The sequence below is a fragment of the Variovorax sp. LjRoot84 genome, from assembly GCF_964254305.1.
Classification (GTDB): domain Bacteria; phylum Pseudomonadota; class Gammaproteobacteria; order Burkholderiales; family Burkholderiaceae_C; genus Variovorax.
Map to the genome: position 1 here is coordinate 5,064,737 of NZ_CAXUTE020000001.1, position 113,180 is coordinate 5,177,916.

The following is a 113,180-nucleotide window of genomic DNA, read 5'->3' on the forward strand; positions in this document are numbered from 1 at the left end:
ATCGAGTCCGCGCCGGCCGCTCGAGCGCGAGCCGCACGAATTCGCCTCGGCCCTGAATCGTGGGTCAGCAGTGAAGTTGGTAGGTGCTCATGCGGCCATGGTGTCAGGGTCCGCGCGGCCCTGCAACCGGCTGGTTCAGAGCCCCTCGGCGAGCTCGGTGGCTCTGCGTTTGGCCTCCGCTCTTGCGCCGGCATCGACTTCCGGCCCCATCAGCGTCTTTTCGACGACGACGGAGCGCACTTCGCGCACGCCGATGAAGCGCAGCCAAGTCTCGATGTAGGGCAGCTGAAAGTCGAGCGCGTGCGCGGAGCCGTCTTTCCCCAGCGGGTAGTCCAGCCCCCTTGCGCACACCACTGTCGCCATGCGGGTCTGGAGCATGCCCGAGAGGCCAGACGCGTCGAAGCGGAACAGCACGTCCTTGTGCGACACCACGTCGATCAGGTGCTTCAGCTTGTAGGGAACACCGAAGTTCCAGAGCGGCATCGCCAGCACGATGTGGTCCGCGGCGTGGAAGGGCGAGGCGATGCGCCGCACTTCGTCCCACGCCGTTTGCTGGGCGGCGGTGAGCGGTACGCCGTTGATGCCGGCGTACTTGGCGTCGAGCATGTCTTGCGACAGCTCAGGCAGCTCCATCGTCCATGGGTTCAGGGTGGTTACGCGGCACTCCGGATGGAGGCGCGTCAGCTCGTCGATGAACGCCCCGGCAACTTCGATGCTGGCGGAGCGCGTCGTTCTCGGCGAGGTCTCGATGTACAGCAGTTCTTTCATGGCGTGCGGTGAGTGGTTTAGGTCAGCCGAGGCTAGGCACCCGGGACAAAGCACACAAGCAACATAATTTGCATCTATTCAGAATCAACCGCACTGAACAGCCATGCTCGACTCCCAGCTGCTGCGCGCCTTCGTCTCGGTCGCCGACCACGCCAGCGTGACGCGCGCGGCCGATGCCATGCACCTGACGCAATCGGCCGTCAGTGCGCAGATCAAACGGCTGGAGGAGCAGCTAGGCTGCCGCGTCTTCGAGCGCACCACCCGATCGCTGCAACTCACGGCACAAGGCAGCGTCCTGCTGAGCTATGCGAGGAGCATCCTCAGTCTGCAGCAGCAGGCGGTCTCCAGGCTCGCCGCGCCCCGCCATGCTCCGGCGACGCTGCGCCTCGGATGCTCCGAAGGGTTTCCCAGCGAATGGCTGTTCGCCGCGCTCGCGAGCTTTCGCCAGCGCCGGCCGGACGTGCACGTGGAGGTCATGTGCGGCATCAGCACGCTGCTTACCAGGCAGGTGCGGCAGCGGTCGCTGGACCTGATGGTTGGAACGGTCTGCGACGCGGGGGACGACACGGAAACACTCTGGATGGAGCCGCTGGTCTGGGCTTTTTCCGAGCGAGCATTGCTCGATCCCGACGCGCCGGCTCCGCTCGCATTTCTTTCGGAACCCTGTCCATTTCGCGAGGCCGCACTCGCATCGTTGGCCGGTCACGACTCGAACTGGCGGATCGTGCTGACGGCGCAGAGTTCTGGCGCACTGGCCGCAGCGGCCGCCGCGGGACTGGCCATCACCGTGCTGACGCCTTCGGGCATGCCGCCGGGCCTGCGATCCATTCCGCCCGGGACCTTCTTGCCGGCTCTGCCGCCAGCCCGCTTCGTGGTCCAGCGCGGCAACAGCAATGCGGCGCCGGAGCCTCTGCCGGAATTGGTCAACGAGGTTCGAGAGGCGTGCTTTCGATGGCGCGGCATGCACGCCGGCGCGGTCGAACGTCGGCAGGAGCCGTAAGCCGTTCGGCCCGCATTCGATCCTCGGGCATTGCTCACACTTGTAAAGAAACGGACAGGCACCTCGGCCGGCCGCTTCTGGCCGACTAAAGACGTACCGGGCCGTCCCCTGAACTGCAACGTTCAAGTGCTCGGAGAACCGCATCGGCCATGAGCCGGCTATCTGTCCGTCCGACGTGCAGTGCGTCCTGGTCCAGCGGGTGAAAGCCTCTTTCATCGCCAGTCGCCCCGCCGTTTCGATCTGGTGTGAGACGGAGAACCTCTCCATCAAAGTCCACAGTAACCAACGCGGCCGTCTTCTGAAACGCAGTTTCGGTTTTGACTCCGGCGACGGCCAGTCTTGGCGCTGCGTGCTCCTTCCAATCGCTTGGGTTCGCAATGGGTTTGGTCGACTCGCTCAGCGCATGCCACACAGCTTGTGCAAGCTCAGGTGAAGGAGCCACGGAGGGCAATGCCCGATAGGGCTCCGACGCCACCTCCAGTCCGCTGCTGGTTTTGCGCAGTGGACAGACGACGAACCGAGTCGGGAACCTGTAGACCGATGCGCGTTGTGGTTCCATACGGTTCAAAGTTTAGAAGCTAGGTTCGAGGGCTGGTGGGAGATTGTTGATGGCTTGTCGGTTGGTGTGCACGCGCTTCAGGATGGGCGTCCTCGACCTAAAACCAATTCGTCGCGCGCGCCGCGAGCGTCCGCTATCGAGCGAATTCTGCGGCAAGGCCGACCGGCTGCTGTTGGCCGGATTCTGCCGGAGAGTTTCGGGTCGCGCGCGGCTCCATAGCCGCCGAGTTACATGCGCACATGCCGGTTCAGAATCACAACCAGTTCACCGGGCTGCACGCCTTGACTCGGTCGGCCGCAAGGTTCTCCGCTGAGCAAGCGCTGAGGCACGCTGTGTTTTCTGCGGTGGCGCCAGCCCCGGACGCTGGCTTCGTGTCGCAGCGGGCCTTGCAAGCACGCTGTGTCCGCAGGAATGAGCTCACGTCGGACTGCCCTCGATCGGCAGCCGCAAGCAGCGCTTCTCCGTCCAGGTATTTCATCCGGGGCACGAGGTAACTCCGGAGTCGGCGCACGTCTTGCTCGTACCCTGCCTGCGCTTCCCGGAAGCCGTCCTGTTGTGACCCGGGCGCCGGCAGAGAGGCGAGCGCTTGAGCATCCCTGGCTCGGCCATTCAGCACGCTGATGCAGTACGCCGATTGAATTTCGATGCTGGAAGGGGTCTGGCGCTGTGCTTGCGCACTGCAGGCGAGCAGCAAAAGGATGAGGGCGAGCAGAGCTCTGAACATTCCCAAGTCTAGCGACGATGTGGCATGGTTGGTGCTGGCTCAGGGTGTGCATGAAGGGCGCTTGAGAGAGCTGGAGCATCACTGCGCCGTCAATGACCTGAATATTCATCATTGAACGCTCGTGCTGGAGGTCGGCCACGGAGGTCTGCTTGTGGCCGCGATGGGACCTTCATGGAACCAGCTCACTGACTACGCCGATTCCGACAATCCTTGCACCTTCTAGGATCTGAAATTGTGATCCAACGACCAGATCCCCGTAGTCGACATTGGGTGCATAGATGAACGCGACCTCAGCATTTATACAAATTCCGGGCTGAATCGGCGCGCTGGATTCATCGCCCGAAAAAACCACCCCCAAGTACTCTCCACTCCCGACGCGAAAGTGAGGTCTGTACTTCTGGGTCAAGTAGGCGGGCATCGTTCGACCGCCAACTTCCGCGGCAACGAACTGAACTATTACCTTCGCACCGGGCATATGTGAGCTTGATCATAGGACTGCTGATGAGCGAACTGGGGCCGGGTTGTGAGCGTCGGGTTCTGGCCGACTGTAGCCGGTCGCGGGCTCGGAGCTTTGGGCCCGTTGCTGCCCTTAGCGTTCCGTTGGCTTCACCCTAGAACCGCGCATCAACGTCGATGCGCACTCAGACCGGTGCAGCTCCCGCAAGGTGTGGAGACCGGTCGCAATACTCGATTAGGAGCTCGGTGAGGACCCGAATCTTCCGCGCGGGATGCTGACCTGGCGGGCGGATGACATAGGCACCTGCCGGGGGCGGTGGATGACGTGTCATGACCGGCACCAGTGCCCCGGAGGCCAAATGCTCATGGGTGAGCCAATCGGGCAGGTAGGCGATGCCGAGTCCTGCTGTGGCGGCCGCGACCAACGCTGTGCCGTTGTCGCTCTTGAAACGCCCCTGCGGACGAACCGTGATGATCCTGTCGCCGTCCATGAGTTGCCAGGCTTCGGTTCCTTGCATGAGGGCCTGGTGCGCGGCGAGCTCCTCCGGGGTCTCCGGCGACCCATGCGCCTTGACATAGTCCGGGCTTGCGACCAGCTTCCCGTGGATACGACCGATGCGTCTTGCGATCAAGCCGGAGTCCTGAAGATAGCCGACCCGTATCGCACAGTCGTAGCCCTCCGCAATGAGGTCGACGAAGCGATCGCTGTAGCAGGCCTGGATGTGGAGCTGAGGGTGGCGCCGTGCCATCTCCGCGAGGATCGGCGCAAAGTGGGTCGGCCCGAAAGAAAGCGGCACCGCAACGCGCAAACGGCCGCGAAGGTCGCCGGCGGGCAGGATCGCTTCCCTCGCCGCGTCGATCTCGGCGCAGACCCTGGCCGCATGGTCTCGGAACGTGGCCCCGGCTTCTGTGAGCGCGGCCCCGCGGGTGGATCGCGAAAGCAGCTGGACACCCAGTTCCGCTTCAAGCCGCAAGAGGCGACGACTGACGATCGACTTGGCCACGCCGAGCCGGAGCGCAGCCGACGAAATCCCGCCTGCATCCGCAACCTCTACGAATGTCTGTAGCTCCTCGATGTCCAACTGAGCGTTCCACTTTTCGCGACACAGCTCGCCGTGAAATGGTACTACCGTACCGAGTTTGGGAACAACACAATGCGTCCAGGCAACGTCGCCGCCGGCGAACGTTTCCGCAAATCAACCCCGCTCAAAGCGGCAACAAAGGATGCATCAATGACTTTGCGCAACGGCCTTGCTTCGCTTCTTCGCCCCGAAGACTCCGTACTCGTTCTGATCGACCACCAGCCTTACCAACTCGCGAACGTGAACAGCCACGAACCGCAGATGGTGATCAACAACACGGCGGGGCTGGCGAAGGCCGCCAAAGCCTTCGGCGTCCCTACCATCCTGACGACGGTGATCGCGGCCCGAGGCGGGCTCCTCTTTCCCCAGATTACGGATGTATTCCCCGGCCAAGAAGTGATCGACCGGACGTTCATCAACACCTGGGAGGATCGGAAGGTGGTGGACGCGGTGAAGGCGACGGGTCGCAAGCAGCTGGTCATCGCGGGCCTGTGGACCGAGGTGTGCGTCGCGATGCCGGCAATCCAGGCCCTCGGCGAAGGTTGGGACGTTACTGTGATCACCGATGCGTCGGGCGGCGTTTCAGTCGAGGCCCATGAGGTCGCCATCCAGCGCATGATCGCGGCCGGCGCGAACATGATGACCTGGCTAGCGCTCGCGGCCGAATGGCAGCGCGATTGGGCTCGGACCGAGCAAGCCGCTGCACTGACGGAAGTGATCACCCAGCATGCCGGCGGCAGCGGCATCGCCTTCCTGTGGGAGCAGCAGCTGCTCAACACGCCTGTGCCTGGCAACGCAGGATGATCTGAGCGGGGATGAAGAGGTTCTTGCGCAGCGTCGCGCGAAGGCTGACAGCTTTTCGAGCCTCCTCATCCCTCTCTGTCGCAAGGCCGTCATGCCGGGAGCGCTCTTGCGCGCAGGTGAATGTCTGTTCCGGGGCGAATCCTGCCTCGTCAGCCAATGCCCGTACCAGGCCGTTGGACTAAACCGCTGACGCGGTGGATGTGTGCGACGAGGGCAGATCGCGTTGCGCGGAGTTGAGTTGTACCTTGGTTGCGGGGAATGTTCCCCGGAACTCGGAGACGACGATGACACCACTACGTCAACGCATGATCGATGCGATGGTGCTGCGCGGCTTCAGGCCACGCACGCAAGAGTCCTACCTGAGGGTTGTCGCGCAGATGGCCCGTCACTACCGCCGAACCCCGGAGCTGATCACCGACCAGGAGGTCCAGGCCTATCTGCTGCACCTGGTGCGCGAGCGGCATCTGGCGCGAAGCAGTGTCAATCAGGCTTCCAGCGCCGTGCGGTTTCTGGTGTGCGAGGTGCTCGGCCAGAACGAGCGACGCCAGCGCATCCCCATGGGGCACACCTCGCAGCGGCTGCCCGACGTGTTGTCTCGCGCCGAAGTGGCAGCGGTGCTGGCTGCGCCGATGTCCATGAAGGCGCGCACGCTTCTGATGACGGCCTACGCCAGCGGGCTGCGCGTGAGCGAGCTGTGTCAACTGCGCGGCTGCGACATCGACTCCTCGCCCGACCGCATGTGCATTCACGTCATCGCGGGCAAGGGAGGGCACGACCGCTACAGCCTGCTCAGCCCGGAGTTGCTCGAGCAGTTGCGGCTGTACTGGCGGCAATGCAGACGCACTGCACAGGCCGAGGACTGGTTGTTCCCTGCGCGGCTGAACCCCTCCCAGCACCTGGACACCCGTAGCGCCGGGCGCTACTTCTACGCCGCGCGCAACGCTGCGGGCATCGCCAAGGTCGGCGGCATCCACACGCTGCGCCACTGCTTTGCCACACATCTGCTGGAAGCCGGCGTGGACCTCAACAGCATCAGCCAGTTGCTCGGCCACGCCAAGCTCAGCACCACCAGCCGCTACCTTCGCATGGCTCGCCCCGGCCACAGCGTCGGTGACAGCGCGCTGGCGTTGCTGGCCCATCTGCCCAAGGTCGAGCCAAAGGCGCCGTCGTCACCGCCGACGCCACCGCGACCGCCGCTGCACTGAAGCCGCTGCGCGATGAGTGCCACCCTGGCCGAGGTGCTGCACACCTTCGAGCCGGCCTATCTGCGCCAGCACACGCTGAGCACGCCGCAGGCGCGTGCCTGGCGAGCCATCGTCGCTTGCCGCACACCGGCGCTGGGTGGTCAGTTGCAGCGCTGTGACCAGTGCGCACGGGAGCAGCGGCTGTTCCACTCCTGCCGCAACCGGCACTGTCCGCAGTGCCAGAACGACGCCCGCGACGCCTGGCGCCAGGCCCAGCTTGCCGAGTTGCTGCCGGTACCGTACTGCCACCTGGTCTTCACGCTGCCGCACGCCCTCAACGCCCTGGCGCAGTTCCACGCGCGCTGGGCGTACGGCACGCTGATGCAATGCGCGGCGGCCACGCTCAGCGAGTTCGCCGCGAACCCGCGCTGGCTCGGTGCAACAGCTGCCTTCACTCTGGTGCTGCATACCTGGACGCAGGACCTGCGCCGCCACATCCATGTGCACGCGCTGATGGCCTGCGGTGGGTTGGACGGCGATGGCCTGTGGTGTGCACCCAAGCGGAGCCCGACGTTCCTGTTCCCGGTGCATGCGCTGTCACGCGTGTTCAGAGGCAAGTTCGTCGACGCGCTGCGCCGCGCGAGTCAGGCCGGCGAGTTGCCCCGCGATCCCGCCAACACGCCGGCGATGCGCCAGGTACGGCTGGCCGAGCTCAAGCGTCACGACTGGGTGGTGTATGCCAAGACGCCGCTCACTGGCCCCGAGACGGTGTTGGACTACCTGTCGCGCTACACGCACCGCGTGGCAGTCTCCAACGAGCGCATCGTCGGCATCGATGCCAACGGGGTGCGACTGCGCGTGCGCGCCGACGATCATGGCGGCAAGCGAACGGTCCTCATCGACGGACCGACCTTCATCGCTCGCTTCCTGCAGCATGTGCTGCCGCCGGGGTTCAAGCGCATCCGCCACTACGGGTTGCTGAGCCCGGCCGTCAAGGCCGAGCGCCTGGCGCAGGCCCGCTTGGCGCTGTCGATGCCGGCGGCCAATGCCCAGGCTCGAGAGGACGCCGCCACGTTCCTCCAGCGCGTCACGGGCATCGAAGTCTCGTGCTGCCCGCACTGCCGCTTGGGGCACTGGCGTACCGTGCAGGTGTTGCCACCCCAGCGCGGCTGCGCTGCACCGCAAGCCGTTGCATGCCGGGGTCCGCCGTGATACCCGGCCGGCGCATCACCGTCCAAGAACTTGTCCGTCACCGACATCGCGACGGCGGTGCGGATCGTCCCGACGTGTGTGGCCGAACCATCGGTATGCCGCGAACGACCCATCGCTTGCGCCTCGACCGCCCAACGGCCGTCACCAATCGCCGCCTGAGCACCCACGTTCACGCCTGCACACCCCGCACCTACTACCGTCACCGCGTCTGAACCTTACATTCCCCAACAGCCCCGCACGCCACCCCGGAGCGGCGGTTCAGTCCATCGACGTTTATCTGCCGCCGCAACACCAGCGCGCTCGATCAGCGTCGGCACGGCGTCAGATAAATGCTCTCCGTTTATCAGCTACCTACGGGAACTGGCAAGCACCAATCCCCACAAAGCAACCTGCAGTTCAACGACAAGCAGAATCAGTTCGATGCCTGCTTCATAAGTCCTCCCCGAAGCAGACGTGACCAAGGCAATGGCGAGGAAGACAAGCAAAAAACAAGATTCCCCGTGGTCCATCGCGCAGCCCTCGCGGCTCGGAGCCTCCCTATTTCCCACAGCCGCAGGGCCTTCTCGCCACCAGACATGAGTACCTCGGCCTCGTACAGGAATTGGCAGACCGAGGAAGAGCACGAAACATGAGATCAGGACCCAACCACCTTGCCATGAACATCGAGAGCCTTAACAAGCGCCTGACGCCGGTGGAACACGCGGCATTGTTCGACGCCGCCAAGGTGCGAGCGCTGGACCTGCAACGGCGCGGTTGGCAACTGCTCCCTGGTCAAACCTGAGGCCCTCACCGCCCACACCGCTCGGTAAAGGGTTCCCTCATTCGCTGGCTTCAGCGCACCGTGCGCGCGCGGGCAGCAGCGACACTGCCCTCCGACACTCGGAGCGGCATCAGCGCGTGTCCGTGTTCAACGTGTCCTCACAGCACTGGCGGAAGGCATCGCAGGCGGGCTTCGTACGCTTCCCATGCACGGATGCGGTTCTCGAGGTCTTCATGATTGACCGATCGCGACAGATAGCGTTCTCGCGGGTCGGCTGTGCCGGTCGCGCAGCGCCGCGCAAGAGCTGCGACAGCACGCTTGAACGCGCCGAGCACGGACGGGCTTGGCGCCTCAACTGCGTCGGTCGACAGCGGAGGTGGGAGGATTCGGCTCATGTTCATAGTGAATTCCTGGGGTTGGAGTCGCGCGTTGGCGAGGGGAAAGCCTTCTTCGCCTTGACCCCCCTTTTCTGCAAGCGTGGGCAGAGGGTTTCGTGACGAATGGAGGGCAGATGCACGCCGGAGTCCGTCCGTCCCGGCTCGACATCAGTCGTCTGACGTACGGACGCAATCGAGCTGCATGTCGTTCAGCCGGAGTGCGCTCTTCTTCTCCCCAACCCGCACGACATGTCCTTTCCCGGCGATCTGAACGAACGGGCTCGCGTCCCGTTTCCCTGTCGTGCCTAGCGCTACGGCATAGGCGGGGAGTTGCGCTGCATCCTGCGCAGCGCCGAACGCGACGACGTGGTTGGCCTTGTCAGTCCAGACCACTACCGAGTCTGCGCTGCTCTTGGCCGCCTTCGGCCAGCAATGGAAGAGGCTGGTCGCGCTTCCGACGTTCAGGGGCCACCACCAGACAAGGTCTTCGGGAAAGACGTTGCCGGCAGAGGCGGTGCCGGACTGGCCGGCCAATCGCTGCACGGACCTCGGGCTTGCGGCGGCGGCCTGCAACGTGGCATAGAGCGCCAGACTCACGGCAGTGACTAGGCTTGCCACGACAAGGCCGCGCGGGGACCATCGCGACCGCCGGATCGGAGGCATCATCGGAATCGGGAGCATGCGCATATCGTCTTCTTAAGCGGAACGGTGAGGTCCCGAGCCTAGAGAGATCGCACGCTCAAGGCGTCATCGGAAGCAATGACGCGTGGGGTCGCCGCACCATCAATCGAGGTTCGGTCGGCCGGCTTCGGGCAGGCGCCCGAGCCAGAGGGAGGTCAGCCCCGCCCGGTTATGGACACCGAACTTGGCATAAATCGACTTCACGTGGATGTGCGTCGTGTTCGGGCTTTGGCCAAGGATGGCCGCGATGGCCTTCTCCGTCTTTCCGTCGAGCAGTTCCAGCAAGACCCTGCGTTCCATCGCGGTGAGCGGCGCGTTCGCGATGAGGAGCCCGTGGCTGAGCAATTGCTGGCGGTAGAACCAGCGCAGCCCGCGAAGCGCCAGGCCGAAAGGGTGCTTGTCCGCTGATGAGAACCGGGGAGCTTCCGTGCTGCGGAAGATGAACAGGTGCACCCGCACATCGTCGTTGACCGCACAACGCATCGACATGCTGTCCGCGTGGCCGACAGCCAGATAGTGGCGCTGGTAATGTGGACCGTCGAACCACTCCGGAGGCAGCGCTTCAAACAGGAGCCGGGTGCGGAACGGTTCCTCGCCGGACACGGCAAGGCTCTGTGAGAGGTCGACAGACGGCGACCACAGGACGTCGAACTGCTCCTGGACCGAAGCGGCAATCGGCGGCAAAGGCCGCAGGAGCCGGACGAATCGCGGACGCCAGCCGTTCAACGCGTCGCCCAACGCAGGGCTTGGCAGCCGCACGACCACCGACCAAAGTGCGTTGTGCGCGCCGAAGATCGAGCAGAGGCTGCAGAGCAGGTGCTCGAGCGCTTCATCGCCATGGCCGATGGGGTAATTCGCGAGTTTGTCCCACAGCGCGTAGATCGCCTCGGTGCAATCGTTCATTGGAGGCTGGGCGGGGCGCGCAACTCCTGCATTCAATTGGTCACCTGTTTAGGTTATTACGCGACGCAGCCTACCTGCCTACGATCACTCGATGAACCAGCCCAGCATCGTACGGCATCGTTTGACGGACCTTGCGCCTCGGATTCGGGCGTCGTTTCGGAACCGTTTGCGATGACGGGCCTGGAAGGGATCTCCGCCGCCGAGCTGTCGGAGCTGATCGGCGCGATCTACGACTGCTCCCTCGACCCGCAGCGGTGGGCCGCAACATGCGGAATGATTGCGGAGCGTTGTGACAGCGTCGGGGGCGGCATCTGCGTGCACGACCTGAAGCAGATCCAGAACGACCAGCTGTACGTCTTCGGCTATGAGCCGGAGTTTCTGCAGAAACTCGGCGCCCAGTACGCCGAGAGTCCGATGGCCGCGGCGGATGTCGTCTCCAACGTCGGGGACGTGAGCGCGCTGTCGATGGAGCGCTTCCATCTGCATGACAGCCGCTTCTACCGCGAAGTGCTGCAGCCCTACGGGGTGCTCGACATCATCTGGTTTCCGGCGCTGCGCACCGGCGGGCGCATGGCGTCCCTGCACGCGTCGCGCAGCGACAAGTCGCCGCACTACCAGCAGGGCGACCTTGGCCTGTTCAAGCTCCTTGCGCCGCACGTCTGCCGTGCTCTGGCGATTTCCGATGCGCTCGACATCCAGGTGCTGAAGTCCGAGGTGCTGGAGAGGACCCTCGATGGGCTGGCGGCCGGCGTGTTCCTGGCGGCGCGTGACGGTCACGTCGTGTATATGAACACCGCGGCCGAGCGACAGGTCAAGTCGGGCACGGCGATGCGCCTGGTCAACAACCGGTTGTCCCCGGTCTATCCGGCCGCTCGTGCCGCGTTGACGCAGGCGATCCAGGACTCAGGCCGTGATGGTGCCGGCATGCGCACCAAGGATCATGCGATCGGAATCCCTGATGGAACCGGCGGGGGCTACGTCGCCACCTTGCTGCCGGTTGCCGATGGCCGGCGCGCCGGGATCCTCGCACCGTTCGCGGCGAGTGTTGCCGTGTTCATCCAGGATCCTGTCCAGGCGCCGCTGATGCCGGGGGAGGCATTTGGACGGCTGCATGGGCTCACCGGCGGCGAACTGCGCGTGCTAATGGCGCTGTCGCAAGGCGTCGGCGGCACCGAGGCCGCCGGCATGCTAGGAGTGGGCGAGCCGACCATCCGTACCCACCTGCAGAGGATCTACTCCAAGACCGGCACGTCCAAGCAGGGGGATCTGATGCGTCTGCTGCACCACTCGACACCTCCGACGCGGCACCAGACGCGCCTAGCGGATTGAGCGGCCATGGGAAGGAGGCTCGGGCTTGTTCGCGCGTGGCATGGCGGATCCTTGCTGGCCACATCATCTTTGGCTGCCAGATGGCCGCGCTGCCAATCGAGGACCAGGACTGGTCAACAGAGTGCCGCGCCAGACCTGCACGTGCTCCGACGGGCCGTCGTTCGCCGCATGGTCGCGCTCGACACCGATGAGCGCGAGCGTGATGCGCTACTAAGAAGCACTACTCGCACCCCATGCTTCATGCGCCGGGGTCGGGCCTGCCCGATGAACAACTACTGAGCCTGGGGGGAGCGAGGCGGCGGCCAGCCAGCCTCCCGCCTGAGGAACTTATCCGCTTCTGGAAATATGCAGCCAAGCTCGGTCCAATGACGGCTTTCAGGCAGCCCAATAGTGACTTCATGGGACCGCTCAGGGCCGAGAGCGGCGTCGAGCGGCTGCTTTCTGGCATTCACATTGAATGGCCGGTGATGGCTGGTGATAGCCGACTGTAGCCGGTCGGGTGCTTTATGGTGCTCCGACCTCGCTACCCTACTTCGTGGCCAACCTGGCGATGCTGCCGCGCTTGGCGCCGAAGATGCCGGATGAACTTCAGCGGCGCACTAGGCCGGCTCCGAGGTCCTCTAATCTTGCTCATCTCTCATATAGTGAGAGTTTCAAACTACTTTAGAAGTTTTGGCGTAGAATGCATACCTCATATACTGAGAGATGACCACTATCTACAGCCCATCCGACAAAGGCTTTTCAGAGAGCCTCACTACCATCGACCGGGCGCAGATCGCCCTGCTGCGGGAAGTAATGTCTCAGTTCGGCGGCGGGCGAATGATTTTGAAGGGCGGCATGGCCATGCGCGCCGTCATTGGCAGCATGAGGCTAACCAAGGACATCGATTTTGATCGCGCCCCGTCGTTATCCCTGATTGCGACGAAGGGGCGCCTGCGTCAGTCCTTGAAGACGGCGGGCGCCAGCGCCGGAATTCGAGAGTTAGCAGCGGAGATCACAAAAGAAACGCCGACGACAGTTCGAGCGCGTCTTGTGGGGCGAACGCCGTCTGGGGTGCAGCTTCGATTTGAGGTCGAGGTGTCAGGTCGTCAACAGGAGATCGACCGCGACTATGTTGATACGGTTACCGTCGTTCCGCCGGCGAGCTATGGAATGGCGCCTTTTCTCGTGGAGAGCTACAACGCTGACATGCTGGCGGCGATGAAAATTGCGGCGGCAATGTCGGACCATCGGCATGCCCCGAGGGACATCTATGATTTGTACGACCTGTCCAGGTTGGGTGCCAATCCTGTTCCCTTGTTGGAAAAGCAGGACGCGAATCTGCTCGAGCAGATCCAGCGAAATGCCATTGCCAAGCTGGAGTTCATCAGCTTCGATCAAGCCACCACGGAGCTTTTTCCGTATCTGCCGCCTGCGGAGCGAAACCAACTCACTGAGGAGCGATGGGTCGAGATCGTTCTAGAAGTCGGATCGGCCATTGAGGGTTGGTGCGGCGCGGCGCTTAAAGGTCCACCCAAAGGATGCAGACCATGACAGCGCTCTGGAAGATTCAGGCTGAAGCGCGCCTTCTTCGCCCAGATACTCCTGCAGTTTTGACGACGGGCGCGCTGCAAGCGCTAGTCGCGTCCGGAGACGCAACTCCACCGTCGCCGGCGACATTTCATCGCTGGATGTCCGACATGACGGCATCCACGAAGCTCGTCGAGGTGATCAAAGGGGTGTACCTGAATCGCGTTGGCCGCGGCGACGTGAGTCCTGCTGCCGCAGCCCATCACGTGCGCGCACGCAGCGTAGTGAGTCTCGCCTGGGTTCTCGAGCAAGCCGGCATCACGAACAACTTCGGCGACACCATCACTTGCGTCATTCCGACGGATCCATCCTGGACGAACCCACAGACCGGAGCGCGCCACACTGCCGTTGGAACGTTTCGCTTTTTTGCAATGCCGGCGCGCCTAGTGATGAATCACACCGACTTCAGATTGCTAGAGGATGTTCGGGACCTTCGGTTCGAGTATCCGCGCGCGACTCCAGAAAAAGCCTTCCTCGACTGGCTCTATCTCGGTGCTTCTCCGCGGAGCACTCTGACTGCCCCGCCAATGGATCTCGATGTGAAGATGTTCGACGCCAAGCGACTTGCACGCGTGGCCAAGCAGATGGAGCTTGAAAATCCATTGCGAGCATGGATGGCCCGGCATGCTGCCTATGAGGCCGACCCTGACGTGCAGGCGAACAGCTCGACGCAGTTCAAACTCTAGCAAGCCGCCTTGGCGCAATGGACGAGCCTGGCGGAGCTGGGGCGATGCCGATGGTCACCTATGCATTCGCGTGGCCTCGAAAATCGCCGGCCCATCGCGAATTCCGATCACGCGTTTGCATGCGCATCGAAGTCGCAAAACCTCGTTCGCGGAGCCGCGAAGCACCGCTGACGCTACGGAACTTGGGGAAAGCGAGAGACGGCGCCGAAGGTCCGCAATTGGCCGGGTTCTGCCTGTCGGGCCTCCGCCCAGAACGTCGTCAGTCGTTGACGTTTTGGTACTGCTCGATTTGACACGCATAGGTGCCTGGCTGAGTCGAGCATACCGAATAGCCCTGGGGCGAGTTGCTGGCGCAGCCGGCCAGAACGCACAGAAGTATTGCGCTCGCCACCTTGAATATGAAGTCTCCCGGACGACAGGCCTGACAGCCGGTCTTGGCCGCATCCTGCCACACCCGCACCGACACCGGCGGGCCCGGTACGGACCTTCAGCATCAAGAGAAGCTGACCGTCGTCAAAGTTACTGAACGGCCATCTGCTGACTTTCGAGGCGCGTGGTCGGAGGGCCGGAACAACTGTAGTGCCGACATTGATAGGCCCGTCGGCCCGTCAGCGAGGAACGCGAATTGAATCGCAGGATGCATTCATGCCAGCATCAAGCCGCATTGGATTGGGCTGCAGCCCCAGAGAGGGCCGGCCGCGCAAATCTGAACACGCTGTAAGTGGATGGGCTGCTCAGCCCGGCATGACAAGTGCAGTGCGAATGAGCAGAAGAGCGCGCCGGAACCACGTCGTTGCGCCGTCAAAACCCGAAGATCTCCCTAGGCACACCCTTCGCCCATTCACACTCTTGCCGAAAATCGTAGGGCACCTCGTCCGCGCAATCGGGCCACTGACCGCTGGCGAGCCAAAACTCCACCAGCCCCAGTCGCGCGCACAGCCGCGGGAAGCGTGGGTCGTTGCGCAGCTCGGGCATGCTGGCCTGGAACAGCAGCGCGGTGCGGTAGCCGTCGGGGCCCATGATGTCGGTGCTGGCCCCCACAGGGCCCAGGCGGGCGCCCTCGGCAGCACGGAAGGCCTCGTCGACCAGGCCCAGGTGCGCGGCATAGACCAGGCGCGCCACATCCACACCGCCGGTGATCATCACGTGCGCCTCGAACTCGCTGCGCCAGGCACCGATGTGCTCAGGCGTCGGGTCGCGCTTGGCGCGGACGAAAGGGATGGTGTCCTGGAACTCGCGCAGCGGGCGCGTGGCTGCGAGCGCGAGCAGGCGATCGACCGCCGCCCAATCCTGCAGGAAGGCATGGGCCCGCAGCAAGCTCGAGATCGGAAAGCTCATGTCGGGGATGCGCGCCACGAGGTCTTCATACACGGGCACCGCCTCGGCGACCTGCCCCATGGCCATGCGGGCCAGCGCCACCAGGTTGGCCGACATCGGATCGAGCATGTCCAGGCGGTAGATGCGTTCGGCCTCGTCGAGGCTCGCACGCAGGCGGCCGGTCAGGCGCAGCAGCCAGCTGATGTAGCGCCGGCCGTCGCCCGAGCCGGGCGCCTGGCGCAGACGCTCGAGGAAGTCCTCCGCCTCGACGAACCGGCCGAAGGACGGCATCACGAAGCATCGCGCGACGAGGGCATCGTTGTTCTGCGCGTCGAGCGCCAGCGCGTGCGAGGCCTCGCGAACCACGTGCCCGGCGCTGGCTGCACGCTCGGCAAATGGCAGGTACATGTGCAGGAAGCTGCGCACGTAGGCGAGCCTCCCCCAGGCCTCGGCGAAATGCGGTGCGCGCTGCGTCACCACTTCGAGCACGCCGACGCTGGTGCGCAGCTCGTCCGGGGCATAGGACTTGGGGCTGGATCGCAGGTAGAGGTCATAGACCGCAGGATCGACTGCGCGCGTCGCGACACCGAAGAAACCGTGGTCGAGCGCGCGCGCGATGCTTTCGGCGATGTCGTCCTGGACCTCGAATATGCCTTCCAGCGCACGGTCATAGTGGTCGGACCACAGCGTCGTGCCGGACGCGGCCTCCATCAGGTGGGCGCCAATGCGTACCTGGCCGGCCGCGCGGCGGATCGAGCCGTCGAGCACGTAGGCGCAGTTCAGGCGTTGCGCCGCCTCGGCCTTTCGTTCGCCACGGAACTGGAAGCTCGTGGTGCGGCTGATCACCCGCAGCTGGGTGCCACGCGCGAGGCGCTGGATGATCTCCTCGCTGACGCCGTCGGAGAAGAACTGCATCTCGGGCTCGTTCGACAAGTTGTCGAAGGCGAGCACGGCGATCACGGGGCGCTCGCGCGGGGATGACGGCTCGGCCGGTGAGGCGGGAGCGTCATCGTCCAGCAAGGGCAGCGTGAACCGGTAGCCGCGCCCCGCCACGGTGGCGATGGCGTCCGGCCCGAGAATCTTGCGCAGCGACGAGATCTGCACGGTGAGGTTGTTCTCCTCGACCACCGTGCCAGGCCAGACCCGCGCCAGCAGCTCGTCCTTGGCGACCACGCGGTCGCGCAGCTCGATCAGCGCCAGCAGCAGGTCGAACGCGCGTCCACCGAGCGAGACCGGCTGGCCATGGGCCAGCAGGCGGCGCTCGGCCGGCCGCACTTCGAACCCCTTCGCCTTGAAGACCAAGACCTGAGCGCCTCTCTTGCTTGTCGGCCCCGATTGTCGGGCCACGCGGGGGGCCTTAGCAACGTTTCACATCGCTTAAGGACGCGGCGCCCCCCGGCGCGCACAGTGCCTACACCCCGCGACGGGGCCGTGCCCATCCACCATCCGCAAGGAGATCCCATCGTGAGCCAAGCATCCATCAAGATCGGCCTCGTCACTGACCAGACCGGCCCACTGTCCTTCCTCGGCATTGCCAACGCCAACCTCGCCCGCCTGGTGGTCGACGAGATCAACGCCGGCGGCGGCCTGCTCGGGCGGCGCATCGAGCTGATCACCGAAGACAGCGCCACCGACGACAAGGTGGCCGCCGCCAAGGCCGCCAAGCTGGTTCAGGGCGATCGCGTGGACGTGATCTTCGGCGGCATCTACAGCTCCACCCGGCAGGCGATCAAGGGCCCGGCCGTCGTGCAGGGCAAGAAGCTCTACATCTACCCGGAGCAGTACGAGGGCGAGGAGAGCGACCCGCTCATCTTCTGCACCGGCCCGGTGCCGGCACAACAGGTCGATTCGCTGATCCCCTGGTTGATGAAGCACACCGACGCTCGCAGGTTCTACCTCCCGTCGGCTGACTACATCTGGCCGCACGTGATGAACAAGCGGGTGCGTGCCGCGGTCACCGCGCACGGCGGCTCGATCGTCGGCGAGGAGTATTTCCCCGTCGATCACGCGGACTACCGCAGCACGGTCGACAAGATCATGTCCAGCGACGCGCAGGTGGTCTTCAACACCACGGTGCCGCCCGGCGTGGCGCCGTTCCTGCAGCAGCTGTACGAGGCCGGCTTCACGAAGCGCGGCGGCCGGATCGTCTGCCCCTACTTCGAGGAGAACCTTGCGAGCCTGCTGCCAGCCGAGCATGTCGAGGGGCTCTACAGCTGCCTCGACTACTACCAGGCCGTCAGCGACCCGTTCAGCACGGCGCTGCTGCGCCGCTACGACGAGCGATTTCCGGGCAGCGCCAAGTTCACCGCCGGCAGCGCCAGCACGGGGCTGTATCGCGGGCTGAAGCTCTGGGAGGCGGCCGTGCGGGAGGCCGGCACGCTTGATCAGGCGGCGGTGATCCGCGCACTCGACCACGCGCGCATCGCCGAAGGACCGGGCGGGGCCGCCGAAATGGTGCCCGGCCAGCATCACCTGCGGCTTACCATGTACGTCGGCCAGGTGCAGGCCGGGCAGATGAAGGTCATCGAGAACCTCGGCGTGATCGATCCCAACGAGCGCGTGCAGAGCGCGCAATGAGCTAGGAGACCTGAGATGAAGCTCTACTACCACCCCGCTTCCACCGCGAGCAGGCCCGTACTGCTCTTCGCTGCGGAGAGCGGTATCGATCTCGACCTGAAGGTGGTCGACATCTTCAAGGGCGAGCACCTGCAGCCGGCCTATCGTGCGCTCAACCCGAATGCGCTGGTGCCGATGCTGGAGGACGGTGATTTCCGCCTCACCGAGAGCTCGGCGATCCTGAAATACCTGGCCGACAAGATCGACTCGCCGCTGTACCCCAAGGGCCTGCAGCAGCGGGCCCGCGTCAACGAGCGCATGGACTGGTTCAACACCCAACTGAGCCGCGACTACTGCTTCGGCCTGGTGTTCGCCCAGCTGTTGCCGCACCACAAGCGGCGCAGCGACGAAGCGCAGGCCGGCACGGTGCAATGGGGCCAGGAGCGCTCGAAGGTGTGGCTGCAAGTCCTCAACGACCACATCCTCGGCCCCGGGCACAACTACGTGTGCGGGGATGCGATCAGCATCGCGGACCATTTCGGCGCCGGACTGCTCACCTTGGGCGAAGTGATCGGTTGCGATTTCACGGCCTATCCCTACGTGCAGGGCTGGCTGGCGCGCATCAAGGCGCTGAAGAGCTGGAAGTCGGTGAACGCCACGCTCGACGGGGTCACCGCCGCGCACAAGGGCGAGTCGTTCGTGACCGTGTGAAGCGCCGGGCGCGGGCGCTCAGAAGCCGAAGTCTTCTTTCGGCACGGCCCGTGCCTGCTCGCATGCGCGCTGGAAGTCGTAGGGCACTTCGCTCGCGCAGTCGGGCCACTTGCCGCTGGCCAGCCAGAACTCGACGAGTCCGAGCCGCGCGCACAACGGCGCGAAACGCCGATCGTTGCGCAGCTCGGGCATGCTGGCCTGGAACAACAGCGCGGTGCGGTAGCCGTCGGGCCCCATGATGTCGTCGGCATGACCGGCCGGCCCCAGGCGTGCGGCGTCGGCGGCGGCGTAAGCCTCGTCCACCAGGCCCAGGTGGGCCGCGTACACGAGGCGTGACACGTCGACCCGGCCCGTCTTGCGAACATGCGCCGCGAGCTCCTCGCGCCACGCACCGATGTGCTCGGGCGAGGGGTCGCGCTTGGCGCGGATGAAGGGCAGCCCGTCCTGGAACTCGCGCAGCTGGCGCTGCTCGGCCAGCGCGAGCAGCCGGTCCACTGCGGCCCAGTCCTGCTGGAATGCGTGGGCACGCAGCAGGCTCGACACCGGAAAGCTCATCGTAGGCATGCGCTCCACCAGTTCCTCAAACACGGGAATGGCGTCGGCGATATGGCCTGCCGCCATGCGTGCGAGGGCGAGGAGGTTGGCCGACATCGGATCCAGCACATCGAGCTGGTAGGCCTGCTCGGTGGCCGTCAGCGCCTCGCGCATCCAGCCGAAGTGGCGCAGGGCCCAGCCGGTGTAGCGCTGCCCGTCGCCCGTGCCGGGTGCGCGGCGCAGACGAACGAGCGCGGCATCGGCCTCGACGAAACGCCCGAACGGCGCGATCACGAAGTACTGCCCTGCCATCGCGTCGAGGTTCTGCGCATCGAGCGACAGCGCGCGCTCGGCTTCGCGGTTCACCTGCGCCGCGCTGGCCGCGCGCTCGGCGAACGGCTGGTAGAAGCGCAAGAAGGCACGCAGATAGGCCAGCCGCCCCCATGCCGCGGCGAACTGCGGTGCGCGCGTGGTCACCAGCTCCAGCACGCCGACGTGGGTGCGCAGTTCGTCGGGCGCGTAGCCCTTGGGCCTCGATCGGAGGTAGAGGTCGTACACCGCCGGCTCCACCGTCGGGGCCGGCGCGCTGGCGAAGGCCTGATCGAGCGCGCGGGCGATGTTCTCGGAGATCTCGTCCTGCACGGCGAAGATGTCTTCCAGCCCGCGCTCGAAGCGTTCCGACCACAGTGTGGTCTGCGAGGCGGCCTCCATCAGGTGCGCGCTGACCCGCACGCGGGCTGCTGCGCGGCGGATCGAGCCGTCGAGCACGTGGGTGCAATGCAAGGCGTTCGCCGCCTCGGCCTTGCGATCGCCGCGGAACTGGAAGCTCGACGTGCGGCCGATCACCCTGAGCTGGCTGCCACGCGATACGCGCTGAATGATTTCCTCGCTGACGCCGTCGGAGAAGAACTGCATCTCGGGGTCATTGGACAGGTTGTCGAACGCAAGCACGGCGAGCAGCGGTCCGGCGGCCGGCGCTGCGGACGTCGGCGATGTGGTGGCCTGGGCCACGCGCTGCGCCTTTTCCGCGCTTGGAGGCGGCGTCAGCGCGTCAGCGCCGGCGGCCGCCACTTCGCAGACCTCCACCGGATCGTCGACGCCGGCCATCCGGTACGGCCCGTGCACGGCCCAGCGCAGCGCGGCCTCGTCGGCATGGCCCACCGCACCCCGGCGCGCGAAGTCGTAGGCCGTGCGCGTCATCAGAATGCGCCCCTGGCCGGCGAGCGACATGACGCGCGCGGCGATGGCCTTGGCCAGGCCCTCGACCTCCAACGGCTTGGCGCCTCGCGCGATGTCGGCGGCCGCGTTCTCGCGCAGCACCACCTCGCCGAGATGAATGCCCACGCGCGAGGCGAAGGCAGTCTTCGACTGGGCGCCGAGTTCGCGCAGCTGCGCCTGATAGGCAAGCGCGAAGCGCACCGCCTCGACCGGCCGCTCGAACAGCAGCAGGAATCCGTCGCTCTTGTCGATCTCGCGGCCGCCGTGGGCAGCGAGCAGGTCACGCGCGATGCGGTCGTGGCGTGCCATCAACTCGGCCGCAGCGGCGTCGCCCAGGCACTCGACGAGGTGGGTGCTGGCGACCAGGTCGCACAACAGCAACGCGCGGATCGCGGGGGAGGATGGGCCGGGTGCGGGAGTGGGCATGCAGGGGTCCCTCCATCGAGACCACCGCGCGGTAGCCGCGTCAGGGCGCATCTTCGCACAGAAGCCTGCCAGGTCAGCAGCGCATGGCCGTTGCGAGTGATTCGACGCCCGAATCAGGTGGACACCAAGCGTCGAGCGCATCCTCGAAGCGGAAACCGCGCTCGACGAAGTCGCGAATGCTCTGTTTCGGAAGCGCCGTGTTTCGGCTCTGGGGTCGAGAGTGCGAGTTCGCAACTTCGAGTGTGGCCGTTCGGTTGCCGTGTTCTCCCAGTCGTCGATTGACCCCTACCAATGACCGCTTCCGCTGGGCTCTGAGTCGCCCCGGAAGTTCCGCGGCATAGAAGCGGACCTTCGGCGCTCACGTCTTCTCGTCGTCCGTGAGCGTCCGGCGAACCCACCTTGAACGGCTCGCCTGCGGCGGCCAGGGCGACGGCTGTGCATCGCTTCGTCCGCGCCGGCAGCGGCGCCCCGTCAGCCCGCCGGTAAGGGGGCGGCGTTGATCGCCAGCTGCGCGGCGAACGCCCGCTGGTAGGCCGGCCGCGCTTCGCCGCGAGCGACATAGGCGGCCAGGCTGGGAAACTCGTTCAGCAGGCCGGACGGTCTTAGCCGGAGCAGCACCGACACCATCAGCAGGTCGCCCGCGCTGAAGCCGCCGTCCAGCCAGTCGCCGTCACCCAGGCGGGCGGCCAGCTGGTTCAGTCGGGCGCGCACCCGGTCCTCGACGAGGGGCAGGCGCTCGGCCTTCCAGGGCCTGTCGCCTTCCACCAGCTTGACGGTGACGAGTTCGAGGATGGGAGGCTCGACCGTATTGAGCGCCGCGAACATCCACGTGATGGCGCGCGCCCTTGCGTTGGCATCGGCGGGGAACAGGCCCGAGTGGCGCTCGGCGATGTGCAGCACGATGGAGCCGGTCTCGAACAGCGCGAGGTCGCCTTCTTCGTAGGTGGGGATCTGGCCGAAGGGATGCAGCGCCAGATGCGCGGCCTCCTTCATCGCGCGGAAGGACACCAGGCGCACCTCGTAGGGCAGGCCGGCTTCCTCCAGCGCCCAGCGGACGCGCGTGTCGCGCGCCAGACCCTTGCCGCCGTCGGGCGACCGTTCAAAGGCGGTGATGGTGATGGTCATCGTGAGTGTCCTTTCGACCTGCGGTAAGCGCACGGCCAAGTTGTTTGTGAACTGGCAAGTGAGAGTCAGTCACGCGCGGTTCCTTGAGGTTCCGGGGGCATCGTGACGCCGCTGCGCGCGGCGCAGGTTGCCAGCGGCAGGTACTGGCCGGTTGTCGAACTACGCACCCTCACGAACCAGCGCCTAGCCAACGCGGCGCTGCGGTGACGAGTCCGTTGCGTGTAGCGATGCGTTTCGGCAACCCTGTTCAGCATCTCAACGATTTCTTCGTCAAGCGGGGCACCCTGCTTCAACGAACCACCCGCACCCGCGGACACGCCAGTTTCCCCAGCGCCGCGGCTTCGATGCGGCGCAGCAGGGATTGATTGGGCTCCCAGGAGCCACCTCGGGCGATAAAGCGGCTCGCTGAATCGACGACGTGGCCTTTGGTTGCTGGCGCTGGCCGCGCAGGCGCCAACGGGTCGTCCACGCGGGCGAATTGCTGGGCGTTCCACCGCTCGACATCCAACGCTCCGTCGGCATTACTCAGTAGTTGTTCATCGGGCAGGCCCGACCCCGGCGCATGAAGCATGGGGTGCGAGTAGTGCTTCTTAGTAGTCGATAATTTAGGCTACAAAAGTCACCGCGGCGATCGGTTTGATGATCCAATAGTGCATGAAGCGAGATGGCCGCACGCTGGATCACAAAACGCTTGAAGAGATTCGCCTGATGGCGGTGGAGCGAGTTCGCGACGGGGAGAAGCCATCTGCAGTGATTGCCGCCTACGGTTTCAGCCGCACAACCATCTACAAATGGCTGAAGGCCTCGTCGGGTCGAGGCAAGGGACTCAAGGCATTGCGCGGCACGCGCGGCACCGGGCGACCACGGACGCTGAGTGCCGCGCAAGAGCGCCAAATATTTCGTTGGATCAATGGGCGCGACCCGCGACAGTACGGACTGGACTTTGGGCTGTGGACACGCGCCATTGTCGTGGCGCTGATCGAGCAGAAGTTCGGCGTGAATATGGGGGTGACCGCAGTCGGTGCGTTGCTGGCCAAGCTCGGACTGACCCCGCAAAAGCCGCTGCAACGCGCCTACCAACGCGATCCTCAAGCCATCGAGCGCTGGCAGCGTGAAACCTACCCCGGCATCGCCACGGCTGCGAGGCAAAGTGGTGCCGACGTCTACTTCTGGGACGAATCGGGCTTTCGGGCTGACACCGTGCACGGCAAGACCTGGGCGCCCATGGGCAAGACCCCGGTTATCGAGCGGCCCGGCCAACGCCAGTCGATCTCCGCGGCATCGGCCGTCAACGCCAGGGGTGGATTCTGGTTTGCGACTTACCAGGGTGCGCTCAATGCCGAACTGTTCATCGAATTGCTCAAGAAGATGATGAAGGGTCGCAGCAAGCCGGTGCACTTGGTGGTCGACGGATTGCCGGCCCACAAGAAAGCCAACGTGCGCGAGTACATCGAATCCACTCAGGGCAAGCTGAGCATGCACATTCTGCCGGGCTACGCACCGGACCTGAACCCGGACGAACTGGTCTGGAGTCACGTCAAACGTACCGGCGTGGCTCGCAACCCATTGCGAGCTGGCGAGAAACTCGAAATCCGCGTCGACCAGCAACTGCGCAACATGCAGAAGAATCGCCGGCTTGTTCGATCATTCTTCGAAGCGCCCTCTGTCGCCTATATTTCCGACTGCTGAGTAATGTCGAGCATGGCGAATGTGCAATGCACCGTGCGCGATGGCGTTCCCTGCACCACTTCGACGACGACGTTGGCCTGACGAACGCGCTGCCCTGCAAAGTCGGGAATGCGAGCGACGGCTTCCTGCCGCAGCATTCGCATGAAGGCCGCGCTGGCCAGCGCGTGCAATGTGTTGTCGGCAGAGAGCAGGAACAACCTCGACGACAAGCCCATGGGATCACTCTCCCAGTCAGCCGCGGGCCCGCGGGCGATCGCTCAGGTCCCAGAGGCTGCCCTGCCAGTTCGAAATGCGTCCGTCTGTGCGGCAAGCGGGGCAAGCCCACACGATGGCGTCATCATGGGCCCGGACGGCCTCGACTGCGCTCTTCTTGCACTTGAAGCACCTCGGTGCGGCCAAGGCGTGTCCCGTGGTGTCAGAAGCATGGGCGACCACGTCGACATGGAACTGTGCCATGGCGCGCGCCGGACCCTTGACGGGGCCGATCGCGCCAGACTTGTCCAGGAAGTGGGTGAGATCGGTGATGTACATCGGGCGTGGGTCCAAGTGTCTGCCAGGATTCGTTGCCGTCGCGTCGATCATTATTGCGTTGTCACACAGCCGGTCGCAGCATATCCGAGACACATTCGAGACCTGCAATCGCCGGCAGGCACCCCGGCTGCGAGCGATCTGGTGCCGATGGTGGCGGGTCTGCATCGAGAATCCACGCTCATGCCGAGCAAGATGCCCAGTCGTCTCGAGCAAAGTCGAGCACGTCCTGCACGAGTTCTCCCATTTCCGATGCGGTCAACTCAGTTTGTGGTCGCATTCTGTGTGCTGTGGTTCTGCTGGAGGGACGATTCGGACCGATGGTCGAAGTTCGGCTTCTGGCCGACCGCGGTCATTCACGTGTTTGGAAGAACTTAGCCTCAACCACGTGCTGCACCTGGCGGAAAGAGTGAACCGCCCTCGCACGCAGTGCTTAGCGCAGCACCAGGCGGGCTTCCTCAAGCGCCTGATGCTCGAACGCCGGCGCGAAGTCCTCGAGTTCCGCTGCGGTCAGCCCAACGTCTGCACTCACCGCAACCTCTCGCCAGCGAATCACTGCGCTGTAGACGTCCGCCAGCGCCGCATGGGCCTGCTTCAAGTTCAGGTTGAAGTAGTCGCTCCTGTCCACGAGCTGTTCAATGGACACGATGGGCCCATCAGCCTCGGAGAGCCAGGTCTTCGATTCGCGCTCCTTGTCCGGGAACGGATTGACGTCAAACGCCGGCGCAAGTCGCCAGAAGCCGCTGCCGACGTGCAGAAAACCATGATTCTGGAGGTGGTCGTCGACGTTGGTGATGAGATGGTTGAAGGCTATGCGGCGCCACAGCTGCTGTGCGTCCACGACCGGGTGCCCGGAATACGCGCGAATGGCATCAACAATCTCGGTGTACGAGTGCTCGTCCTGGCGCGAGGCCTGTAGCATCGACGCGGCCGACATGTACGGGATGCGCCCGCTGTCGGCAGTACGGTCGAATCGCTGAATAAGCGCAACCGGGACACCTTCGATGGGCTCGATGCGTGCGTGCGCCACGTCGATGCCGGCAAGGGCCGCCAGGCGCAGCGCCAGCACCTCCCCACGGGTGATGCTTCGGTCGTCGTTGATGCTCGGAAACTTGCCGATGGCCAGGAGGCCGCTCTGGTCGATGACGGTTGCCTTGGGCCGCATGCCGCCCAGGGAAGTTCCGTTGCCGCGCAGATAGCGCAGGTCCTGCGCTGTTTCCTTGCCAGTCTCCACGGCGCGACTGGCCGAGTAGAGCTTGCCCAGGTCCACGAAGGGGGGCGTGGCGCGCTTACCGGCCTCGACCGTGCGGTGGTACGTGCCTGCACCATCGCGCAGGCGCAACGCGCCAATGCGGCTGAAGTCGTCCACGGCTAGCAGGAAGTCCCGTTCGTTCAGGTCGCGCAGCTTTTCGCCCCTTTGGCGGCGCTTGGCATGGTCGCGCAGGATGACCCGACGGCCCCAGGTGTCCGGCACGGTATCGGCAAGGGCGAAGAAGAACGGCGAATCGTCCTTAGTTGGTGCCTTGCGAAACTGGTGGCCGGCAATCAGCTCAAGGTCAGAGGACACCTTGAAGCGGTCGGAACTAGCAAGCCACCCCTGACTATAAGCAAAGGCTGAGTTCTCCCGCCGACCCTGGCGGGTATAGGTCAGCGAGCCGATGGGGATGCCCGCCTGGCCAAGGCAGACTTCGACCGTCTCGCGAATGTCCGGGGTGGCCATCACAGCGCCCCGCTTGGTGGCTTCTTGGGCGTGCGGATGCGCTGCGGCAACTCCTCGTCCATGAGTGTGAGACCGATGTCGTCCTTGGCCGTGTCCAAGAGGTCCTCAAGCCGCGGGAGTTCGCTGAACACGTGCAGCGTCCTGGCCAGAAAGACCAAGGGGGTGTTGACACTGCCCTTCTCCATGCGGCGCACCGTCGAAAGCGATGCGCCGATGCGCACAGCCAGCGATTCTTGGGACATGCGCCGGCGCCGACGAGCTAGGCAGATGTCGTTTCCCAGCTTCATGAGGGCGCGCTCCACCGGAAGCGGAATCGGAGAAGCGGAGGCAGAACCTCTTGGCTTATCGGTCTTATCAGAACTGTTATTCGACCTAAGTGTTCCCATGGGAGCGATTATTGCCAACCCGAGCCTGTCACGCAAGGGCGTTGCCGTTTATCGTTCTCTACAGAGCGATTATATGGCTCTACCGCTCTCCCAGGAGATCTTAACCGTCCAGGGTTGGGCGACTGAGGGTCTAGCCAATTGCGCAAATGGCACTGAAAAAGTCGATGTCCCTCGCAAGCCTCACGCCGCAAGGCGAGGTGCGCAACCCTTTGCCACGGTGACAGGCCAAGCCTGCACGACCAGGAGAACAGGAGAACTGCCAAAGTGTGCGCTGCGAAAGTCGGATGCGAGGGTCCGGTTTTGGACGAACTCTGATGCACCAGCGACCGACAGCTTCTGGCCGTGAGCCGGCTTATTTATGAAGGAGGCCGAAGGCTGGGAACATTCGACGGAGCAACATACGCCGGCGGCATGGTCCCGTCCGGTGGCAACATCCGCAGCTACCCCGCGAGTCCCACGAACACGTTCTGCACGTCGTCGTTAGCATCGATGGCGGCCAGGAAGGTCTCGACCTCCTCCAACGCCTCGGCGCTCAGGTTAGCCGGATCGATCGGGTTCTTGGCCCTGTAGCCGAGCTTCGCCGACAGCACGGAAAAGCCCTGCGCCGGCAGCGCGCGACTGACCAAGTCGAGGTCGACGGGGTCGGTCAGGAAGACCGTGACCCCCTCCTCGCCGCGCTCGAAGTCCTGAGCGCCGACCTCGATGGCGGCCAGTTCGGGGTCGGCCCCCGCTTGCTGCGGTTCGGCCTCGATCATGCCGAGGTGGTCAAAATCCCAGGCGACAGACCCTGAGGCGCCCAGCTGGCCCTTGCGGAACAGCACCCGCATCTCCGGCGCGGTGCGGTTCACGTTGTCGGTCAGGCATTCGACCATCACCGGCACCCGGTGCGGCGCGAAGCCCTCGTAGATTACGTGGTCGAAATGCACCGACTCGCCGGTCAGGCCGGCGCCCTTCTTGATGGCCCGCTCCAGCGTGTCCTTGGGCATCGAGACCTTGCGCGCCTGCTCGACCACCAGCCGCAGCCGGGCATTCGATGCCGGATCGGCCCCGCTGCGGGCGGCGATCATGATTTCCTTCGCGAGCTTGCCGAACAAGCGTCCCTTGGCGTTGGCCGCCAGGTCCTTGTGCTTGGCTTTCCATTGCGCGCCCATGTGTGATGTTCCTGAGTCTCGGCTTTGCCGCGGGTAAAGGATTCTGCCGCAGGCCTGAAGGACCGCGGTACAACGGCAGCTACAGGTCCGAGTCGGGCCAGACCGCCGGATCGCTTCCCGGCGGCACTGAAGGCCGCCTCCACGCCGCCGGCGTGCGCCCCACTGTCCATGCTTGCAAGGATCACGTGCGAGCGAGGGGACCATGCTCGCTTGAATGCCCCGGATTCGCTCCTTCGATGTGCATTCCGCTGTCCCGACGCGTGATCGGTTTTCATTCAGGCGGAAAACTTTAGTCAAAATTATCCACAACCGAAAATCTTAGTAAATCTGGCCTTTTCCCTAGGGAGAAATATCCACAACCTTAGTAAATCCAAGAGTGAATGATGACCGGGCGCCACGTCCGCCCCTACTCCACCGTCACACTCTTCGCCAGATTCCGCGGCTTGTCGACATCGGTCCCGCGCGCGCAGGCCGTGTGATAGGCCAGCAGCTGCAGCGGCAGCACGTGCAGCATCGGTGACAGCGCACCGTAGTGCTCGGGCATGCGGATCACGTGCAAATCTTCGCCGCTCTCGATGTGCGTGTCGCCGTCGGCCAGCACGTAGAGCACGCCGCCGCGCGCGCGCACTTCCTGCAGGTTGCTCTTGAGTTTTTCCAGCAGCGCATCGTTGGGCGCCACGGCCACCACCGGCATCTCGCTGGTGACCAGCGCGAGCGGGCCGTGCTTGAGCTCGCCGGCGGCATAGGCCTCGGCGTGGATGTAGGTCACTTCCTTGAGCTTGAGCGCGCCTTCGAGCGCGATCGGATAGTGCAGCCCGCGGCCGAGGAAGAGCGCGTTCTCCTTGCGCGCAAAGTCTTCGGCCCAGCTGATGATCTGCGGCTCCAGCGCCAGCACCGACTGCAGCGCCACCGGCATGTGCCGCATCTCCTTCAGGTAGCGCGCTTCCTCCGCTTCGCTCAAACGACCCTTGGCTTGCGCCAGTGCGAGCGTAAGCAGGAAGAGCCCCGCCAGTTGCGCCGTGAAGGCCTTGGTCGAAGCCACGCCGATCTCGACGCCGGCGCGCGTGATGTAGGCCAGCTTGCATTCGCGCACCATCGCGCTGGTCGCGACGTTGCAGATGGTCAGGGTCTGCTCCATGCCCAGTGAGCGCGCGTGCTTCAGTGCCGCCAGCGTGTCGGCGGTTTCGCCCGACTGGCTGATGGTGACGACCAGCGTCTTCGGGTCCGGCACGGAATCGCGGTAGCGATACTCGCTCGCGATCTCGACCTGGGTCGGGATCTTCGCGATGCTTTCGAGCCAGTACTTGGCGGTGCAGCCGCTGTAGTAGCTGGTGCCGCAGGCGAGGATCAGCAGCTTGTCGATGTCCTGGAACACGCGCCATGCGGCGGCGCCCGGCGCGCCGTCGCTGCCGGCGCCGTCGAAGAGTTCGGGCACGATGCCCTCGATGCCTTCGAGCGTGTCCGAGATCGCGCGCGGCTGCTCGAAGATTTCTTTCTGCATGTAGTGGCGGTACGGGCCCAGCTCCGCGGCGCCGCTGTGTGCGAGCACGGTGCGCACCGGCCGCGTGACCGGCTTGTGGGCGCGGTCGACGATCCAGTACTTGCCCGGCTGGATGTCGACCACATCGCCCTCCTCGAGATAGACGATCTGGTCGGTCACGCCGGCCAGAGCCATCGCGTCGCTGGCGAGAAAGTTTTCGCCGTCCTCCTTGCCGGCGCCGAGAATCAGCGGCGAACCGGCGCGCGCGCCGACCACGCGATGCGGCTCGTCGCGGCAGATCGCCGCGATCGCATAGGCGCCCTGCAACTGCCGCACGCTGGTCTTGACGGCCTCGAACAGATCGCCGTCGTAGTGGCTGTCGATCAGGTGGGCAATGACTTCGGTGTCGGTCTGGCTTGCGAACACATAGCCCTTGGCCTGCAGGGCCGCGCGCAGCGCCTCGTGGTTCTCGATGATGCCGTTGTGCACCAGCGCCACGCGGCCGGGCCGCGCGGATTCCGCGTCGGCGCCGGTCCCATGGCTGAAATGCGGATGCGCGTTATGCACCGCCGGCGCACCGTGCGTGGCCCAGCGCGTGTGGGCGATGCCGGTCGTGCCCTCGATATGGTCGTCGCGCACCTGGGCCAGCAGGTCGGCCACGCGCGCCGTGGTGCGGGCGCGCTGCAGGCCCTTCGCATGCACGGCCACGCCGCAGGAGTCGTAGCCGCGGTATTCAAGGCGCTGCAAGCCTTGCACGAGGACGGGAACGATGTTGCGAGCGGAAACGGCGCCGACGATGCCACACATGAAGGAACTCCTGAGGATTGAAAGCCGAGGCTGATCCTAAGCAGCTCGGCTTGCAATTGGCGATCAAATTCATTCAGTTTTTGCTTGATTATTTCTTCACTGATAGTGATTGACTGATTATTTCAATATCATCGCTTCGGTGAAATCAATCGATCTCGATTCATTCGACCTGCAGCTTCTGGACGCCCTGCAGCAGGATGCCTCCCAAAGCAACCAGTCGCTGGCCGAGCGCTTCAACATCTCCGCCCCCACCTGCCTCCGGCGAGTGCGGCGGCTGCGCGAGGCTGGCTGGATCGAGCGCGAGGTCGCGATCCTCAGCACAGAGCGCGTCGGCGCACTGCTCACCGCCGTGATCGAGGTCTCGCTGGATCGCCAGGACGCCGCTGCCCTCGACGCGTTCGAAGCGCGCGTGACGCCGGACGATGCCGTGCAGCAGTGCTACCGGGTTTCGCCGGGGCCGGATTTCGTCTTGATTGCCACCGTGCGCGACATGCCCGGCTACCAGGCGCTCGCGCAGCGCCTCTTCACCATCGATGCCAATGTGCGCAACGTGAAGGCCTTCTTCAGCTTGAAGCGGGCGAAATTCACTTCGCGCGTGCCTCTGCCGATCAGTCCTTTGGCGCCTTCGTCGGGCGCTGCCAGTTCGCGAAGCTGACCTGCCGCGCGCGCGCCACCGTCAAGGCGCCCGGCTCGGTGCTCTTGGTCACGGTCGAGCCGCCGCCCACCGTGCCGCCGGCGCCGATCGTGACCGGCGCCACCAGCACGCAGTTGCTCCCCACGTGCACGTCGTCGCCGATCACCGTGCGGTGCTTGTTGGCGCCGTCGTAGTTGGCCGTGATGCTGCCGGCACCGTAGTTGACGCGCGCGCCGACCGTGGCGTCGCCCAGGTAGGCCAGGTGGTTGGCCTTGGCACCGGCAGCCAGGGTCGAGTTCTTCACTTCGACGAAGTTGCCGATGTGCACTTCGGCGCCCAGGCGGGCACCGGGCCGCAGCCGCGCGAAGGGGCCGATGCGCGAACCCTCGCCGACCGTCACGCCGGCCTTCTCGCCGTCGATGTGGGTGAAGGGATGGATCACCGCGCCGGTCTCGATGCGCGCGTTGGCGATCACGCAATTGGCACCCACGCGCACGCCCGCCCCCAGCGACACCGCGCCTTCGAAGACGCAGTTGACGTCGATCTCCACATCCGACTCGCAAGCCAGGGTGCCGCGCAGGTCGAAGCGCGCCGGGTCCGCGAGCCGCACGCCCTGCGCCATCAGCGCATCGGCCTGGCGAAGCTGATAGGCCCGCTCGAGCGCGGCAAGCTGCGCCGGGCTGTTGACACCGGCCACCTGCAACGCGTCGTCGGTACGGTGCGCGACCACGGGCACGCCATCGATGGTGGCGAAGCCGACCACGTCGGTCAGGTAGTACTCCCCCTGCGCGTTCTTGTTGTCCAGGCGTGCGAGCCAGGTCTTCAGCAGCTGGGCCGGCACCGCCATCACGCCGCTGTAGATCTCGCGGATCGCGCGCTGCGCCTCGTTCGCGTCCTTCTCTTCGACGATCGCCAGGACTTCGCCGTCGCCGTCCTGGGCCGCAGGGGCCCGCACGATGCGGCCGTAGCCGGTCGGATCGTCGACCCGGATCGTGAGCAGCGCGAGCCGGCGCCCGCCGCTTTGCGCCACCAGCGCGCGCAGGGTGGCCTCGCCGATCAGCGGCACGTCGCCCGACAGCACCACCACCGTGCCGTCGTCGGGCAGGAGCGGTGCGGCCTGCTGCATCGCGTGGCCGGTGCCGAGCTGCGGCACCTGGCGCGCGAACAGGGGCACCCTGCCGCTCGCGCCGCTTTCTAGCGCGGCTTCGACATCGGTCGCGCCATGCCCCGTCACGACCACCACGTGGCGCGCGCCGATGCGCTGGGCGGTGTCGACCACGTGCGAGACGAGTGCGCGCCCGCCCAATCGATGCAACACTTTGGGCAAGCTGCTCTTCATGCGCGTGCCCTTTCCGGCCGCCATGATGACGACGTCGACCGGTTCCTGGTTGTCCTGCGGAGTCTTGTTCATGCCTCTTTCCCGAATGCGGATGCGTTGCGCAAAGCTGGCGCGAATTATCGGCGTGCTGCTCGTCGCCTCCGCGCTGGCCGCCTGCAGCGCGATCAAGCTGGCCTACAACAACCTGCCCGCATTCAGCTACTGGTGGCTCGACGGCTACCTCGACTTCGACGGCGCGCAGTCGCCGCGCGTGCGCGACGAGCTCGTGCAGCTCCTGGCCTGGCATCGCCAGAACGAGTTGCCGAAGATCGTCGCGCTGCTGCAGAAAGCCCAGGCCCTCGCGCCCGGCGATTTCACGCCGGCGCAGGCCTGCGAGATGGGCGAGGAGGTCCGAGCGCGCATGGTGGCAGTGGCGGAGCATGCCGAGCCCGCCGGCGCCGATCTCGCCCTGCGCCTGGGCGACGCGCAGTTGCAGCAGCTCGAGCGCAAGTACGCCAAGATCAATGCCGACTACGGCAAGGACTGGCTCGAACGCAGCCCCGCCCGCTGGCAGGAGAAGCGCTACGAGCTGCTTCTGGATCGCAACGAGGACTTCTATGGCCGGCTCGATCCGTCCCAGCGCGAGCTGCTGAGGCAGCAGGTGGCGCAGTCGGCGTTCGATCCGCGCTTGATCGACAGCCAGCGCAGGAAGCGCCAGCAGGAGACGCTTGCCCTGTTGCGCCGCTTCCAGGCCGAGAAGACGCCGCCGGCCGAAGCGCGCGCAGCCATCCATGCCTACGTGCAGCGCATCGCCGACCCACCGCCCGGGCCGGCTCGCGACCGGCAACGGGCGCTGCTGCAGGAGGGCTGCCGCAACATGGCGGCGCTGCACGAGCGCACCAGCGCGTCCCAGCGCGAGCAGGCGGCACGGCGGCTCAAGGCCTACGAACGCGACCTGGTCGAGCTGATGGCCGCGCCATGATGTCTTGCCGCATCGACCTATAGAACATTTGTTTACACTCGAGCGCGATCAACTGCGACCCTCCATGAACATCACGCTCTGCACGCTTTTCGAACGGAACTACCACTTCGGCGTCGCGGCGCTGGCGAACTCGCTGATCGCCGCGGGCTACACCGGCGAGCTGTGGGTCGGCTACCGCGGTGCCCTGCCGGGCTGGATCGTCGATTCGCCGGCCTTCGACCGCGCCACCGGCCGCCTGCAGGCAGCGCCCGGGCTGGTGCTGTGCATGCTGGAGCTCGACACCCCGCTGCACTTCACCTACTACAAGCCGACCTTCATCCGCGAGATGCTGGAGAAGCATGCGCCGCAATCGGATGTCGTGGCCTACATCGATCCGGACATCGTCGTGAAGTGCGACTGGCCCGCGCTGACCGGCTGGTTCACCGAAGACGGGATCTCGCTGGCCGAAGACGTCAACTGGTGCTTCCCTGCGCGGCATCCCAAGCGGCTGCTGTGGGCGCGCTTCTTCGAACCGCACGGCGCCACGCCGCGGCGCGGGCTCGACCGCTACTACAACGCGGGCTTCATCGCGGTCTCGCGCGCGCATCTCGAGTTCCTGGACCTGTGGCGCCGCCTGTGCGACCTGGTGGTGGCCTACAACGAGCATGCCAAGGAGCTCAAGGCCGGCGGTTCCGCCGCCTTGTTCCATTCGACCGACCAGGACGCGCTGAACTTCGCCCTCACCGTCTGCGAGGCGCCGCTGAACACGGCCGGGCCGGAAGCCATGGATTTCGCGCCCGGCGGCTACTACCTTTCGCACGCGGTCGGCTCGGTCAAGCCCTGGCATGGCGGCCACATCCGCCAGGCCCTGCGCGGAATGCCGCCCTCGGCCGCGAGCAAGTGGTACTACCGCTTCGCCAACGCGCCGATCAAGGCGTATTCGGACGGCGAGCTCGCCAAGCGCCAGCTCTCGCTGAAGATCGCCGCCGCCATCGGCCGGGTCTACAAGCGCGCCTGAGCCTCGTCGACGGCGTCCTTGCGCCACTCCAGCCAGCGCACGGCCAGGAGGAAGTACTGGTAGCCGAAATTGGCCAGGCTGGTGGCAATGCCGAAGCCGAGCACCGAGCGCAGATCGCTCACGCCCACCAGCCGCAGATAGAGGATCTGGGTGATCAGCGTCACCGCGATGCTGTAGGTCTGGCCCGCGGTCGCGCCGCGGACCGACAGGGTGCGGAAGGCAAAACCCGAGGCGTTCATCAGGATCGAGGCCAGGAACACCATCCACACCAGCGGCGTCATGCTGGTGTACTGCTTGCCCAGGAGCAGGATCCAGTACTGCGGGAAGAAGAAGGAAGTCAGCAGGACCAGGGCGCCCATGGCGAAATAGGCCACATGGGCCTGTGCCACGATCGCGCCGAGGCGCGCGCCCACCGGCGCTCGCGCGATGGCCGGGAACAGCAGGGTGTTGGTCACCCGGTCGACCACGATCAGCACCATGGCCAAGCGGCCGAAGGCGCCGACCTCGGCCATCATGCTGGCGGTGCCGAACAAGGACACCAGGAACACGGTGATCACGCCCTGCACCTGGTAGAAGATGGCCGGCAGCACCAGCGGCTTCGCGATCCGCAGCACCTGGGCGTCCACCTTCTTCGTGTCGGCCGCATCGAGATGGGCATCCGGCAACTGCTGTGTCCTGAAGGCCTTGCGGTACAGCATCACGCTGACGAAGCTCGCCGCGGCGGTCGCCGCCACGATGCCGGTCACCGACCAGGACGTCGCGGGCAGCAGGAGCACCACGCCGACGAAAGCGATGCGCACGCAATGGGACGAGAAGGCGATCCGGTTCAGGGTCGGGATCTGGCCGAGGATCAGCAGCACCGTGTTGGCGTAGTGCTCCCTGAGCGCCAGCAGGACGACGGCGACCATGAGCAGCGACGCTGTGAGATAGGCCCACCCGGCCCACGCATGCTGCTGCGAGGTATAGAACCAGTAGGGCCCGATCACGGCCAGACCCAGCGCCAGCAACAGCCAGCGCTTGCGGAACACCTGGTGGCAGACGCCCACGACCCACGGCACTTCGCCCGCGCGCTGGCCGACGATGGGCAGGGTGCAATGGGCGAGCCCGAGGTCGGTGATGCCCAGGATCAGCGTCATGCACGCGACCAGGAAGGTGTAGGCCGCGTACTGGTCCTTCGGCATCACGTTGACGATGAGCAGGCCGGCGATGCCGCCGATGGCCACCCCGAAAGTTTCGACGCCGCCAACCATGGCGACCTGGCGCAGACGGGACAGGAGTTTCACAGGGGCAGCGCAGTCAGGGGGTTGGCCGGCGGCTGCCGGGTCGGGGCTCGTGCCCGGGATTTCCGGGCGGGGCCTCTACGATACGCGATGGCCGTGACCAAGGCCTGTTAACAGGCCCTAGATCAGCGGCGTGGGCCGCAGCGGCCGCTCGAAATAGTCGCCCAGCGTCTCGAGCACTTGCGGCTCGAGGATGCGCAGCCATCCGCTGTCGAGCTTGTAGAGCCCGCGCTGCTGCAGCCGCCGCAAAGTCTTGTTGGTGTGCACCAGCGACAGGCCCAGTGCATCGGCGATGTGCTGCTGGTTGAACGGAAACACGACCCAGCCCTCGCGGGCCATGCCGACGCGTTCGGCGCGGCGGTAGAGATGCATCAGCAGCATCGCGACCCGCTCGGCCGCGTTGCGCCGGCCGGCGGTCACGAGGTTGTCGTCCACCATCTTTTCCTCGCGCGCCGCCAGCCACGTGATGTCGTAGCCCAGCTTGGGCTGGCTGTGAAACAGGTCCCAGAGCTGGTCGCGCGCAAAGACGCACAGCGTGACAGCGGTCACCGCCTCGACGCCGTGCGTGTGACTCTCGGCAAACTCGTCCTGCAGCCCGATGAAGTCGCCCGGCAGCAGGAAGCTCAGGATCTGCCGCCGGCCGTCGCTGAGCGTCTTGAAGCGAAAGGCCCAACCGGAATAGAGCGTGAACAGCTGCGCGCTGGGGCGGTCTTCCTCGACCACGGGCCGGCCAGCATCGACGACGCGCGTGCCCGTGCGGAAGGACTGGATGGCATGCAGTTCCTCGGGTGATACGGGCAGGAAAGCGGGGTTCCGGCGCAGGCCGCACTCCTCGCACGGATGGGCGCAGCGCGGCGGATGGACAGGGGCCGGATAGTCCTCGAATTTCACCGACCCACTATAGGCCTTGCGCCTATGTCTTTTCACATTTCGCGCGCTGTTCGGCGCACCTACACTGCGCTCGCTTCCAACCCGCGACCGAATGACCGAACTCCACGAGATCCTCTATTGCAGCCTGCTGGCACCCGGCCAACCCACCGAAGTCGTGGGCCAAATCGTGACTCGGGCGCGAGCCCGCAACGCAATGGAGGGAATCACGGGACTGCTGGTGTTCGACGGCATGCGCTTCTGCCAGCATTTCGAAGGCCCGCGAAAGCAGGTGCTGGGCCTGCTGAACCGCCTGGAGGCCGACCCGCGGCACATCGAGATGCGCGTGGTCTATGAAGGCGGACTCTCGAAACGCCGCTACCAGCGCTTCGAGATGGGCCTGGCCCAGACCGAGGACGTTGAGGAAGGCGAAGACCTCGCCATCCTTCAGCAACTCGACGGGGCCGAGGCGCTGGAGCGCTTTCTGGCGCTGCGCCCCCGCCTCGACATTGCTGGATAGCCGGCAAGCCCCGAAGGGCTAGGCCGTCGCGACATCCCAGCTGTAAGTGGCGCCGTGGCTGTCCCAGGGCTCCATCACGATGCGCTCGCCGGCGGCGACGGCCAGCGTTTCGCCCGGTGCGAGCACCAGGTCTTCGCTGCCCCAGACATCGGTGGCATCGCGCGTGACCCACACCCGGCCTTGCCGGATGCGCAGGATGCTCGCGCTGGAGGCTCTGAGACTGGTCGCCTCGCCCGCGGACAGCTGCCATGCACCCCGGCGCACGGCCGGCGGTACGGCAGCCGGACGTGCCAGGGCCGGGGACGGGAACGTAGAGGTGGTGGTGCAAGCGGCGGACATGTGAGACTCCTGTAGAGGGTTTTCTCCGAAACGCAATTGCGCGCTTCGGGAATGAATGATCGGCGCTTCCCCGTTGGCGGTCCAATGAAAACGCGGTAGCCTACTGATTCCGCTTTCGCATCAATCCAGCCTCACCCCATGCAGCATTCCCAGACCCATCTGCGCTCCCGCCCGATCTCGGCCGGTCACCTGCGCGCCTTCGAGGCCGTGGCGCGGCACCTGAACTTCCGCGCCGCGGCGGAAGAAATGGCGCTGACCCAGTCGGCCGTGAGCCGGCAGATCCAGTCGCTGGAAGAAGAGGTGGGCGTGAGCCTGTTCCTGCGCCATACGCGCGCGGTCGAGCTCACGAGCGCCGGCGCCCAGTTGTTGCTGGCGGTGCAGCAGTCGCTGCCGCGCATCGACGGCGCGGTGCGCCAGATCCGGCAGAGCGCGGGCCGCAAGAGCGTGTCGCTCACGACTTTTGCCTCCTTCGCCTCGATGTGGCTGATCCCGCGGCTCGAGGCCTTCCAGCGCGACAACCCCGAGATCGACATCCGCATCGACGCCACCGACACGGCGCTGGACATGGACCTCGCGGACATCGACATCGCGCTGCGCTACGGCCCCGGCGAGAGCATGCCGGCCGGCGCGGTGCGGCTCTTCGGCGAAACGCTGACGCCGGTGGCGAGCCCCTGGCTGATCAAGAGCAACCCCGCGATCAAGGCGCCGGCCGACATCGCGCGTTTCGCGCTGATCGAGGCCGGCGATGCGCACCGCACGCACCTCGAATGGCTCACCTGGCGCCGCTGGTTCGAAGTCAACGACCTGCATCGGGCGCAGCCCAAGCGCTGGCTCTATTTCAACTACGCCTACCAGATGGTGCAGGCCGCGCTCACCGGCCAGGGCCTGGTGCTGGCACGCAGCTCGCTGATCGCCGAGAGCCTGGCCAACGGCGACCTGGTCGAGGTGCTGCCGCAGCACCGCATGGATTCACCGATGGCCTACTGGCTGATCGTCGGTCCGCGCAACGCGCAGCGGCCCGAGATCAGGGACTTCTGCGACTGGCTGCAGTCGCAGGCCGCGGTCACGCGCGAGACCATCGGCGAAGTGCCGGACCCCGACACCGTCGATCAGCTGGACTGAATCAGCCCGCCGGCCAGACTACGCCGTTGTCGTTGAGGATGGCGTCGAGCGGCAGATCGTGCGCCTCAGGCTCGAACTCCTCGATGTAGCCGTTCGTGAAGCCGAGCCCCACGGTGAAAGGCCGCGGCTCCAGCGCCGCCAGCGTGCGGTCGTAGAAGCCGCCGCCGTAGCCCAGGCGGTAGCCGCCGGCGCTGTAGCCCAGACAGGGCACGAACAGCAGCGTGGGCACGATCAGCTCGGTGTCCTTCGGCTTCGGAATGTTGAAGGCGTCGTTCTCCATCGGGCAGCCCGGATACCACGCGCGAAAGGTCAGGATCTTGTGGACGCGGTCGACCACCGGCAGGCCGATGCGCCGGCGGTGCGGCTCGTCCAGCAATTCCCCGTCTTCCTTCCAGCGGTGCAGCGCGGGTAAGGGATCGAACTCGCCCTTAATCGGCCAGTAGGCGCCGATCACGGTGTCGGGCCGGCCGACCAGCCAGATCCGCATCACGCGCTGCAGCAGGTCGGCGCGCGCGAGGCGGTCGGGCATGGCGAGGCGCTGCTCGATCAGCGCTTTTCGCAGCTGTTGCTTGAGAAAGTTGGCAGTTGCCGAGGTGTCGGCACCCTTTGACTTGTCCATAATCGCCCGATGCAGTTTGCAAGCATTTTGGCACCCGCGCCCCGCCGGCCCCGCGCGCCCTTCTCCACCCTCGTTCTTTCGCTCGTCCTCGCCACCGCGGCACTGCTGCAGCCGGCCTGCGCGCAAAACCGCGACGACGACGTGCTGGTGCAAATGAAGCAGGCCTTCCAGCGCGGCGACAAGGCGCGTCTCGCGGCCCTGCTGCCGCAGGCAAGAGGCCACGCGCTGGAACCCTGGGCCGCCTACTGGGAGCTCAAGGCGCGCCTTCAGGAAGCGAGCGCCTCCGAGGTGCAGGACTTCTTCTCGCGCTACGCCGGCACCTACCAGGAAGACCGTCTGCGCAACGACTGGCTGATGCTGCTCGGCCAGCGCCGCGACTGGGACGGCTTCGCCACGCTGCACCCGGCCTACCGCATGAACGACGATGCCCAGGTGCGCTGCTACGCCATCCTTGTCGAAACGCTGCGCGGCGGCAACGCCTCCAAGGCGCAGGCCGACGAAGTCCGCCGCAACTGGCTGGGCCAGCGCGAGCTCGACGACGGCTGCCTGACCGCGGCCGACCGCATGATCGCGGCCGGCCAGATGTCGCCCAACGACGCATGGAAAAAGGCGCGCCTTTCCATCGAGGCCAACCGGCCGCAGGCGGCCCGCGCCGCGATCCTCCTTGCCGCGCCCGATGCCGTCGCGCAGTTCGACGAGCTGAATGCCAGCATGGCCAAGTTCCTGACCGGCCGCGCCTTCGTCGCCACCAAGGCGCGCAAGGAGCTGGTGGTGCTCGCGCTGATCAAGATGACCATCGCCGACCCGGACATGGCGGCCTCCCAGCTCGAGAGCAAGTGGGGCCCGATGCTGACGTCGGAGGAGCGCAACTGGCTCTGGGGCGCGATCGGCCGCCAGTACGCCGTCAAGCTCTCGCCGGCGGCGGGCGGCGCCTTCGCGAACGTCACGAAGAACGGCGATCTCTCCGACGACATGCTGGCCTGGAAGACGCGCGCCGCGCTGCGCAGCGGCCACTGGAAGAACGTGCAGGCCGCGATCGATGCCATGAGCGAATCGACGCAGCAGGATCCGACATGGATCTACTGGAAGGCGCGCGCCCTCCACGCCCAGGGCGGTGACGAGCGCCGCGCCCAGGCGCGCGCGCTGTTCGAAAGCATTGCCGGCACGCGCGGCTTCTACGAACTGCTGGCGCTCGAAGAGCTGGGCGAGCGCGCCACCGTGCCGACCCGCCCGGCGCCGCTCACGGCCGAAGAAAAGGACGCGGCACGCAACAACCCGGCGCTCAACCGCGCTCTCAACGCGATCGCGATCGGCCTGCGCCCCGAGGGCACGCGCGAGTGGAACTACGCGACCAACCTGCACGACAAGGGCGGCATGGGCGACCGCGAACTGCTGGCCGCGGCCGACCTCGCCTGCCAGCGCGAAGTGTGGGACCGCTGCATCAACACCAGCGAGCGCACCAAGGGCATGATCGATGTCGAGCAGCGCTACCCGATGCCCTTTCGCGACACCGTGGTGCGCAAGAGCGAGGAGATCGGCCTCGACCCGGCCTACGTCTACGGCCTGATCCGGCAGGAAAGCCGCTTCATCATGGACGCGCGCTCGGGCGTCGGCGCCTCGGGCCTGATGCAGGTGATGCCCGCCACTGCGCGCTGGACTGCCAACAAGATCGGCCTCGCGGGCTTCACGCCCGGCCAGATCAACGACCGCGACACCAACATCACCATCGGCACCAACTACCTCAAGCTCGCGCTCGACGACTTCGACGGCTCGATGGCGCTGGCCGCCGCGGCCTACAACGCCGGCCCGGGCCGGCCGCGCAACTGGCGCAACGGGCCGGTGATGGAAGCGGCCATCTGGGCCGAGAACGTGCCCTTCAACGAGACCCGCGACTACGTCAAGAAGGTGCTCGCCAACGCCACCAACTACGCGGCCCTGATCACCGGCCGGCCGCAATCGATCAAGGACCGCCTCGGCAACGTAGGCCCGCGCGACGCCGCCGAGCCCGAGCCCAACAAGGACCTTCCCTGATGGCCTGGTGGGACGAAGCCGCAAGCACCATCGCGGCCGAGTTCTCGGACGTCGGCGACGTCGCCCAGTTCACGCGCATCCTGGTGCGCCTTTTTCTCGCGGCGGTGCTGGGCTTCGCGCTCGGTTTCGAGCGCGAACAGCACGGCAAGGCCGCCGGGGTGCGCACCCACATGCTGGTGGCGATCGGCTCCGCGCTCTTCGTGCTCGTGCCTCAGCAGACCGGCATCGTGCCGGCCGACATGAGCCGCGTGATCCAGGGCCTGGTGGCGGGCGTGGGTTTTCTCTGCGCCGGCACCATTCTCAAGCAGGGCCGGGACGAACGGCACGTGGAGGGCCTCACCACCGCGGCCGGCCTCTGGATGACGGCCGCCATCGGCATGGCCAGCGGACTCGGACGCGAGGTGACCGCGATACTCAGCGCCCTGCTGGCGCTGGCCGTGCTTGCGCTGGTGCCGCGACTGGTGGAGCTGATCGAGCGGATGATCGGCCCGCCTCCCGGCGGCGGTGCGAACGGGAAACCCCGCGTGATCGCCTCGCCCGACGACGAAACCAGGCGCTGAGCATCAATGGCGCACGCCTTCGGCATCAATCGCGCGCTGCCCAGCCGCTAGCATCGAGGGCTTTGCAGCAACCTGGAGGACCGCGATGCCCAAGCTCTACATCGGCAACAAGAACTACTCGTCCTGGTCGATGCGGCCATGGGTGCTCATGAAGCAGGCCGGCATCGCGTTCGAGGAAGTCATGGTGCCCTTCGACGACTTCGATGCCGACTCGCACTTCAAGAAGACCATCCACGCGATCAACCCGACCGGCCGCGTGCCAGTGCTCGTGGACGGCGCCACCATCGTCTACGACACGCTGGCGATCTGCGAATACCTCGCCGAGAGCCATCCCGACAAGGCCCTCTGGCCGCGCGACATGGCCCAGCGCGCGCATGCGCGCAGCATCTGCGCCGAGATGCACGCAGGTTTCGGCGCACTGCGCACCCACTGCGGAATGAACATCGAGGCGGACCTGCGTGAGCAGGGCCGGATCATCCTGCGCGACAAGCCGGAGGTGGGTGTCGACCTCGCGCGCATCGTGCAGATGTGGAGCGGCCTCCTGGAAACCCATGGCGGGCCGATGCTGTTCGGCGAGTTCGGCATCGCGGATGCGTACTTCGCGCCGGTCGGCGTGCGCATCAGGACCTTCGGCCTGCCGGTGCCTGCCGCGATCACAGCCTATATCGAGCGCGTACAGCAGCTTCCCGGCGTGAAGGCCTGGATCGATGAGGCGCTGGTCGAGAAGCGCTTCGTCGTCATCGACGAACCCTACCGAATCGAGCGCTGAGCGAGATCCGGCATGAGGGGCCAGCACCTAAACTGCGTCCCATGCAAACCTATCTCGTCGGCGGCGCGATCCGCGATGCGCTGCTGGGCCGGCCCGGCAGCGATCGCGACTGGGTCGTGGTCGGCGCCACGCCCGAAGAGATGGTGACCAAGGGCTTTCTGCCGGTGGGCCGCGACTTCCCGGTGTTCCTGCACCCCAAGACGCGCGAGGAATACGCGCTGGCGCGCACCGAACGCAAGAGCGCGCCCGGCTATCGCGGCTTCACCATCCATGCCGCGCCCGACGTCACGCTCGAGCAGGACCTGGCCCGGCGCGACCTGACGGTCAACGCGATCGCGCTGCCGGCAAACAAGGCCGCCAGCGCCATCGACACAGCGCACCTGATCGACCCCTTCCACGGCCGGCACGACCTTGCGCAGAAGCTGCTGCGCCACGTGACCGATGCCTTCCGCGAGGACCCGGTGCGCATCCTGCGCGTCGCACGCTTCGCGGCCCGCTTCACCGACTTCGAGGTCGCCCCCGAGACCATGGCGCTGATGCGCGAGATGGTCGCGGCCGGCGAAGTCGATGCGCTGGTGCCCGAGCGCGTCTGGCAGGAGCTCGCGCGCGGGCTGATGGAAGCCAGGCCCTCGCGCATGTTCGAGCTGTTGCGCGATTGCGGGGCATTGGCCGTGCTGCTGCCCGAGCTCGACCGGCTGTGGGGCGTGCCGCAGCCCGAAGCCCATCACCCCGAGGTCGACACCGGCCTGCACCTCATGATGGTGCTCGACATGGCGGCGCGGCTCGAGGCGCCGCTGGCGGTGCGCTTCGCCTGCCTGGTGCACGACCTCGGCAAGGGCAGCACGCCGCCCGAGGTACTGCCGCGCCACATCGGCCACGAGCAGCGCGGCGCGGAGCTGCTGCAGGCTGTGTGCGAGCGCTGGCGCGTGCCGGTCGAGCTGCGCGAACTGGCCGAGGTGGTGGCGCGCGAGCACGGCAACATCCATCGCAGCGGCGAACTCAATGCGACGGCGCTGGTGCGGCTGCTCGAACGCTGCGATGCATTTCGCAAGCCGGAGCGCTTCGAACAGGCGCTGCTGGCCTGCGAATGCGACGCGCGCGGGCGGCTCGGGCTCGAGGACAGCGCCTACCCGCAGCGCGAGCGCCTGCTGGCGGCACTCGGCGCGGCGCAATCGGTCGAAACGGAGCCCATTGCACGCGACGCACAGCTGGCGGGTGCAGCGGGCCCGAAAATCGGCGAGGCAATCGCCCGTGCGCGGGTTGCCGCCGTTGCAGCTGCGCTTCCGCCGCGCGCCTAGAAAACCGATTTGCGGTCTTGGCCGACGCCCCCCACTGCCCGAGTCTGCTATGGTTTTCCCCTAAATGCAGACGCCCCCCCGCCTCACACCAGACGCTGCCCTGTTCCTCGATTTCGACGGCACGCTCGTGGCCATTGCCGAGACGCCCGAAGCGATCGAGGTGCCGACCTCCCTGGTCGCTCTGCTCGACGACCTGCACGACCTGCTGGGCGGCGCGCTGGCGGTCGTGTCCGGCCGGCAGATCGACGTGCTCGACCGCTTCCTTGCACCGCTGCGCCTGCCGGCCGCCGGCGAGCACGGCGTGCAGCGCCGCGATGCCGAGGGCCGGATGCAGGAGCAGCGCGCACCCGACCTCAGGATGGTGCTGGACGTCGTCAACGAGCTCGCGCGCGTCTACGAAGGCCTGCTGGTGGAACGCAAGCATGCCGCGATCGCCCTGCACTACCGGCTCGCGCCCCAGCTCGAAGCCGTCTGCCGCGACGCGCTGCTGCGCGCGATCGACGGCCAGCCGCAGCTGGAGCTGCTGCACGGCAAGTTCGTGTTCGAGGTCAAGCCCGCGGGCATCAACAAGGGCGTCGCGATCGATGCCTTCCTGCGCGAAGCGCCCTTCGCCGGCCGCATGCCGGTCTTCGCCGGCGACGACACCACCGACGAAAGCGGCTTCGCCATCGTGCAGCCGCGCGGCGGCGTGGCGATCAAGGTCGGATCGGGCCCCAGCCTGGCGCTGCACCGGCTGGATTCCCCGCGCGCCGTGTTCGAATGGCTGGTCCAGGCACGCGATCTGCTCGCGGGACCGGAATCCGACACGGAAGGAAAACCTGCATGACGACGAATCTGAAAGAGGTCGCCGCGCCCGAAGACCGCGCCGGCGAGTCGATTGCCGGCGCCGCCGGCGCGAGCGACAAGGCAGCGCCGCATCCCGAGGTGCTGGACGCACCCGCTGCCCGCCGCGGCTTCGTTGCGCCGGCCAACCCCTCGCTGAAGCTGGGCGTGATCGGCAACTGCGCCTTCAGCGCGCTGGTCGACGAGCGCGGCCGCATCGTCTGGTGCTGCCTGCCGCGTTTCGACGGCGAGCCGGTGTTCAACGCGCTGCTGCATCCGGGCGAGGATGCGAGCGCATGGGCCATCGAAATCGAGGACTTCGCATCGGCCAAGCAGTGGTACGAGCCGAACACCGCCGTGCTGCGCACCCAGCTCTTCGACAGTGCGGGCCAGGGCCTCGAGATCACCGACCTGGCGCCGCGCTTTCACAGCCGCTCGCGTTATTTCAGGCCGCTCACAATCGTTCGCCGCGTCAGGCCGATCCAGGGCACACCGCGCATCCGCGTCTCGCTGGCCCCTCGCTTCCAGTGGGGCGCGACGGCGCCGACCATGACGCGCGGCAGCAACCACATCCGCTATGTGGGGCCCGACTTCGCGTTGCGTCTCAACACCGACGCCCCGGTCTCGCACGTGCTTTCGCGCCAGCCCTTCGTGCTGTCGCGCGAGCACAATTTCGTGTTCGGCGCCGACGAGACGCTGACCGACGGCATCGCCGACACGGCGCGCCATTTCGAGCAGGAAACCATCGCCTACTGGCGCACCTGGAGCAAGCGGCTCGCGATCCCCTTCGAGTGGCAGGAAGCGGTGATCCGCGCCGCGATCACGCTCAAGCTCTCGCTCTACGAGGACACCGGCGCCATCGTCGCCGCCATGACCACCAGCATTCCCGAGGCGCCGGGCAGCCAGCGCAACTGGGACTACCGCTTCTGCTGGCTGCGCGACGCCTTCTTCGTGGTGCGCGCGCTCAACAGCCTGTCCGAGGTCGGCACCATGGAGGACTACCTGCGCTGGCTCAGCAACGTCGTGATCGGCTCGCACGGCCAGCACATCCAGCCGCTCTACGGCATCGGCCTGGAGCGCGAACTGCCCGAGTCCTTCGTCGAAGGGCTGGCCGGCTACCGCGGCATGGGGCCGGTGCGCGTGGGCAACCAGGCGCAGGAGCACTTCCAGCACGACGTCTACGGCAACATCGTGCTCGGCGCCTCGCAGGCCTTCCACGACCACCGGCTGCTCAGCCGCGCCGGCGTGGCCGAGTTCCCGCACCTCGAAGCCGTGGGCGAGCAGGCCATCCGCGTCTACGGTACGCCCGATGCCGGCATGTGGGAGCTGCGCACGCGCGCGCGCGTGCACACCAGCTCGGCGCTGATGAGCTGGGCCGCCTGCGACCGGCTCGCGAAGGTGGCGCGCGCGCTCGGCCTGCCGGAGCGCGCGGCCTACTGGCACGGCCACTCCTCGCGCATGCACGAGGAGATCCTCACCAAGTCCTGGTGCGAGGAGCGCCAGGCCTTCGCCGAGAGCTTCGGCGGCCACGAGCTCGATGCGAGCATCCTGCTGATGGCCGAGGTCGGCCTGATCGATGCGCGCGACCCGCGCTTCATCTCGACCGTCGAGGCCATGGAGAAGTCGCTCTGCGACGGCCCCTACATGCGCCGCTACGAGGCGGCCGACGATTTCGGCAAGCCCGAGACCGCCTTCAACATCTGCACTTTCTGGCGCATCGACGCCCTGGCCAAGATCGGCCGCAAGGCCGAGGCGCGGCAGATCTTCGAGACCATGCTGGCGGCACGCAATCCACTGGGCCTGCTATCGGAAGACACGCACCCGGTCACGGGCGAGATGTGGGGCAACTTCCCGCAGACCTATTCGATGGTGGGCATCATCAATGCGGCGGTGCGGCTGTCGGCTCCCTGGGATTCGTGCATTTGAAACCGGCCGCGATCACAAGGAGCCCATGAGCCGTCTCGTCGTCATTTCCAATCGCGTTGCCGATCCGCGCAAGCCCGCGGCCGGCGGGCTGGCCGTGGCGCTTGGCGAAAGCCTGCAGCTGACCGGCGGCCTGTGGTTCGGCTGGAGCGGCACCATCGTCGAGAACGGCCCGACCGGCGAAGGCGATATGCACCGGCAGCAGGCCGGCAAGGTCACGCTCGCCACCCTCGACCTCGGCCGCGAAGACCACGACAGCTACTACCTCGGCTACAGCAACGACGTGCTGTGGCCGGTGTTCCACGACCGGCTGGACCTGGCCAACTTCGAGGCCAGCTTCATCGGCGGCTACCGGCGTGTGAACCAGCTGTTCGCGCGCAAGCTGCTGCCGCTGCTGCAGGACGACGACATCATCTGGGTGCACGACTATCACCTGATCCCGCTCGCGGCCGAGCTGCGCGCGATGGGGTGCAGGCAGCGCATCGGCTTCTTCCTGCACATCCCGCTGCCGCCGCACATCATCATGGCGGCGGTCCCGCAGCACGAATGGCTCATGCGCTCGCTCTTCGCCTACGACCTGATCGGCTTCCAGGCCCAGCAGGACGTGCAGCATTTCGAGCAGTACGTGCGCAACGAGGCCAACGGCGCCTTCATGGGCAACAGCATCTACCGTGCGTACGGCCAGACCGTGCGCTGCGGCGCCTTCCCGATCGGCATCGACGTCGACGAGTTCGCCGCGCTCACGCATGCCAAGGAATCGCGCGACATGTACGAGACCATGAAGCGCGAGTACTCGAGCCGGCGCCTGCTGCTGGGCATCGACCGGCTCGACTATTCCAAGGGCATCCCGAACCGCGTGCGCTCCTTCCGCGAACTGCTGGCCAACTACCCCGAGAACCGCCGCAGCGCGACCCTGATCCAGATCGCCTCGCCCACGCGCGAGACGGTCGACGCCTACGCCGACATCCGGCGCGAGCTCGAATCGCTGTGCGGCGCCATCAACGGCGACTACGGCGAGCTCGACTGGATGCCGGTGCGCTACATCCACCGCATGGTGGCGCGCAAGCGCGTGCCGGGGCTGTGCCGTGCGGCCGCGGTCGGACTGGTGACGCCGCTGCGCGACGGCATGAACCTGGTGGCCAAGGAATACATCGCCGCGCAGGACCCGGCCGATCCGGGCGTGCTGGTGCTCTCGCGCTTCGCCGGTGCGGCCGAACAGTTGAAGGAAGCGCTGCTGGTGAACCCCTACGACACGCACGGCACCGCCGAGACCGTGCAACAGGCGCTGCAGATGCCGCTGGAAGAGCGCCGCGAACGCCACCAGAAGCTGCTGGCGCGCATCCGCGAGCAGGACGTGCACTGGTGGCGGCGCAGCTTTCTCGAGGCGCTGCGCGCGGCCGAGAGCGTGCGCTAGCTCGCGAAGAGCAACTGCACCAGCCGCGCGACGCGCGAACTCACGGCCGGCACCGCGGGCGCCGCTTGCGGCACGCCCCTGAGGCGCACCGGCGTCAGCGCCGTGACCTCGATCCAGCCGCCGCGCCCGGCAAGGTAGGCCTCGCCTTCGTCGAAGCTGTTCTCCACGCTGAACACGGTGTCGCCGAACCAGGACGGCGGCGACACGATGCGCACGCGGCCTTCCATGACCAGCAGCGAGGCGCCCGCATCGACCGCCAAACGCAGCGATTGGCCGGGCTCGAGCCGCGTGGTTTCGGAATGATCGCTGGTCATGGCTGGCCTCTTTCGATGCAGAGTGGGGATGGCTGAATCGTAAGCAGCGGGCTGCCGCAAAAACAGGCACAGCCAAGGGCAATCGGAAGCGCAACAGTGGCGCTCCGAACCCATCTGTTATGGTCGTTTTCCCCCGCATCTGCATCTGTTTTCCCTGCCCTCATTGCCGGAGCATCGAAGCCATGGACTCACCCCCGCTCTACCGGCAGCTGGCCACGCACTACCTCGACGCGATCCGCGCCGGCTCGCTCAAGCCCGGCGACAAGCTGCCCTCGCTGCGGCGCCTGATGCGCCAGCACGACATCAGCCTCTCGACCGCGCTGCAGCTGTGCCGCGCGATGGAGAGCGAAGGCTGGGTCGAGGCGCGCGAGCGCTCGGGCTACTTCGTGCGGCGCCCGCGGCGCCTGTCGATCGCGGCCATGGACGAGCCCGCGGCCGACCGGGCGCCCGACCCGGCGCAGTACGTCGGCATCCACGCCAAGGTGTCGGACTTCGTGGCGCGCCGCCGGCAGATCCCCGAGAAGCTCAACCTCTCCATCGCGCGCGGCGCGCCGGAGCTCTATCCGGCCGAGGCGCTGCGCAGCGCCATGACGCGCATGCTGCGCCAGCACCCCGGCATGCTGGCGGTCGCCGCGCCGCTGAAGGGTCATCGCCAGTTCCGGGAGGTGCTCGCCCAGCGCAGCCTGCGCGTGGGCATGACGATCTCGCCGGAGGACATCCTGGTGACCAACGGCTGCATCGAGGCGCTCAACCTCGCGCTGCGTGCCGTGGCGCAGCCGGGCGACACGGTGGCCGTGGAGTCGCCCACCTTCTACGGCCTGCTGCAGGTGCTCGAGAGCCTGGGCATGCGCGCGCTGGAGATCCCGACCAGCCCGCAGACCGGCATCTCGATCGAGGCGCTGGAACTCGCGATCCGCACCTACGACAACATCAAGGCCGTGGTGGTGGTGCCTCACTTGCAGAACCCGCTGGGCAGCGTGATGCCCGATGCCCACAAGGCGCGGCTCGCGCAGCTGTGCGAGCAGCACGCGATTCCCTTGATCGAGGACGACACCTACAGCGAGCTCATCGATGCGCAGATGCCGCCGCGCGCGCTCAAGTCCTGGGATGCGAGCGGCAACGTGATCCATTGCGCCTCGCTGCACAAGATCCTCGCGCCCGGCCTGCGGCTGGGCTGGATCGCGGCCGGGCGCTGGCAGGCGCGCGTGGAGATGCTCAAGTTCGCGCAGACGCGCAACAACGAGGGACTCTCGCAAGGCGCGGCCGGCCTGTTCATGGCCACCGGCGCCTACGATCGCCACCTGCGCCATCTGCGCAACTGCCTGAAGACGCAGCGCGAGCAGACCGCCGATGCGATCGCGGGCTACTTTCCTGCAGGGACCCGCATCAACCTGCCACCCGGCGGGCTGCAGCTGTGGGTCGAGCTGCCCGAGCGCCTCTCCTCGTCGCGGGTCTTCGATGCGGCGCTGGCCGAGCGGATCGTGGTGGCGCCCGGCACGCTGTTCTCGAACTCCTCGCGCTTCGACCACTACATGCGCATCAACTGCGGTTGGCCCTACGGCGAGACGGTCGATGCCGGCCTGCGCCGCCTGGGCCAGATCGTCGAGACGTTGAGCCGGGGCGCAGGGAAGGCACAGACGACTCGGCCATCGCCTGCACCCGCCTGGTCGCCTGAGGCGCGCCGGCTTCAGTCGAGCAGCGCCAGCGCCGCGTAATCACCCACCTTGTCGCCCAGCCCCGCGGGCACCAGCACTGCACCGCGCGTCAAAGCGACCAGCTTGCCGTCGACCTGCGCCTGCAGGCGCGGCAGCAGGAAATCGCGGTTGTTCCAGAACACGCTGCCGCCCAGGCTGATGCGCTGCAGATCGAGCGTGGCGACCAGGTTGTAGAGCATGCGGCCCATCACGCGGCACAGCGCATCGGTGGTGGCCAGCGCCTGCGGATCGCCCGCGGCTGCCGCGGCGAAGAGATCCGCGGCCGGATGCCCGAAGCGGCGCGCGATCGAGTTGCCGGCGGCCAGGCCCTCGACGTCGCCGACATTGCCGCAGCCGCACAGCGCGTTGCTGTCGTCGTCGACCACGAAGCTGTGGCCCGCATGGCCCGCGTTGCCGTTCTTGCCGTGCAGGATGCGGCCGTCGACGCACAGGCCGACGCCGACGCCGGTGCTCCAGGTGACGTAGGCGCAATGGTCGGCGCCCTGCAGCGCGCCCCAGCGGCGCTCGGCCTCGAGCGCGGCCACCGCGTCGTTCTCGACCCGCACATGAGCGAAGCGCCGCTTGAGCGGCGCCTCGACGATCGCCGTCATCCAGTTGTTGGGCAGGCCGCGCGCCGGACCCGCGATGCCGCCGCAGATATTGGGCGTGGCGAGTTCGACCATGCCGTCGCGCAGCACGAAGGGTCCGGCCGAGGACACGCCCACGCGGTCGATCGAATCGGCGGCGATGCCCTGCTCGGCGCAGATCTCGTCGATGAGCCGCAGGATCTGCAGCGCCACCGCATCGTTGTCGCCGGTCTTGGCGGTCGGTTCGCTGCGCCGGCCGATCAGCGGGGATGCGCTGTCGGCCGACAGGCTCACGGCCACCTTGGTGCCGCCGATATCGACACAAGCTCTCATCGAATCAAATCCACTTTGCGATCAAGGCTGCGATCGTGCTGAGCACCACCGTGCTTCCGATCGGCAGCTGCCATTCGCGCCCGAAGGCGCGGAACTCGAAGTCGCCGGGCAGGCGCCCGAAGCCGTAGCGCCGCAGCCACTCGGTGAGCCCGCTCATGAGGACCAGTGCGAGTACGACGACGATCAGCCAGCGAATCATAGGAAGAGTCTAGCTCTGCCGGCAAGAGGCCGTTGGACATGCATGCATGACGCAAAACTGCAAGACGGCGAGGCCGTGCCTTCGGATCATCGAAGCTCTTTTCAGAAGGAGCACACCATGTTCGAAACCACCCTCCGCATCGGGCTGGCCGGCCTGCTGTGCGTGCTGGCCGCCGGCATCGGCGGTTGCGATGCGCGGGGCACCATTCATTCGGCAGCCCAGGCCACCGAGGCCTGGAGCGACCACGGCAAGGTCATCGTCTGGCAGGGCATGGAGGAGCCGCGCGAACGCACATCCGCCGCGCGGACCGAAGGCGCGGGTGGCCCTGTCAACGATCTGTGAGGAAGGCGCGGTGGCCGCAGCCGGCTTCTCAGGCCGCCAGCCGCAAGGCCGGCGGCATGACCGTGCGATGCGCGAACACCGAACGCAGCGCGGCCGCAGCCCCGCCGCCGTCGCGCAGATGGCGCGGCGTCACGCCGGCGGTTTCGCCGAAAACGCGCGTCATGTGCGCCTGGTCCGCAAAGCCGTGTTCCGCGGCCACCTGCGCCAGCGGCATGCCGTCGGCGATCGCGCAGGCCGCGCGCTGGAAGCGCACCAGGCGCGCGTAGGTGCGCGGCGCCACGCCGAGACAACGCCGGAAATCGCGCTCGAGCTGGCGCCGGCTCACGCGGTGCCGGCGCGCCAGCTCGTCGATCGGCGTGTCGGCCGCGTCGAGCAGCGACATCGCCGCGGCGGCCGCGCGCTCGACCTGCCAGCCCAGCGGGCGGCGTTCGCCAAAGCGGGTTTCGAGCCAGCGTCCGAGGACCGCACCGCGCTCCTCGCCGGACGTCGCATCGATCAGCGCAATCAGGCCCAGCAAGGCCGGATGCCGCGAGGGCGGGATCGCCGCGTGGATGGCGTGAACTGACATCGAAAGAACTCCCGCGAGACCGTGAGGGGAGCATCGATTGTTCGGATCACGGCGCGGGTTGTCGTGAGGCGGCTGTCCCGGTTCGGCCCGTGCAGGCGCGTCGAAGCGACGAGCGGGTGGGACAAGGGTCCCGCGCGCCTTTCTTTTCAGCGGCCGCCTGCCGCGCCCAGCACCGCGAGCGCCTCCCGGTGCAGCGCCGGCGTGGCCGCGGCGATCACGCGGCCGTCGGACTGCAGGCCCAGCGGCTGGCCCTGCCAGTCGGTGATCACGCCGCCGGCCGCCTCGATCAGCCCGGCGGGGCCCAGGTAGTCGTAGGGCTGCAGGCCGGTCTCGACCACCAGGTCGATGGTGCCGCCCGCGAGCTGCGCGTAGCCGTAGCAGTCGCCGCCGAAGCGGCGCATCGCGCAGCGGCGGCTCAGCGTGTCGAAGGCCTGCCAGTCGGCGGCATTGAAGATGTCGGGCGAGGTGGTGACGATGCGCGCCTCGGCAACAGCGCTGCAGCTGCTCGCGCGCACCGCCTGCCCATTGCGCTCGGCGCCGAGGCTGTGCAGGCCGACCCAGCGTTCGCCGAGCACCGGCATGTCGATCATGCCGAGCTCGACGCGGCCGCCGCGCACCAGCGCGATCAGCGTGCCCCAGAGCGGCGAACCGGTGATGAAGCTACGCGTGCCGTCGATCGGGTCCAGCACCCAGACGCTCGCGGCGTCCACGCGCTCCAGGCCGTGCTCCTCGCCGAAGATGCCGTCGGCCGGGCGCTCCCGGCCGAGGATCTCGCGCATCGCGGTCTCGGCCGCGCGGTCGGCCTGGGTGACCGGACTCTCGTCGGCCTTGGCAATGATGTCGAGCGGCGTGCGGAACAGGCGCAGCGAATGCGCGGCCGCGGCGTCGGCCAGCGCGTTGGCGATGCGCAGATCGTCTTGCGAAGGGAGGTGGGAGCTCATGGCGCGAGAAGGCAAAAAAATAGATTAAACCTGACAGCAGGCTGCTTTGACGCCCCACGCCCAGCGCCGCTAGCATCGGCTGGACTTGCGTGACCCGCTCTTTGGAGTCCGATGCCAATGAACACACTTCGATTCCTGCAAGCCCTGCTGGCCGCGATGGCTTTTGCGCTGTGTGCGGCCAGCCCGGCCCACGCCACCCCCTCGGCCTCCGAGCAGAGGGTGATCGAGACCCTGATCCAGCGCGTTGCCAGCCAAAAATCGATGAAGTTCATGCGCAATGGCGAGGAGCACGATGCCACGGAAGCGGCGCAGCACCTGCGCGCCAAGTACGACCACTTCAAGGACAAGATCGTGACCGCCGAGGACTTCATCCGGCTGTGCGGCACGCGCTCCGAAGTGACGAAGGTGCCCTACAAGGTCCGCACGGCGGACAAGCGCACGCGCAACTCGAGCGATTTCCTGAAGGACGAGCTTCACCTGGTGAGACGTCAGGCCAAGGCCTGAAGCGCTTCGTCGCAGCCAGGCTTCAGAACGGCAGATCGCCCTCGATGGTCGTTCGGTAGAGCTTGCGTCGCAGTTCGTCGGGCGTGCCGGCGGCCAGGTGCATCAGCGAGCGGTTGTCCCAGAACACCAGGTCGTGCGGCGCCCAGCGGTGGCGGTACACGTACTCGGGCTTGACGCTGTGCGCGAACAGCTCGGCCAGCAACGCATCGCTTTCCTCCTGCGGCAAGCCGACGATGCGGGTGGTGAAGTGCTCGCTGACGAACAGCGCCTTGCGGCCGGTTTCGGGATGGGTGCGCACCACGGGCTGAACCGCGGGCGCGACCTTGTCGATCTGGGCCTGCGAGAGCTTGGGGCGCCACGGATTCTTGGCGCGCAGTTCCTCGTACTTGGCGAGGTAGCTGTGCTCGGCCTTCAACGGCAGGATGCGTTGCTGCATCTCGGGGCTCAGGCCCTCCCAGGCGAGATGCTGGTCGGCGAAGAGCGTGTCGCCGCCTTCGCTCGGCAGTTCCTGCGCGTGCAGCAGCGAGCCGAGGCTGGGATGGGGCTTGTAGGAAATGTCGGAATGCCAATAGGCGCCTGCGTCGCCGAGGCCGAGCGGCTCGCCGTCGGCCTTCTTGATGTTGGAGACGATCAGGATCTCGGGATGGCCCTCGAGATGAAACTGGTGCAGCACATGGATTTCGAGCGGGCCGAAGCGGCGGCTGAAGGCGATGTGCTGGTCCGGCGTGATCTGCTGGTCGCGAAACACGAGCACGTGGTGGTCCAGGTGCGCGCGGTGGATGCGCCTGAAATCGGCTTCGTTGATCGGCCTTCCGATGTCGAGGCCGACGATTTCGGCGCCGACCGGTGCATCGAAGGGGCGCACCTCGAAGTCCTGATGCGGCGCGGTATCTGCGGTCGGGGCGGCAGTCATGCGGCCCATTCTCGACGAATTGTCCAACCGCTTCAGAGCGTGTGGCTGCGGTCGCCCTCGGCAAAGCCCAGGGCGTCCCAGGGCTCGCCGGCCGCGAAGCCGATCACCTTGAACAGCTCGCCCATCTCGTGCTCGTGGATCAGGCGCGCGGCGAGCGTGCGCTCCGCCAGGGACGCCTGCTCCATCATCGGCAGGATGCCCGCGTTGAGCAGGAACCTCGCCTGGCTCGTGTAGCCCAGCACCTCGAGGCCGGCCTCCTGGCCCGCGAGCGCCACACCGGTGAAGTCGACGTGGGCCGTGATGTCCTTCTCCCCCACCTCCGCCAGCGGATCGCCGTCCGCCTGGTGGCCGCGGTGGCACATCACGGTGCCCATGTGGCGCTGCGGGTGGTAGTACTCGGCTTCGGGAAAGCCATAGTCGATGAAGAAGGCCGCGCCCTCTTTCAGCCTGTCGGCCAGCGTGGCAATGAAGGCCTTGGCCTGCGGATGGATTTCGGTCAGGTAGTCGTGCGCGCCCTCCACCTCCACCGGCGGCCGCAGTTCGGTCGGACGGTCTTCCCAGGCGAAGCCCTCGCCCCGGCGCACCACGCCGCGCTCGAACCACGCACCGCCGCCGCGCGCCAGCAGCTGCACCGGCATCGCATCGAGCACCTCGTTGCCGACCACCACGCCGCGCATCGTCTCCGGCAGCTCGGCCAGCCACTCGACCTTGCCGGCGTGGCGCGCCAGCGCCTGCTGCTGGCGCTCGCGCAGCGTGCCGGACAGGTCGACGATGCGATAGCGCTCGACGCGATCGCCCAAAGCGTCGAGCAGCTGCAGCGCGAGCGCGCCCGAGCCGGCACCGAACTCCCAGAGCTCGTCGGTGCCGGTCTTCGCCAGCGCCTCGGCCACCTGCACGGCCAGGGCGCGGCCGAACAGCGGCGTGAGCTCGGGCGCGGTCACGAAGTCGCTGCCCGAGGCGGGCATCTGGCCGAACTTGCGGCTCGCGTTGGCGTAGTAGCCCAGGCCCGGCGCATAAAGAGCCAGGGCCATGAAACGGTCAAATGGCAGCCAGCCTCCGGCGCGCTGCAGGGTGGCATCGATAATCCGGGTCAAGGGGGTGGCGCGTTCCGCGCTGTGCTCCTGGTTCATACGGGAAATCTATCAGGATGGCTGAATCGACCCCACGCCCCGGCGTGCTCGTGACCGGCGGCGGCCAGCGGCTCGGCGCCGCGGTCTGCGAGGCCTTCGCGCGCGCGGGCTGGACGGTGTGGTGCCAGTCCCGCGCCTCGCGCGCGCAGGCCGAGGCACTGTGCGCGCGCCTGCGCGACGAGGGACACCGTACCACGGCCATCGAAGCCGACATCGCGAGCGAAGAGGGACGGCGCGCGCTGATCGCCAAGGTCACGGCCGACGGCCCGCTGGGCTGCATCGTCAACAACGCCTCGGCCTTCGAGCCCGACACCGGCCTGGATTTCGACGCCGATGTCGCGCTGCGCCAGCTCGGCGTGAACCTGGTCGCGCCGCTGTCCCTGGCACGGCTGCTCGCGAAGAGCGCCGCGCCCGGCGACGGCATCGACCGTTCGGCCATCCACATCCTGGACCAGAAGGTCTACAACCTGAACCCCGATTACTTCTCCTACACGGTGTCCAAGCTGGCGCTGGAGCGCGCCGTGGCGTTGCAGGCCCAGTCGCTGGCGCCCGCGGTGCGGGTGTGCGGCGTGGCGCCCGGCATCCTCTACACCAGCGGGCCGCAGAACCAGGCCAACTTCGAAAAGGCCTCGCGCGCCAACCTGCTGCGCCGGCCCATCGATCCGGCCGACGTCGCCCGCGCCTGCGTCTTCCTCGCCGGCACGCCCAGCGTGACGGGCACCACCCTTTGCGTCGACAACGGCCAGCACCTGGTGCCGCTGGCACGCGACATCATGTTCGTCGTCGACGAGCTGCTGAAAAAAGGCTCCACGCCATGACCACTGCCGCCCTCGACCCTCTTCTGCTCTCGTGCCGGCGCGTCTTCCTGCGCAACTACGAGGTCTGGATCAACATCGGCGTGCACGAGTTCGAGAAGCGCGCCGAGCAGCGCGTCATCATCAATGTCGATCTCTACGTGCCGCTGGACGTCTCGACGCCGAAGTCGGACGATCTCGACGAAGTGGTCGACTACGACTTCATCCGCCGCACCGTCGCCACGCGCCTCTCCAAGGGCCACATCCACTTGCAGGAAACGCTGTGCGACGACATCCTGACGCAGGTGCTCGCGCATCCCAAGGTGCAGGCCGCGCGGGTGTCGACGGCCAAGCCGGATGTGTACCCCGACTGCGAGGCCGTCGGCGTTGAAGTTTTCAGGAGCAAATGATGAGTGCGGTATGGATCGACGAAGCCCCTTCGTCCACCAACAACAACGTGAAGATCGAGCGCGAGACCCACAAGCTCGAAAAGCGCCTGTGCCGCGAGGTCGGCCGCGCGATCGTCGACTACAACATGATCGAGGAAGGTGACAAGGTCATGGTCTGCGTCTCGGGCGGCAAGGACAGCTACGCGCTGCTCGACATCCTGCTCAAGTTGCGGGCCCGCGCGCCGATCCACTTCGACATCGTCGCGGTCAACCTCGACCAGAAGCAGCCCGGCTTTCCCGAAGATGTGCTGCCGGGCTACCTCACTGCGCTCGGCGTGCCCTTCCACATCGAGGAGCAGGACACGTACTCGATCGTGAAGCGCGTGATCCCCGAGGGCAAGACCACCTGCGGCCTGTGCAGCCGTCTGCGCCGCGGCATCCTCTACCGCGTGGCCGACGAGCTCGGCGCCACCAAGGTCGCGCTGGGCCACCACCGCGACGACATGCTGCAGACCTTCTTTCTCAACATGTTCTTCGCGGGCAAGCTCAAGTCGATGCCGCCCAAGCTGGTGAGCGACGACGGCCGCCACATCGTGATCCGGCCGCTGGCCTACGTGGCCGAGAAGGACCTGGTTCGCTGGGCCCAGCACCGCGAGTTCCCGATCATTCCGTGCACGCTCTGCGGCAGCCAGGAGAACCTGCAGCGCAAGCAGGTGGGCGAGATGCTGCGCGAATGGGACCGCAAGCACCCGGGGCGCGTCGAGAACATGTTCAATGCGCTGCAGAACGTGGTGCCTTCGCATCTGCTGGACGGAACATCCTTCGACTTCAAGGGTCTCAAGGCCACCGGCGTGGCCGATGCCGAAGGCGACAAGGCATTCGACGCACCCGAGTTCCCGGCGCCGTCCGCGCTGCGCATCGTGCAACTTTGAGGGACGGCGCTTCCACGAGGAGATCCGCATGAAACTTGCGCTCACCGCCCTGGTGCTGACCGTCGGCCTCACCGGCTGCGCCACCCGTTGGGTGGTCGACAGCGAGGTGAAAAGTTTCTCCAACATCAGCGCGGTTCCGGCCGGTGCCACCTACCGCTTCGAGCGCCTGCCCTCGCAGCAGGCCAGCGAGGCTTCGCAGCAACAGCTCGAAGCGATGGCGGGCGCCGCGCTCGAACGCGTCGGCCTGCGCCGCGACGACGCCAACCCCCGCTACACGGCGCAGATCGGCGCCCGCGTGACGGCCGAGCTCTCGCCCTGGGCCGACCCCTGGTTCTACGGCGGCGGGCCATGGGGGCCCTACCGCTACGGGCGCTACGGCTCGCCCTGGTACGGCCGGGGCTGGTATGGCGGCGGCTGGTACGGACCGGCCTTCCCGCCCGCCTCGAACCCCTGGTATGCGCGCGAGGTCAGCATCGTGCTGCGCGAACTGCCGTCCAACCGCGTGGTGTACGAAACCCATGCGCGCAACGACGGCCCCTACACGGCCAGCGCGACGGTGCTGCCGGTGATGTTCCAGGCTGCCTTGCAGGGCTTTCCGAATCCGCCGAAGGGCGAACGCCGGGTGGACATCGAGGTCTCGACCGCCAAGAACTAGAGTCTGTTAGCAGGCCCTAGGGTTCACCCCTAGAATCGCCTCGGATGGAGGTCACCCGCCTGATTGCCGTGCGCCACGGCGAAACCGCATGGAATGTCGACACCCGCATCCAGGGGCAGCTCGACATCGCCCTCAACGACACGGGCCTTTGGCAGGCCCGGCGCGTCGGGCAGGCGCTCGCGGAAGAACCCATCGCCGCCATCTATGCCAGCGACCTCGCGCGCGCATGGCAAACCGCGCTCGAAATCGCAGCGCCGCGCGGCATCGAGGTGAAGGCGGAGCCGGGGCTGCGCGAGCGGGCCTTCGGTCACTTCGAAGGCCGCACCTTCGCCGACATCGATGCCACCCTCCCCGACCAGGCCCGGCTCTGGCGCACTCGCGATCCGGCCTTCGCGCCGAATGGCGGTGAGTCGCTGCTGACCTTCAGGGAGCGCGTGACCGGCGTGGCGGCGGGGCTCGCAGCGCGGCACCCGGGCGAACTGGTGGTGATGGTGGCGCACGGCGGCGTGATGGACGTTCTCTACCGCGCGGCCACCGGGCAGGAACTGCAGGCTCCGCGCACCTGGCACCTGGGCAATGCCGCCATCAACCGCCTGCTCTGGACGCCCCAGGGCTTCACGCTCGTGGGCTGGGGCGATACCGGACACCTGAGCGAGGGGTCGCTCGACGAAGCCGCGGCCTGAACCAGGCCTGATCCGCTAAAAATAGAACTTTTCTATGAGTTCTCGCCGTCCACGCGGCGTTTCTTGTACTTCCTTTGTATTCAAAATGTAAAAAGGGAGGCAGAATCGTGTCCACACCGTCCTACAGCAGTCGCAACCAAATGCGTCGAATGTTGCAGAGCATCCAAACGACATAGGCTGGGCACATAGCCTTTTGTACGGTGGCGCGACGCATCGTCAAGGGGCAATATCCGGCACATGGAGTGAATGCTTTGTAGTTACTCTTAATAGATACATGTAGGCCGGCGTACGAGGCAAGGAAGCAACAGCGCTAACAGCGGAGCCACCAGTTCATGGAACAAGGACCTCAACCCAATTCCTCGACCGACGCGACAGCGCTTTCGCTGGGGGACCTGTTCGTACCCCGTGCCGGCGCAGCGGGGCAAGCCGCGGTGCAAGTCTCCAGCCTCGATATCCCGCCGGCACTCGCGACCCGGTGGGCCGCGCAGGCCCAGGTGTCCGGCTTTCTGCCGGACACGCTCTTCGCCGCTTCATGGATCCTGCTTCAATCCCGCTGGCTGGGCCTGGCGGCGGTGGAGTTTCACGAGGCACCGGGTGCAGGCGTCGCGGTGAACTGCGACGACACCACGACAGCGCAGCAATGGCTGGCCGCGATCGACAGCGCACGTCGCAACAGCGTCGTCGCATCGACGGCCGGATCGCCGCCCCCTTTTGCGCTCTGGCTCCGTGATGGCGCGAGCGCCGGCCAGGCCGACGCGCCTTCGCTTCAGCTGGAATTCCATGCGCCCGCGGGCCGGCCGGCGACGCTCCGGCTGGCCGCCACCGCTTCGCTGATGGACAGCGCGATCGAAGTCGGCCTGCTGCTGGCCATCGCCGACACCGCCTCGGACCTGCTCGATCGCCCCGCCGCGAGCCTGCGCGAGATCCGCACGCTGCCGGCCCTCGACAGCCAGCGCCAACTGGAAACATGGAACAGCGCCGCCTCGGCCTATGACGCGGCGCTGACCGTCCACGCCATGTTCGACCGCCAGGTCGCCCGCCGGCCCGATGCGATCGCGCTCGTCGGCGACGCAGGTGCGCTGAGCTACCGCGAGCTGGCCGAGCGCGCCGAACGGATGGCGCGCCGCCTGCAGGCGCACGGCATCCGTGCCGGCGACACCGTGGGCGTGATGCTCGACCGCTCGAGCGCGGCCGTGATCGTGATGCTCGGCATCCTGAAGGCCGGCGCCGTCTATGTGCCGGTCCAGCCGGATTTCCCGGTCGAGCGCATCGCCTTCATGTTCTCGCATTCCGACGTTGGCCTGGTCGTGACGCAGGCCGCGTACCGGCAGCTGGTGCCGAGCGAGCGGGCGCTGCTGTCCATCGACGACGATGCCGGCCAAGATGCCGCGCTGCCGCCGCTCGCACCGGCCGCGGCCGACGGCGAATCGGTGGCCTACGTGATGTACACCTCCGGCTCGACCGGCACGCCCAAGGGCATCGAGATCTGCCATCGCTCGATCCTGCGCCTCGTGGTCGACGCGCACTATGTCGAACTCCGTCAGGGCGAGGCCATGCTGCATGCGGCGCCGCTGGGCTTCGATGCCTCGACGCTGGAGATCTGGGGCCCGTTGCTCAATGGTGGCATCTGCGTGGTGCATGACGAGAAGGTGCCCACGGGCGCCGGCCTCGCACGCACCATCGCCCAACACTCGGTGAAGACCGCCTGGCTCACCGCCGGCCTGTTCAATGCGGTGGTCGACGACGATCCCGCGCAACTCGCAGGCCTGCGCCAGCTGCTCACCGGCGGCGAGGCGCTGTCGGTGCCGCACGTGCGACGCGCGCTCGCGGCGTTGCCCGGGCTCACGCTGATCAACGGTTACGGACCGACCGAGTGCACCACCTTCGCGGCCACGCACCGGATTGCGCGGGACCTCGCGGCCGACGCGCGCTCGGTGCCCATCGGCCGCCCGATCAACGACACCGTGCTGCGCGTGCTGAGCCCCTCGATGGCGATGTTGCCCGCCGGCCTGGTCGGCGAGCTCTGCATCGGCGGGCGCGGCCTGGCGCGCGGCTACCTGCAGCGCCCCGACCTGAGCGCCGAACGCTTCGTGGCCGATCCCTTCGGCGGGCCCGGCGAGCGCCTCTACCGCACCGGCGACCAGGCGCGCTGGCTGCCCGACGGCAGCATCGAATACATCGGCCGCATCGACGGCCAGGTGAAGATCCGCGGCCATCGCATCGAGATCGGCGAGGTCGAGGCCGCGCTGCTCGCCCATCCCGGCATCAAGTCCTGTGCGGTCGTGCCGCGCGCGGACGCGGCAGGCCGGCTGCGCCTCGTCGCCTACCTCGTGGCGCGCGGCGCCGAGCTGCCCTGGACCACGCTGCGCCAGCATCTCGCCGATCGCCTGCCCGAAGCCATGCTGCCCGCGGCCCAGGTCTGGCTCGAACAGCTGCCGGTCACGACCAACGGCAAGCTGGACCGCCGCGCACTGCCCGAGCCGCCGCGGCAACGGCCCGAGCTCGCACAGCCCTTCGAGGAAGCGCGCAGCGACACGGAGCGCCGCGTCTGCGCCGCCTTCGCGCGCGCCCTGGGCCTTGACCAGGTCGGCCGCAGCGACAACTTCTTCGACCTCGGCGGCGATTCGCTGCTGGTGCTCAGGGTGCTGCGCGATCTGCAGCAGGGCAGCGAACGCCGCCTCTCGAGCAACCTGTTCTTCCGCCAGCCGACGCCCGCGGCTCTGGCCGCCGACATGCAGGCGCAGGACGACGAGCCCGCACCGCCGCAACGCGAGCGCACACCGGCAGCAAGACCGGCGACCGGCAGCGACATGGAACCGGTGGCGCTGATCGCCATGGCCGGCCGCTTCCCGGGCGCCGCCGATGTCGAACAGTTCTGGGACAACCTGATGGCCGGCCGCGAGTCGATCAGCTTCTTCGACGACGCGACGCTGGACGCCGGCGTCAGCGCCGCGCTGCGCGCCGACCCGCTCTACGTGCGCGCCCGCGGCGTGATCGACGACATCGATCAGTTCGACGCTGCCTTCTTCGGCATCAACCCGAAGGAAGCGGAGCTGATGGACCCGCAGCAGCGCGTCTTCCTCGAGATTTGCTGGGAATGCCTGGAGCGCGGCGGCTACGTGCCCGACCAGACCCCCGGCCCGGTGGGTGTGTACGGCGGTATGTCCAACGCGACCTATTTCCAGCGCCACGTCTCGACGCGGCCCGACCTGGTCGAGATGATCGGCGAGTTCCAGGTGATGCTGGCCAACGAGAAGGACTACATCACCACCCGCGTGGCGAACAAGCTCAACCTGACCGGCCCGGCCGTGAGCGTGCACACCGCCTGCTCGACCTCGCTGGTGGCGATCGCCCAGGCCTTCTTCGCGCTGCGCACCGGCCAGTGCCGCATGGCGCTGGCGGGCGGCGCCTCCGTCACCTGCCCGCCGAAGAGCGGCTATCTCTACAACGAAGGCTCGATGCTGTCGCCCGACGGCCATACGCGCAGCTTCGACGCCAAGGCCAAAGGCACGGTGTTCAGCGACGGCGCGACGGTCGTGCTGCTCAAGCGTCTCTCCGACGCGATCGCCGACGGCGACACCATCTACGCGGTGCTGCGCGGCGCCGGCATCAACAACGACGGCGGCGCCAAGGCCAGCTTCACCGCGCCCAGCGTGGACGGCCAGGCCGCGGTGATCGAAGCGGCGCTCGCCTCGGCCGGCGTCGAGGCGCGCAGCATCTCCTATGTCGAGACGCACGGCACGGCGACGCCGATGGGCGATCCGATCGAGGTCGAAGGCTTGACGCGCGCCTTTGCCGCGCACACCGCCGACATCGGCTTCTGCACCATCGGCTCGCTGAAGAGCAATGTCGGCCACATGGTCACCGCTGCGGGTGCGGCCGGCCTCATCAAGACCGCCCTCGCGCTGCACTGCGAGGCGATCCCGGCCAGCCTGCACTACGACGCGCCGAACCCGGCCATCGATTTCGAGGCCACGCCCTTCCGCGTGAACAGCCAGCTTCGCCCCTGGCCGCGCGAGGCCGCGCCGCGACGTGCCGGCGTCAGCAGCTTCGGCGTCGGCGGCACGAATGCGCACGTGATCGTCGAGGAAGCGCCGCTCGCCGCGCCCTCCGATGCGGCGAACGGCCCGCAACTGCTCACGCTCTCTGCGCGGACGCCCGCGGCGCTCGCCGCCGCCGCCACCCGGCTGGCCGATCACCTCGACGCGCACCGCGAACTGTCCCTGGCCGACGTCGCCCACACGCTGCGCGTGGGACGCAAGCAGTTCGCGCAGCGCGCCTGCGTGGTGGCCGAATCCATCGACGAAGCCGTGACGGCCTTGCGCAGCGCCGATTCGGCCGCCCGCGCCGGCGCCGCGGTCAATGCCTGGGTGCCGCAGCCGGTCTTCATGTTCCCCGGCCAAGGTGCGCAATACGCCGGCATGGGTCGCACGCTGTATGCCGGCGATGCCGTCTTCCGCGCCGCCTTCGACGAATGCCTGCAGGCCTTCGAGGGCGTGCTCGGCTTCGACCTGCGCGAGCGCATGTTCTCGGACGATGCAGCCGCGCTGGCGCCGACCTCGGTCACGCAGCCGGCGACCTTCGCGCTCGAATACGCGCTGGCGCGCCAGCTCATGGCGCTCGATGTGAAGCCGGCCGCGATGATCGGCCACAGCGTCGGCGAGTTCGCCGCCGCCGTGCTGGCCGGCGTGATGCGGCTCGAGGATGCGGCCCGCCTGGTCGCGCGGCGCGGCGCGCTGATGCAGGCATTGCCCGCCGGCACCATGCTCTCGGTGCGCCTGCCGGCCGCCGAGCTGCAGCCGCTCCTGCCCGAAGGGATTTCGCTCGCGGCCGACAACGGCCCGGCGGTCTGCGTGGCCGCGGGCCCGAGCGATGCCATCGAGAAGCTGCGCGCCGAGCTCGAAACCAGGGGCATCGTCGCCAAGACGCTGCAGACCTCGCATGCCTTCCACTCGGCGATGATGGACGCGGCGGTCGCGCCCTTCGAGGCGCTGGTGCGCGAGACGCCGCTCGCCCTGCCCCGCCTCCCGATCTACTCGACCCTCACCGGCCGCCTCCTGAGCGACCAGGAAGCGACCGACCCGCACTATTGGGCGCGCCACCTGCGCGAGACGGTGCGCTTCTCGCCCGCCGTGCGCGAAGTGCTGGCCCAGCTCGCGCATCCGCTCTTCGTCGAGATCGGCCCGCGCAACACGCTGGCGACGCTGGTGCGCCAGCACGCGAGCAAGGCCTTGCCCGCGCCGGCGGTCTCGCTGCTTGCCGACCAGCCGAGCAGCGAGAGCGCGGCCTGGCGGCTCGGCGCCGGCCGGCTCTGGGCCCAGGGCGTGGAGATCGACCTGGCCGCCCTCGATACGCGCGCACGCAAGCAGCGCGTGCGCCTGCCCACCTATCCCTTCGAACGCAAGCGCTTCTGGGTCGACATCGCGTCGGCGCCGGCCGCCGTTGCACTGCCCGCCGAAATTCCTGCCCCATCCGTGCCCCTGACCCCATCGATTCCGGAGTTGACAATGACCGTCGCCACTTCCGCGCCACCCGCGCGCCGCGCCTCCCTCGTCACGCGCCTGCGCGAGCTGTTCGAGAACCTCTCGGGCGCCGACATGGCCGACGTCGACGGCGCCGCGCCCTTCGTCGAGATCGGCCTCGACTCGCTCACGCTCACGCAGGCCGCGCTGCAGGTCAAGAAGACCTTCAAGGTCAACCTGACTTTCCGGCAGCTGATGGAAAGCTATCGCAGCTTCGACGCGCTGGCCGAGTTCCTCGACGCCACGTTGCCGCCGGATGCTGCAGCAGCGGTGGTGCCGCAGGCCGCGCCGGCGATGCCCGCCGCCGTGCCGCAGCAGCCGGTGCTTGCGGCGCTGCCGGCAGCGCTGCCGGCCATGCAGCCCGCGGCGGCCATGGCGGGCGGCAACGGCAGCCTGGTGCAGCAGGTCATCGCGCAACAGATGCAATTGATGCAACAGCAACTCGCATTGCTGTCGGCGGCGCCGACGGTTCCGGCCAGCCCTGCGCTGCCGGCCCCGGCGGTGGAGCAACCCACGCCCATGGCCACCGCCGCGGCCACGGCGTCCAACACCCCCGAGCCGGCTGCCACCGAGGAGCCGCTCCCCGTCGCGCCGAAGTACGACGTCAAGAAAGCCTTCGGCGCCATCGCGCGCATCCACACGCAGAGCAAGGAGCCGACCGAGCGCCAGAAGGCACGGCTCGCCGCCTTCATGCGCCGCTACGTCGAGCGCACGCAGAAGAGCAAGGCCTTCACCGAGCGCAACCGCCCGCACATGGCCGACCCGCGCGTGGTCAACGGCTTCCGGCCCGCGACCAAGGAGATCACCTACCAGATCGTGATCGAGCGCTCCAAGGGCTCGCGCATGTGGGACATCGACGGCAACGAGTACGTCGACACGCTCAACGGCTTCGGCATGAACCTCTTCGGCTGGACGCCCGACTTCATCAACGAGGCGGTGAAGAAGCAGCTCGAGCTCGGCTACGAGATCGGCCCGCAGCATCCGCTGGCCGCCGACGTGACCCGGCTGCTGTGCGAGCTCACCGGCTTCGACCGCGCGGGCCTGTGCAACACCGGCTCCGAGGCGGTGATGGCGGCGCTGCGCATCGCGCGCACCGTCACCGGCCGCAGCACCGTGGTTCTCTTCACCGGCTCCTACCACGGCACCTTCGACGAAGTGCTGGTGCGCGCGGGCCGCAACGCCAAGGGCATGTCGGCCGCGCCCGGCGTGCTGCAAGGCATGTTCGGCGACGTGCGCGTGCTGGACTATGGCACGCCCGAGGCGCTCGAATTCATCCGCGCCAACGCCGAGGACCTGGCCGCCGTGCTGGTCGAGCCGGTGCAGAGCCGCCGGCCCGACTTCCAGCCGCGCGAGTTCCTGCGCGAGGTGCGCGCGATCACCGAAAAATCCGACACCTGCCTGATCTTCGACGAGGTCATCACCGGCTTTCGCTGCGACCTGGGCGGTGCGCAGGCGCTGTTCGGCATCCGCGCCGATCTCGCCACCTACGGCAAGGTGCTGGGCGGCGGCTTCCCCGTCGGCGTGATCGCCGGCAGGCGCCAGTACATGGATGCGCTCGACGGCGGCCCCTGGCAGTACGGCGACGATTCGGTGCCCACCGTGGGCGTGACCTACTTCGCCGGCACCTTCGTGCGGCATCCGCTCGCGCTGGCCGCGGCCAAGGCCGCGCTCGAGCACCTGAAGGCAGACAACAACAAGCTGCAGACCCAGCTCAACCTGCACACCGCGGCCATGGCCGACGAGCTCTCGGCCTTCTGCCGCGAGGTCGGCGCGCCGGTCGAGATCCGCTACTTCTCCTCGCTGTGGCGCGTGAGCTGGCTGGAAGACCATCCGCTGCAGGACCTGCTGTTCGCGATGATGCGCAGCCGCGGCGTGCACATCCTCGACAACTTCCCCTGCTTCATGACGGCCGCGCATTCGCAGCAGGACATCGCGACCATCAAGTCCGCCTTCAAGGAATCGATCGCCGAGATGCAGGAAGCCGAGCTGCTGCCGCGCCGCGCCGCGCCCAAGACGGTGCTCGACCCCTCGCATCCGCCCGCACCCGATGCGCGGCTGGGCCGCGACAAGGATGGCCAACCCGCCTGGTTCGTGCCCGATCCGAACGCCCAAGGCAAATTCACGAAGTACAAAGCATGATCGACGCAGTCGCCACCCTGTCCGCCGAGGACGCCACCGAGGATTTCGATCCCTTCGCCTCGGGCCTGATCGAGCGGGTCGTCTCGACCACCGAGGCGCAACGCGAAGTCTGGCTCGGCGATCGCCTGAGTCCGGAAGCCTCGCTCGCCTACAACGAGACGCTCCGGCTGCGGCTCAAGGGCACGCTGGACACGCGTGCGCTCGCCAGCGCACTCGACCGGCTGGTCGCGCGCCACGAATCGCTGCGCGCCACCATCTCGCCCGATGGCACGCAGTTGCTGATCGGCGAGGCCGCTCCGGTCCACATGGCCGAACACGACCTCGGCGCGCTCGATGCGACGGCGCAGAAGCGCAGGCTCGAGGAAGACGGCGTGGCCGCCGTGCTCGAGCCCTTCCAGCTCGAACAGGGTCCGCTCTTCAGGGCCGCGCTCTACCGGCTGTCGCCGATCGACCATGTGCTCGTGATGAGCGCGCACCACGCGGTCTGCGACGGCTGGTCCTGGGGCGTGATCAGCCAGGACCTCGGTAGTCTCTATGCCGAACAGATCGGCGCCGGTCCGGCATTGGAGCCGGCGGCCCAGTACTCCGACTACGCCGCCTGGGAGGCGCAAGAGGCGAACAGCCCCGAGATGGATGCCCACGTCGGCTACTGGCTCTCGCGCTTCGCCGGCGGCAGCCTGCCGGTGCTGGAGCTGCCGCTGGACCGCCCGCGGCCTGCCGTGCGCACCTTCAATGCCTACCGCATCGACCACGTACTGAGCCAGGACCTGATCGACGGCCTGCGCAAGGTCGGCGCCGTCTCGGGCACCAGCCTGTTCGCGACCATGTTCGGCGCCTTCGCCGCGACCCTGCACCGCCTCACGGCGCAGGACGACCTGGTGATCGGCATCGCCGCCGCGGGCCAGATGCCCAGCGACATGCCCTCGCTGGTGGGCCACTGCGTCAACCTGCTGCCGATCCGCGTGGCGGTCGACGCCCAGGCTCGCTTCGATGCGCTGGCGCGCCAGTCGGGCAGCGCCCTGCTCGACGCCTTCGAACACCAGACCCTGACCTACGGCGCGCTGCTCAAGAAGCTGCCCGTGCCGCGCGACCCCAGCCGGCTGCCGCTGGTGAACGTGCTGTTCAACGTGGACCGCGATGCCGCGCCCAACGAAGGCAACTTTCCCGACCTGCAGGTCGAGCAGAGCACCATCGCGCGCCGCTACGAGAACTTCGAGCTCTTCCTCAACGTGACGCCCGTGGTGGGCGGCATGCAGATGGAGGCGCAGTACAACGCCGACCTCTACGACGACGCGACCGTGCGCCGCTGGCTCGGCATGTATGAATCCCTGCTGCGCGCCGTGGTGCGCGATCCGACGCGGCCGGTCGGCCGGCTCGACCTCCTGTCGCCCGCCGAAGCGCATGCTCTCGCGGCCCTGCAGCCGGCGCCGACGACGCTGGAAGGCGCGCCGCTGATGCATGCGGGCTTCATGACGCATGCAGCGACACAGCCCGCACAGCCGGCCTTGCGCGATGGCGCCCAGCGCATGAGCTACCGCGAACTCGACGAACGCTCGAATCAATTGGCCCATGCGCTGCGTGCGCGCGGCATGGGCCGCGGCGAACGTGTCGGCCTGTGCCTGGACCGCGGCTTCGACATGTTCGTGGCCCTGCTCGCGGTGCTCAAGAGCGGCGCCGCCTATGTGCCGCTCGACCCCGCCTTCCCGCAGGCGCGGCTGGACTACTACGCCGAAGACGCGAAGCTCGGGCTGCTGCTGACCAGCTCCTCGATCGCCGCGGCGCCGAAGATGTGGCGCGAAGACGCGGCCGACCGCGTGCTGCTGCTCGACCTGGACACCAGCTGGCAGAACGAAGCGCCCACGCCGCTCGTGCCCGGCGCGCAGGATGCGCAGGGCGAAGACACGGCCTACGTGATCTACACCTCCGGCTCGACCGGCAAGCCCAAGGGCGTTTGCGTGCCGCACCGCGCGGCGGCGAACCTGATGCAGACCATGCAGCGCGAGCCGGGCATCGGCGCGAGCGATCGCATGGCCGCAGTGACCACGCTGTCCTTCGACATGGCGGTGCCCGAGGTGATGCTGCCGCTGGCGGCGGGCGCCGAGATCGTGATCGTGCAGCGCGAGGTCGCGATGGACGGCAACCGGCTGCGCGCGCTGCTCGAGTCCGAAGCCATCACCATCCTGCAGGCCACGCCCGGCATGTGGCGGTTGCTGCTCGATGCAGAGTGGTCGGGTCCGCGCGGCTTCCGCGCCTGGATCGGCGCGGAGCCGGTGCCGGCGGATCTCTCGCTCGAATTGATGGGCCGCACGAGCGAGCTCTGGAACCTCTACGGACCGACGGAAACCACCGTGTGGTCGACCGTCTGGCGCATGGAGCGCCCGATCGTCGCGGCGCGCGGCGTCTCGATCGGCCGCCCGATGGCGAACACCGGCGTCTGGATCCTCGACAGCAACCTGCAGCCCTGCCCGATCGGCGTGCCGGGCGAGATCTGCATCAGCGGCATGGGCGTGACACTGGGCTACCTCGAGCGGCCCGAGCTCACGGCCGAGCGCTTCGTGACGACCGCCATCGACGGCGTTGACACGCTGATCTACCGCAGCGGCGACCGCGGCCGCTGGCGCAACGACGGCCTCTTGGAACACTTGGGCCGCTTCGACTTCCAGGTCAAGGTGCGCGGCTACCGCATCGAGCTCGGCGAGATCGAGGCGCGCTGCAACGAGGCGCCGGGCGTGGCGCGCAGCGTGGTCGTCACGCGCGAAGACCAGCCGGGCGACGTGCGCCTGGTGGCCTACCTCGCGGCCTCGCCGGGCGCCACGGTCGACCTGGCCGCGCTCGACCGCCATCTGCGCAGCCGCCTGCCGCAGTACATGGTGCCGCAGCATGTGGTCGGCCTCGACGCCATTCCGCTCTTGCCCAACGGCAAGGTGGACCGCAAGGCGCTGCCCAAGCCCAGCGCGACGCGGCAGGAGACGAGCGAGCGGCTGGCGCCGCGCAACGAGCGCGAACGCATCGTGATGGAAACGATGGAGCGCGTGCTCAACCTGCCAGGCCTCGGCATCCGCGACGACTTCTTCTCGCTGGGCGGCCATTCGCTGCTGGCGGCGCGCCTGGCGACCCTGCTGAGCCGCGAGTTCGAGCTCACGGTGCCGCTGCGCATGCTGTTCGAGGCGCCGACGGCCGAACGGCTGGCCGCGGCGATCGAAGGCCTCGACGGCAGCAACGCGCCGCGCAGCGCACCCATCGCGCATGTCGCGCACCGCAGGAGCGCACCGCTCACGCCGATGCAGGAGCGCATCCGCTTCGTGGAGGAGCTGCATCCCGGGCGTCCGACCTACAACGCCCCGTCCGCGCACCGGCTCGGCGGGCCGCTGGACATCGAGAAGTTCAAGGCGGCGCTGCGCGTGATGATCGAGCGGCAACCGTCGCTGCGCACCGCTGTCGGTGCCGATGCGGCCACCGGCGCACCGGCCGCGCTGATCGCGAAGGAGCTGGCCTACGAGCTGCCGGTGATCGACCTCGGCCACCTGCCCGAAGACCAGCGCGAAGCCGAGCTGATCGAGCGCATGCACGAAATGGCCGACCAGCCGATCGACATCCATCGCGCACCGATGTTCCACGCGGCGCTCTACAAGATCGCGGCCGACGATCATGCCTTCGTGTTCGTGCCGCACCACCTGATCTGGGACGGCTGGTCCTTCGACATCCTGCAGAGCGAGCTGTCGGCCATCTACGGCGCGCTGGTGCGCGGCGAGGCGCACGGCCTGCCCGAACTGGCCGTGACCCACGGCGACTATGCCGACTGGTATGCGCGCTGGCTCACCGAGCCCGAGGCCGAACTCCAGCTGCGCTACTGGAAGGACCGCTTCGCGAACTCGCCGACGCCGAAGGCGCCGCGCACCGACATGCCGCGCCGCGCCGGCATGAGCGGTCAGGGCGGCGCGCACTGGATCAATGTCGACAAGGCGCTCACCGAGCGGCTGCGCGAGACCGGCCAGCGCCACGACGTCACGCTCAGCATGCTGACCCTGGGCGTCTATATTCTCATGATGAGCAGCATCATCGACAGCCGCTCGATCGTCATCGCCACGCCGGTGCGCGGCCGCGAGGCGCCCGAGCTCGAGCCGGTGATGGGTTTCTTCAACAACGTGCTGCCGCTGTCCTTCCAGGTCGACCGCTCGCTGCGCTTCGGCGAGTTCATGCGCTATGTCAAGCAGGAGCTGATCGCGGTGATGAGCCACCAGCAGATCCCCTTCGAGCGCCTGGTCAGCGAGCCGGAGTTCGTGGAGCGCGCGCAGGGCGTGGGGCTCTACCAGGCCCTGTTCTCGTTCCAGGATGCGCGCGAGCGGCCGCGCGACATCGGCGGCCTCCAGCACCGCCAGATGCACCTGCCGCAGCGCGGCGCGACCGACGATCTCGGCATCTGGCTGATGGACAAGCCCGACGGCCTCGAAGGCGCGGTGGTCTACAACGCCGACATCTACAAGCGCGAGACCGGCGCCGCCTTCAAGGAGCGCTACCTCGAGCTGCTGCGCCTGGTCGCGCAGCAGCCGGACGCCACGCTGGAAACCATCGCGGCGCCGGCCGGCTCGAACAGCGCGAGCTACCTGCAGCGGCTCGCGGCCGACGCGGCGCCGGCGCCCACCGCAGCGCAAACCGTGGCCGCGCGACCGCGGCAGGCGCAGCCGCAGGTGCTGCTGTTGCCCGAACAGGCGAAGCTGGCCCAGATCTGGGCCAGCGCGCTCAGCATCGACGTCAACGACATCCATGCCCACGACAACTTCTTCGACCTGGGCGGCGACTCGCTGCTCGCGATGCGCGTGATCCAGCAGGCCGAACAGGTGATGGGCTTCCGCGTGGAACCGCGCCGCTATGTGTTCGAAGGCCTGGGGCAGCTGGCGTCGGCCGCTGCCGGCATCGCGCTCGACGCCTTGGCCGCGGCGTCGGCGGAGGGCGAGTCGCGGCGCGGCGGCCTGCTCGGCCGCGTATTCTCCGGCTGGAGCCGCAAGAGCTGACAAGGCCACCATGACGATCACACAACTCCCCTCCTCGGCACATTGCCGCCTCTGGCAGGTCGACCTGGACGCCACGCCGGCGCCGCAGGCGGTGGCTTCCTTGTCGGAGGCCGAGTGGGAGCGCGCCCGGCGCTTCGTCTTCCGGCGTGACCGCAACCGTTTCGTCGCCGCCCATGCAGCCCTGCGCGAGACGCTGTCCGCGCAATGCGGCATTCCCGCGAGCCTGCTGGAGTTCGACCACGGCGCCTTCGGCAAGCCCACGCTGGTCGAGCATGCGCAGCTGCGCTTCAACCTGAGCCACAGCCAGTCGGTGGCCTTGATCGCGGTCTGCGACGAGGCCGAAGTGGGCGTCGATGTCGAACTGCTGCGCCCGATGCCGGACGCGGCGGCGCTGGCCGCCAGCTACTTCACCGAGGCCGAGCGGCATGCGCTGGCCCAGCTCGAACCCAGCGCACGCGACCGCGCCTTCCTCGCCTGCTGGACCCGCAAGGAGGCCTGCCTGAAGGCCACCGGCATGGGCCTCTCGGTCGACACGCGCAGCTTCGACGTGGGCGTGGTGCCCGATTCGCGCGAAGTGAAGATCACCTCCGCCGATGGCGTGGTGCGCCTGGCGCTGTCCTCCTTCCATGATGTCCAGGGCGCCCTGTGTGCAGTGGCACGGGTGCTGATATGCGAAGAGGCGGTTGTCGTACAGCGCCTGCCCGCCGTCGAAAGCGAGACTTACGCATGACTCCGATGCTCTTCGGCCCGGCCTCGCGGCAGCTCTTCGGGCTCTTCCATTCGCCTGAGCGCGAGAGCAGCATCGCGGTGCTGATCTGCCCGCCCCTCGGGCAGGAGGCGGTCCGCGCGCATCGCCTGTTCCGCGTGCTGTCCGACCGGCTCGCGCGTTCCGGCGTGGCGGTGCTGCGCTTCGACTACCACGGCAGCGGCGATTCGCCCGGCGAGGACACCGACGGCGATCTCGAAGGCTGGCGGCGCGACGTCTGCACCGCGCACGAGGAGCTGCGGCGCCGCGCCGGCAGCCGGCGCATCGTTTGGCTCGGCGCGCGCCTGGGCGCCGCGCTGGCGGTGCTGGCGGCCAAGAGTGGGCGCTGCGATCCGGCCCGGCTGATCCTGTGGGACCCGATCGTCGACGGTGCGCGCTACGTCGAGGAGCTGCGCGCCGGCCACGTGGATGCGCTCGAACGTTCCTTCTGCGTGCCGGACCCGGCATGGCGGCGCCGGCTGGCGAAGGACGGCGATTCCTTCACCGACGAGATCTTCGGCTTCGGCGTGTCGCCGATCCTGCGCCAGCAGTTGCGTGCGCTCGGCCCGGAAGCCCTGCAGCTCACGGCGCTGCACGAAACGGTGGTGCTCGCCGATGCCGATGACCATATTGCCCATCAATGGGCGGGCAGGGAGACGGCCCGCCACATGCCGCTGCGCGTCACGCCGTTCCAGCATCCCCTGATCTGGACCTCCGATCCGCATCCCAATAACGCGATGGTCCCCACCGAGGCCCTGCAACGCTTGCTGGCAGAAGTCCATGAATGACTACAAGGAAATCCCCGTCCAGTTCGGGCCCGACGGCTCGCTGATCGGCGTCATCACGACGCCCTCAGAGGGCTCGCTGGCGCCCGTCGCCTGCCTCATGCTCAACATGGGCGCGAACCACCGGATCGGGCCTCGGCGCATCAACGTGAAGCTGGCGCGGCAGATGGCCGCACGCGGCATCAGCAGCATCCGCTTCGACCTCGCGGGCCTGGGCGACAGCGGCCCGGCCGGCGGCTCCGAGCATTTCCTCACGCAGGCGGTGTTCGATCTGCAGTCGGCGATGAACCTGATCCAGACCATGCTCGGCATCCGACGCTTCATTGCGATCGGCCTGTGCTCGGGCGCCACCAACGGGCTTTCGCTCGCCGTTGCCGATGCGCGCGTGATCGGGCTCCTGATGTTCGACGGCTACGCCTTCCCCGGCCGCCGGGCGCGCTGGGAGCGCACCTTGCACCGCGCGCTGGCGGTGCCGACCAATCCGGCCGTGATCGGCAAGACGGTGCGCTGGCTGCAGCGCAAGTTCTCGGCCAGCGCCGCGGCCGCCGCCTCGCCCAGCATCTTCGAGCCCGAACCGCCGGAGGTCACGGCCGCGCTGTTCCGCCGCTCGATGACGCAGCTGGCGGAGCGCAACGTGGCGGTACTGCTTTTCTACACCGGCACCATGCACGTGACGGATCGCCACCGCGACCAGTTGGGGCCCTTTGCCGACGAGCTCTTCATGCAGCAGTTCGAATACGAGTTCATCGGCGAGATCGACCACAGCCTCACCTCGATGGCCTCGCAGCAGATCTTCATGAAGGTGGTGTGCGATTGGGCGCTGCGCGTGACGCATGGCGGTACGGCCTCGGCCCATTCCGCTGCAACGGGTCGCGCCGGCACGCATGCGGGCGCAGCGCGCAGCGCCGCGGCCTGGCAGCGCGATCCGGTGCATTGAACGCCCCTTCTTCGTCCGTTTCCGGTGCTCAGACCACCAGCAGTCCTTGGTCCAGCAAGTCCTGCACGATGTCCGCCTGCAATCGGTCGCGGCGGCGCTTGGCGACCTCGCGCTGCAGAGCCGCTTCTGCCAGCCAGCGCTTGAACTCCACGAAGGTCGCCGGCGCGATAGTGCTCATGAGCGCCATGCGGCCAGTGGGCGAAATGACCACGTGCTCGAAGCTCGGTGCGCTCGTGAGTACCGAGGCGCGGACAGCCTGGACCGGCCACAGGTCGCCTTCGTCGGCAGAGAACCGGAAAGAGTGAGGGTCATCCTCCACGGGTTGGCGACGCAGGAAGTCGACTTCGAAGCCACGGGCGTTGATGGCCGTTTCGTTGTGCCCTTCCTTGCGCTCGAAGCTCGGGTCGGCTCTCTTGAGCACCTTCAGTACCGAGGAGTCCGACTGCTCGAGGTCAGTCATGAATTGCACCCTGCGCGCATCCCACAACAGGTCGACGTCTTGCGTGGCCAGCGCGCCCGGCGCGACGCGAACACTCGCGGCCGTTTCGTAGGCATACAAGGCGTATGTGCCCACGACGGTAAAGTGCTTGAACAGCCCTGCATCTTCAAGCGCCTGAAGCAGCCGAACGACCAGATCAGGGGTACGGCCCGTCTTCAGCGCCTTGTTCATGCGCTCAGCCTCGGTGAGCGCTTCACGCAGCGATTGCAAGCGCGACTCGAGCGCCTTCTTCCGCGATATGTACTCCGTGAAGGTGCGTTCGGTTTGCTCCGAGCGGGCGCCCAGCCGCTCTTGGACGCGGCGGCGCGGCTTGGTCTTCACCAGGTACTCATACGCTCCCTCCCGCTTCCAAATACATGCTGCCGGCGCAAGCTTCGACCTGGCGCTTGACGCGTCGAAACTCGCCGAAGACGGTCATCGAGTCGATGACCTGGCGGGCCGCGTTGTCGGGAAGTGGGAGGTAGTTCATCACCGCAAAAATACAGAAATCTGAATTTATGCGGTGAATCGATATAAATCAACAACTTAGACGGCGGCTACGGGACCGGGCCGGCCAGGGCGGATGGCTCCCAGCGGCGCTATCCAGCCGCCCCCGGCGCCACGTGCGCCAGCTTTTCCTCAGGCAGTTCCTGCATCGGCCCGCTGCCGCTGTAGCGGTCCAGCGCGAGGTAGATCGCCGGCGTGATGTAGAGCGTGATCACCTGCGAGAAGATCAGCCCGCCGACCACCGCCACGCCCAGCGGCTGGCGCAGTTCGGCGCCGGCGCCCAGGCCCAGCGCGAGCGGCAGTGCGCCCATCATGGCCGCCAGCGTGGTCATCATGATCGGGCGGAAGCGCAGCCGGCAGGCCTCGCGGATCGCATCGACCGGCTGCATGCCCTGGGTGCGCTGCGCATCGAGCGCGAAGTCGATCATCATGATCGCGTTCTTCTTGACGATGCCGATCAGAAGCAGGATGCCGATGGTCGCGATCAGCGTCAGGTCGAAGCCGAAGAGCTTGAGCGACAGCAGCGCGCCCACTGCCGCCGAAGGCAGGCCGGCCAGGATGGTCAGCGGATGGATGTAGCTCTCGTAGAGCACGCCCAGGAGCACGTAGATCACCAGCACGGCCAGGATCAGCAGCACCGCCTGGCTGGCCTGCGAGCTCTGGAACACCGCAGCGTCGCCGCCGTAGCCCGTGATGATCGAGGCCGGCATCTTGAGCTCGGCCTTGAACTGGTCGACCTTGGCGGTCGCATTGCCCAGCGGCACGTCGGGCGCGAGGTTGAAGGACACCGTCACGGCCTGCAGCTGCCCCTGGTGGTTGACCGAGGTCGGGCCGACGGTGCGCTTGACCGTCGAAAAGGCCGACAGCGGCACCAGCTGCCCGGCCTTGTTGCGCACCGAGAGGCGTGTCATGTCCTCCTCGAACTGGCGGTCGTCGTCGGCCGCCGAGAGGATCACCTGGTAGGTGTTGCTGGGGCCGTAGATGCTGCCGATCTGCCGGTCGCCATAGGCGTTGTAGAGCGCGGTGCGCAGGTCGCCGACCTCGACGCCGAGCACGCCGGCCTTGTCGCGGTCGATGTCGATGGTGGCCTGCAGGCCGCGGTTCTGCGAATCGCTGGTCACGTCGCGGAAGGCCGGGTCGGCGCGCATGCGCTCCATCAGCCGGTCGGCCCAGACGTTCATGGTGCCGGCGCTCACGCTTTGCAGCGTGTACTGGAAGCGCGCCTTGCTCTGCCGGCCGCCCAGGCGCAGGTTCTGCAGCGGCTGCATGTAGGCGGTGATGCCCGCGATCTCGCGAAAGCGCGTGCGCAGGGACTCCATCACCTGCGCCATGGCGGCGCGTTCTTTGCGCGGCTTGAGCACCACGAACAATCGGCCGGCATTCTGCGTGGAGCTCGAACCGCCGACGCCGACGAAGGAGTTGACATAGGCCACGTTCGGATCGGCCTGTACGGCCTCGGCCACGCGATCCTGCAAGACCTTCATCGCCGGGAACGAGATGTCCTCGGCGGCTTCGGTCGTGATGAAGATCTGCCCGATGTCTTCCTCCGGGAAGAAGCCCTTCGGGATGACGATGAACAGCCACGCCGTCAGCGCGAAGGTCGATGCGGCGACGACCAGCATGAGCTTGCGATGATGCAGCGTCCAGTCGAGCGAGCGCAGGTAGCTGCCGTGGACCCAGCGGTAGCCCCGCTCGAAGCCGCGCCCGATTGCAGTGCCCGGCTCCGGGTGGCCTTCCTCATGGTCCAGGGCGCCGTGGGCACGCGGCGTATGCCGGAGCAGCCGGCTCGCGAGCATCGGCACCAGCGTGAGCGACACCACGGCCGAGACCATGACCGCGAGGCCCACCACCACCGCGAACTCGTGGAACAGCAGGCCGATCACGCCCGGCATGAAGAAGATCGGGATGAACACCGCCACCAGCGAGATCGAGATCGAGATGATGGTGAAGCCCACCTCGCGCGCGCCGCGCAGCGCGGCGGCCATCGGCTCCATGCCCTTCTCGACGTAGCGCATGATGTTCTCGAGCACCACGATCGCGTCGTCCACCACCAGCCCGACCGCCAGCGTGATGCCCAGCAGCGACACGTTGTCCAGGCTGTAGCCGAAGGCGGCGAGCAGCGCCACCGCGCCGATCAGCGAGATCGGGATCGTGGCGGCCGGAATCAGCGTGGCCACCACGCGGTGCAGGAACAGGAAGATCACCAGCACCACCAGCAGCACGGTGCCGAGCAGCGTCAGCTGCACGTCGTGCACGGCCTCGCGGATCGAGATCGAGCGGTCGTTGACCATGTTGATCTCGACCGACTGCGGCAGCTCTTCCTTGAAGCGCGGCATCAGCGCGCGCACTGCGTCCACCACCTGCACCGTGTTGGCGTTGGGCTGCCGCTGCACCGCCAGCGAGATCGAGTTCTGGCCGTTGAAGCTGCTCCCGGTCTTGACCGACTCGAAGCTGTCCTCGACGGTTGCGACCTCGTCCAGACGCACCGGCGCCCCATTGCGCTGGCCGACGATCAGCTTGGCGAAGTCGGCGGCCTTCATCAGTTGCTCGTTGGCCTGGATCGTGAGCGTCTGGCGCGGGCCGTCGAGCACGCCGACCGGGGTATTGGCATTGGCCGAGCGCACCGCGTCGGCCAGCTCGTCGAGCGTGATGTTGCGCGCGTTGAGCAGGTCGGCGTTGGCCTTGACGCGCACCGCGAAGGCCTTGCGCCCGTAGACCACGACCTGGGCCACGCCGTCGATGGTCGACAGCGTCGGCGAGATCAGGTTCTCGGCATAGTCGTTGAGCTCGGCCGGGCTCATCGACTGCGACACCATCGCGATGAACAGCACCGGCGCGTCGGCCGGGTTGACCTTGCGATAGGACGGCAGCTGGGTGAGTTCGATCGGCAGCTGCCGCTGCGCGCGCAGCAGCGCAGCCTGGACGTCGACCGCGGCCGCATCGATGTCGCGGCTGCTCACGAACTCGAGCGTGATCGAGGTCACGCCCTGGGTGTTGACCGAGCTGATGATCTGCAGCCCGGGGATGGTGGAGAACTGTTTTTCGAGCGGCAGCGCGACCGAGGAAGCCATGGTGTCCGGACTGGCGCCCGGCAGCTGCGCGTTGACGTTGATGACCGGCGTGTTGTAGCTCGGCAGCGCCGCGACCGGGATCTGGAAATAGGCAAAGATGCCGGCCACCACCGCGGCGGCAGAGAGCAGCACCGTCATCGCCGGACGACGGATGCAAAGCTCGGAGATGTTCATGAGCGCTCCCGCTCCGCGACCAGGCTGGCGTTGGAAGGCGCGACCGAGGCCGCGCTGCCGGGCGTGGCCTCGGGCGTCGCGCCGCCGGGCCGCTGCTGTTGCTGTGGCGTGGCCGCTGCGTCGAGGCGCACCTTGCCGCCGGGACGCACGTTCTGCTTGCCTTCGATGACCACCTGCTCGCCCGGCTCGACGCCGCGCACCGCGACCTGCGTGCCGAAGCTGTGGAGCGTCTCGACCTTGCGGCGCGCGGCCGTCTTGTTGGCATCGACCACGTAGACCGAGCTGCCCTCGGTCAGCATCATGATCGCGGCCGCCGGCACCACCGTCGCGCCCTCGATGGTGCGCACGGTGACGCGGGTCTCGACGAACTGGCCGGGCCAGAGGCCCTGGTCGGCGTTGTCGAACACCGCCTTGGCGCGCACCGTACCGATCAGCGGGTCGACCGTGTTGTCGACGAAATTCAGCGCGCCCTTCATCGGCGCCTTGCGCCCGGTCACGAGCGCCTCGACCGGCGTGTGCGAACGGGCCGCGGCCAGCAGGTCCTGCAGCTTTCCTTCGGGCACCGGGAAGCTCACCGCGATCGGGTCGAGCTGCGTGATCGTGACCAGCGACAGGCTGGGCTGCACCAGCGTGCCCGGATAGATGTTGACGGCGCCGATGCGCCCGGCGATCGGGGCGCGCAGCGTCGCATAGCCCAGCGCCACCTGCGCCGATTGCACCGCCGCGCGATCGGCCGCCACCGCGGCGCGCTGCGCCTCGAGCTGCGACAGCGTCGCGTCGGCCGCAGCCTTGGCGATGAAGTTCTGCGCCACGAGCTCCTGGCTGCGCTTGTACTGGCGCTCGAGATCGGCCATCGTGGCCTCGTCCCTCTGCTGCTGCGCCCGCGCCTTGGCGAGGTTGGCCTGGTCGGGACGGTCGTCGAGCGTGAAGAGCAATTGGCCCTCCTTCACGAACTGCCCTTCCTTCACATGCACCTCGCGCACCGTGTTGGTCACCTGCGGGCGCAGGTCCACACTGTTGAGAGAAACCACGCTGCCGTTGACCTGCACCGTGACCGGCACGTCCTGCCGCTGCGCGGCGGCCAACGTGACCAGCGCCACCGCGCCCCCGTTGGGCGCCGCACCCTTGCCCGCGGTCGGCGCGCCGGCTTCTGAAGCGCTGCGCGTCTTGGCGCCGGACCACCACCAGGTGCCGGCTGCGGCGGCGACGATCAACACGCCCGCAAAGGTGAGGACGAGGTTCTTCTTCATGGGGCGTATACGTTGGATCGTGGGCGGATCGCAGGCGCAGTGGGTGCACTTTTACCTGACAGCAACCATTGGAGCAGGGGTGCACTGCAAGAGTCCATCACCCCCGTAAAGATAAGTAAAGCGACCATGAGGGACCGCACGCCATGGACGCGGCTCCGGCGTGGGCCGACAGGGAACGGGCCGCTAGAATCCCCGCTCCCACAGCCTCTGGATGAACACCATGAACCGCTGCATCACCCCCTGGAATGCTCTCATTTTAGTAGCGCTCGGCGCAGTAATGGCGCCCGCCTGGGCCCAGGACGCGCCCGTGCCGCAAACCCAGAACGAAGCCGCCGCAGGCGGCCGCAATTTCCCCGTCGGCACGCTGCGCGGCAAATTCATGGTGGTGAACCCGCCCGAGATCCAGCTCGACGGCCAGCCCGAGCGGCTCTCGCCGGGCGCGCGCATCCGCAGCGCCCAGCACATGCTGGTGATGCCGGCCTCCATCACCGGCCAGAACCTGCTGGTCAACTACACGCGCGATGCCGCCGGCCTGGTGCGAGAAGTCTGGATCCTCACGCCCGAGGAGGCGCAGGCCAAGCGCGAATCGGCAGAGAAGCCGCTTCTGAACTTCTGGCCCTTCGTGGCCGACACCGGCCCGCGCGACGACGGCAAGACGCCGTTCGACCAGCTGCCGCGCTACGGGCAGTAGAAAAGCGCCCGCCTTCGACGCCAGGGCCCGGCCGCCTTGCCGCCGGCCAGGCGCGCCATGACAAAAGAGCAAGGCCAACCGGACCTCACCGGGAGCACCCCATGACCCCCAAAGTTTTCATCAAGACCTTCGGCTGCCAGATGAACGAGTACGACTCGGACAAGATGGCCGACGTGCTGCACGCCGCCCAGGGCTACGAGCCGACCACCAACGTGGACGAGGCCGACCTGATCCTCTTCAACACCTGCTCGGTGCGCGAGAAGGCGCAGGAGAAGGTGTTCTCCGACCTGGGCCGCGTCAAGCATCTCAAGGCCCGCGGCGTGAAGATCGGCGTCGGCGGCTGCGTGGCGAGCCAGGAGGGCGCGGCCATCATCGCGCGTGCGCCCTACGTCGACGTGGTCTTCGGCCCGCAGACCCTGCACCGCCTGCCCGAGATGCTGAACCAGCGCGAGCGCGAAGGCCGGCCGCAGGTCGACATCAGCTTCCCCGAGATCGAGAAGTTCGACCACCTGCCGCCGGCGCGCGTCGAGGGCGTGACCGCCTTCGTCTCGATCATGGAAGGCTGCTCCAAGTACTGCAGCTACTGCGTGGTGCCCTACACGCGCGGCGAGGAAGTGAACCGCCCGCTCGACGACGTGCTGGTCGAGGTCGCGGGCCTGGCCGACCAGGGCGTGCGCGAAGTCACACTGCTGGGCCAGAACGTCAATGCCTACCGCGGCAGGATGGGCGACACGGCGGAGATCGCCGACTTCGCCCTGCTCATCGAATACATCGCCGAGATTCCCGGCATCGAGCGCATCCGCTACACCACCAGCCACCCGAACGAGTTCACGCCGCGGCTGATCGAGGCCTATGCCCGCGTGCCGCAGCTCGTGAGCCACCTGCACCTGCCGGTGCAGCACGGCAGCGACCGCATCCTGATGGCGATGAAGCGCGGCTACACGGCGATGGAATACAAGAGCACGGTGCGCAAGCTGCGCGCCATCCGCCCCGGCCTTTCGCTCAGCAGCGACTTCATCGTCGGCTTCCCGGGCGAGACCGATGCCGACTTCGACAAGATGATGAAGCTGATCGACGATCTCGAGTTCGACAACAGCTTCAGCTTCATCTTCAGCCCGCGCCCCGGCACGCCGGCGGCCGCCCTGCCCGACGACACGCCGCATGCGGTCAAGCTCGCGCGGCTGCAGCGGCTGCAGGCCGTGATCGACGGCAACGTCAAGCGCTTCGGCGAAAGCCGCGTCGGCACGCTGCAGCGCGTGCTGGTCGAAGGACCTTCGCGCAAGGATGCGCACGAGCTGATGGGCCGCACCGAGTGCAACCGGGTGGTCAATTTCGAAGGCGATGCGCGGCTGGTCGGCCGCATGATCGACGTGCGCATCACCCGCTCGCTGGCCTACACGCTGCGCGGCGAGGTCCCGCCCGCCGAATCGCCCCAGGCATCGGCGCGCGAAGCCGCGGTGCCGGCGGCCTGATGGCGAAACTGAAGTCGGCGCGCGGCTCGTTCCGGCAGCTGCTGCTGTTCGCGTTCCTGCTGATCACGGCGCTGCTCGTGGGCGTCGCGCTGCGTTCGGTGTTCCAGTACGACGCGCTGGTGACGCAGAGCCGCGACGCGGCCGCGCGCGCCCTCACGCTGTCGGGCGCGGCGCAGTCGCTGGCCGAGCGCAGCGCCGCGATGGAGCGCGCGGGGCGCCAGTCGCTGGTGCTCAACGATGCGGTGCTGCGCCGCCGTTTCGACGAGGCCGCGCGCGACGCCCGCCACGTGCTCGATCGCCTCGGCGTCAACGGCCTGCCGTCCGCCGGCCCCGACCAGTGGCGGGCCCAGATGAGCGTGATCGAGGGCCTGATGGGCGGCGCTCCCGAGACCGCGCTCGCGCGCGAGAGCTCGATGGCGATGCAATTCCGAGACCTCGACGCGCTGAACACCAACATCGCGCAGCAGGTCCAGTTCCTGATCGAGACGCAGAACAACGCGCTCGCGCAGCGCATCGAGAACGCGCGCCGGCGGCTGATGCGCGAGGTGCTGGCCGCCAGCGCGCTGGCGGTATCGCTCGCGCTCGCCTTCGGCATCTGGCTGGCGCGGCCCTTCAAGCGGTTGGAGCACGCCATCGTCGGGCTCGGGGAAAATCGGCTCGACGAGCCGATCGACATCCGCGGCCCGGCCGACGTGCGCCGCGTATCGCAGCAACTCGAATGGCTGCGGCTGCGGCTCACCGAGCTGGACGCCGACAAGGCACGCTTCCTGCGTCACGTGTCGCATGAACTCAAGACACCGCTGGCCGCGCTGCGCGAAGGCGTCTCGCTGCTGGAAGACGGCGTGACCGGCGCCTTGAACCCGGCGCAGCGCGAGGTCGCGCAGATCCTGCAGCAGAACACCATCGCGCTGCAGGGACAGATCGAGGCCTTGCTGCGCTTCAACGCGGCGGCCTTCGAGGCGCGCGAGCTGCGCCGCCAGCGCACGCCGCTGTTGCCGCTGATCGAGGAACAGATCGAGGCCCAGCGCCTGCAGTGGCAGGCCAACGGCCTCACGGTGCGGGCGGAAGGCGAGCCGATCGCAGTGGTGGTGGACCCGGTGAAGCTGGGCACCGCGCTGGCCAACCTGCTGTCGAACGCGATCCGTTTTTCGACTCGCGGAGGCACCATCGCGATCGCCGTCTCGAGCACGGCCGACACCGCACGCATCGACATCGAGGACGCCGGCCCCGGCATCGCCGAGGGCGATCGCGACCGCATCTTCGAACCTTTCTTCCGCGGCGAGCGGCAACCCCAGCATTCGGTCAAGGGCACCGGGATCGGGCTGTCGATCGTGCAGGAGTACATTGCGGCTCATGGCGGCCGCATCACGCTGCTGCCGGAGGGGCCCGGCGCACGCTTCCGCATCGAACTGCCGCGCTCCGCCTGAACTCTGCCGCTCCACGCGCTACTTCCGACCCATGCTTTTTTCTCCGATCGTCCGCAGATCCGCTTTCGTCATGACGCTCGTCGTGCCGATGCTGCTCGCCGCGTGCAGCGCACCTCCCAAGCCGCCGGCCGAAGCCGTCGCCGTGGTGCCCGCGCCGCCGCCGCCCCCGCCCGTCATGCCGGTCGAAGCCGAGCCGATGGCTCCGGCCACGCAGCCGGCCCTGGTGTTCACGCAGCTCACGCAGGGCCCGGTGGCCGCCCTGCTCGCCTACGCCGACAGGGTGCGGCCGCTCGGCGGCAACGAACTCGCGGCCGAACTCGCGCGCCTCGGCGAGCCCGGCGACGTCCCCCTGACGCAGATGCAGGTCGCGCTGGTTCTGGCGCAGACCCGCGTTCCGGCCGACCTCGTACGCGCCATCGGCCTGATGCAGCGCGTGGCCGCCAACCCCTCGGCCGATGCCCAGCCCTTGCAGCCGCTGGCCCGCGCGCTCGCTGCCCGCTACCAGGAGCAGCGCCGCGTCGAGGACGACCGCGAACGGCAGGCCCAACAGCTGCGCGACAGCCAGCGGCGCATCGACCAGTTGAACGACCGCATCGAGGCGCTGCGCGCGATCGAGCGCAGCTTTTCGCGGCCCAACAGCCCGCCACCGGCGGCCCCGGTGCCGAGCACGCCCAAGCCCGCACCATGAGCAACAGCAGCAGCGGCGCCCGCCTCCTCGTCGTCGACGACGACGCGGACATGCTGCGGCTGCTGTCGATGCGGCTCACCGGGGCCGGCTACCAGGTCACGGCCGTGACCTCGGCGGAATCGGCGCTGACGCAGCTCGAGATCGAGCATCCGCAGCTGGTCCTGAGCGACGTGCGGCTGCCGGGCCGCGACGGCCTGGCGCTGTTCGACGAGATCCGCAAGCGCCATCCGACGCTGCCGGTGATCCTGTTGACCGCGCACGGCACCATTCCCGACGCGGTCGAGGCCACGGCGCGCGGCGTCTTCACCTACCTGACCAAGCCCTACGACGCGCGCGAGCTGCTCGACAAGATCGCCCAGGCGCTGGCGCTCGGCGCGCCGTCGACCGGCAGCGGCAAGGGCGGCGACGAAAGCTGGCGCTCGGAGATCGTGAGCCGGAGCAACCGCATGTCCGAGCTGCTGGCCGAGGCCCGCATGGTGGCCAAGTCGGACGCCAGCGTGCTGCTGCGCGGCGACAGCGGCGCCGGCAAGGAGCTGCTGGCGCGTGCGATCCACCGCGCCAGTGCGCGCGCCGACAAGCCCTTCGTGGCGGTCAATTGCGGGGCCATCCCCGAGGCGCTGCTGGAGTCGGAGCTCTTCGGCCACATGAAGGGCGCTTTCACCGACGCGGTCGCCAACCACAAGGGCCTGTTCCAGCAGGCTGACGGCGGCACGTTGCTGCTCGACGAGATCGGCGACATGCCGCCGGCCCTGCAGGTCAAGCTGCTGCGGGTGCTGCAGGAGCGCGCGGTGCGGCCGGTGGGTGCAACCCAGTCGATCACGGTCGATGTGCGGATCATCTCCGCCACCCACCGCGATCTCGATGCGGCCATGGAAGCCGGGCAGTTCCGGGAAGATCTCTATTACCGGCTCAATGTCGTCACGCTGAACCTGCCGACGCTCGCGGCGCGGCGCGAAGACATTCCGCTTCTGGCCAACCATTTCCTCCAGCGGCTCTCGACCAAGTACGGCAAGCGCCTCTCCGGCTTCGCGCCCGAGGCGCTGAAGGCGCTGACCACCGCCTCGTGGCCGGGCAATGTGCGGCAGCTGTTCAACGTGGTCGAGCAGGTCTGCGCGCTTTCGAGCTCGCCGCTGATCCCGCTGGCGCTGGTGCAGCGCGCACTGCGCGTACCGAGCGTCGAGGTCCAGACCTACGCCGAAGCCAAGCAGCGTTTCGAGCGCGATTACCTGGTCGGCCTGCTCAAGCTGACCGACGGCAACGTGGCCGACGCGGCGCGCCTGGCCGACCGCAACCGCACCGAGTTCTACCGGCTGCTGCAGAAGCACGAACTCACGCCCGGCCACTTCAAGGCCGACGCGGCGTCGCCCGGCGGCGATCCTGTCGCCGACGAGCGACGCAGCTAAGTCGTTGATTCGATTGAACATCCTCAGCGCGACTCCAGAGCTTGTCGGGATTCGGCGACAAATTCGGGGGTTTTGGAGCCCTCGCGGGGTTCACGGTCAGTCGAAAGGCCACCGAAGCGATCTAAGCGCTTGATCTGAAAGCGTTTTTCCATGCTGGCACAGGGTTTGCCCCTGTAGAGGCATGACAGCACACAACAGCCCATCTTTCGCACTGCGTCCGCAGCGCGACGGCCTGCGTCAAAAGCAGTTTTCCCTCTCGCGGCCCCGTGCCGCGGGTCATTCGGCGGCCGCGCTGGCAAACGCCGGCGGTGCCGCACCGGACTGCGTGTTCAAGCGCTTTCCGGCAATCGGCGACACGCCATCCGTCCAGAAGCAACGGTGGTGAGTCGCATATGAAGCCCAACGATTTCTCCCAACTGAAAGTGCTGACGGCCGCGGATTTTTCGCACCGCAGCCCGATCCGCGAAGAGCGCCATCCCAATTCGGTGACGGCGCCCCCGATCAACCGCGGTTCGATGGCGCCCCGCCCCTGGCGCGGCTTCTGGAACAGCATCGGCACGGCCCTCTTGGTCAAGCTCGGCGCCGGCAGCGCAGCCCAGGCGGCGCGCGGCGCGGCGCCGGCCCGGGCGGCCAAGCAGCCCTGGCAGCGTGCCGCCACGCAGCGGCGCCTGGCCTTCATGGCGCTCACCGTCTTCAGCACGCTGATCGCCTCGACGCTGTTCGCCCGCGTGCAGCCCGACTACGACAACCTCTGGCTCGAGTACAGCCAGATCGCCCTCTACGGCCTGCTCTCGGGCTGGGTCGTGACCGGTTTCGTGACCGCGCTGATGGGCTTCTACGTCTCGGTGCGCGGCGACAAGCACGCGCTCTCGGCCAAGCAGGTGGCCGACCATCCGATGAATCCGGAAGCGCGCACGGCGATCATCATGCCGATCTGCAACGAGGACGTGGCCACGGTGTTCGCCGGCCTGCGCGCGACCTGCGAATCGGTGGCCGCGACCGGCCATGCGCGGCAGTTCGACGTGTTCGTGCTGTCCGACAGCTACACGCCCGAGGTTGCCGCCGCCGAACGCGCCGCCTGGGAAGAGCTGCGCGCCGCGCTGGCCGAGAGCCCGAACCAGCCGCAGGTCGAGGTCTACTACCGCCTGCGCAAGCGCCGCACCCATCGCAAGGCCGGCAACGTGGCCGACTTCTGCCGCCGCTGGGGCAAGGACTACCGCTACATGGTGGTCCTCGATGCCGACAGCGTGATGAGCGGCGACTGCCTGACCTCGATGGTCAAGCTGATGGAAGCCAACCCGACGGCCGGCATCATCCAGACCGCGACGCAGGCCATCGGCCACGTCACGCTGCATGCCCGCGCCCAGCAGTTCGCATCGCGCATGACGGGCCGCCTGTTCACGCTCGGCATGCAGTTCTGGCAGCTCGGCGAATCGCACTACTGGGGCCACAACGCGATCCTCCGCGTCGAACCCTTCATGGAACACTGCGCGCTGGCGCCGATCAAGGGCACCGGCGGCATGTCGGGCGGCATCATGTCGCACGACTTCGTCGAGGCCGCGCTGATGCGCCGCGCCGGCTACCACGTGTGGCTGGTGGCCGACCTGGTCGGCAGCTACGAGCAGCAGCCGCCGGACCTCCTGGCCGAACTGCAGCGCGACCGCCGCTGGTGCCAGGGCAACCTGCAGAACGCGCGCCTGATGGCCGAACCGGGCCTGCATTCCGTGCACCGCGCGATGTTCGTCACCGGCACCATGGCCTATGTCTCGGCGCCGCTGTGGCTCGCCTTCCTGACGCTGGGCACGGCCCTGTGGCTCACCGGCTCCAGCGTGGTCGCCCACTGGCTGGTGATGCCGATGGAACTGGCCGGCCTCTGGCTGTGGACGCTGTGCCTCTTGTTCCTGCCCCGCATCCTGGGCATCGCGGCCGTGCTGATGCGCGGCGAGCAGCGCCAGTACGGCGGCATCGGCAGCCTGCTCAAGAGCGCCGCGCTCGAAAGCGCGCTGGCCATCGTGCAAGCGCCGGTCCGCATGCTGGCCCACTCGCTGTTCGTGATCGTGGCGCTCACCGGCATCAAGCTGGACTGGAAGTCGCCTCCGCGCGAAGCGGCCGCTGTGCCGTGGCGCATCGCCGCCGCGCAGCTGGCGCCGATGACCCTGGTGATCGCGGCGCTGGCGGTCGGTATCGCGCTGATCGACGCCGGTGCGCTGGCCTGGCTGATGCCGGTCGGCCTGCCGCTGCTGCTGGCGATCCCGCTGACCGTGCTGACCAGCCAGATTGCACTGGGCAACTCGCTGCGCGATCGCGGCTTCCTGCTGATTCCCGAAGAGTCGCGCTCGCCGGCCGTGCTGCGCAGGGCGTGGATGCATGCAGTAAGACTGGCACGCATGTGACGCGCTGATCTCGCCATAAAAAAGCCCGCTGTCAGCGGGCTTTTTTTATTGCGGTCGGCATTCTCTAGCTGATGCACTAGATTGAGCGCGCCTCTCGGTGGAAACATCGGGACATAACCATGCGTCGCATTCTTGAAAAGTAGCTTTCAGCCTGGTTGTTGCTCACACCATCATCAGTCGAAAATTCCGTGCTGTGGTTGACGGTTCTGTGCTCGTACCTGGCCATGAATTCCGCGTATGCCGGATGCTCATCCGTATGGACTTGCGCATCCCGCACGATGTACTTCTTTGCCAGAGCGTTGGCAACCTTTGACGTCTCGCTTTTGGTGACTTCGACGACAGTACGGACCGCGCCGAAGCCACGCGTGTGCCACTTCCCGGATGACCATCACGATTCGACGATTCGGATGCGTGGGATTGGCGGAAACATCGATGCGATCGCGCGCCTGAGTCTTCGTCGCTGGCTTCTTGACCCGCGGCTTTCGGACTCTGCCTGAGACGTGCGCGCCATCCATGTGAACGATGCCGTCCAACTGCGTGTCTGGCGTTGCGTCCACGATGCTCTCGCGGATCTTGTGCAAGAGGACAAACGCCGTCTGATAGGTCACCCCGAGCTGACGAGAGAGGGCGCAGGCGCTGATGCCCTTGACGTTTGCAGCAAAGATGAGGATCGCCCGCAGGATGGTGCGCAATGGCAACTTGTGGTCGGCAAACTTGGTGCCTGACGTTACCGAAAAGAACCGGCTCGGAGAGCATTTATCTGACGCCGTGCCGACGCTGATCGAGCGCGCACAACGCCGGGCTGCGTCCGCCGCCGGATGAGTATTCCTGGCCATATGTGGCCCGCAAGTTCGTATATCGAGCCACATTTGGCCCGGCGACTTGACGAGCATTCGAGCTGCGACTAATATGACCCATTATTTCATTTAATGGGTCATATATGGCTCGTGAGTCGAGCAAACAACTCCCACGCGAAGTGCTTAAGCACCTTGAAGAGCTTGGGCAGCACGTGCGCACCGCGCGCGTCCGCCGCCGCATGAGCACAGAGGACCTGGCGCAGGCCTGCGACATCGGCCGGCGCTCCTTGTACCGCCTCGAAAACGGCGAGCCCGGCATCGCCTTGGGTACGTTCATGAGCGTGCTCTGGAAGCTCGGGCTACTGGACACCATTCGCGGCGTCGCCAATCCGGACACCGACGAGCACGGAAAGATTCTCGAAGCAGCCTCCCGGCCGCAGCGCGTGCGCGCCCCGGCCTCCGACAACGACTTCTAAAAGCGCTCCATGGCCGACAAAGAAAACCTCTGCTACGTTTACACCCAGCTGTCAGGCACATTCGAATGGGTGCCTTGCGCCTCGCTGAAGGTCAAGGAGGTGGGTGCGGGTGCATTCCAGGGCACCTTCACCTACGGCAAGCGCTACCTTGAGCGGCAAAACGTCGTCGAACTCGACCCGTACCGTCTCAAGCTCACCGACAAGCCGATGCAAATCACCAAGCTCAAGGGTATCCCGGGCGCCTTGCGAGACGCCAGTCCGGACGCATGGGGCCGCCGAGTCATCCAAGCTCGCCTCGAGCGCGAAGAGGCGGAAATATCCGAAATGGAGTACTTGCTCACCGGCCCTGACGACGGGGCAGGCAACTTGCGTTTCGGCCTGTCGGTACACCCCCCGGGCCCGGCCAAGCCATTCAACCGCACACACCAGCTAGAAGCCCTGTCCGAGGTGGCTGAGCAGCTCGAGGAGACAGGCAAGCTGCCTTACGAGGTGCTGGAGAGCCTGGAACCTGGTACCAGCATGGGTGGCGCGCGCCCCAAGGTCACGGTCGAAGACGACCATCACATCTACTTGGCCAAGCTTCCCGAGAGGCAGGATAAGCACAACATGCAACGCATCGAGTACGCGACGCTCGAACTCGCCCGCGCGGCTGGCCTGAACGTCTGCGGCACACGGATGGAGTCGGTCGGCAAGGCGGAAGCGCTGATGCTGCTGCGCTTCGACCGGGAATGGAACCCAGATGCCAACTCCTATGCGCGGCATGGCCTGGTGTCGGGGCTCACCGTTCTGGACGCCGAGGACGGCTACACCGGCCGCGACCGTTGGTCGTACATGCTGCTCGCCGACGAAATCCTCCGCTGGTCCGTCAAGCCCGATGCTGACAGGCTGGAGCTGTTCCGCCGCATGGTCTTCAACGCGATGGTCACCAACAACGACGACCACCCGCGCAACCACGCCATGCTCCGCACCACAGGCGGCTGGCGCCTGTCCCCGGCCTACGACATCGTGCCGGTTCCGCTAATTTCCCTGGAGCGGCGAGACCTGGCGCTCGAGGCAGGGCGCTATGGCCGCGTGGCTAGCGTGTACAACCTGCTGTCGGACTGCGGAAGCTTTGGCCTCAATCTCGAAGAGGCTCAGCGGGTCATCGACAAGATGGTGGAGGTGGTCGAAGGCTGGCGCGAGTTGTTCCTGAAGCACAAAGTAGAGGAGCGCTCCATCGAGCACATTTCCGGCGCCATCCTGCCGGCATGCTTCTTCCGCAAGGAGCCGATCGCGGCTCCCTGACGAGCATCAGTCGGTAGGTGGCTTTGCCGGGCAGGTCGCCACGGTAACGGTAGCCAAGCACCGGGCCGGGCACCAACATCACAGCCGACCAGCTCTCCGCCCGGCGCAGCACCTCGCAGGCCCGAGCGACGCTCAGGGGCTTTTTTACGTCTACGAGTCATGAGGCAGCAAGCGGCCGAGGCCGTGTGGCCATCAGCGGACGATCGCGGGCAGTGGTGCCCCAATCCGAGCCCTAGTCCATCGTTGCTGCGAGCCGCCTTCGGCGTCCGCTGAACTCAAACGTTGGAGCGCCCCCCAACCATGAAGTTCGCGTTCCGAATGCCCCGCTTTCCCGTGATCCTTGACACAGGATTGCGGTCAGAAGCGCGGCATCCCGCCTCCGCCCATTCCGGGCATCCCCTTCATGCCGCCCATACGCTTCATCATCTTCATGAGGCCGCCGCCCTTCATCTTCTTCATCATCCCTTGCATCTGCTCGAACTCGTTGAGCAGCCGGTTCACTTCCTGAACCTGCACACCAGCGCCGGCCGCGATGCGGCGCTTGCGCGTGGCCTTGAGCAGCTCGGGTTTGCGCCGTTCCAGCGGCGTCATGCTGTTGATGATCCCTTCCTTGCGCCGGATGTCGCGCTCGGCGCGCGTCATGTCGGCCTCGGTGGCCTTGGCCGCCATCTGCGCGGGCAGCTTGTCCATGATGCTGGAGAGGCCACCCATCTGCTTCATCTGCTGCAGCTGGCCGAGGAAGTCGTTGAGGTCGAAGCCGGCGCCGCTCTTGACCTTGGCCGCCAGCTTCTGCGCGGCCGCGACGTCAACGCCGGCCGTAACCTGCTCGACCAGCGCGACGATGTCGCCCATGCCAAGGATGCGTCCGGCATGGCGCTCGGCATCGAACACCTCCAGCCCGTCGATCTTCTCGCTGACACCGGCGAACTTGATCGGCACGCCCGTCACCTGCCGCACCGACAGCGCCGCGCCGCCGCGCGAATCGCCGTCGGTCTTGGTCAGGATGATGCCGGTCAGCGGCAGCGCTTCCTTGAAGGCCTTGGCCGTATTGATCGCATCCTGGCCTTGCATCGCATCGACCACGAACAGGGTTTCGACCGGGTTCAGTGCGGTGTGCAGCTGCTGGATCTCGGTCATCAGCACCTCGTCGATCGCGAGACGGCCGGCCGTGTCGACCAGCAGCACGTCGAAGAAATGGCGCTTGGCATGGTCGAGCGCGGCGCGTGCGATGTCGAGCGGCTTCTGTTCGGGCGTGCTCGGGAACCATTCGGCCCCGGCCTGCTTCGTGACCGTCTTGAGCTGCTCGATGGCCGCCGGACGATAGACGTCGCCCGACACGGTCAGCACCTTCTTCTTGCGCTTTTCGATCAGGTGCTTGGCCAGTTTGGCGGTGGTGGTGGTCTTGCCGGCGCCCTGCAGGCCAGCCATCAGGATCACGGCCGGCGGCTGGGCCACCAGGTTGATGTCGGCCACGCCTTCGCCCATGGTCGCGGCGAGTTCGCGGTTGACGATGCCGATCAGCGCCTGGCCGGGTTTCAGCGAGCCGAGCACCTCCTGGCCAAGCGCTTTTTCTTTCACGCGGGCGACGAAATCGCGCACCACGGGCAGGGCGACGTCGGCTTCGAGCAAGGCCATGCGCACTTCACGCAGCATGTCCTGCACATTGCTTTCGGTAATGCGGGCCTGGCCGCTGACCTGCTTGACGAGGCGGGAGAATTTTTCGGTGAGGGCGGTGGCCATGGTGCTTCCCGCTCGGCGGGACCGGTATATAGACGGGAGCGAGAGGCGTCTCGCCAAGGCGAGACGCTAAACTCCGACCGATGATTTTAGCGATCCCCTCCCCACTCGGCGTGGCGCTGGGCATCGCCACCGCCGCCGCCTATGGCACGACCGCCGCTGCCTCTTCCTGGCTGGGCCGCCCCTCCATGCAATGGCTGCTCGGGCTGGCCTGGCTGCTGCACGCCTGCGCACTGGGCGTCGGGCTGGTCGGCGGCGATCCGCGCTTCGGCTTCGCGCCGGCGCTGTCGGTCACGGCCTGGCTGGTGCTGACGGTCTACGCGATCGAAAGCCGCATGTACCCGCAGCTCAAGGTGCGGCGCGTGCTTGCGGCGCTGGGCGCGGCGGCGGTGCTGCTCGCCGTGCTGTTCCCCGGCACGCCGCTGCATGTGTCGGCCTCGCCCTGGCTGCCGCTGCACCTGGCGCTCGGCATCGCCTCGTACGGCCTGTTCGCCGCGGCGGTGGTGCATGCCTGGCTCATGACCCGTGCCGAAAAGCAGATCCGGCTCGCGGCCGAGCCGCAGGGCGGTGTGCCGCTGCTGACGATGGAGCGCCTCACCTTCCGCTTCGTCACCGCCGGCTTCGTGCTGCTGTCGGCCACGCTGCTCGCCGGCCTGCTGTTCAGCGAGACGCTGTACGGCGCCAGTGCGCGGGCCTGGAAATGGGACCACAAGACCGTGTTCTCGGTGCTGGCCTGGCTCAGTTTCGCGGTGCTGCTGATCGGGCGCGCTCGCTTCGGCTGGCGCGGCCGCACGGCCCGGCGCGTGCTCTACGCGGGCTCCGCCCTGCTGCTGCTGGCCTACGTCGGATCGCGCTTCGTGCTCGAAGTGGTGCTGGCGCGCGCGACACCATGAAATACCTGCTCGTCCTCGCCGTGGTCTTCGTGGCGATCTGGCTCTGGCGCAAGAATCGGCGCGACGAGATGCGCTCGCGCCCGCCGCCGCCGCCGCCCGCCACGCCGGCCGTCGGGGCGCCGCAGGCCATGGTGCGCTGCGCCCATTGCGGGCTGCATCTGCCGGCAGCGGATGCCATCAGCGGACCCGACGGCGCGGTGTATTGCAGCGCTGCGCACCGCCAGGCGGCTGCGCACTGAGGCGCGTTGCCGATGAGCACTTTCCTCTGGTCGCGTGGCGAGCCGGCGACGGACTGGAGCCTGCTCGATCAGTTCGGCCGCGAAAGCTCGGCGCTGCTGCGCCTGTGGCGCGGCTTCATGACCGCGCGCTGCTTCGTCGCCGTCGTGCTGCTGCTGTTGCAGGCGGTGACCTTCGCGCTCGGTCAGCCGCTGGAGCCGGCGGCGATCGCGCTGTCCGTCGGCTACCTGGGGGCGGCCTTGCTGGCGGCACGCTATGCGCTCTTCCAGCTGCCGGTGCGCGGCTTCGGCGCCGCCTGGCTTTCGACCATCGGCATCGACCTGATCACCTTCACCGCGCTGCAACTGCTGCAGATCGGCAGCATCAACTACACGCCGCTCTTTGCCTTGCCGGTGCTGATGGGCGCGGTGCTGGGCTCGGGCATGGTGGGCCTGGGCACCACCGCGGCCGTCACGCTGCTGCTGCTGGTGCATGCGGGCTGGTACTGGCTGCAGCAGCCGAGCGACGCATCGCCGCGTTTCGTGCAGGCGGCGCTGACCGGCACCGGCCTGTTCGTGGTGGCGCTGCTCGCGCACGAGCTGGCGCGGCGGCTCACGCGCGAAGAAGCGCTGGCGCAGCGCAATCGAAGCACCGCCCAGATGCACGCGCTGGTGAACGACCTCGTGATCGAGACCCTCAGCGAAGGCGTGCTCGTGATCGACGAGCGAGGGCAGGTGCATGCCGCCAACCCCGCCGCCAACGCGATTCTCGGGCAAGGGCTGGCAGAACTCGCACTGCCCTTCGCGCTGAGCACCTATCCGGCCTGGGCCGCCCTGGCCGCGATTGCGCGCCAGACCTTCGCGCGGCGCACGCCGCAATCGAAGGAAATTCCGGTCGCGCAGGCGCAGGGCGCGCCGCGCGAGGTACGGGTCCGCACGCGGCTCACGCCGGGCACCGACCGCCACACCGAGAGCCTGTGCGTGATGTTCCTGCAGGACCTGCGCGAGCTCCAGGCGCGCATCCGCACCGAGAAGCTGGCGGCCATGGGCCGCATGTCGGCGGCCGTCGCGCACGAGATCCGCAACCCGCTGGCCGCCATCACCCAGGCCAGCGCGCTGCTGGGCGAGGACCTGGTCGACCCGGCGCACCGCCAATTGACGACGATGGTGCAGCAGAACGCACAGCGGCTCTCGCGCATCGTCGACGAAGTGCTCGATGTCGCGCGGGCCCGCCAGCAGCGGGTGCTGCCGCTGGGCGAACAGCTGGCCCTCGATTCGACCGTGCGCACGCTCGCCGAGGAGTGGGTGCGGCACTCGCAGCGCCAGGGCGTGCTGCTGGTTCTCGAAGCGGCCGGCAGCGTGGTGCGCTTCGACATCGAACATCTGCGGCGCATCCTCGTGAACCTGCTCGACAACGCCGCGCGCTATGCCGGCGATCGCGAAGGCTCGATCCAGGTAACGACGCGCCAGAACGCGGCCGGCCGCGCCAGCCTGCAGGTGTGGAGCGACGGCGCACCGCTCGAACCTGCGGTGCAGCGCCATCTGTTCGAACCCTTCTTCTCCTCCGAAAGCCGCTCCAGCGGCCTCGGCCTCTTCCTCTGCCGCGAGCTGTGCGAGCGGCACGGCGCGACGATCGGCTACGAGCGCCGCGCCCTTTACGCAGCGGGGCCGGAAGGCAACGAATTCTTCGTCTCCTTCGCTGCGGGCGAGACCCGGCTGACACAATAGCGCCGTGAGCACCCCCACCTCCTCAGCACCTCGGCCCCCTGCCCAGATCCTGGTCGTCGACGACGAGCCCGACCTGCGCACGCTCTATGAACTCACGCTGCTGCGCGAGGGCTACCGGGTCGAGGCGGCCGGCAGCGTGTCGGAAGCCCGCGAGCACCTGGACGCGGGCCGCTTCGATGCCGTGATCACCGACATGCGCCTGCCCGACGGGCTCGGCATGGAGATCCTGCAGCGCATCCAGCAGGACCAGCGCAGCGAGCGCTGCGTGGTGATGACGGCCTACGGCTCGGCCGAGAACGCGGTCGAGGCCCTCAAGGCCGGCGCCTTCGACTACCTCACCAAGCCGGTGGACCTCAAGCAGTTCCGCGCCGTCGTCGCCTCTGCCGTGCAGGCCCAGGCTGCGCCTGCACGGCCCATGCGCCAGGCCGACGAGGGCAGCAGCAAGGTCGCGGCGACGACCAGCAACGCCGGCTTGGCTGCGCTCGAACGGCTGGTTGGCGCGTCCGAGCCGATGCGCCTCGTCAAGTCCCGCATCGCCAAGGTGGCGCGCGGCATGGCGCCGGTGCTGGTGCGCGGCGAGTCCGGCACCGGCAAGGAACTGGTGGCACGCGCGGTGCATGCCTGCAGCCAGCGCAGCGAGGGGCCCTTCGTCGCCGTCAATTGCGGCGCGATTCCCGAGAATCTGCTCGAGGCCGAATTCTTCGGTGCGAGAAAAGGCTCCTACACCGGCTCCTTGCAGGACCGCGACGGCTACTTCCAGGCCGCCCGCGGCGGCACGCTGTTCCTCGACGAGATCGGCGACCTGCCGCTTCCGATGCAATCCAAGTTGCTGCGCGCGATCCAGGAGCGCAGCGTGCGCCCGATCGGTTCGACCCAGGAAGATGCGGTCGACGTGCGCATCGTGAGCGCGACCCACAAGGATCTGCAGGCCGAGGTGCAAGCCGGCCGCTTCCGCCAGGACCTGTTCTATCGCCTCAACGTGATCGAGATCGCGGTGCCGGCCTTGCGCGAGCGGCGCGAAGACCTGCCCGCACTCTGCGAGGCCCTGCTCGCACGCATCGCGCGCGATGCCGGCATGCCGGTGCCTGTTCTTTCGCCCGAGGTGCTGCAGCGCCTCGCGGAGCATCCGCTGCACGGCAACGTGCGTGAGCTCGAAAACCTTTTGCATCGCGCCGTGGCCTTGAGCGATGGCGACGTGCTCCATCTCGATTTCGTGGGCAGCGCCAGCATGACACTGCCTGTGGCCCCGGCGCCGGCAACTCCGGGACAGCAGCCCGCAGCCAGCACGACAGCAGCGCCCTCCGAAGCAAAGCCGGCACCCGCGGTACCGAGCGACCTGCAGAGTTATCTCGACCAGCAGGAGCGCGAGATCCTCGTGCGTGCGCTGCAGGAGAGCGGCTTCAACCGGACCGCTGCCGCGGCGCGGCTCGGCCTGAGCCTCAGGCAGATTCGCTACCGGATCGCGCGCCTGGGCATCGCGACCCCCAGCGGCGACGAGGCGAGTGGCAACGGTGCCGACGACTGAAGACAACGCAGGCCTCTGGCAGGCCGGCTGGTACCGCTTCGCCCGGCAACTGCGCTCGCCGAATTTCGGGCCGCGCCCCGAGGGCGCGCAGATCGATCTGATCGTGCTGCATTCGATCAGCCTGCCGCCGGGACGCTATGGCGGCGACGAGGTCCAGCAGCTTTTCACGAACCAGCTGGACTGGGATGCGCATCCCTACTTCCAGACCATCCGCGGCATCGAGGTCTCGACCCATTTCTATGTGCGCCGCAGCGGCGAGCTGTGGCAGTTCGTGAGTTGCGACGACCGCGCCTGGCATGCCGGTCCTTCATCGTGGCGCGGCCGCGCCAACTGCAACGACGACTCGATCGGCATCGAGCTCGAAGGCCTGGAGGGCGAAGGCTTCGAGCCCGCCCAGTACGAGACCCTCGCGAGCCTTTGCCCGGCGCTCGCGCAGCGCCATGCGATCGCGTTCATCGCGGGCCATGAACATATTGCGCCGGGCCGCAAGGCGGACCCAGGCAGCGGCTTCGACTGGCGCCTGCTGCAGGAGCAACTGGGCTGGGACCGCGCGATGTTCCCCGACGACGTCGCGGTGCGCTGAAATTTTTCAATCGCGATGCATCCCGCGATGCGCAGCGGATGCAGCGCAACAACGCCGATCGCGCAACCCCGGCGGCGCAGCAACCATGCGCCTTTCAGGCCCAAAAACGCCTGCAGGGCCCATGGACAGCGGCAGGCGCTAAGGTGGGTCAGCAACGGCGCGGCATAGCTCTTCATCTGAGAGCTCTTCGCTGTGAACTTGTTCCTTGAACCATTGGGAAAACACTACATCTAGTGGGTTGTAGACCCGCGAGACCCTAGATATAGTGTGCCCTGCCCCGTGCTTCATGCCGAGCAACCGGCCGCAAGCGGCACCACCGCCCCAACAAGAATTGCCAACAGAGGAACGAATGCAAACTGCCCTGAACACCCCCGCCACACCTCGCGCCGTACCCTCGACGCTTCAAAAAAACGATGTTGCAGGCTCGCCCGCCGGCAACGCGCTCGCCCACTACCAGATCATTCGCCGCAACGGCGCGGTCGTGCCCTTCGAGCCCAACAAGATCGCGATCGCGATGATGAAGGCCTTCCTCGCGGTGCACGGCACCCAGGGCGCGGCTTCCGCCAGCGTGCGCGAGACGGTCGACAACCTGACCCAGGGCGTGGTCCGCGCTATGGTGCGCTCGCGTCCGGGCGGCGGCACCTTCCACATCGAAGACGTGCAGGACCAGGTCGAACTCGGCCTGATGCGCGGCGGCCACCACGAGATCGCGCGCGCCTACGTGCTGTACCGCGAGCGACGCTCGCAGGAACGCTCGAAGTCGGGCGAACAGGACGCGCAGATCGCCGTTTCGACGCTGCACGTGCTCGACCGCGGCGAGCGCGTCGCGCTCGACCTCAACGAACTCAAGGGCCTGATCGAATCCGCCTGCGAAGGCCTGGGCGACAGCATCACGGCCGGCCCGATCGTGGCCGAAACGATGCGCAACCTCTACGACGGCGTGCCGCTCGACGAGGTCTACAAGGCGTCGATCCTGGCGGCTCGCACGCTGATCGAGAAGGACCCCGACTACACCTTCGCCACCGCGCGCCTGCTGCTGCACACGATCTTCAAGGAGATCATCGGCCGCGAGGTGATGCCGGCCGAACGTGCCCAGGCCTACGCCGACTACTTCCCGCAGTTCGTCAAGAAGGGCGTCGACAACGAGCTGCTCGACGAGAAGCTGCTGCAGTACGACCTGAACCGCCTCGGCGCCGCGCTCAAGCCCCAGCGCGACCTGCAGTTCGACTACCTCGGCCTGCAAACCCTCTACGACCGCTACTTCCTGCACGTGCGCAAGACCCGCATCGAACTGCCGCAGGCTTTCTTCATGCGCGTGGCGATGGGGCTGGCCCTCAATGAAATCGACCGCGAAGCCCGCGCGATCGAGTTCTACGAAGTGCTGTCCTCCTTCGACTTCATGTCGAGCACGCCCACCCTGTTCAACAGCGGCACGCTGCGCTCGCAGCTCTCGAGCTGCTACCTGACCACGGTGCCCGACGACCTCGACGGCATCTACGAGTCGATCAAGGAAAACGCCCTGCTGTCCAAGTTCGCGGGCGGCCTGGGCAACGACTGGACCCGTGTGCGCGCGCTCGGCAGCCACATCAAGGGCACCAACGGCGAGTCGCAGGGCGTGGTGCCCTTCCTCAAGGTGGTGAACGACACCGCGGTGGCGGTCAACCAGGGCGGCAAGCGCAAGGGCGCGGTCTGCACCTACCTGGAAAGCTGGCACCTCGACATCGAGGAGTTCCTCGAACTGCGCAAGAACACCGGCGACGACCGCCGCCGCACGCACGACATGAACACGGCGAACTGGATTCCCGACCTGTTCATGCGCCGCGTGATGGAAAAGGGCAGCTGGACGCTGTTCTCGCCCTCCAACGTGCCCGACCTGCACGACAAGTTCGGCACCGACTTCGAGACCGCCTACGCCGCCTACGAAGAGAAGGCCGCGCGCGGCGAGATCAAGCCGAGCCGCACGGTCCAGGCCACCGATCTCTGGCGCAAGATGCTCACGATGCTGTTCGAGACCGGGCATCCGTGGATCACCTTCAAGGATGCCTGCAACGTGCGCTCGCCTCAGCAGCATGCCGGCGTGGTCCATTCGTCGAACCTGTGCACCGAGATCACGCTCAACACCAGCGACACCGAAACCGCGGTCTGCAACCTCGGCTCGGTCAACCTGCTGCAGCATCTGAAGGACGGCAAGGTCGACCAGGAAAAGCTCCAGCGCACGATCTCGACCGCGATGCGCATGCTCGACAACGTGATCGACATCAACTACTACGCGGTCAAGAAGGCGCGCGACTCCAACCTGCGCCATCGCCCGGTCGGCCTCGGCGTGATGGGTTTCCAGGACGCGCTGTACGAGCTGCGCATTCCCTACGCCTCGCAGGAAGCGGTGCAGTTCGCCGACGAGTCGATGGAAGCGATCTGCTACCACGCCTACTGGGCCTCGACCGAACTGGCGCGCGAGCGCGGCAAGTATTCGAGCTACAAGGGCTCGCTGTGGGACAAGGGAGTGCTTCCGCCGGACACGCTCGACCTGCTCGAGAAGGCGCGCGGCGGCTACGTCGACGTCGACCGCTCGTCCACGCTCGACTGGAATGCGCTGCGCCAGAAGATCAAGGCCGACGGCATGCGCAACTCGAACTGCGTCGCCATCGCGCCGACGGCGACCATCTCGAACATCATCGGCGTCGACGCCTCGATCGAGCCCTGCTTCGGCAACCTGTCGGTCAAGTCGAACCTCTCCGGCGAGTTCACCGTCATCAACCACTACCTGGTGCGAGACCTCAAGCGCCTGGGCCTGTGGGACGACGTGATGGTGATGGACCTCAAGCACTTCGACGGCTCGCTGCGCCCGATCGACCGCGTACCGCAGGACGTCAAGGCGCTCTATGCCACCGCGTTCGAGGTCGAAACCACCTGGCTGGTGGAAGCCGCCGCGCGTCGCCAGAAGTGGATCGACCAGGCGCAGTCGCTCAACATCTACATGGCCGGCGCGTCGGGCAAGAAGCTCGACGACACCTACAAGCTCGCGTGGCTGCGCGGCCTGAAGACCACTTACTACCTGCGCACGCAGAGCGCGACGCACGCCGAGAAATCGACGGTGCAATCGGGCCGGCTCAACGCGGTGTCCTCGGGAAGCAATGGCAGTGGCGACGCATCTTCGTCGGGCATGAGTGCGCTCGAAGCGGCTGCGCTCGCAGCGCAAGCGCAGCTGAGTGCGATGCCGGCGACCGACATCGCGTTCTGCGGCGTCGACGATCCGACGTGCGAAGCGTGCCAGTGATGTCAGCGTGAAGTTGCCGTGATTCGCGGCATCGCCTGACAAATGGCGATGCATGCGAACAACATAACGGCAACATAATTGGAGCGCGATGTGAAGCAGCACTTTGCAACTCACATCGTTGCTCACATAATTTGAGCATTGGATTTTTCTATGTTGACCTGGGACGAAGAAGTCAAGCCCTCCTTGCCAAAGGATCTGCAACAAGGATTGCGGCACTCATCAAACAACGACGCGACCGTCGGTCGCTCGTCGGAGTTCCCGACTTCGCAAATTGCTCCTATCGCCCCGACTTTGCGCACACTCGATGATGGCGCCGCACTGCGGCCTGCTCCGGCTTCCATGCCGCAAGCACAGGCCGCGCGCCGCGTGAAGGCCGCCGACAAGCGCATCATCAACGGCCAGACCGACGTCAACCAGTTGGTTCCGTTCAAGTACAAGTGGGCCTGGGAGAAGTACCTCGCCACCTGCGCCAATCACTGGATGCCGCAGGAAGTGAACATGACGCGCGACATCGCGCTCTGGAAAGACCCGAACGGCCTGACCGAAGACGAGCGCCGCATCGTCAAGCGCAACCTCGGCTTCTTCGTGACCGCCGATTCGCTGGCCGCCAACAACATCGTGCTGGGCACCTACCGCCACATCACGGCCCCCGAGTGCCGCCAGTTCCTGCTGCGCCAGGCCTTCGAGGAAGCGATCCACACGCACGCCTACCAGTACATCGTCGAGTCGCTCGGCCTGGACGAGAGCGAGATCTTCAACGCCTACAACGAGGTGCCGTCGATCCGCGAGAAGGACCAGTTCCTGATCCCCTTCATCGAAGCCATCAGCGACCCGCACTTCCACACCGGCACGCACGAGAACGACCAGACCCTGCTCAAGTCGCTGATCGTCTTCGCCTGCCTGATGGAGGGCCTGTTCTTCTACGTCGGCTTCACCCAGATCCTCGCGCTGGGCCGCCAGAACAAGATGACCGGCGCCGCCGAGCAGTACCAGTACATCCTGCGCGACGAGTCGATGCACTGCAACTTCGGCATCGACCTGATCAACCAGTTGAAACTCGAGAATCCGCACCTCTGGACCGCGGAGTTCAAGGCCGAGATCAAGGCCCTCTTCCTGAAGGCCGTCGAGCTCGAGTACCGCTACGCCGAAGACACCATGCCTCGCGGCGTGCTCGGCATGAATGCCTCCATGTTCAAGGGCTACCTGCGCTACATCGCCAACCGGCGCGCGCAGCAGATCGGCCTGGAAACGCTCTTCCCGAACGAGGAAAACCCGTTCCCCTGGATGAGCGAAATGATTGACCTGAAGAAGGAGCGCAACTTCTTCGAAACCCGCGTGATCGAGTATCAGTCGGGTGGTGCGCTCTCCTGGGATTGAATCGTTCCGACAAATAAAGTGAGTTCAAGAATTGCTTTCGCCGGCTACACGCACCGAAGAGTGCGGCGGCGAAAAGCTCAGGTGTTCATGGTGCTGGGGCTTGCTCCAACGCCATGAATCGCTTCACGCTACCAACATGCGTGGAGTGCTTCAAAAGGTTGATTTTTTCAACTTGATCAAGGAGAAAATAGAAATGGCAACTGCAAAGAAAGCGCCGGCCAAGAAAGCCGCTGCAAAGAAGGCTCCGGCTAAGAAGGTCGCCGCCAAGAAGGTCGTAGCGAAGAAGGCTCCTGCCAAGAAGGTAGCAGCCAAGAAGGCACCGGCGAAGAAGGCCGCAGCGAAGAAGGCTCCTGCCAAGAAGGTAGCAGCGAAGAAGGCTCCTGCGAAGAAGGCAGCAGCCAAGAAGGCTCCTGCGAAGAAGGCAGCAGCCAAGAAGGCGCCGGCGAAGAAGGCCGCCGCGAAAAAGGCGCCTGCCAAGAAAGCGCCTGCGAAAAAGGCTGCAGCCAAGAAGCCTGCTGCCAAGAAAGCAGCGAAAAAGCCTGCTGCCAAGAAAGCCGCGAAAGCGCCCGCCAAGGCAGCCGTAGCGCCTGCTCCTGCAGCGCAAACGACGCTGAACCCCCAGGCAGCCTGGCCGTTTCCGACGGCCAGCAAGCCCTGAGTCGTTCAGCGGCCTTGAAGGCACAAAGCCCGGCACCGCAAGGTGCTGGGCTTTTTTATGGTTGGCCCGGCACCGAAGACAGGTGCTGGGCTTTTTTATGGGCTCAGAGGCCGAGCGCCTTCCGATCCACCTGGTAATTCTGCGGCCCGCGTTGCGCGATCTTGAGCGCGCCGATGCGGTTGCCCAACGCAGCGCAACGCGCGAGCGGCCAGCCCTGCTCCAGCCCGAACAGCAGCGCGCCGCGCCATGCATCGCCGCAACCCGTCGGCTCGACCACGGCCGTCGGCTTCACGCCGGGCACGTGCTCGCGCTCGCCTTCGGTCCACACTTCGCAGCCTTCGGCGGCCAGCGTCACGACCAGTCCGCGCACACGCTTCGAGATCTCAGCAAGGCTCCAGCCCGTGCGCTGCGAGAGCATCTTTCCCTCGTAGTCGTTGACCACCACCCAGCTGGCCAAGTCGACGAAATGCGCGAGTTCCTTGCCGTCGAACATCGGCAGGCCCTGGCCGGGATCGAACACGAAAGGGATGTCCGCAGCCTTGAGCTGCTCGGCATGCTGCAGCATCGCCTCGCGGCCGTCGGGCGCGATGATGCCGAGCCGGATGTCCTCGCGCGCCGCGATGCGCGTGATGTGCGCCTGCTGCATCGCGCCCGGGTGGAAGGCCGTGATCTGGTTGTTGTCGCGGTCGTTCATGATCATGGCCTGCGCGGTGAAGCTGTCGTCCACCTGCCGCACGAACTCGGTGCTGATGCCCAGCGTTCGCAGCCGCTCCAGGTAGTCGACGCCGTCGCTGCCGACCGTCGCCATCGGCAGTGCGGTGCCGCCTAGCGCGTTGAGGCTGTAGGCGATGTTGCCCGCACAACCGCCGAAGTCGCGCCTGAGGCCGGGCACGAGAAAGGACACGTTGAGGATGTGCAACTGGTCCGGAAGGATCTGATCGGCGAACCGTCCCTCGAAAGTCATGATGGTGTCGAACGCGAGGGAACCGCAAATCACTGCTGCCATGGATGAACCGTTGGTTGATTGAAAAAAGAAAAGAGCGCGCGGCTCAAGGATAGAAGGCCAGCACCCGGTAGCCTGCGATCGGCGCCAGTGCCGCGGCCTCGGGCCCGGTCAGCGCCAGCGGCAACGACGCCGCGCGCTCGGCACGGGCGGGCAGGACGGGCGGCGCGCCGAACTCGGCCGGCATGAGCACGCGCCGGATCACGGCACGCTCCTGCATGTCGAGCAAGGACAACTCGACCGCGGGCATCGCGAGCGGCACGGTGGCGGCATTGCGCAAGGTGAAGCTGAGGCGGTAGGCATCGCCGCTTTTCTCGCGCGCGAAGGAGGCGCCATCGATCGTGATGTCGCCGATCTGGCGCAGCGCCGAGAGCTCGCAGCCCGTCAGGCTGCACAGCGCCGCGAGCGCGGGACGCAGCCCCGGCTGGCGAGCGGCGACGAGGTCGCGCTCCTGATGCAATACCTGCACGAGCAGAAGAAGCGCAGCCAGCACGGCCACGACGATCAGGGAGCGCCGCACCGCTGGCCGCTGCCAGAATGCCGATCCCTCGGCGGCGGCGCCCAAAAACCGAGGGCTGCGCCGAGCGAGCTCGATAGCAGGCTCAGGCTCGCTGGCGGCCAGCACCACGGGCGCCGATTCGCGCGCCGCCCGCTCTTCTCCGCGCGCCTTCGCCCTGGCGATCTTGGCGGACTTGGCACGCGCACGGCGCAGCGCCTTCTGCAGTTGCGCGTTGCCGGTGTCTTCTTCAGCCGCCGGCGGAGGTGGCGGCGACGGCCGTGGCGGTGGCGGCTCGCGGCCGATGGGCGGGGCGGCCGGCAGGTTCAGGTCGATGTTCGGGAATGGCGGAAGCGAGGGATAAGGCGGAATCACTTGCGCTTCGGCTGCACGCATCGGCTGCGAGCGCTGGGGCCAGGGCTCGTCCGCAACGACGCCGACAGCGAACGACAGCGGATCGGATGGCGCCGAGGTCTTGGACGCAGGCGGCGGCGGCACGGCGACGGGCGGCTCGGCGACCGGTGGTTCGATCTCTTGTTCGTCGTCGAGGAAGTCCGCCTCCTCGAGGTTCCGCACGGATTCCTCGTCCGCGGGCCACTCTGCCACTTCGTCCAGCTCAGTTTCGATCGGCGGATCGGCGTCGGGCGGCACGCTGCTGGTGCCTTCGTCGGGCGCCGACGTCGGTGCGACTGCCGCGGGTCCAGGCGCCGAATCGGGCGCTTCATGCAGATCGACGGTCGCGTCGAACACCTCGCTGCACCGGCCGCAGCGCACCCACCCGTCGGAGATGCGAAGCTGGTCCCTCACCACCTTGAAAGTGGTGGCGCAGGCGGGGCAGCGAGTGACCAGGCTCATGAGGCGCCGATTGTAGGGTCGACCTCCAGCGTCGAGGACGATCTAGAGGGCCGCGGTCATCAGAATCCAGCCGTCCTCGCTGTCGCTCACTTCCAGCGCTGCATAGGGCGCATAGGCGAGCTTCAGTTCGTCGGCCTGGCGCTCGAGGATGCCCGCCAGCACCAGCGAACCGCCCGCTGCGACGTGCTCGCACAGCAAAGGCGCAAGCACCTTCAGCGGCGTGGCGAGGATGTTGGCGAGCACGATGTCGTAGCGGCCAGTTGCCAAGTCGGACAGGCCGGCCTTCAGTTGCACCTCGTTCGCCTCAGCGTTGAGCCGCGTCGAATCCACGGCGGCTTCGTCGATGTCGACGGCGTCGATGTCGGTCGCGCCGAACTTGGCCGCGCCGATCGCCAGGATGCCGGAGCCGCAACCGTAGTCGAGCACGCGCTTCCCACGGGGCTCCCCGCGCGTTGCGATCCAGCGCAGGCACATGCGCGTGGTCGGGTGCGTGCCGGTGCCGAAGGCAAGACCCGGGTCCAGCCGGATGACCTGCTGCGCTTGCGCCGGCGGTTCGTGCCAGGTGGGCACGATCCAGAACTCGGGGGTGATTTCGACCGGTGCGAACTGGGACTGCGTCAGCCGCACCCAGTCCTGCTCGGGCACCTCGGTCAATCCAAGCACCTCGCAATCCACAAAGAAGTCCTGCGCGGCCAGCACCGCAGCAGCCTCCCGCGCCTGCGCCTCGGCGGCAAACAAGGCGATCACCCGGGAGCGCTGCCAGCCTCCCTTGGGCGGCGGCATGCCCGGCTCGCCGAACAGGGCCTGCTCGGCATCGGTCTGGGCATCCGCGTCCTCGACCGAAACGCTCAGCGCGTCGAGCGCCTCGAGCGCATCGCTGACGGTTTCGACGCGATCTTCCGGCGCGAGCAGGCGGAGTTCGAACACGGTGCCGCGGTCCCGCTCAGCGCTTGTGGGCCGCGAGCCACTCTTCGAGGTAGTGGATGTTGGTGCCGCCGCTCATGAACTTGGCGTCGACCATCAACTCGCGGTGCAGCGGGATGTTGGTCTGGATACCCTCGATCACCGTTTCGCTCAACGCCGTGCGCATGCGCGCCAAGGCCTGGTCGCGGGTATCGCCATGCACGATGATCTTGCCGACCATCGAGTCGTAGTTCGGCGGCACGAAGTAGTTGGTGTAGACGTGCGAATCCACGCGCACCCCCGGCCCGCCCGGCGGATGCCACATCGTGATGCGGCCCGGCGAGGGCGTGAACTTGTAGGCGTCTTCGGCATTGATGCGGCACTCGATCGAGTGGCCGCGCATCTCGATCTGGCGCTGCGTGAACGGCAGCTTCTCGCCGGCGGCGACCATGATCTGCGTCTTCACGATGTCGATGCCGGTCGTGAATTCGGTGACCGGGTGCTCCACCTGCACGCGCGTGTTCATCTCGATGAAGTAGAACTCGCCGTTTTCGTAGAGAAACTCGAAGGTTCCGGCGCCGCGGTAGCCGATCTTCTTGCAGGCGGCCGCGCAGCGCTCGCCGATCTTCTCGATCAACTTGCGCGGGATGCCCGGTGCGGGCGATTCCTCGATCACCTTCTGGTGGCGCCGCTGCATCGAGCAGTCGCGCTCGCCCAGGTAGACCGCGTTCTTGTGCTTGTCGGCGAGGATCTGGATCTCGATGTGGCGCGGGTTCTGGAGAAACTTCTCCATGTAGACCGATGGATTGTTGAAGGCCGCGCCGGCCTCCGCCTTGGTCATCTGGATCGCATTGACCAGCGCCGCCTCGGTGTGCACCACGCGCATGCCGCGCCCGCCGCCGCCGCCCGCCGCCTTGATGATGACCGGATAGCCGATCGCCCGGGCGATGCGCTTGTTGGTCGAGGAATCGTCGGACAGTTCGCCCTCCGAGCCGGGCACACAGGGGACGCCAGCCTTGATCATGGCCTGCTTGGCCGAGACCTTGTCGCCCATGATGCGGATCGATTCGGGCGTGGGGCCGATGAATTGAAAACCGCTCTGCTCCACGCGTTCGGCGAAGTTGGCGTTCTCGCTCAGAAAGCCGTAACCCGGGTGGATCGCCTCGGAGTCCGTCACTTCGGCCGCCGAGATGATCGCCGGCATGTTCAGATAGCTCTGCGAGGAAGGGGCCGGGCCGATGCATACCGCTTCCTCGGCCAGCTTCACGTATTTGGCATCGCGATCGGCCTCAGAATAGACCATCACGGCCTTGATACCCAACTCGCTACAGGCGCGCTGGATGCGCAGCGCGATTTCGCCGCGGTTGGCGACCAGTATCTTCTTGAACATGGTCACTCGATGATGAACAGCGGCTGGCCGTATTCGACCGCCTGACCGTTTTCGCCGAGGATCTGTGTGATGGTGCCGGCCTTGTCGGCCTCGATCTCGTTGAGGATCTTCATCGCCTCGATGATGCAGACCGTGTCGCCTTCCTTGACCTGGCTGCCGATCTCGACGAATGCGGGTGCACCGGGGCTGGAGGAGCGGTAGAAGGTGCCGACCATCGGCGACTTGATGGCATGGCCGACGGGCGCCGCCTCTGCGGCCGGCGCCGCCGCGACTGGCGCGGCGATGGCACCGGCCGGTGCTGCAGCGCCGATGGCCGGAGCCGGCGCGGCGACGGTTTGAATGTATTGAACCGGTGCGGCGACGCCGCCCTTGACGATGCGGACCTTGCCTTCGGTTTCAGTAATTTCCAGTTCGGAAATATTCGATTCGGACACCAGATCGATCAGTGTCTTGAGCTTGCGCAGATCCATGGGACTCCAGCGCCGGCTTTGCCGGCTATTAGGATTTAACTCGCCTAAAAATCGGTGTTTTTCGGCGTATTTCGGCGTTTCGCCATCAACTGCCCGAACGGGCGAGCGATTCTAGCCGCGAACTAGGCCCGTCGCCATGCCTGGAGATCACCCGGCTCGAGCTTGCCCATTTTACGCGCCGCCACTGCGCCACCGGCATCGAGCACCAAGGTGAAGGGCAGACCGCCGGCCGTGTTGCCCAGGTTCTTGACCAGTTCCGTGCCTTGCAGCCCCGCCAGACCGATGGGGTAGCTGACCGGCGTCTTGGTCAGGAACTTGCGAACCGCGGTCGGCTGATCGATCGCCAGACCGACAACTTGCCAGCCGTTGGCCGCATTTTCGCGAAAGAACGCATCGAGCATGGGCATCTCCTCGACGCAAGGAGGACACCATGTGGCCCAGAAGTTGAGCAACAGCGGCTTGCCCCGCAGACTCTCGAACACCAGTTCGCCACCTTCGGGCCGATCGAAGCGCTGCGCCCAGAATGCGGCGTCCAGCTGCTCGCCGCCGGCCGCGCCGCCCCGGCGGTGCCACAGAGCACCGCCCAGACCGGCAACGGCCGCCACCGCGGCGACGCCGCCATAGAGCCAGGCCCGGCGCGTGGGGCTCGAAGTCATCCACTGTCCTTTTCTATCAGCCGCCTGAGCGCGGCCAGGTTGCCACGCGGGATGCGGCCCTGCGCGTCAGGCTTGAGCGCGCCTCGCAGATCGTCGAGGTCGTACACCAGCAGATGCACGCCAATCTCCTCGCCGAGTGCCCGGCTCGCCACATGAACGCTGAGGGCTTCGACCTGCTCGCCATGGAAGCCGGTGACCATGCGCGGCTCGTAGTCGACATGGTGGTCGATGAGCGCGATCTCGGCGGACTTCGGGTCGTCGCAGAAGAGCTGGATGTAGATGTCCGACAGGCGCGTCGCCGTGCCGTGCCACACGGCGCCGCCGATGTGAGGCCGGAACTGCGCCATCCGCTCCATCCATTCGAGCGCCAGCTGGCGCAGCGCGTGCAATTCCTTGGGCTGGGTGTCCGCGCAATAGAGCTGGATGTAATCCCGCACCTCGGCCTCGATCTCGTCGTTGTTCGGCAGCGGCGTACGCACAGGCAGACCCAGGTCGCGCAGCGCACGGCGCTTGGCGGGGCCGTACTCCAGCCCTTCCTCGACGACGAGGCGGGCCGCAGCGGCGGCAATTTCCTGCTTGGACGTGTCCATCGGCCCATTTTGCCCGCAGTAAGGCACCGGCAGAAGACCGGCCGCCCTGCGTCCCTAGAATCGACCGATGCATATTCACATCCTCGGCATCTGCGGCACCTTCATGGGCGGTGTCGCCGCATTGGCGCGCGAAGCCGGCCATCGGGTGACCGGTTGCGATGCCGGCGTCTATCCGCCGATGAGCGACCAACTGCGCTCGCTCGGCATCGAGCTGATCGAAGGCTACGACGCCGACCAGATGGCGCTGCGGCCCGATGTCTTCGTCATCGGCAACGTGGTGTCCCGCGCCCGGCTCGCCGACGGCACACCCAAGTTCCCGCTGATGGAAGCCATCCTCGACGCCGGCGCCAGCTACACCAGCGGCCCGCAATGGCTGGCGGAGCACGTGCTGCAGGGCCGGCATGTAATGGCCGTCGCCGGCACGCACGGCAAGACCACCACCACTTCGATGTTGGCCTGGATCCTCGAACGCGCCGGCCTGGCGCCGGGTTTCCTGGTGGGCGGTGTGCCGCTCGACTTCGGCGTCTCGGCCCGGCTCGGCAAGAACAAGTTCGTGATCGAAGCCGACGAATATGACACGGCCTTCTTCGACAAGCGCAGCAAGTTCGTCCATTACCGCCCGCGCACCGCGATCCTGAACAACCTGGAGTTCGACCACGCCGACATCTTCGACGACCTGGGGGCGATCGAACGGCAATTCCACCACCTCGTGCGCATCGTGCCGGGGACGGGGCGCGTGGTCGTCAACGCCACCGAGGAGAGCCTGCAGCGCGTGCTGGCCCAGGGCTGCTGGAGCGAACTGGCCCGCTTCGGCGCCGGCGGCGAATGGCAGGCCCATGGGCCGCACGACGCGTTCGAGGTGCTGCGCCAAGGCGAGCAGGTCGGCCGCGTCGAATGGGCGCTGTCCGGCCTGCACAACCAGATGAATGCGCTCGCCGCGATCGCCGCCGCGGAGCATGTGGGCGTGGCGCCGGCCGAAGCGGCCGGCTTTCTGGCCAGCTTCCGCAACGTGCGCCGCCGCATGGAGCTGCGCGGCACCGTCGCGCGCGCGGGCGCAGCGATCACGGTCTACGACGACTTCGCGCACCATCCGACGGCGATCCGCACCACGCTCGACGGCCTGCGAAAGAAGCTCGACGCCGACGGCCACCAGGGCGAGCGCATCCTGGCCGCCTTCGAACCGCGCAGCAACACCATGAAGCTGGGCACCATGGCAGCCCAGCTGCCCTGGAGCCTTGAAGCGGCCGACCTCGCTTTCTGCCATAGCGGCGGACTGGAATGGGACGCTGCCGCAGCGCTCGCGCCGATGGGCGACCGGGCGCAGGTGGCCGGCGCGATCGAGCCGCTGGTGGCGCAGATCGTCGCGGCAGCGCGGTCGGGCGATCACATCGTCTGCATGAGCAACGGCGGTTTCGGAGGCGTGCACGAGAAGCTTCTTTCCGCCTTGCGCGCGACAGGCGCGGCAGAATAGGCTCATGCGCGCACAGGAGCTCATCGATACCCTGAATCTGCAGCCTCATCCCGAGGGCGGCTGGTTCCGCGAGGTGTTCCGCTCGACAGCGCAGGTCATGCCCGCCGATGGGCGGCCGGCCCGCCAGGCGCTCACTACCATCTATTTCCTGCTGGAAGCCCACCAGCATTCGCGCTGGCACCGTGTGGCGTCCGACGAAGTGTGGATCCATCTCGAAGGGGTTCCGCTCGCGCTCTGGACCAGCGATGGGGCGCTGCGCACGCCGCCGGTCCACCTGCGGCTGGGCCCGGTCGATGTCCACGGCACGCGACCGCAGCACACCGTTCCGGCAGGCCAGTGGCAAGCAGCCCGGCCCATCGTGTCGCAGGCCACCGACGACTACACGCTGGTCAGTTGCACCGTGGGACCCGGTTTCGACTTCAGCGATTTCTCGTTCATGCAACCCGAGGGCGACGAGGCGGCGCTGCTGCGCCACCACTGGCCGGAGCTGGCGGCGCTGATCTGAGCGCCGTCGCACCGATTCAGCCGCGGCGCTGTTTCACCGCTTGCGACAGCAGCTCCAGCACCTGGGCCGAATCGTCCCAGCCCAGGCAGGCATCGGTGATGCTCTTGCCGTATTCCAGCTCGGCCACGCGGTCCTTGCCGGCGCTGAACTTCTGGGCGCCCGCGCTCAGGTGGCTCTCGACCATCAGGCCGAACACGCTCTTGCTGCCGCCCGCAATCTGCGCGGCGATGTCCTTCGCCACGTCGATCTGCTTCTGGTGCTGCTTGCTGCTGTTGGCGTGGCTGCAGTCGACCATCAGCGTCGGCGGCAGCTTGGCGGCTTCGAGATCCTCGCAGGCGGCGGCCACGCTCGCGGCGTCGTAGTTGGGCGCCTTGCCGCCGCGCAGAATCACGTGGCAGTCCTTGTTGCCGTTGGTCTGCACGATCGCCACCTGTCCGTTCTTGTGCACCGAGAGGAAGTGGTGCCCGCGCGCCGCCGCCTGGATGGCGTCGGTCGCGATGCGGATGTTGCCGTCGGTGCCGTTCTTGAAGCCGATCGGCGCCGACAGGCCAGAAGCCAGTTCGCGGTGCACCTGGCTCTCGGTGGTGCGAGCGCCGATCGCGCCCCAGGAGATCAGGTCGCCGATGTACTGCGGCGAGATCACGTCGAGGAACTCGCTGCCGGCCGGCAGCCCCAGCCGGTTGATGTCGATGAGCAGTTGGCGCGCGATGCGCAGGCCCTCGTCGATGCGAAAGCTCTCGTCGAGGTAGGGGTCGTTGATGAGCCCCTTCCAGCCCACCGTCGTGCGCGGCTTTTCGAAGTAGACCCGCATCACGATCTCCAGCGTGCCGGCGTACTTCTCGCGCTCGGCCTTCAGGCGCCTTGCGTATTCGAGCGCGGCGGCCGGGTCGTGGATCGAGCACGGGCCCATCACGACCAGTAGCCGGTCGTCCTTGCCGGCCATGATGTTGTGGATGGCGCGGCGGGTGCCGGTGATCAGCGATTCGACCGGCGTGCCGCGGATCGGGAAGAAGCGGATCAGATGTTCGGGAGGGGGCAGCACGGTGATGTCCTTGATGCGTTCGTCGTCGGTTCGGCTGGTTTTCTCGACGCTCGCATACCAGTTCTCGGTGGCCGGGGCAGTGTTCGTGCTCATCGCTTCTTCCTTCACTTTGAAAATCATCGGGGCATAAAAAAACCGCCGGGGCTCGAGGCGCCGGCGGTTCTGGGAGGGTGTGTCAGTGTGCTTTACGCGCTCGCCTCTCGTCCGCCGGAATCCGGGAACCAAAAGTACGAAAAGAAAAACGCGACGCGCGAAGACATAGGAGCCGAATGTAGCACAGGGTTTTGGGCTCGGCTGTTGTTTGCGGGCGTCAGGCGGTGCCGCCGACGGTCAGGCCGTCGATGCGCAGCGTGGGCTGGCCGACGCCGACCGGCACGCTCTGGCCTTCCTTGCCGCAGGTGCCGACGCCCGTATCGAGCGCCATGTCGTTGCCGATCATCGTCACGCGCGTCAGCGCATCGGGACCGTTGCCGACCAGGGTGGCGCCCTTCACCGGATACTGGATCTTGCCGTTCTCCACCCAGTAGGCTTCGCTGGCCGAGAACACGAACTTGCCGCTCGTGATGTCGACCTGGCCGCCGCCGAAGTTGGTGGCGTAGAGGCCTTTCTTGATGCTGGCGACGATTTCTTCCGGCACCCTGTCGCCGCCCAGCATGTAGGTGTTGGTCATGCGCGGCATCGGTACGTGCGCGTAGCTCTCGCGGCGGCCGTTGCCGGTGGGCGGGACCTTCATCAGGCGCGCATTGAGCGAATCCTGGATGTAGCCCTTCAGGATGCCGTCCTCGATCAGCACATTGCGCTGCGTCGCGTTGCCTTCGTCGTCGACGTTGAGCGAGCCGCGGCGGTCGGCGATGGTGCCGTCGTCCAGCACGGTCACGCCCTTGGCCGCCACGCGCTCGCCGATGCGGCCCGAGAAGGCGCTCGACCCCTTGCGGTTGAAGTCGCCTTCCAGCCCGTGGCCGATGGCCTCGTGCAGCAGGATGCCGGGCCAGCCCGGGCCGAGCACCACGGTCATCTCGCCCGCGGGCGCGGGACGCGATTCCAGGTTGGTGAGCGCCTGCTGGACGGCCTGGTCGACGTACTCGGCAATCTGCGCATCGTCGAAATAGGCGAGGCCGAAGCGGCCGCCGCCGCCGCCCGAGCCCACCTCGCGGCGGCCGTTCTGCTCGGCGATCACCGTGACCGACAGCCGCACCAGCGGCCGCACGTCGGCCGCCAGCGTGCCGTCGGCGCGCGCGACCAGCACCACGTCGTATTCGCTCGCGAGGCCGGCCATCACTTGCGCGACGCGCGGATCCCTGGAACGCGCGAGCTTCTCGACCTTGCCGAGCAACTCGACCTTGGCGGTGCTGTCGAGCGTCGAGATCGGGTCTACGCCGCCATAGAGCGAACGGCTCGTCGCGACCGTGCGCACCGGAGCCTTCACCCGCCCGTTGCGCCCGGCAGCGGAAATGGTGCGCACGGTGCGCGCCGCATCGAGCAGCGAGGCCTCGGAGATGTCGTCCGAATAGGCGAAGGCCGTCTTCTCGCCGCTGACCGCGCGAACGCCGACGCCCTGGTCGATGCTGAAGCTGCCGGTCTTGACGATGCCCTCCTCCAGGCTCCAGCCCTCGCTGCGCGTGTACTGGAAGTAGAGGTCGGCGTCGTCCACCTTGTGGGCGGTGATTTCGGCCAGGGCGCGCGACAGGTGCGACTCGTCGAGGCCGAAGGGCGTGAGCAGGAGCTGCTGCGCCGTGGCGAGGCGCTCGATGGTGGGTTCGCGTGAAATCATCGAAGGATTCTAGGCTCGCACCCCGAATGGCGCTCAGGACTGCATCAGCCGCTTGGCGCGCGAAATGGACATCAGGATGCCGAGCCCCAGGCCGAGCGTCACCATCGCGGTGCCGCCATAGCTGATGAAGGGCAAAGGCACGCCGACCACGGGCAGGATGCCGCTCACCATGCCCATGTTCACGAAGGCGTAGGTGAAGAAGATCATCGTCATCGCGCCGGCCAGCAGGCGGGAGAACAGCGTCGGCGCATCCAGCGCGATCGCGAGGCCGCGAAAGATCAGGAAGACGAAGGCCGCGATCAGCGCCAGATTGCCGATGAGACCGAATTCCTCGGAATAAGCCGCGAAGATGAAGTCGGTGGTGCGCTCGGGAATGAACTCCAGGTGCGTCTGCGTGCCCTGCATGAAACCCTTGCCGCCGACGCCGCCGGAGCCGATGGCGATCATGCCCTGGATGATGTGGAAGCCCTTGCCCAGCGGGTCTTTGGTCGGGTCGAGCAGCGTGCAGATGCGCTGCTTCTGGTAGTCGTGCAGCACGCGCCAGTCGACGCCGTCGGCGCACAGCTGCG

At 67.1% G+C, this 113,180-nt stretch carries 97 protein-coding genes (1 of these 97 cut by a window edge); 54 read left to right on the plus strand and 43 right to left on the minus strand.

The genetic code is table 11. From position 1 onward, the window contains the following. Positions 1-135 precede the first annotated feature (135 nt). Positions 136-768 carry an FMN-dependent NADH-azoreductase gene (locus tag ACSQ9I_RS25110; RefSeq protein WP_436314868.1) on the minus strand — a complete coding sequence of 211 codons (633 nt, stop codon included), beginning with the start codon at positions 766-768 and terminating at the stop codon, positions 136-138. A 103-nt stretch (positions 769-871) separates the two neighbouring features. Between ACSQ9I_RS25110 and ACSQ9I_RS25115 the strand changes: the two genes are divergently transcribed. After that, positions 872-1,768, plus strand: a complete 897-nt coding sequence (locus ACSQ9I_RS25115; RefSeq protein WP_436314869.1) for a LysR family transcriptional regulator — start codon at positions 872-874, stop codon at positions 1,766-1,768. A 1,924-nt stretch (positions 1,769-3,692) separates the two neighbouring features. Here the strand turns inward: ACSQ9I_RS25115 and ACSQ9I_RS25120 are convergent. Further along, positions 3,693-4,589: a LysR family transcriptional regulator gene (locus ACSQ9I_RS25120; RefSeq protein ID WP_436314870.1), complete on the minus strand. Its 897-nt coding sequence runs from the start codon at positions 4,587-4,589 to the stop codon at positions 3,693-3,695. Between the two features lie 150 nt (positions 4,590-4,739). Here ACSQ9I_RS25120 and ACSQ9I_RS25125 point away from each other — a divergent pair, with 150 nt between their 5' ends. From ACSQ9I_RS25125 to ACSQ9I_RS25140, 4 genes are all read left to right on the plus strand, one after another. Next, positions 4,740-5,393 (plus strand): hydrolase, encoded by a 654-nt coding sequence (locus tag ACSQ9I_RS25125; RefSeq protein WP_436315824.1) that lies wholly within the window; start codon positions 4,740-4,742, stop codon positions 5,391-5,393. 284 nt (positions 5,394-5,677) lie between these two features. Then, entirely contained in the window at positions 5,678-6,598 is a 921-nt protein-coding gene (locus ACSQ9I_RS25130; protein ID WP_436296796.1) for a tyrosine-type recombinase/integrase, read from the plus strand. Positions 6,599-6,610: 12 nt separating this feature from the next. Beyond that, the gene (locus ACSQ9I_RS25135; RefSeq protein WP_436296795.1) at positions 6,611-7,789 is read left to right on the plus strand and encodes an IS91 family transposase; all 1,179 of its coding nucleotides are present in this window, start codon (positions 6,611-6,613) and stop codon (positions 7,787-7,789) included. A 655-nt stretch (positions 7,790-8,444) separates the two neighbouring features. Beyond that, a complete protein-coding gene (locus tag ACSQ9I_RS25140; RefSeq protein WP_436314871.1) occupies positions 8,445-8,570 on the plus strand; it encodes a hypothetical protein in 126 nt (41 codons plus the stop codon). 137 nt (positions 8,571-8,707) lie between these two features. Here the strand turns inward: ACSQ9I_RS25140 and ACSQ9I_RS25145 are convergent, their stop codons facing one another. From ACSQ9I_RS25145 to ACSQ9I_RS25155, 3 genes are all read right to left on the minus strand, one after another. Continuing rightward, on the minus strand, positions 8,708-8,944 hold the full coding sequence (locus ACSQ9I_RS25145) for a hypothetical protein (protein WP_436314872.1): 237 nt from the start codon (positions 8,942-8,944) through the stop codon (positions 8,708-8,710). A gap of 150 nt (positions 8,945-9,094) precedes the next feature. Further along, positions 9,095-9,523, minus strand: a complete 429-nt coding sequence (locus ACSQ9I_RS25150; RefSeq protein WP_436314873.1) for a hypothetical protein — start codon at positions 9,521-9,523, stop codon at positions 9,095-9,097. 186 nt (positions 9,524-9,709) lie between these two features. Next, on the minus strand, positions 9,710-10,510 hold the full coding sequence (locus ACSQ9I_RS25155) for a helix-turn-helix transcriptional regulator (RefSeq protein ID WP_436314874.1): 801 nt from the start codon (positions 10,508-10,510) through the stop codon (positions 9,710-9,712). 171 nt (positions 10,511-10,681) lie between these two features. On the opposite strand from ACSQ9I_RS25155, the gene ACSQ9I_RS25160 reads away from it, so the two are divergent. The 3 genes from ACSQ9I_RS25160 (at position 10,682) to ACSQ9I_RS25170 (ending at position 14,094) form a co-directional block, all read left to right on the plus strand. Beyond that, positions 10,682-11,839 carry a helix-turn-helix transcriptional regulator gene (locus tag ACSQ9I_RS25160; RefSeq protein WP_436314875.1) on the plus strand — a complete coding sequence of 386 codons (1,158 nt, stop codon included), beginning with the start codon at positions 10,682-10,684 and terminating at the stop codon, positions 11,837-11,839. A gap of 705 nt (positions 11,840-12,544) precedes the next feature. Beyond that, positions 12,545-13,372: a nucleotidyl transferase AbiEii/AbiGii toxin family protein gene (locus tag ACSQ9I_RS25165; protein WP_436314876.1), complete on the plus strand. Its 828-nt coding sequence runs from the start codon at positions 12,545-12,547 to the stop codon at positions 13,370-13,372. Next, positions 13,369-14,094 carry a hypothetical protein gene (locus tag ACSQ9I_RS25170; RefSeq protein WP_436314877.1) on the plus strand — a complete coding sequence of 242 codons (726 nt, stop codon included), beginning with the start codon at positions 13,369-13,371 and terminating at the stop codon, positions 14,092-14,094. Before ACSQ9I_RS25165 ends, ACSQ9I_RS25170 begins: the two co-directional genes overlap by 4 nt. A gap of 801 nt (positions 14,095-14,895) precedes the next feature. Here ACSQ9I_RS25170 and ACSQ9I_RS25175 read toward each other — a convergent pair. Continuing rightward, on the minus strand, positions 14,896-16,713 hold the full coding sequence (locus ACSQ9I_RS25175; protein ID WP_436314878.1) for a winged helix-turn-helix domain-containing tetratricopeptide repeat protein: 1,818 nt from the start codon (positions 16,711-16,713) through the stop codon (positions 14,896-14,898). A 162-nt stretch (positions 16,714-16,875) separates the two neighbouring features. On the opposite strand from ACSQ9I_RS25175, the gene ACSQ9I_RS25180 reads away from it, so the two are divergent. Both ACSQ9I_RS25180 and ACSQ9I_RS25185 read left to right on the plus strand, forming a co-directional pair. Next, positions 16,876-17,988 carry a substrate-binding protein gene (locus ACSQ9I_RS25180; RefSeq protein ID WP_436314880.1) on the plus strand — a complete coding sequence of 371 codons (1,113 nt, stop codon included), beginning with the start codon at positions 16,876-16,878 and terminating at the stop codon, positions 17,986-17,988. A gap of 15 nt (positions 17,989-18,003) precedes the next feature. After that, positions 18,004-18,678, plus strand: a complete 675-nt coding sequence (locus ACSQ9I_RS25185; protein WP_436307561.1) for a glutathione S-transferase family protein — start codon at positions 18,004-18,006, stop codon at positions 18,676-18,678. Positions 18,679-18,696: 18 nt separating this feature from the next. On the opposite strand, the gene ACSQ9I_RS25190 is transcribed toward ACSQ9I_RS25185, so the two are convergent. From ACSQ9I_RS25190 to ACSQ9I_RS25200, 3 genes are all read right to left on the minus strand, one after another. Further along, positions 18,697-20,856 carry a hypothetical protein gene (locus tag ACSQ9I_RS25190; RefSeq protein ID WP_436314881.1) on the minus strand — a complete coding sequence of 720 codons (2,160 nt, stop codon included), beginning with the start codon at positions 20,854-20,856 and terminating at the stop codon, positions 18,697-18,699. Between the two features lie 471 nt (positions 20,857-21,327). Beyond that, positions 21,328-21,981, minus strand: a complete 654-nt coding sequence (locus tag ACSQ9I_RS25195) for a glutathione S-transferase family protein (RefSeq protein ID WP_436314882.1) — start codon at positions 21,979-21,981, stop codon at positions 21,328-21,330. A gap of 289 nt (positions 21,982-22,270) precedes the next feature. Next, complete coding sequence (locus ACSQ9I_RS25200; RefSeq protein WP_436314883.1) at positions 22,271-22,552, minus strand: hypothetical protein; 282 nt, start codon at positions 22,550-22,552, stop codon at positions 22,271-22,273. 83 nt (positions 22,553-22,635) lie between these two features. On the opposite strand from ACSQ9I_RS25200, the gene ACSQ9I_RS25205 reads away from it, so the two are divergent. Beyond that, a complete protein-coding gene (locus tag ACSQ9I_RS25205) occupies positions 22,636-23,670 on the plus strand; it encodes an IS630 family transposase (RefSeq protein WP_106561526.1) in 1,035 nt (344 codons plus the stop codon). Here ACSQ9I_RS25205 and ACSQ9I_RS25210 read toward each other — a convergent pair. The 6 genes from ACSQ9I_RS25210 to glmS all read right to left on the minus strand — a co-directional run bounded on the left by ACSQ9I_RS25210 (position 23,652) and on the right by glmS (position 29,742). Next, positions 23,652-23,885, minus strand: coding sequence for a hypothetical protein (locus tag ACSQ9I_RS25210; protein ID WP_436314884.1), 234 nt, complete (start codon positions 23,883-23,885; stop codon positions 23,652-23,654). The two genes, ACSQ9I_RS25205 and ACSQ9I_RS25210, sit on opposite strands and share 19 nt — an antisense overlap. A 16-nt stretch (positions 23,886-23,901) precedes the next feature. Next, a complete protein-coding gene (locus ACSQ9I_RS25215; RefSeq protein WP_436314885.1) occupies positions 23,902-24,201 on the minus strand; it encodes a hypothetical protein in 300 nt (99 codons plus the stop codon). A gap of 430 nt (positions 24,202-24,631) precedes the next feature. After that, complete coding sequence (locus ACSQ9I_RS25220; protein ID WP_436314886.1) at positions 24,632-25,918, minus strand: type II toxin-antitoxin system HipA family toxin; 1,287 nt, start codon at positions 25,916-25,918, stop codon at positions 24,632-24,634. Next, entirely contained in the window at positions 25,918-26,160 is a 243-nt protein-coding gene (locus tag ACSQ9I_RS25225; RefSeq protein WP_436314887.1) for a helix-turn-helix domain-containing protein, read from the minus strand. The genes ACSQ9I_RS25220 and ACSQ9I_RS25225 overlap by 1 nt, the downstream gene beginning before the upstream one ends. A gap of 584 nt (positions 26,161-26,744) precedes the next feature. Beyond that, positions 26,745-27,455 carry a YebC/PmpR family DNA-binding transcriptional regulator gene (locus tag ACSQ9I_RS25230; protein ID WP_436314888.1) on the minus strand — a complete coding sequence of 237 codons (711 nt, stop codon included), beginning with the start codon at positions 27,453-27,455 and terminating at the stop codon, positions 26,745-26,747. A gap of 406 nt (positions 27,456-27,861) precedes the next feature. Next, positions 27,862-29,742 carry a glutamine--fructose-6-phosphate transaminase (isomerizing) gene (gene glmS, locus ACSQ9I_RS25235; protein ID WP_436314889.1) on the minus strand — a complete coding sequence of 627 codons (1,881 nt, stop codon included), beginning with the start codon at positions 29,740-29,742 and terminating at the stop codon, positions 27,862-27,864. A 139-nt stretch (positions 29,743-29,881) separates the two neighbouring features. On the opposite strand from glmS, the gene ACSQ9I_RS25240 reads away from it, so the two are divergent. Further along, on the plus strand, positions 29,882-30,397 hold the full coding sequence (locus ACSQ9I_RS25240) for an Lrp/AsnC family transcriptional regulator (RefSeq protein ID WP_436314891.1): 516 nt from the start codon (positions 29,882-29,884) through the stop codon (positions 30,395-30,397). On the opposite strand, the gene glmU is transcribed toward ACSQ9I_RS25240, so the two are convergent. After that, complete coding sequence (gene glmU / locus ACSQ9I_RS25245) at positions 30,351-31,787, minus strand: bifunctional UDP-N-acetylglucosamine diphosphorylase/glucosamine-1-phosphate N-acetyltransferase GlmU (RefSeq protein WP_436314892.1); 1,437 nt, start codon at positions 31,785-31,787, stop codon at positions 30,351-30,353. The genes ACSQ9I_RS25240 and glmU overlap by 47 nt on opposite strands. Between glmU and ACSQ9I_RS25250 the strand changes: the two genes are divergently transcribed. Then, the gene (locus ACSQ9I_RS25250) at positions 31,786-32,676 is read left to right on the plus strand and encodes a DUF6279 family lipoprotein (RefSeq protein WP_436314893.1); all 891 of its coding nucleotides are present in this window, start codon (positions 31,786-31,788) and stop codon (positions 32,674-32,676) included. The genes glmU and ACSQ9I_RS25250 overlap by 2 nt on opposite strands. Positions 32,677-32,740: 64 nt before the next feature. Continuing rightward, entirely contained in the window at positions 32,741-33,673 is a 933-nt protein-coding gene (locus ACSQ9I_RS25255; protein WP_436305393.1) for a hypothetical protein, read from the plus strand. On the opposite strand, the gene ACSQ9I_RS25260 is transcribed toward ACSQ9I_RS25255, so the two are convergent. Both ACSQ9I_RS25260 and ACSQ9I_RS25265 read right to left on the minus strand, forming a co-directional pair. Further along, positions 33,658-34,956, minus strand: a complete 1,299-nt coding sequence (locus ACSQ9I_RS25260) for a hypothetical protein (RefSeq protein ID WP_436314894.1) — start codon at positions 34,954-34,956, stop codon at positions 33,658-33,660. The genes ACSQ9I_RS25255 and ACSQ9I_RS25260 overlap by 16 nt on opposite strands. A gap of 117 nt (positions 34,957-35,073) precedes the next feature. After that, positions 35,074-35,844, minus strand: coding sequence for a Crp/Fnr family transcriptional regulator (locus ACSQ9I_RS25265; protein WP_436314895.1), 771 nt, complete (start codon positions 35,842-35,844; stop codon positions 35,074-35,076). A gap of 91 nt (positions 35,845-35,935) precedes the next feature. On the opposite strand from ACSQ9I_RS25265, the gene ACSQ9I_RS25270 reads away from it, so the two are divergent. Then, positions 35,936-36,340, plus strand: coding sequence for a BLUF domain-containing protein (locus ACSQ9I_RS25270; RefSeq protein WP_436314896.1), 405 nt, complete (start codon positions 35,936-35,938; stop codon positions 36,338-36,340). Between the two features lie 18 nt (positions 36,341-36,358). Here ACSQ9I_RS25270 and ACSQ9I_RS25275 read toward each other — a convergent pair whose 3' ends face one another. After that, positions 36,359-36,679, minus strand: coding sequence for a DUF2917 domain-containing protein (locus tag ACSQ9I_RS25275; RefSeq protein ID WP_093104125.1), 321 nt, complete (start codon positions 36,677-36,679; stop codon positions 36,359-36,361). 138 nt (positions 36,680-36,817) lie between these two features. Between ACSQ9I_RS25275 and ACSQ9I_RS25280 the strand changes: the two genes are divergently transcribed. Then, the gene (locus ACSQ9I_RS25280) at positions 36,818-37,801 is read left to right on the plus strand and encodes a LysR substrate-binding domain-containing protein (RefSeq protein WP_436305398.1); all 984 of its coding nucleotides are present in this window, start codon (positions 36,818-36,820) and stop codon (positions 37,799-37,801) included. A 1-nt stretch (position 37,802) separates the two neighbouring features. Here the strand turns inward: ACSQ9I_RS25280 and ACSQ9I_RS25285 are convergent, their stop codons facing one another. After that, positions 37,803-38,420 (minus strand): 5-formyltetrahydrofolate cyclo-ligase, encoded by a 618-nt coding sequence (locus ACSQ9I_RS25285; RefSeq protein WP_093104122.1) that lies wholly within the window; start codon positions 38,418-38,420, stop codon positions 37,803-37,805. A 9-nt stretch (positions 38,421-38,429) separates the two neighbouring features. On the opposite strand from ACSQ9I_RS25285, the gene ACSQ9I_RS25290 reads away from it, so the two are divergent. The 7 genes from ACSQ9I_RS25290 to otsA all read left to right on the plus strand — a co-directional run bounded on the left by ACSQ9I_RS25290 (position 38,430) and on the right by otsA (position 47,237). Further along, positions 38,430-40,451: a transglycosylase SLT domain-containing protein gene (locus ACSQ9I_RS25290; RefSeq protein ID WP_436314897.1), complete on the plus strand. Its 2,022-nt coding sequence runs from the start codon at positions 38,430-38,432 to the stop codon at positions 40,449-40,451. Then, entirely contained in the window at positions 40,451-41,011 is a 561-nt protein-coding gene (locus ACSQ9I_RS25295) for an MgtC/SapB family protein (protein WP_436305401.1), read from the plus strand. Before ACSQ9I_RS25290 ends, ACSQ9I_RS25295 begins: the two co-directional genes overlap by 1 nt. An 85-nt stretch (positions 41,012-41,096) precedes the next feature. After that, on the plus strand, positions 41,097-41,780 hold the full coding sequence (locus tag ACSQ9I_RS25300) for a glutathione S-transferase family protein (RefSeq protein WP_436305402.1): 684 nt from the start codon (positions 41,097-41,099) through the stop codon (positions 41,778-41,780). A gap of 41 nt (positions 41,781-41,821) precedes the next feature. Continuing rightward, positions 41,822-43,078 carry a multifunctional CCA addition/repair protein gene (locus tag ACSQ9I_RS25305; protein ID WP_436314898.1) on the plus strand — a complete coding sequence of 419 codons (1,257 nt, stop codon included), beginning with the start codon at positions 41,822-41,824 and terminating at the stop codon, positions 43,076-43,078. A 64-nt stretch (positions 43,079-43,142) separates the two neighbouring features. Next, on the plus strand, positions 43,143-43,904 hold the full coding sequence (gene otsB, locus ACSQ9I_RS25310; protein ID WP_093104113.1) for a trehalose-phosphatase: 762 nt from the start codon (positions 43,143-43,145) through the stop codon (positions 43,902-43,904). Beyond that, positions 43,901-45,826 carry a glycoside hydrolase family 15 protein gene (locus ACSQ9I_RS25315; RefSeq protein ID WP_436314899.1) on the plus strand — a complete coding sequence of 642 codons (1,926 nt, stop codon included), beginning with the start codon at positions 43,901-43,903 and terminating at the stop codon, positions 45,824-45,826. The genes otsB and ACSQ9I_RS25315 overlap by 4 nt, the downstream gene beginning before the upstream one ends. A gap of 25 nt (positions 45,827-45,851) precedes the next feature. Beyond that, positions 45,852-47,237: an alpha,alpha-trehalose-phosphate synthase (UDP-forming) gene (otsA, locus tag ACSQ9I_RS25320; protein ID WP_093104110.1), complete on the plus strand. Its 1,386-nt coding sequence runs from the start codon at positions 45,852-45,854 to the stop codon at positions 47,235-47,237. On the opposite strand, the gene ACSQ9I_RS25325 is transcribed toward otsA, so the two are convergent. Beyond that, on the minus strand, positions 47,234-47,551 hold the full coding sequence (locus ACSQ9I_RS25325) for a hypothetical protein (protein ID WP_436314900.1): 318 nt from the start codon (positions 47,549-47,551) through the stop codon (positions 47,234-47,236). The genes otsA and ACSQ9I_RS25325 overlap by 4 nt on opposite strands. Positions 47,552-47,733: 182 nt before the next feature. Between ACSQ9I_RS25325 and ACSQ9I_RS25330 the strand changes: the two genes are divergently transcribed. Further along, complete coding sequence (locus tag ACSQ9I_RS25330; RefSeq protein ID WP_436314901.1) at positions 47,734-49,266, plus strand: PLP-dependent aminotransferase family protein; 1,533 nt, start codon at positions 47,734-47,736, stop codon at positions 49,264-49,266. On the opposite strand, the gene ACSQ9I_RS25335 is transcribed toward ACSQ9I_RS25330, so the two are convergent. Next, positions 49,239-50,165, minus strand: coding sequence for an ROK family protein (locus tag ACSQ9I_RS25335; RefSeq protein WP_436314902.1), 927 nt, complete (start codon positions 50,163-50,165; stop codon positions 49,239-49,241). The two genes, ACSQ9I_RS25330 and ACSQ9I_RS25335, sit on opposite strands and share 28 nt — an antisense overlap. Positions 50,166-50,169: 4 nt before the next feature. Then, a complete protein-coding gene (locus ACSQ9I_RS25340; RefSeq protein ID WP_093104104.1) occupies positions 50,170-50,364 on the minus strand; it encodes a DUF2905 domain-containing protein in 195 nt (64 codons plus the stop codon). A gap of 117 nt (positions 50,365-50,481) precedes the next feature. On the opposite strand from ACSQ9I_RS25340, the gene ACSQ9I_RS25345 reads away from it, so the two are divergent. Then, on the plus strand, positions 50,482-50,706 hold the full coding sequence (locus ACSQ9I_RS25345) for a hypothetical protein (protein WP_436314904.1): 225 nt from the start codon (positions 50,482-50,484) through the stop codon (positions 50,704-50,706). A 28-nt stretch (positions 50,707-50,734) separates the two neighbouring features. Here ACSQ9I_RS25345 and ACSQ9I_RS25350 read toward each other — a convergent pair whose 3' ends face one another. Both ACSQ9I_RS25350 and hisN read right to left on the minus strand, forming a co-directional pair. Continuing rightward, positions 50,735-51,274, minus strand: a complete 540-nt coding sequence (locus ACSQ9I_RS25350; RefSeq protein ID WP_436314905.1) for a helix-turn-helix transcriptional regulator — start codon at positions 51,272-51,274, stop codon at positions 50,735-50,737. 146 nt (positions 51,275-51,420) lie between these two features. Further along, complete coding sequence (gene hisN / locus ACSQ9I_RS25355) at positions 51,421-52,215, minus strand: histidinol-phosphatase (protein ID WP_436293587.1); 795 nt, start codon at positions 52,213-52,215, stop codon at positions 51,421-51,423. 117 nt (positions 52,216-52,332) lie between these two features. On the opposite strand from hisN, the gene ACSQ9I_RS25360 reads away from it, so the two are divergent. Further along, complete coding sequence (locus ACSQ9I_RS25360) at positions 52,333-52,719, plus strand: DUF5329 family protein (protein WP_436314906.1); 387 nt, start codon at positions 52,333-52,335, stop codon at positions 52,717-52,719. A gap of 22 nt (positions 52,720-52,741) precedes the next feature. Here the strand turns inward: ACSQ9I_RS25360 and ACSQ9I_RS25365 are convergent, their stop codons facing one another. Continuing rightward, positions 52,742-53,632 carry a TauD/TfdA dioxygenase family protein gene (locus ACSQ9I_RS25365; protein WP_436314907.1) on the minus strand — a complete coding sequence of 297 codons (891 nt, stop codon included), beginning with the start codon at positions 53,630-53,632 and terminating at the stop codon, positions 52,742-52,744. Between the two features lie 32 nt (positions 53,633-53,664). Continuing rightward, on the minus strand, positions 53,665-54,762 hold the full coding sequence (locus tag ACSQ9I_RS25370; protein ID WP_436314908.1) for a class I SAM-dependent methyltransferase: 1,098 nt from the start codon (positions 54,760-54,762) through the stop codon (positions 53,665-53,667). A 17-nt stretch (positions 54,763-54,779) separates the two neighbouring features. Between ACSQ9I_RS25370 and ACSQ9I_RS25375 the strand changes: the two genes are divergently transcribed. The 10 genes from ACSQ9I_RS25375 (at position 54,780) to ACSQ9I_RS25420 (ending at position 73,355) form a co-directional block, all read left to right on the plus strand. After that, complete coding sequence (locus ACSQ9I_RS25375) at positions 54,780-55,580, plus strand: SDR family oxidoreductase (RefSeq protein ID WP_436314910.1); 801 nt, start codon at positions 54,780-54,782, stop codon at positions 55,578-55,580. Then, positions 55,577-55,966, plus strand: coding sequence for a dihydroneopterin aldolase (locus tag ACSQ9I_RS25380; protein WP_436293590.1), 390 nt, complete (start codon positions 55,577-55,579; stop codon positions 55,964-55,966). Before ACSQ9I_RS25375 ends, ACSQ9I_RS25380 begins: the two co-directional genes overlap by 4 nt. After that, positions 55,966-56,877 carry a tRNA 2-thiocytidine(32) synthetase TtcA gene (ttcA, locus tag ACSQ9I_RS25385; RefSeq protein ID WP_436305414.1) on the plus strand — a complete coding sequence of 304 codons (912 nt, stop codon included), beginning with the start codon at positions 55,966-55,968 and terminating at the stop codon, positions 56,875-56,877. Before ACSQ9I_RS25380 ends, ttcA begins: the two co-directional genes overlap by 1 nt. Positions 56,878-56,905: 28 nt before the next feature. Then, positions 56,906-57,532, plus strand: coding sequence for a DUF4136 domain-containing protein (locus tag ACSQ9I_RS25390; protein WP_436314911.1), 627 nt, complete (start codon positions 56,906-56,908; stop codon positions 57,530-57,532). A gap of 44 nt (positions 57,533-57,576) precedes the next feature. Then, positions 57,577-58,215, plus strand: a complete 639-nt coding sequence (locus ACSQ9I_RS25395) for a histidine phosphatase family protein (protein ID WP_436293592.1) — start codon at positions 57,577-57,579, stop codon at positions 58,213-58,215. Positions 58,216-58,547: 332 nt separating this feature from the next. After that, entirely contained in the window at positions 58,548-65,876 is a 7,329-nt protein-coding gene (locus tag ACSQ9I_RS25400) for an amino acid adenylation domain-containing protein (RefSeq protein WP_436314912.1), read from the plus strand. After that, on the plus strand, positions 65,873-70,888 hold the full coding sequence (locus tag ACSQ9I_RS25405; protein WP_436314913.1) for an amino acid adenylation domain-containing protein: 5,016 nt from the start codon (positions 65,873-65,875) through the stop codon (positions 70,886-70,888). Before ACSQ9I_RS25400 ends, ACSQ9I_RS25405 begins: the two co-directional genes overlap by 4 nt. Positions 70,889-70,898: 10 nt before the next feature. Then, positions 70,899-71,618 carry a 4'-phosphopantetheinyl transferase family protein gene (locus ACSQ9I_RS25410; RefSeq protein WP_436305419.1) on the plus strand — a complete coding sequence of 240 codons (720 nt, stop codon included), beginning with the start codon at positions 70,899-70,901 and terminating at the stop codon, positions 71,616-71,618. After that, a complete protein-coding gene (locus tag ACSQ9I_RS25415) occupies positions 71,615-72,421 on the plus strand; it encodes an alpha/beta fold hydrolase (RefSeq protein WP_436314914.1) in 807 nt (268 codons plus the stop codon). The genes ACSQ9I_RS25410 and ACSQ9I_RS25415 overlap by 4 nt, the downstream gene beginning before the upstream one ends. Next, on the plus strand, positions 72,414-73,355 hold the full coding sequence (locus ACSQ9I_RS25420) for an alpha/beta hydrolase family protein (protein WP_436314915.1): 942 nt from the start codon (positions 72,414-72,416) through the stop codon (positions 73,353-73,355). Before ACSQ9I_RS25415 ends, ACSQ9I_RS25420 begins: the two co-directional genes overlap by 8 nt. Positions 73,356-73,383: 28 nt before the next feature. On the opposite strand, the gene ACSQ9I_RS25425 is transcribed toward ACSQ9I_RS25420, so the two are convergent. The 3 genes from ACSQ9I_RS25425 to ACSQ9I_RS25435 all read right to left on the minus strand — a co-directional run bounded on the left by ACSQ9I_RS25425 (position 73,384) and on the right by ACSQ9I_RS25435 (position 78,835). Beyond that, positions 73,384-74,175: a GSU2403 family nucleotidyltransferase fold protein gene (locus ACSQ9I_RS25425; protein ID WP_436314916.1), complete on the minus strand. Its 792-nt coding sequence runs from the start codon at positions 74,173-74,175 to the stop codon at positions 73,384-73,386. A 257-nt stretch (positions 74,176-74,432) separates the two neighbouring features. After that, complete coding sequence (locus ACSQ9I_RS25430; protein ID WP_436314917.1) at positions 74,433-77,585, minus strand: efflux RND transporter permease subunit; 3,153 nt, start codon at positions 77,583-77,585, stop codon at positions 74,433-74,435. Beyond that, complete coding sequence (locus ACSQ9I_RS25435; protein WP_436314919.1) at positions 77,582-78,835, minus strand: efflux RND transporter periplasmic adaptor subunit; 1,254 nt, start codon at positions 78,833-78,835, stop codon at positions 77,582-77,584. Before ACSQ9I_RS25435 ends, ACSQ9I_RS25430 begins: the two co-directional genes overlap by 4 nt. Positions 78,836-79,055: 220 nt before the next feature. On the opposite strand from ACSQ9I_RS25435, the gene ACSQ9I_RS25440 reads away from it, so the two are divergent. The 6 genes from ACSQ9I_RS25440 to mdoH all read left to right on the plus strand — a co-directional run bounded on the left by ACSQ9I_RS25440 (position 79,056) and on the right by mdoH (position 86,909). After that, positions 79,056-79,526 carry a hypothetical protein gene (locus tag ACSQ9I_RS25440; protein WP_093104079.1) on the plus strand — a complete coding sequence of 157 codons (471 nt, stop codon included), beginning with the start codon at positions 79,056-79,058 and terminating at the stop codon, positions 79,524-79,526. 101 nt (positions 79,527-79,627) lie between these two features. Then, the gene (gene miaB / locus ACSQ9I_RS25445) at positions 79,628-80,998 is read left to right on the plus strand and encodes a tRNA (N6-isopentenyl adenosine(37)-C2)-methylthiotransferase MiaB (protein ID WP_436314920.1); all 1,371 of its coding nucleotides are present in this window, start codon (positions 79,628-79,630) and stop codon (positions 80,996-80,998) included. Continuing rightward, complete coding sequence (locus tag ACSQ9I_RS25450) at positions 80,998-82,425, plus strand: sensor histidine kinase (RefSeq protein ID WP_436293603.1); 1,428 nt, start codon at positions 80,998-81,000, stop codon at positions 82,423-82,425. Before miaB ends, ACSQ9I_RS25450 begins: the two co-directional genes overlap by 1 nt. A 70-nt stretch (positions 82,426-82,495) precedes the next feature. Continuing rightward, the gene (locus ACSQ9I_RS25455) at positions 82,496-83,113 is read left to right on the plus strand and encodes a hypothetical protein (RefSeq protein WP_436314922.1); all 618 of its coding nucleotides are present in this window, start codon (positions 82,496-82,498) and stop codon (positions 83,111-83,113) included. Continuing rightward, entirely contained in the window at positions 83,110-84,516 is a 1,407-nt protein-coding gene (locus tag ACSQ9I_RS25460) for a sigma 54-interacting transcriptional regulator (RefSeq protein ID WP_436314923.1), read from the plus strand. Before ACSQ9I_RS25455 ends, ACSQ9I_RS25460 begins: the two co-directional genes overlap by 4 nt. 392 nt (positions 84,517-84,908) lie before the next feature. Beyond that, on the plus strand, positions 84,909-86,909 hold the full coding sequence (mdoH, locus tag ACSQ9I_RS25465; RefSeq protein WP_436314924.1) for a glucans biosynthesis glucosyltransferase MdoH: 2,001 nt from the start codon (positions 84,909-84,911) through the stop codon (positions 86,907-86,909). 76 nt (positions 86,910-86,985) lie between these two features. On the opposite strand, the gene ACSQ9I_RS25470 is transcribed toward mdoH, so the two are convergent. Both ACSQ9I_RS25470 and ACSQ9I_RS25475 read right to left on the minus strand, forming a co-directional pair. Further along, positions 86,986-87,204, minus strand: a complete 219-nt coding sequence (locus ACSQ9I_RS25470; protein ID WP_436315825.1) for a transposase — start codon at positions 87,202-87,204, stop codon at positions 86,986-86,988. After that, complete coding sequence (locus ACSQ9I_RS25475) at positions 87,158-87,601, minus strand: hypothetical protein (protein WP_436314926.1); 444 nt, start codon at positions 87,599-87,601, stop codon at positions 87,158-87,160. The genes ACSQ9I_RS25470 and ACSQ9I_RS25475 overlap by 47 nt, the downstream gene beginning before the upstream one ends. 248 nt (positions 87,602-87,849) lie before the next feature. Here ACSQ9I_RS25475 and ACSQ9I_RS25480 point away from each other — a divergent pair, with 248 nt between their 5' ends. Together ACSQ9I_RS25480 and ACSQ9I_RS25485 are read left to right on the plus strand one after the other, a co-directional pair. After that, positions 87,850-88,182: a helix-turn-helix domain-containing protein gene (locus tag ACSQ9I_RS25480; RefSeq protein WP_436314927.1), complete on the plus strand. Its 333-nt coding sequence runs from the start codon at positions 87,850-87,852 to the stop codon at positions 88,180-88,182. A gap of 9 nt (positions 88,183-88,191) precedes the next feature. Next, entirely contained in the window at positions 88,192-89,466 is a 1,275-nt protein-coding gene (locus tag ACSQ9I_RS25485) for a type II toxin-antitoxin system HipA family toxin (protein ID WP_436314928.1), read from the plus strand. A 357-nt stretch (positions 89,467-89,823) separates the two neighbouring features. Here the strand turns inward: ACSQ9I_RS25485 and ffh are convergent, their stop codons facing one another. Then, positions 89,824-91,206, minus strand: a complete 1,383-nt coding sequence (ffh, locus tag ACSQ9I_RS25490) for a signal recognition particle protein (protein ID WP_436315826.1) — start codon at positions 91,204-91,206, stop codon at positions 89,824-89,826. An 80-nt stretch (positions 91,207-91,286) separates the two neighbouring features. On the opposite strand from ffh, the gene ACSQ9I_RS25495 reads away from it, so the two are divergent. The 8 genes from ACSQ9I_RS25495 (at position 91,287) to ACSQ9I_RS25530 (ending at position 101,459) form a co-directional block, all read left to right on the plus strand. Next, positions 91,287-92,096: a cytochrome C assembly family protein gene (locus ACSQ9I_RS25495; protein WP_436293607.1), complete on the plus strand. Its 810-nt coding sequence runs from the start codon at positions 91,287-91,289 to the stop codon at positions 92,094-92,096. Next, positions 92,093-92,335 carry a PP0621 family protein gene (locus ACSQ9I_RS25500; RefSeq protein WP_436293608.1) on the plus strand — a complete coding sequence of 81 codons (243 nt, stop codon included), beginning with the start codon at positions 92,093-92,095 and terminating at the stop codon, positions 92,333-92,335. The genes ACSQ9I_RS25495 and ACSQ9I_RS25500 overlap by 4 nt, the downstream gene beginning before the upstream one ends. Positions 92,336-92,347: 12 nt before the next feature. Continuing rightward, positions 92,348-94,039 carry a two-component system sensor histidine kinase NtrB gene (locus tag ACSQ9I_RS25505; RefSeq protein WP_436314929.1) on the plus strand — a complete coding sequence of 564 codons (1,692 nt, stop codon included), beginning with the start codon at positions 92,348-92,350 and terminating at the stop codon, positions 94,037-94,039. A 4-nt stretch (positions 94,040-94,043) separates the two neighbouring features. Beyond that, positions 94,044-95,564, plus strand: a complete 1,521-nt coding sequence (locus tag ACSQ9I_RS25510) for a sigma-54-dependent transcriptional regulator (RefSeq protein ID WP_436314930.1) — start codon at positions 94,044-94,046, stop codon at positions 95,562-95,564. Next, a complete protein-coding gene (ampD, locus tag ACSQ9I_RS25515) occupies positions 95,551-96,147 on the plus strand; it encodes a 1,6-anhydro-N-acetylmuramyl-L-alanine amidase AmpD (RefSeq protein WP_436314931.1) in 597 nt (198 codons plus the stop codon). Before ACSQ9I_RS25510 ends, ampD begins: the two co-directional genes overlap by 14 nt. A gap of 349 nt (positions 96,148-96,496) precedes the next feature. Beyond that, complete coding sequence (locus ACSQ9I_RS25520) at positions 96,497-99,424, plus strand: ribonucleoside-diphosphate reductase subunit alpha (protein ID WP_436314932.1); 2,928 nt, start codon at positions 96,497-96,499, stop codon at positions 99,422-99,424. Between the two features lie 150 nt (positions 99,425-99,574). Then, positions 99,575-100,801: a ribonucleotide-diphosphate reductase subunit beta gene (locus ACSQ9I_RS25525; protein WP_436314933.1), complete on the plus strand. Its 1,227-nt coding sequence runs from the start codon at positions 99,575-99,577 to the stop codon at positions 100,799-100,801. Positions 100,802-100,994: 193 nt separating this feature from the next. Then, a complete protein-coding gene (locus ACSQ9I_RS25530) occupies positions 100,995-101,459 on the plus strand; it encodes a histone H1-like DNA-binding protein (protein WP_436315827.1) in 465 nt (154 codons plus the stop codon). A 103-nt stretch (positions 101,460-101,562) separates the two neighbouring features. Here the strand turns inward: ACSQ9I_RS25530 and ACSQ9I_RS25535 are convergent, their stop codons facing one another. The 7 genes from ACSQ9I_RS25535 to ACSQ9I_RS25565 all read right to left on the minus strand — a co-directional run bounded on the left by ACSQ9I_RS25535 (position 101,563) and on the right by ACSQ9I_RS25565 (position 107,822). Continuing rightward, on the minus strand, positions 101,563-102,465 hold the full coding sequence (locus ACSQ9I_RS25535; protein ID WP_093104056.1) for a carbohydrate kinase family protein: 903 nt from the start codon (positions 102,463-102,465) through the stop codon (positions 101,563-101,565). 43 nt (positions 102,466-102,508) lie between these two features. Further along, on the minus strand, positions 102,509-103,813 hold the full coding sequence (locus ACSQ9I_RS25540) for a zinc-ribbon and DUF3426 domain-containing protein (RefSeq protein ID WP_436314934.1): 1,305 nt from the start codon (positions 103,811-103,813) through the stop codon (positions 102,509-102,511). A gap of 42 nt (positions 103,814-103,855) precedes the next feature. Continuing rightward, on the minus strand, positions 103,856-104,740 hold the full coding sequence (gene prmA / locus ACSQ9I_RS25545) for a 50S ribosomal protein L11 methyltransferase (protein WP_436314935.1): 885 nt from the start codon (positions 104,738-104,740) through the stop codon (positions 103,856-103,858). 16 nt (positions 104,741-104,756) lie between these two features. After that, positions 104,757-106,106, minus strand: coding sequence for an acetyl-CoA carboxylase biotin carboxylase subunit (gene accC / locus ACSQ9I_RS25550; RefSeq protein WP_436293614.1), 1,350 nt, complete (start codon positions 106,104-106,106; stop codon positions 104,757-104,759). 2 nt (positions 106,107-106,108) lie between these two features. Next, positions 106,109-106,576: an acetyl-CoA carboxylase biotin carboxyl carrier protein gene (gene accB / locus ACSQ9I_RS25555; protein WP_093104050.1), complete on the minus strand. Its 468-nt coding sequence runs from the start codon at positions 106,574-106,576 to the stop codon at positions 106,109-106,111. A gap of 122 nt (positions 106,577-106,698) precedes the next feature. Beyond that, positions 106,699-107,232 (minus strand): TlpA family protein disulfide reductase, encoded by a 534-nt coding sequence (locus tag ACSQ9I_RS25560; protein WP_093104048.1) that lies wholly within the window; start codon positions 107,230-107,232, stop codon positions 106,699-106,701. Then, on the minus strand, positions 107,229-107,822 hold the full coding sequence (locus ACSQ9I_RS25565; RefSeq protein WP_093104047.1) for a hypothetical protein: 594 nt from the start codon (positions 107,820-107,822) through the stop codon (positions 107,229-107,231). The genes ACSQ9I_RS25560 and ACSQ9I_RS25565 overlap by 4 nt, the downstream gene beginning before the upstream one ends. Before the next feature lie 67 nt (positions 107,823-107,889). On the opposite strand from ACSQ9I_RS25565, the gene mpl reads away from it, so the two are divergent. Together mpl and ACSQ9I_RS25575 are read left to right on the plus strand one after the other, a co-directional pair. Beyond that, entirely contained in the window at positions 107,890-109,293 is a 1,404-nt protein-coding gene (mpl, locus tag ACSQ9I_RS25570) for a UDP-N-acetylmuramate:L-alanyl-gamma-D-glutamyl-meso-diaminopimelate ligase (RefSeq protein ID WP_436314936.1), read from the plus strand. Between the two features lie 4 nt (positions 109,294-109,297). Further along, entirely contained in the window at positions 109,298-109,798 is a 501-nt protein-coding gene (locus tag ACSQ9I_RS25575) for a cupin domain-containing protein (RefSeq protein WP_436305438.1), read from the plus strand. A 16-nt stretch (positions 109,799-109,814) separates the two neighbouring features. Here ACSQ9I_RS25575 and ACSQ9I_RS25580 read toward each other — a convergent pair whose 3' ends face one another. The 3 genes from ACSQ9I_RS25580 to rodA form a co-directional block, all read right to left on the minus strand. After that, positions 109,815-110,933: a 3-deoxy-7-phosphoheptulonate synthase gene (locus ACSQ9I_RS25580; protein ID WP_436314937.1), complete on the minus strand. Its 1,119-nt coding sequence runs from the start codon at positions 110,931-110,933 to the stop codon at positions 109,815-109,817. A 217-nt stretch (positions 110,934-111,150) separates the two neighbouring features. Then, the gene (tldD, locus tag ACSQ9I_RS25585) at positions 111,151-112,611 is read right to left on the minus strand and encodes a metalloprotease TldD (RefSeq protein ID WP_436314938.1); all 1,461 of its coding nucleotides are present in this window, start codon (positions 112,609-112,611) and stop codon (positions 111,151-111,153) included. A 33-nt stretch (positions 112,612-112,644) separates the two neighbouring features. After that, a protein-coding gene (gene rodA / locus ACSQ9I_RS25590) for a rod shape-determining protein RodA (protein WP_093104041.1) crosses the window boundary here: on the minus strand, positions 112,645-113,180 show its 3' end. 619 nt of this gene lie beyond the right edge of the window; 536 of the gene's 1,155 nt are visible here — the last part of the coding sequence; its start codon lies beyond the right edge, outside the window; it ends in the stop codon at positions 112,645-112,647.

What these genes read in the sequence shown, in the direction of transcription:
- ttcA (WP_436305414.1), top strand. Translation starts at nt 55,966, where the DNA reads ATGAGTGCGGTATGGATCGACGAAGCCCCTTCGTCCACCAACAACAAC.
- ACSQ9I_RS25315 (WP_436314899.1), top strand. Translation starts at nt 43,901, where the DNA reads ATGACGACGAATCTGAAAGAGGTCGCCGCGCCCGAAGACCGCGCCGGC.
- ACSQ9I_RS25455 (WP_436314922.1), top strand. Translation starts at nt 82,496, where the DNA reads ATGACGCTCGTCGTGCCGATGCTGCTCGCCGCGTGCAGCGCACCTCCC.
- miaB (WP_436314920.1), top strand. Translation starts at nt 79,628, where the DNA reads ATGACCCCCAAAGTTTTCATCAAGACCTTCGGCTGCCAGATGAACGAG.
- ACSQ9I_RS25220 (WP_436314886.1), bottom strand. Translation starts at nt 25,918, where the DNA reads ATGGCCACCCCGGACATTCGCGAGACGGTCGAAGTCTGCCTTGGCCAG.
- glmU (WP_436314892.1), bottom strand. Translation starts at nt 31,787, where the DNA reads ATGAACAAGACTCCGCAGGACAACCAGGAACCGGTCGACGTCGTCATC.
- ACSQ9I_RS25270 (WP_436314896.1), top strand. Translation starts at nt 35,936, where the DNA reads ATGACCGAACTCCACGAGATCCTCTATTGCAGCCTGCTGGCACCCGGC.
- ACSQ9I_RS25530 (WP_436315827.1), top strand. Translation starts at nt 100,995, where the DNA reads ATGGCAACTGCAAAGAAAGCGCCGGCCAAGAAAGCCGCTGCAAAGAAG.
- ACSQ9I_RS25360 (WP_436314906.1), top strand. Translation starts at nt 52,333, where the DNA reads ATGAACACACTTCGATTCCTGCAAGCCCTGCTGGCCGCGATGGCTTTT.
- ACSQ9I_RS25185 (WP_436307561.1), top strand. Translation starts at nt 18,004, where the DNA reads ATGAAGCTCTACTACCACCCCGCTTCCACCGCGAGCAGGCCCGTACTG.
- ACSQ9I_RS25115 (WP_436314869.1), top strand. Translation starts at nt 872, where the DNA reads ATGCTCGACTCCCAGCTGCTGCGCGCCTTCGTCTCGGTCGCCGACCAC.
- ACSQ9I_RS25375 (WP_436314910.1), top strand. Translation starts at nt 54,780, where the DNA reads ATGGCTGAATCGACCCCACGCCCCGGCGTGCTCGTGACCGGCGGCGGC.
- ACSQ9I_RS25485 (WP_436314928.1), top strand. Translation starts at nt 88,192, where the DNA reads ATGGCCGACAAAGAAAACCTCTGCTACGTTTACACCCAGCTGTCAGGC.
- ACSQ9I_RS25450 (WP_436293603.1), top strand. Translation starts at nt 80,998, where the DNA reads ATGGCGAAACTGAAGTCGGCGCGCGGCTCGTTCCGGCAGCTGCTGCTG.
- ACSQ9I_RS25325 (WP_436314900.1), bottom strand. Translation starts at nt 47,551, where the DNA reads ATGACCAGCGATCATTCCGAAACCACGCGGCTCGAGCCCGGCCAATCG.
- ACSQ9I_RS25410 (WP_436305419.1), top strand. Translation starts at nt 70,899, where the DNA reads ATGACGATCACACAACTCCCCTCCTCGGCACATTGCCGCCTCTGGCAG.
- mpl (WP_436314936.1), top strand. Translation starts at nt 107,890, where the DNA reads ATGCATATTCACATCCTCGGCATCTGCGGCACCTTCATGGGCGGTGTC.
- ACSQ9I_RS25210 (WP_436314884.1), bottom strand. Translation starts at nt 23,885, where the DNA reads ATGGGCTTGTCGTCGAGGTTGTTCCTGCTCTCTGCCGACAACACATTG.
- ACSQ9I_RS25125 (WP_436315824.1), top strand. Translation starts at nt 4,740, where the DNA reads ATGACTTTGCGCAACGGCCTTGCTTCGCTTCTTCGCCCCGAAGACTCC.
- ACSQ9I_RS25480 (WP_436314927.1), top strand. Translation starts at nt 87,850, where the DNA reads ATGGCTCGTGAGTCGAGCAAACAACTCCCACGCGAAGTGCTTAAGCAC.
- ACSQ9I_RS25430 (WP_436314917.1), bottom strand. Translation starts at nt 77,585, where the DNA reads ATGAACATCTCCGAGCTTTGCATCCGTCGTCCGGCGATGACGGTGCTG.
- ACSQ9I_RS25335 (WP_436314902.1), bottom strand. Translation starts at nt 50,165, where the DNA reads ATGAGAGCTTGTGTCGATATCGGCGGCACCAAGGTGGCCGTGAGCCTG.
- ACSQ9I_RS25380 (WP_436293590.1), top strand. Translation starts at nt 55,577, where the DNA reads ATGACCACTGCCGCCCTCGACCCTCTTCTGCTCTCGTGCCGGCGCGTC.
- ACSQ9I_RS25290 (WP_436314897.1), top strand. Translation starts at nt 38,430, where the DNA reads ATGCAGTTTGCAAGCATTTTGGCACCCGCGCCCCGCCGGCCCCGCGCG.
- ACSQ9I_RS25370 (WP_436314908.1), bottom strand. Translation starts at nt 54,762, where the DNA reads ATGAACCAGGAGCACAGCGCGGAACGCGCCACCCCCTTGACCCGGATT.
- ACSQ9I_RS25275 (WP_093104125.1), bottom strand. Translation starts at nt 36,679, where the DNA reads ATGTCCGCCGCTTGCACCACCACCTCTACGTTCCCGTCCCCGGCCCTG.
- ACSQ9I_RS25350 (WP_436314905.1), bottom strand. Translation starts at nt 51,274, where the DNA reads ATGTCAGTTCACGCCATCCACGCGGCGATCCCGCCCTCGCGGCATCCG.
- ACSQ9I_RS25505 (WP_436314929.1), top strand. Translation starts at nt 92,348, where the DNA reads ATGAGCACTTTCCTCTGGTCGCGTGGCGAGCCGGCGACGGACTGGAGC.
- tldD (WP_436314938.1), bottom strand. Translation starts at nt 112,611, where the DNA reads ATGATTTCACGCGAACCCACCATCGAGCGCCTCGCCACGGCGCAGCAG.
- ACSQ9I_RS25305 (WP_436314898.1), top strand. Translation starts at nt 41,822, where the DNA reads ATGCAAACCTATCTCGTCGGCGGCGCGATCCGCGATGCGCTGCTGGGC.
- ACSQ9I_RS25405 (WP_436314913.1), top strand. Translation starts at nt 65,873, where the DNA reads ATGATCGACGCAGTCGCCACCCTGTCCGCCGAGGACGCCACCGAGGAT.
- ACSQ9I_RS25340 (WP_093104104.1), bottom strand. Translation starts at nt 50,364, where the DNA reads ATGATTCGCTGGCTGATCGTCGTCGTACTCGCACTGGTCCTCATGAGC.
- ACSQ9I_RS25170 (WP_436314877.1), top strand. Translation starts at nt 13,369, where the DNA reads ATGACAGCGCTCTGGAAGATTCAGGCTGAAGCGCGCCTTCTTCGCCCA.
- ACSQ9I_RS25205 (WP_106561526.1), top strand. Translation starts at nt 22,636, where the DNA reads ATGAAGCGAGATGGCCGCACGCTGGATCACAAAACGCTTGAAGAGATT.
- mdoH (WP_436314924.1), top strand. Translation starts at nt 84,909, where the DNA reads ATGAAGCCCAACGATTTCTCCCAACTGAAAGTGCTGACGGCCGCGGAT.
- ACSQ9I_RS25295 (WP_436305401.1), top strand. Translation starts at nt 40,451, where the DNA reads ATGGCCTGGTGGGACGAAGCCGCAAGCACCATCGCGGCCGAGTTCTCG.
- ACSQ9I_RS25460 (WP_436314923.1), top strand. Translation starts at nt 83,110, where the DNA reads ATGAGCAACAGCAGCAGCGGCGCCCGCCTCCTCGTCGTCGACGACGAC.
- ACSQ9I_RS25110 (WP_436314868.1), bottom strand. Translation starts at nt 768, where the DNA reads ATGAAAGAACTGCTGTACATCGAGACCTCGCCGAGAACGACGCGCTCC.
- ACSQ9I_RS25495 (WP_436293607.1), top strand. Translation starts at nt 91,287, where the DNA reads ATGATTTTAGCGATCCCCTCCCCACTCGGCGTGGCGCTGGGCATCGCC.
- ACSQ9I_RS25575 (WP_436305438.1), top strand. Translation starts at nt 109,298, where the DNA reads ATGCGCGCACAGGAGCTCATCGATACCCTGAATCTGCAGCCTCATCCC.
- ACSQ9I_RS25420 (WP_436314915.1), top strand. Translation starts at nt 72,414, where the DNA reads ATGAATGACTACAAGGAAATCCCCGTCCAGTTCGGGCCCGACGGCTCG.
- ACSQ9I_RS25345 (WP_436314904.1), top strand. Translation starts at nt 50,482, where the DNA reads ATGTTCGAAACCACCCTCCGCATCGGGCTGGCCGGCCTGCTGTGCGTG.
- ACSQ9I_RS25155 (WP_436314874.1), bottom strand. Translation starts at nt 10,510, where the DNA reads ATGAACGATTGCACCGAGGCGATCTACGCGCTGTGGGACAAACTCGCG.
- ACSQ9I_RS25145 (WP_436314872.1), bottom strand. Translation starts at nt 8,944, where the DNA reads ATGAGCCGAATCCTCCCACCTCCGCTGTCGACCGACGCAGTTGAGGCG.
- ACSQ9I_RS25330 (WP_436314901.1), top strand. Translation starts at nt 47,734, where the DNA reads ATGGACTCACCCCCGCTCTACCGGCAGCTGGCCACGCACTACCTCGAC.
- ACSQ9I_RS25440 (WP_093104079.1), top strand. Translation starts at nt 79,056, where the DNA reads ATGAACCGCTGCATCACCCCCTGGAATGCTCTCATTTTAGTAGCGCTC.
- ACSQ9I_RS25525 (WP_436314933.1), top strand. Translation starts at nt 99,575, where the DNA reads ATGTTGACCTGGGACGAAGAAGTCAAGCCCTCCTTGCCAAAGGATCTG.
- ACSQ9I_RS25230 (WP_436314888.1), bottom strand. Translation starts at nt 27,455, where the DNA reads ATGGGCGCGCAATGGAAAGCCAAGCACAAGGACCTGGCGGCCAACGCC.
- ACSQ9I_RS25225 (WP_436314887.1), bottom strand. Translation starts at nt 26,160, where the DNA reads ATGTCCCAAGAATCGCTGGCTGTGCGCATCGGCGCATCGCTTTCGACG.
- ACSQ9I_RS25300 (WP_436305402.1), top strand. Translation starts at nt 41,097, where the DNA reads ATGCCCAAGCTCTACATCGGCAACAAGAACTACTCGTCCTGGTCGATG.
- ffh (WP_436315826.1), bottom strand. Translation starts at nt 91,206, where the DNA reads ATGGCCACCGCCCTCACCGAAAAATTCTCCCGCCTCGTCAAGCAGGTC.
- ACSQ9I_RS25200 (WP_436314883.1), bottom strand. Translation starts at nt 22,552, where the DNA reads ATGCTTCATGCGCCGGGGTCGGGCCTGCCCGATGAACAACTACTGAGT.
- hisN (WP_436293587.1), bottom strand. Translation starts at nt 52,215, where the DNA reads ATGAGCTCCCACCTCCCTTCGCAAGACGATCTGCGCATCGCCAACGCG.
- ACSQ9I_RS25535 (WP_093104056.1), bottom strand. Translation starts at nt 102,465, where the DNA reads ATGGCAGCAGTGATTTGCGGTTCCCTCGCGTTCGACACCATCATGACT.
- ACSQ9I_RS25215 (WP_436314885.1), bottom strand. Translation starts at nt 24,201, where the DNA reads ATGTACATCACCGATCTCACCCACTTCCTGGACAAGTCTGGCGCGATC.
- ACSQ9I_RS25140 (WP_436314871.1), top strand. Translation starts at nt 8,445, where the DNA reads ATGAACATCGAGAGCCTTAACAAGCGCCTGACGCCGGTGGAACACGCG.
- ACSQ9I_RS25250 (WP_436314893.1), top strand. Translation starts at nt 31,786, where the DNA reads ATGCCTCTTTCCCGAATGCGGATGCGTTGCGCAAAGCTGGCGCGAATT.
- otsA (WP_093104110.1), top strand. Translation starts at nt 45,852, where the DNA reads ATGAGCCGTCTCGTCGTCATTTCCAATCGCGTTGCCGATCCGCGCAAG.
- ACSQ9I_RS25395 (WP_436293592.1), top strand. Translation starts at nt 57,577, where the DNA reads ATGGAGGTCACCCGCCTGATTGCCGTGCGCCACGGCGAAACCGCATGG.
- ACSQ9I_RS25255 (WP_436305393.1), top strand. Translation starts at nt 32,741, where the DNA reads ATGAACATCACGCTCTGCACGCTTTTCGAACGGAACTACCACTTCGGC.
- ACSQ9I_RS25280 (WP_436305398.1), top strand. Translation starts at nt 36,818, where the DNA reads ATGCAGCATTCCCAGACCCATCTGCGCTCCCGCCCGATCTCGGCCGGT.
- ACSQ9I_RS25560 (WP_093104048.1), bottom strand. Translation starts at nt 107,232, where the DNA reads ATGACTTCGAGCCCCACGCGCCGGGCCTGGCTCTATGGCGGCGTCGCC.
- ACSQ9I_RS25435 (WP_436314919.1), bottom strand. Translation starts at nt 78,835, where the DNA reads ATGAAGAAGAACCTCGTCCTCACCTTTGCGGGCGTGTTGATCGTCGCC.
- ACSQ9I_RS25500 (WP_436293608.1), top strand. Translation starts at nt 92,093, where the DNA reads ATGAAATACCTGCTCGTCCTCGCCGTGGTCTTCGTGGCGATCTGGCTC.
- ACSQ9I_RS25135 (WP_436296795.1), top strand. Translation starts at nt 6,611, where the DNA reads ATGAGTGCCACCCTGGCCGAGGTGCTGCACACCTTCGAGCCGGCCTAT.
- ACSQ9I_RS25130 (WP_436296796.1), top strand. Translation starts at nt 5,678, where the DNA reads ATGACACCACTACGTCAACGCATGATCGATGCGATGGTGCTGCGCGGC.
- ACSQ9I_RS25160 (WP_436314875.1), top strand. Translation starts at nt 10,682, where the DNA reads ATGACGGGCCTGGAAGGGATCTCCGCCGCCGAGCTGTCGGAGCTGATC.
- accC (WP_436293614.1), bottom strand. Translation starts at nt 106,106, where the DNA reads ATGTTCAAGAAGATACTGGTCGCCAACCGCGGCGAAATCGCGCTGCGC.
- ACSQ9I_RS25400 (WP_436314912.1), top strand. Translation starts at nt 58,548, where the DNA reads ATGGAACAAGGACCTCAACCCAATTCCTCGACCGACGCGACAGCGCTT.
- ACSQ9I_RS25195 (WP_436314882.1), bottom strand. Translation starts at nt 21,981, where the DNA reads ATGACCATCACCATCACCGCCTTTGAACGGTCGCCCGACGGCGGCAAG.
- ACSQ9I_RS25285 (WP_093104122.1), bottom strand. Translation starts at nt 38,420, where the DNA reads ATGGACAAGTCAAAGGGTGCCGACACCTCGGCAACTGCCAACTTTCTC.
- ACSQ9I_RS25565 (WP_093104047.1), bottom strand. Translation starts at nt 107,822, where the DNA reads ATGGACACGTCCAAGCAGGAAATTGCCGCCGCTGCGGCCCGCCTCGTC.
- ACSQ9I_RS25580 (WP_436314937.1), bottom strand. Translation starts at nt 110,933, where the DNA reads ATGAGCACGAACACTGCCCCGGCCACCGAGAACTGGTATGCGAGCGTC.
- ACSQ9I_RS25415 (WP_436314914.1), top strand. Translation starts at nt 71,615, where the DNA reads ATGACTCCGATGCTCTTCGGCCCGGCCTCGCGGCAGCTCTTCGGGCTC.
- otsB (WP_093104113.1), top strand. Translation starts at nt 43,143, where the DNA reads ATGCAGACGCCCCCCCGCCTCACACCAGACGCTGCCCTGTTCCTCGAT.
- ACSQ9I_RS25365 (WP_436314907.1), bottom strand. Translation starts at nt 53,632, where the DNA reads ATGACTGCCGCCCCGACCGCAGATACCGCGCCGCATCAGGACTTCGAG.
- ACSQ9I_RS25390 (WP_436314911.1), top strand. Translation starts at nt 56,906, where the DNA reads ATGAAACTTGCGCTCACCGCCCTGGTGCTGACCGTCGGCCTCACCGGC.
- ACSQ9I_RS25165 (WP_436314876.1), top strand. Translation starts at nt 12,545, where the DNA reads ATGACCACTATCTACAGCCCATCCGACAAAGGCTTTTCAGAGAGCCTC.
- ACSQ9I_RS25190 (WP_436314881.1), bottom strand. Translation starts at nt 20,856, where the DNA reads ATGCCCACTCCCGCACCCGGCCCATCCTCCCCCGCGATCCGCGCGTTG.
- ACSQ9I_RS25540 (WP_436314934.1), bottom strand. Translation starts at nt 103,813, where the DNA reads ATGAGCCTGGTCACTCGCTGCCCCGCCTGCGCCACCACTTTCAAGGTG.
- ACSQ9I_RS25520 (WP_436314932.1), top strand. Translation starts at nt 96,497, where the DNA reads ATGCAAACTGCCCTGAACACCCCCGCCACACCTCGCGCCGTACCCTCG.
- glmS (WP_436314889.1), bottom strand. Translation starts at nt 29,742, where the DNA reads ATGTGTGGCATCGTCGGCGCCGTTTCCGCTCGCAACATCGTTCCCGTC.
- accB (WP_093104050.1), bottom strand. Translation starts at nt 106,576, where the DNA reads ATGGATCTGCGCAAGCTCAAGACACTGATCGATCTGGTGTCCGAATCG.